Source organism: Stutzerimonas stutzeri (assembly GCF_024448895.1).
Classification (GTDB): domain Bacteria; phylum Pseudomonadota; class Gammaproteobacteria; order Pseudomonadales; family Pseudomonadaceae; genus Stutzerimonas; species Stutzerimonas stutzeri_Q.
The window spans coordinates 1-115,343 of the sequence record NZ_JAMOIC010000009.1; the positions used below are offsets into that span (position 1 = coordinate 1).

102 protein-coding genes and 3 tRNA genes (1 of these 105 running past the window's edge) are annotated in these 115,343 nt (G+C 59.7%); 44 read left to right on the top strand and 61 right to left on the bottom strand.

Annotated features, from left to right (window positions below; genetic code table 11):
- Positions 1-70: 70 nt before the first annotated feature.
- From NA619_RS12430 to NA619_RS12450, 5 genes are all read right to left on the bottom strand, one after another.
- Entirely contained in the window at positions 71-139 is a 69-nt protein-coding gene (locus tag NA619_RS12430; protein ID WP_232015698.1) for an SDR family oxidoreductase, read from the bottom strand.
- Between the two features lie 266 nt (positions 140-405).
- Positions 406-1,698 (bottom strand): tyrosine-type recombinase/integrase, encoded by a 1,293-nt coding sequence (locus tag NA619_RS12435; protein WP_187433494.1) that lies wholly within the window; start codon positions 1,696-1,698, stop codon positions 406-408.
- Between the two features lie 987 nt (positions 1,699-2,685).
- Positions 2,686-3,732: a threonine aldolase family protein gene (locus NA619_RS12440; RefSeq protein ID WP_255962160.1), complete on the bottom strand. Its 1,047-nt coding sequence runs from the start codon at positions 3,730-3,732 to the stop codon at positions 2,686-2,688.
- Between the two features lie 24 nt (positions 3,733-3,756).
- A complete protein-coding gene (locus tag NA619_RS12445) occupies positions 3,757-4,131 on the bottom strand; it encodes a DUF202 domain-containing protein (RefSeq protein WP_255962161.1) in 375 nt (124 codons plus the stop codon).
- A gap of 2 nt (positions 4,132-4,133) precedes the next feature.
- Positions 4,134-4,502, bottom strand: coding sequence for a YidH family protein (locus tag NA619_RS12450; RefSeq protein ID WP_255962162.1), 369 nt, complete (start codon positions 4,500-4,502; stop codon positions 4,134-4,136).
- 182 nt (positions 4,503-4,684) lie between these two features.
- Here NA619_RS12450 and NA619_RS12455 point away from each other — a divergent pair, with 182 nt between their 5' ends.
- The gene (locus tag NA619_RS12455) at positions 4,685-5,170 is read left to right on the top strand and encodes a copper chaperone PCu(A)C (RefSeq protein ID WP_255962163.1); all 486 of its coding nucleotides are present in this window, start codon (positions 4,685-4,687) and stop codon (positions 5,168-5,170) included.
- 116 nt (positions 5,171-5,286) lie between these two features.
- Here the strand turns inward: NA619_RS12455 and gorA are convergent, their stop codons facing one another.
- On the bottom strand, positions 5,287-6,645 hold the full coding sequence (gorA, locus tag NA619_RS12460; protein WP_255962164.1) for a glutathione-disulfide reductase: 1,359 nt from the start codon (positions 6,643-6,645) through the stop codon (positions 5,287-5,289).
- Positions 6,646-6,728: 83 nt separating this feature from the next.
- On the opposite strand from gorA, the gene NA619_RS12465 reads away from it, so the two are divergent.
- Positions 6,729-7,151 carry a VOC family protein gene (locus NA619_RS12465; protein ID WP_255962165.1) on the top strand — a complete coding sequence of 141 codons (423 nt, stop codon included), beginning with the start codon at positions 6,729-6,731 and terminating at the stop codon, positions 7,149-7,151.
- Between the two features lie 47 nt (positions 7,152-7,198).
- On the opposite strand, the gene galU is transcribed toward NA619_RS12465, so the two are convergent.
- Positions 7,199-8,038: a UTP--glucose-1-phosphate uridylyltransferase GalU gene (galU, locus tag NA619_RS12470; RefSeq protein ID WP_255962167.1), complete on the bottom strand. Its 840-nt coding sequence runs from the start codon at positions 8,036-8,038 to the stop codon at positions 7,199-7,201.
- A gap of 620 nt (positions 8,039-8,658) precedes the next feature.
- Here galU and NA619_RS12475 point away from each other — a divergent pair.
- From NA619_RS12475 to NA619_RS12495, 5 genes are all read left to right on the top strand, one after another.
- Positions 8,659-10,284: a methyl-accepting chemotaxis protein gene (locus NA619_RS12475; protein ID WP_255962169.1), complete on the top strand. Its 1,626-nt coding sequence runs from the start codon at positions 8,659-8,661 to the stop codon at positions 10,282-10,284.
- Positions 10,285-10,482: 198 nt separating this feature from the next.
- Positions 10,483-11,871: an oxygen-independent coproporphyrinogen III oxidase gene (gene hemN / locus NA619_RS12480; RefSeq protein WP_255962170.1), complete on the top strand. Its 1,389-nt coding sequence runs from the start codon at positions 10,483-10,485 to the stop codon at positions 11,869-11,871.
- Between the two features lie 405 nt (positions 11,872-12,276).
- On the top strand, positions 12,277-13,917 hold the full coding sequence (locus tag NA619_RS12485) for a VRR-NUC domain-containing protein (protein WP_255962171.1): 1,641 nt from the start codon (positions 12,277-12,279) through the stop codon (positions 13,915-13,917).
- A complete protein-coding gene (locus NA619_RS12490; RefSeq protein WP_255962172.1) occupies positions 13,914-16,172 on the top strand; it encodes an ATP-dependent DNA helicase in 2,259 nt (752 codons plus the stop codon). The genes NA619_RS12485 and NA619_RS12490 overlap by 4 nt, the downstream gene beginning before the upstream one ends.
- A gap of 299 nt (positions 16,173-16,471) precedes the next feature.
- Positions 16,472-17,716 (top strand): OprD family porin, encoded by a 1,245-nt coding sequence (locus tag NA619_RS12495; RefSeq protein ID WP_255962173.1) that lies wholly within the window; start codon positions 16,472-16,474, stop codon positions 17,714-17,716.
- 263 nt (positions 17,717-17,979) lie between these two features.
- Here NA619_RS12495 and NA619_RS12500 read toward each other — a convergent pair whose 3' ends face one another.
- The 7 genes from NA619_RS12500 to kdgD form a co-directional block, all read right to left on the bottom strand.
- The gene (locus tag NA619_RS12500) at positions 17,980-18,897 is read right to left on the bottom strand and encodes an aldose 1-epimerase (protein ID WP_255962174.1); all 918 of its coding nucleotides are present in this window, start codon (positions 18,895-18,897) and stop codon (positions 17,980-17,982) included.
- 187 nt (positions 18,898-19,084) lie between these two features.
- Positions 19,085-20,014 (bottom strand): 2-hydroxyacid dehydrogenase, encoded by a 930-nt coding sequence (locus NA619_RS12505; RefSeq protein ID WP_255962175.1) that lies wholly within the window; start codon positions 20,012-20,014, stop codon positions 19,085-19,087.
- A 39-nt stretch (positions 20,015-20,053) separates the two neighbouring features.
- Complete coding sequence (locus NA619_RS12510) at positions 20,054-21,472, bottom strand: FAD-binding oxidoreductase (RefSeq protein WP_255962176.1); 1,419 nt, start codon at positions 21,470-21,472, stop codon at positions 20,054-20,056.
- A gap of 398 nt (positions 21,473-21,870) precedes the next feature.
- The gene (gene garD / locus NA619_RS12515; RefSeq protein WP_255962314.1) at positions 21,871-23,424 is read right to left on the bottom strand and encodes a galactarate dehydratase; all 1,554 of its coding nucleotides are present in this window, start codon (positions 23,422-23,424) and stop codon (positions 21,871-21,873) included.
- Between the two features lie 241 nt (positions 23,425-23,665).
- Positions 23,666-25,009, bottom strand: a complete 1,344-nt coding sequence (gene gudD / locus NA619_RS12520) for a glucarate dehydratase (RefSeq protein ID WP_255962177.1) — start codon at positions 25,007-25,009, stop codon at positions 23,666-23,668.
- 122 nt (positions 25,010-25,131) lie between these two features.
- Positions 25,132-26,574, bottom strand: a complete 1,443-nt coding sequence (locus NA619_RS12525) for an aldehyde dehydrogenase family protein (protein WP_255962178.1) — start codon at positions 26,572-26,574, stop codon at positions 25,132-25,134.
- Between the two features lie 96 nt (positions 26,575-26,670).
- Complete coding sequence (gene kdgD / locus NA619_RS12530; RefSeq protein WP_255962179.1) at positions 26,671-27,582, bottom strand: 5-dehydro-4-deoxyglucarate dehydratase; 912 nt, start codon at positions 27,580-27,582, stop codon at positions 26,671-26,673.
- 743 nt (positions 27,583-28,325) lie between these two features.
- On the opposite strand from kdgD, the gene NA619_RS12535 reads away from it, so the two are divergent.
- The 4 genes from NA619_RS12535 to NA619_RS12550 all read left to right on the top strand — a co-directional run bounded on the left by NA619_RS12535 (position 28,326) and on the right by NA619_RS12550 (position 32,821).
- A complete protein-coding gene (locus NA619_RS12535; RefSeq protein ID WP_255962180.1) occupies positions 28,326-29,714 on the top strand; it encodes an enolase C-terminal domain-like protein in 1,389 nt (462 codons plus the stop codon).
- A 61-nt stretch (positions 29,715-29,775) separates the two neighbouring features.
- Positions 29,776-30,744, top strand: coding sequence for a tripartite tricarboxylate transporter substrate binding protein (locus NA619_RS12540; RefSeq protein ID WP_255962181.1), 969 nt, complete (start codon positions 29,776-29,778; stop codon positions 30,742-30,744).
- Positions 30,745-30,811: 67 nt separating this feature from the next.
- The gene (locus NA619_RS12545) at positions 30,812-31,291 is read left to right on the top strand and encodes a tripartite tricarboxylate transporter TctB family protein (RefSeq protein ID WP_255962183.1); all 480 of its coding nucleotides are present in this window, start codon (positions 30,812-30,814) and stop codon (positions 31,289-31,291) included.
- Positions 31,292-31,300: 9 nt separating this feature from the next.
- Positions 31,301-32,821: a tripartite tricarboxylate transporter permease gene (locus NA619_RS12550; protein WP_255962184.1), complete on the top strand. Its 1,521-nt coding sequence runs from the start codon at positions 31,301-31,303 to the stop codon at positions 32,819-32,821.
- An 87-nt stretch (positions 32,822-32,908) separates the two neighbouring features.
- Here the strand turns inward: NA619_RS12550 and NA619_RS12555 are convergent, their stop codons facing one another.
- Positions 32,909-34,063, bottom strand: a complete 1,155-nt coding sequence (locus NA619_RS12555) for an L-talarate/galactarate dehydratase (protein ID WP_255962185.1) — start codon at positions 34,061-34,063, stop codon at positions 32,909-32,911.
- Positions 34,064-34,434: 371 nt separating this feature from the next.
- On the opposite strand from NA619_RS12555, the gene NA619_RS12560 reads away from it, so the two are divergent.
- From NA619_RS12560 to NA619_RS12585, 6 genes are all read left to right on the top strand, one after another.
- Positions 34,435-35,259, top strand: a complete 825-nt coding sequence (locus NA619_RS12560; RefSeq protein WP_255962186.1) for an NAD-dependent epimerase/dehydratase family protein — start codon at positions 34,435-34,437, stop codon at positions 35,257-35,259.
- A gap of 39 nt (positions 35,260-35,298) precedes the next feature.
- Entirely contained in the window at positions 35,299-36,198 is a 900-nt protein-coding gene (locus NA619_RS12565) for an SMP-30/gluconolactonase/LRE family protein (RefSeq protein ID WP_255962188.1), read from the top strand.
- A gap of 83 nt (positions 36,199-36,281) precedes the next feature.
- Positions 36,282-37,256 (top strand): TRAP transporter substrate-binding protein, encoded by a 975-nt coding sequence (locus NA619_RS12570; protein ID WP_255962189.1) that lies wholly within the window; start codon positions 36,282-36,284, stop codon positions 37,254-37,256.
- 64 nt (positions 37,257-37,320) lie between these two features.
- Positions 37,321-37,848 (top strand): TRAP transporter small permease, encoded by a 528-nt coding sequence (locus tag NA619_RS12575; RefSeq protein WP_255962190.1) that lies wholly within the window; start codon positions 37,321-37,323, stop codon positions 37,846-37,848.
- Positions 37,848-39,128 carry a TRAP transporter large permease gene (locus tag NA619_RS12580; protein ID WP_255962191.1) on the top strand — a complete coding sequence of 427 codons (1,281 nt, stop codon included), beginning with the start codon at positions 37,848-37,850 and terminating at the stop codon, positions 39,126-39,128. Before NA619_RS12575 ends, NA619_RS12580 begins: the two co-directional genes overlap by 1 nt.
- Positions 39,129-39,285: 157 nt before the next feature.
- Positions 39,286-40,194, top strand: coding sequence for an EamA family transporter (locus NA619_RS12585; RefSeq protein WP_255962192.1), 909 nt, complete (start codon positions 39,286-39,288; stop codon positions 40,192-40,194).
- 122 nt (positions 40,195-40,316) lie between these two features.
- Here the strand turns inward: NA619_RS12585 and NA619_RS12590 are convergent, their stop codons facing one another.
- Positions 40,317-41,063, bottom strand: coding sequence for a FadR/GntR family transcriptional regulator (locus NA619_RS12590; protein ID WP_255962193.1), 747 nt, complete (start codon positions 41,061-41,063; stop codon positions 40,317-40,319).
- A gap of 171 nt (positions 41,064-41,234) precedes the next feature.
- Here NA619_RS12590 and NA619_RS12595 point away from each other — a divergent pair, with 171 nt between their 5' ends.
- Entirely contained in the window at positions 41,235-41,474 is a 240-nt protein-coding gene (locus tag NA619_RS12595) for a hypothetical protein (RefSeq protein WP_255962194.1), read from the top strand.
- A 28-nt stretch (positions 41,475-41,502) separates the two neighbouring features.
- On the opposite strand, the gene NA619_RS12600 is transcribed toward NA619_RS12595, so the two are convergent.
- Entirely contained in the window at positions 41,503-41,763 is a 261-nt protein-coding gene (locus tag NA619_RS12600; RefSeq protein ID WP_255962195.1) for a hypothetical protein, read from the bottom strand.
- Positions 41,764-41,987: 224 nt separating this feature from the next.
- The gene (locus tag NA619_RS12605; protein ID WP_255962196.1) at positions 41,988-42,269 is read right to left on the bottom strand and encodes a hypothetical protein; all 282 of its coding nucleotides are present in this window, start codon (positions 42,267-42,269) and stop codon (positions 41,988-41,990) included.
- Positions 42,270-42,479: 210 nt separating this feature from the next.
- On the opposite strand from NA619_RS12605, the gene NA619_RS12610 reads away from it, so the two are divergent.
- The 12 genes from NA619_RS12610 to NA619_RS12670 all read left to right on the top strand — a co-directional run bounded on the left by NA619_RS12610 (position 42,480) and on the right by NA619_RS12670 (position 50,493).
- A tRNA-Leu gene (locus NA619_RS12610) sits at positions 42,480-42,566 on the top strand.
- A 161-nt stretch (positions 42,567-42,727) separates the two neighbouring features.
- Positions 42,728-44,038 carry a tyrosine-type recombinase/integrase gene (locus tag NA619_RS12615; RefSeq protein ID WP_255962315.1) on the top strand — a complete coding sequence of 437 codons (1,311 nt, stop codon included), beginning with the start codon at positions 42,728-42,730 and terminating at the stop codon, positions 44,036-44,038.
- Positions 44,035-44,658 carry a hypothetical protein gene (locus NA619_RS12620; protein ID WP_255962197.1) on the top strand — a complete coding sequence of 208 codons (624 nt, stop codon included), beginning with the start codon at positions 44,035-44,037 and terminating at the stop codon, positions 44,656-44,658. Before NA619_RS12615 ends, NA619_RS12620 begins: the two co-directional genes overlap by 4 nt.
- 296 nt (positions 44,659-44,954) lie before the next feature.
- Positions 44,955-45,239, top strand: coding sequence for a hypothetical protein (locus NA619_RS12630; protein WP_255962199.1), 285 nt, complete (start codon positions 44,955-44,957; stop codon positions 45,237-45,239).
- Positions 45,240-45,511: 272 nt separating this feature from the next.
- Entirely contained in the window at positions 45,512-45,685 is a 174-nt protein-coding gene (locus NA619_RS12635) for a hypothetical protein (protein ID WP_255962200.1), read from the top strand.
- Positions 45,682-45,936 carry a hypothetical protein gene (locus NA619_RS12640; RefSeq protein WP_255962202.1) on the top strand — a complete coding sequence of 85 codons (255 nt, stop codon included), beginning with the start codon at positions 45,682-45,684 and terminating at the stop codon, positions 45,934-45,936. The genes NA619_RS12635 and NA619_RS12640 overlap by 4 nt, the downstream gene beginning before the upstream one ends.
- A 3-nt stretch (positions 45,937-45,939) precedes the next feature.
- The gene (locus NA619_RS12645) at positions 45,940-46,860 is read left to right on the top strand and encodes a toprim domain-containing protein (protein WP_255962203.1); all 921 of its coding nucleotides are present in this window, start codon (positions 45,940-45,942) and stop codon (positions 46,858-46,860) included.
- Positions 46,857-48,497, top strand: coding sequence for a YfjI family protein (locus NA619_RS12650; RefSeq protein ID WP_255962204.1), 1,641 nt, complete (start codon positions 46,857-46,859; stop codon positions 48,495-48,497). The genes NA619_RS12645 and NA619_RS12650 overlap by 4 nt, the downstream gene beginning before the upstream one ends.
- Position 48,498: 1 nt before the next feature.
- Positions 48,499-48,834, top strand: coding sequence for a hypothetical protein (locus NA619_RS12655; protein ID WP_255962205.1), 336 nt, complete (start codon positions 48,499-48,501; stop codon positions 48,832-48,834).
- A 19-nt stretch (positions 48,835-48,853) separates the two neighbouring features.
- Entirely contained in the window at positions 48,854-49,084 is a 231-nt protein-coding gene (locus NA619_RS12660) for a DNA-binding protein (RefSeq protein WP_255962206.1), read from the top strand.
- Between the two features lie 90 nt (positions 49,085-49,174).
- Positions 49,175-50,299, top strand: coding sequence for a phage major capsid protein (locus NA619_RS12665; protein ID WP_255962207.1), 1,125 nt, complete (start codon positions 49,175-49,177; stop codon positions 50,297-50,299).
- A gap of 14 nt (positions 50,300-50,313) precedes the next feature.
- Entirely contained in the window at positions 50,314-50,493 is a 180-nt protein-coding gene (locus NA619_RS12670) for a hypothetical protein (RefSeq protein WP_255962208.1), read from the top strand.
- Positions 50,494-50,793: 300 nt separating this feature from the next.
- Here the strand turns inward: NA619_RS12670 and NA619_RS12675 are convergent, their stop codons facing one another.
- The 6 genes from NA619_RS12675 to NA619_RS12700 form a co-directional block, all read right to left on the bottom strand.
- The gene (locus NA619_RS12675) at positions 50,794-51,417 is read right to left on the bottom strand and encodes a hypothetical protein (RefSeq protein WP_255962209.1); all 624 of its coding nucleotides are present in this window, start codon (positions 51,415-51,417) and stop codon (positions 50,794-50,796) included.
- A gap of 250 nt (positions 51,418-51,667) precedes the next feature.
- Positions 51,668-51,874 carry a carbon storage regulator gene (locus NA619_RS12680; RefSeq protein WP_255962210.1) on the bottom strand — a complete coding sequence of 69 codons (207 nt, stop codon included), beginning with the start codon at positions 51,872-51,874 and terminating at the stop codon, positions 51,668-51,670.
- A gap of 533 nt (positions 51,875-52,407) precedes the next feature.
- Complete coding sequence (locus NA619_RS12685) at positions 52,408-52,845, bottom strand: hypothetical protein (protein WP_255962211.1); 438 nt, start codon at positions 52,843-52,845, stop codon at positions 52,408-52,410.
- 237 nt (positions 52,846-53,082) lie between these two features.
- On the bottom strand, positions 53,083-54,321 hold the full coding sequence (locus NA619_RS12690) for a nucleoside permease (RefSeq protein WP_255962212.1): 1,239 nt from the start codon (positions 54,319-54,321) through the stop codon (positions 53,083-53,085).
- Positions 54,322-54,365: 44 nt separating this feature from the next.
- The gene (locus NA619_RS12695; protein ID WP_255962213.1) at positions 54,366-55,412 is read right to left on the bottom strand and encodes a sugar phosphate isomerase/epimerase family protein; all 1,047 of its coding nucleotides are present in this window, start codon (positions 55,410-55,412) and stop codon (positions 54,366-54,368) included.
- A gap of 34 nt (positions 55,413-55,446) precedes the next feature.
- Positions 55,447-56,613 (bottom strand): Gfo/Idh/MocA family protein, encoded by a 1,167-nt coding sequence (locus tag NA619_RS12700; RefSeq protein ID WP_255962214.1) that lies wholly within the window; start codon positions 56,611-56,613, stop codon positions 55,447-55,449.
- Between the two features lie 221 nt (positions 56,614-56,834).
- On the opposite strand from NA619_RS12700, the gene NA619_RS12705 reads away from it, so the two are divergent.
- Positions 56,835-57,839 (top strand): LacI family DNA-binding transcriptional regulator, encoded by a 1,005-nt coding sequence (locus NA619_RS12705; RefSeq protein WP_255962215.1) that lies wholly within the window; start codon positions 56,835-56,837, stop codon positions 57,837-57,839.
- A 39-nt stretch (positions 57,840-57,878) separates the two neighbouring features.
- On the opposite strand, the gene NA619_RS12710 is transcribed toward NA619_RS12705, so the two are convergent.
- From NA619_RS12710 to gacA, 6 genes are all read right to left on the bottom strand, one after another.
- On the bottom strand, positions 57,879-58,073 hold the full coding sequence (locus tag NA619_RS12710) for a PLD nuclease N-terminal domain-containing protein (RefSeq protein ID WP_255962216.1): 195 nt from the start codon (positions 58,071-58,073) through the stop codon (positions 57,879-57,881).
- 168 nt (positions 58,074-58,241) lie between these two features.
- A tRNA-Cys gene (locus NA619_RS12715) sits at positions 58,242-58,315 on the bottom strand.
- A gap of 43 nt (positions 58,316-58,358) precedes the next feature.
- A tRNA-Gly gene (locus NA619_RS12720) sits at positions 58,359-58,434 on the bottom strand.
- A 70-nt stretch (positions 58,435-58,504) separates the two neighbouring features.
- On the bottom strand, positions 58,505-59,062 hold the full coding sequence (pgsA, locus tag NA619_RS12725) for a CDP-diacylglycerol--glycerol-3-phosphate 3-phosphatidyltransferase (protein ID WP_255962217.1): 558 nt from the start codon (positions 59,060-59,062) through the stop codon (positions 58,505-58,507).
- A gap of 33 nt (positions 59,063-59,095) precedes the next feature.
- Positions 59,096-60,919: an excinuclease ABC subunit UvrC gene (uvrC, locus tag NA619_RS12730; protein ID WP_255962218.1), complete on the bottom strand. Its 1,824-nt coding sequence runs from the start codon at positions 60,917-60,919 to the stop codon at positions 59,096-59,098.
- Positions 60,916-61,560, bottom strand: coding sequence for a response regulator transcription factor GacA (gene gacA, locus NA619_RS12735; RefSeq protein ID WP_255962219.1), 645 nt, complete (start codon positions 61,558-61,560; stop codon positions 60,916-60,918). Before gacA ends, uvrC begins: the two co-directional genes overlap by 4 nt.
- Positions 61,561-61,767: 207 nt before the next feature.
- On the opposite strand from gacA, the gene NA619_RS12740 reads away from it, so the two are divergent.
- Positions 61,768-62,508: a hypothetical protein gene (locus tag NA619_RS12740; protein ID WP_336605457.1), complete on the top strand. Its 741-nt coding sequence runs from the start codon at positions 61,768-61,770 to the stop codon at positions 62,506-62,508.
- 143 nt (positions 62,509-62,651) lie between these two features.
- On the opposite strand, the gene NA619_RS12745 is transcribed toward NA619_RS12740, so the two are convergent.
- The 15 genes from NA619_RS12745 to NA619_RS12815 all read right to left on the bottom strand — a co-directional run bounded on the left by NA619_RS12745 (position 62,652) and on the right by NA619_RS12815 (position 82,668).
- Complete coding sequence (locus NA619_RS12745; protein WP_255962221.1) at positions 62,652-65,819, bottom strand: efflux RND transporter permease subunit; 3,168 nt, start codon at positions 65,817-65,819, stop codon at positions 62,652-62,654.
- A complete protein-coding gene (locus NA619_RS12750) occupies positions 65,816-67,306 on the bottom strand; it encodes an efflux RND transporter periplasmic adaptor subunit (protein WP_255962222.1) in 1,491 nt (496 codons plus the stop codon). The genes NA619_RS12745 and NA619_RS12750 overlap by 4 nt, the downstream gene beginning before the upstream one ends.
- Positions 67,303-68,553 (bottom strand): TolC family protein, encoded by a 1,251-nt coding sequence (locus tag NA619_RS12755; RefSeq protein ID WP_423836830.1) that lies wholly within the window; start codon positions 68,551-68,553, stop codon positions 67,303-67,305. Before NA619_RS12755 ends, NA619_RS12750 begins: the two co-directional genes overlap by 4 nt.
- A gap of 92 nt (positions 68,554-68,645) precedes the next feature.
- Positions 68,646-68,969: a hypothetical protein gene (locus tag NA619_RS12760; protein ID WP_255962223.1), complete on the bottom strand. Its 324-nt coding sequence runs from the start codon at positions 68,967-68,969 to the stop codon at positions 68,646-68,648.
- Positions 68,970-69,067: 98 nt separating this feature from the next.
- Complete coding sequence (locus NA619_RS12765) at positions 69,068-70,756, bottom strand: PAS domain-containing hybrid sensor histidine kinase/response regulator (RefSeq protein ID WP_255962226.1); 1,689 nt, start codon at positions 70,754-70,756, stop codon at positions 69,068-69,070.
- The gene (ercA, locus tag NA619_RS12770; protein WP_255962227.1) at positions 70,740-71,903 is read right to left on the bottom strand and encodes an alcohol dehydrogenase-like regulatory protein ErcA; all 1,164 of its coding nucleotides are present in this window, start codon (positions 71,901-71,903) and stop codon (positions 70,740-70,742) included. Before ercA ends, NA619_RS12765 begins: the two co-directional genes overlap by 17 nt.
- 141 nt (positions 71,904-72,044) lie before the next feature.
- The gene (locus tag NA619_RS12775) at positions 72,045-73,931 is read right to left on the bottom strand and encodes an alpha/beta hydrolase family protein (RefSeq protein ID WP_255962228.1); all 1,887 of its coding nucleotides are present in this window, start codon (positions 73,929-73,931) and stop codon (positions 72,045-72,047) included.
- Positions 73,932-73,976: 45 nt separating this feature from the next.
- On the bottom strand, positions 73,977-75,131 hold the full coding sequence (gene pqqE / locus NA619_RS12780) for a pyrroloquinoline quinone biosynthesis protein PqqE (protein ID WP_255962229.1): 1,155 nt from the start codon (positions 75,129-75,131) through the stop codon (positions 73,977-73,979).
- Positions 75,103-75,381, bottom strand: a complete 279-nt coding sequence (gene pqqD / locus NA619_RS12785; RefSeq protein ID WP_255832004.1) for a pyrroloquinoline quinone biosynthesis peptide chaperone PqqD — start codon at positions 75,379-75,381, stop codon at positions 75,103-75,105. The genes pqqE and pqqD overlap by 29 nt, the downstream gene beginning before the upstream one ends.
- Positions 75,382-75,497: 116 nt before the next feature.
- A complete protein-coding gene (gene pqqC, locus NA619_RS12790) occupies positions 75,498-76,250 on the bottom strand; it encodes a pyrroloquinoline-quinone synthase PqqC (RefSeq protein WP_255962230.1) in 753 nt (250 codons plus the stop codon).
- Positions 76,251-76,341: 91 nt separating this feature from the next.
- Entirely contained in the window at positions 76,342-77,253 is a 912-nt protein-coding gene (gene pqqB / locus NA619_RS12795; RefSeq protein ID WP_255962231.1) for a pyrroloquinoline quinone biosynthesis protein PqqB, read from the bottom strand.
- Positions 77,254-77,302: 49 nt separating this feature from the next.
- On the bottom strand, positions 77,303-77,374 hold the full coding sequence (pqqA, locus tag NA619_RS12800; protein WP_003253598.1) for a pyrroloquinoline quinone precursor peptide PqqA: 72 nt from the start codon (positions 77,372-77,374) through the stop codon (positions 77,303-77,305).
- A gap of 168 nt (positions 77,375-77,542) precedes the next feature.
- A complete protein-coding gene (locus NA619_RS12805) occupies positions 77,543-78,664 on the bottom strand; it encodes a tRNA-dihydrouridine synthase (protein ID WP_255962232.1) in 1,122 nt (373 codons plus the stop codon).
- Positions 78,665-78,903: 239 nt separating this feature from the next.
- The gene (gene exaC, locus NA619_RS12810; RefSeq protein WP_255962233.1) at positions 78,904-80,424 is read right to left on the bottom strand and encodes an acetaldehyde dehydrogenase ExaC; all 1,521 of its coding nucleotides are present in this window, start codon (positions 80,422-80,424) and stop codon (positions 78,904-78,906) included.
- A 465-nt stretch (positions 80,425-80,889) separates the two neighbouring features.
- Positions 80,890-82,668: a PQQ-dependent methanol/ethanol family dehydrogenase gene (locus tag NA619_RS12815; protein WP_255962235.1), complete on the bottom strand. Its 1,779-nt coding sequence runs from the start codon at positions 82,666-82,668 to the stop codon at positions 80,890-80,892.
- A gap of 451 nt (positions 82,669-83,119) precedes the next feature.
- Between NA619_RS12815 and NA619_RS12820 the strand changes: the two genes are divergently transcribed.
- Positions 83,120-84,319: an MFS transporter gene (locus tag NA619_RS12820; RefSeq protein WP_255962236.1), complete on the top strand. Its 1,200-nt coding sequence runs from the start codon at positions 83,120-83,122 to the stop codon at positions 84,317-84,319.
- A gap of 69 nt (positions 84,320-84,388) precedes the next feature.
- Here the strand turns inward: NA619_RS12820 and NA619_RS12825 are convergent, their stop codons facing one another.
- From NA619_RS12825 to NA619_RS12865, 9 genes are all read right to left on the bottom strand, one after another.
- Complete coding sequence (locus NA619_RS12825; RefSeq protein ID WP_255962237.1) at positions 84,389-85,081, bottom strand: response regulator; 693 nt, start codon at positions 85,079-85,081, stop codon at positions 84,389-84,391.
- Complete coding sequence (locus tag NA619_RS12830) at positions 85,078-87,750, bottom strand: sensor histidine kinase (RefSeq protein ID WP_255962238.1); 2,673 nt, start codon at positions 87,748-87,750, stop codon at positions 85,078-85,080. The genes NA619_RS12825 and NA619_RS12830 overlap by 4 nt, the downstream gene beginning before the upstream one ends.
- A 5-nt stretch (positions 87,751-87,755) precedes the next feature.
- Complete coding sequence (gene kdpC / locus NA619_RS12835) at positions 87,756-88,322, bottom strand: potassium-transporting ATPase subunit KdpC (protein ID WP_255962239.1); 567 nt, start codon at positions 88,320-88,322, stop codon at positions 87,756-87,758.
- Between the two features lie 43 nt (positions 88,323-88,365).
- The gene (kdpB, locus tag NA619_RS12840) at positions 88,366-90,417 is read right to left on the bottom strand and encodes a potassium-transporting ATPase subunit KdpB (RefSeq protein WP_255962240.1); all 2,052 of its coding nucleotides are present in this window, start codon (positions 90,415-90,417) and stop codon (positions 88,366-88,368) included.
- A gap of 11 nt (positions 90,418-90,428) precedes the next feature.
- Positions 90,429-92,129: a potassium-transporting ATPase subunit KdpA gene (kdpA, locus tag NA619_RS12845; protein WP_255962241.1), complete on the bottom strand. Its 1,701-nt coding sequence runs from the start codon at positions 92,127-92,129 to the stop codon at positions 90,429-90,431.
- A gap of 8 nt (positions 92,130-92,137) precedes the next feature.
- A complete protein-coding gene (gene kdpF / locus NA619_RS12850) occupies positions 92,138-92,227 on the bottom strand; it encodes a K(+)-transporting ATPase subunit F (RefSeq protein ID WP_122166583.1) in 90 nt (29 codons plus the stop codon).
- A 259-nt stretch (positions 92,228-92,486) separates the two neighbouring features.
- A complete protein-coding gene (locus tag NA619_RS12855; protein ID WP_255962242.1) occupies positions 92,487-93,383 on the bottom strand; it encodes a substrate-binding periplasmic protein in 897 nt (298 codons plus the stop codon).
- 5 nt (positions 93,384-93,388) lie between these two features.
- Positions 93,389-93,826: a cytochrome c-550 PedF gene (pedF, locus tag NA619_RS12860; protein WP_122166866.1), complete on the bottom strand. Its 438-nt coding sequence runs from the start codon at positions 93,824-93,826 to the stop codon at positions 93,389-93,391.
- Between the two features lie 325 nt (positions 93,827-94,151).
- The gene (locus tag NA619_RS12865) at positions 94,152-95,501 is read right to left on the bottom strand and encodes a pectate lyase family protein (RefSeq protein WP_255962243.1); all 1,350 of its coding nucleotides are present in this window, start codon (positions 95,499-95,501) and stop codon (positions 94,152-94,154) included.
- 263 nt (positions 95,502-95,764) lie between these two features.
- Between NA619_RS12865 and NA619_RS12870 the strand changes: the two genes are divergently transcribed.
- From NA619_RS12870 to NA619_RS25050, 4 genes are all read left to right on the top strand, one after another.
- Positions 95,765-96,409 carry a 3'-5' exonuclease gene (locus NA619_RS12870; protein WP_255962244.1) on the top strand — a complete coding sequence of 215 codons (645 nt, stop codon included), beginning with the start codon at positions 95,765-95,767 and terminating at the stop codon, positions 96,407-96,409.
- 93 nt (positions 96,410-96,502) lie between these two features.
- On the top strand, positions 96,503-97,042 hold the full coding sequence (locus NA619_RS12875; protein ID WP_255962245.1) for a DUF421 domain-containing protein: 540 nt from the start codon (positions 96,503-96,505) through the stop codon (positions 97,040-97,042).
- Positions 97,043-97,072: 30 nt separating this feature from the next.
- On the top strand, positions 97,073-97,495 hold the full coding sequence (locus NA619_RS12880; protein ID WP_255962246.1) for a VOC family protein: 423 nt from the start codon (positions 97,073-97,075) through the stop codon (positions 97,493-97,495).
- A 140-nt stretch (positions 97,496-97,635) separates the two neighbouring features.
- On the top strand, positions 97,636-98,952 hold the full coding sequence (locus tag NA619_RS25050; protein WP_272891760.1) for a methyl-accepting chemotaxis protein: 1,317 nt from the start codon (positions 97,636-97,638) through the stop codon (positions 98,950-98,952).
- 63 nt (positions 98,953-99,015) lie between these two features.
- On the opposite strand, the gene NA619_RS12895 is transcribed toward NA619_RS25050, so the two are convergent.
- Positions 99,016-100,026 carry a potassium channel family protein gene (locus NA619_RS12895; protein WP_255962247.1) on the bottom strand — a complete coding sequence of 337 codons (1,011 nt, stop codon included), beginning with the start codon at positions 100,024-100,026 and terminating at the stop codon, positions 99,016-99,018.
- 178 nt (positions 100,027-100,204) lie between these two features.
- Between NA619_RS12895 and NA619_RS12900 the strand changes: the two genes are divergently transcribed.
- Positions 100,205-101,866: a histidine kinase N-terminal 7TM domain-containing diguanylate cyclase gene (locus NA619_RS12900; RefSeq protein WP_255962248.1), complete on the top strand. Its 1,662-nt coding sequence runs from the start codon at positions 100,205-100,207 to the stop codon at positions 101,864-101,866.
- Here the strand turns inward: NA619_RS12900 and NA619_RS12905 are convergent.
- Together NA619_RS12905 and NA619_RS12910 are read right to left on the bottom strand one after the other, a co-directional pair.
- A complete protein-coding gene (locus NA619_RS12905) occupies positions 101,863-102,180 on the bottom strand; it encodes an EthD family reductase (RefSeq protein WP_255962249.1) in 318 nt (105 codons plus the stop codon). The genes NA619_RS12900 and NA619_RS12905 overlap by 4 nt on opposite strands.
- Positions 102,181-102,284: 104 nt before the next feature.
- Positions 102,285-102,722, bottom strand: a complete 438-nt coding sequence (locus NA619_RS12910) for a copper-binding protein (RefSeq protein WP_255962250.1) — start codon at positions 102,720-102,722, stop codon at positions 102,285-102,287.
- Positions 102,723-102,875: 153 nt separating this feature from the next.
- Between NA619_RS12910 and NA619_RS12915 the strand changes: the two genes are divergently transcribed.
- The 6 genes from NA619_RS12915 to NA619_RS12940 all read left to right on the top strand — a co-directional run bounded on the left by NA619_RS12915 (position 102,876) and on the right by NA619_RS12940 (position 108,115).
- On the top strand, positions 102,876-104,066 hold the full coding sequence (locus tag NA619_RS12915) for an ABC transporter substrate-binding protein (RefSeq protein WP_255962251.1): 1,191 nt from the start codon (positions 102,876-102,878) through the stop codon (positions 104,064-104,066).
- The gene (locus NA619_RS12920) at positions 104,063-104,554 is read left to right on the top strand and encodes a tetratricopeptide repeat protein (RefSeq protein WP_255962252.1); all 492 of its coding nucleotides are present in this window, start codon (positions 104,063-104,065) and stop codon (positions 104,552-104,554) included. The genes NA619_RS12915 and NA619_RS12920 overlap by 4 nt, the downstream gene beginning before the upstream one ends.
- Positions 104,555-104,578: 24 nt before the next feature.
- Complete coding sequence (locus tag NA619_RS12925; protein ID WP_255962253.1) at positions 104,579-105,550, top strand: YVTN family beta-propeller repeat protein; 972 nt, start codon at positions 104,579-104,581, stop codon at positions 105,548-105,550.
- The gene (locus tag NA619_RS12930) at positions 105,547-106,275 is read left to right on the top strand and encodes an ABC transporter ATP-binding protein (protein ID WP_255962254.1); all 729 of its coding nucleotides are present in this window, start codon (positions 105,547-105,549) and stop codon (positions 106,273-106,275) included. The genes NA619_RS12925 and NA619_RS12930 overlap by 4 nt, the downstream gene beginning before the upstream one ends.
- Positions 106,276-106,336: 61 nt before the next feature.
- Positions 106,337-107,128, top strand: coding sequence for an ABC transporter permease (locus tag NA619_RS12935; RefSeq protein ID WP_255962255.1), 792 nt, complete (start codon positions 106,337-106,339; stop codon positions 107,126-107,128).
- A 321-nt stretch (positions 107,129-107,449) separates the two neighbouring features.
- A complete protein-coding gene (locus NA619_RS12940; protein WP_255962256.1) occupies positions 107,450-108,115 on the top strand; it encodes a response regulator transcription factor in 666 nt (221 codons plus the stop codon).
- A gap of 665 nt (positions 108,116-108,780) precedes the next feature.
- Here NA619_RS12940 and nahK read toward each other — a convergent pair.
- The 4 genes from nahK to pqqF form a co-directional block, all read right to left on the bottom strand.
- Positions 108,781-111,417, bottom strand: coding sequence for a hybrid sensor histidine kinase/response regulator NahK/ErcS' (nahK, locus tag NA619_RS12945; protein ID WP_255962257.1), 2,637 nt, complete (start codon positions 111,415-111,417; stop codon positions 108,781-108,783).
- A complete protein-coding gene (gene nosP / locus NA619_RS12950) occupies positions 111,347-112,540 on the bottom strand; it encodes a nitric oxide-sensing protein NosP (protein WP_272891761.1) in 1,194 nt (397 codons plus the stop codon). The genes nahK and nosP overlap by 71 nt, the downstream gene beginning before the upstream one ends.
- Positions 112,541-113,041: 501 nt before the next feature.
- Positions 113,042-114,229, bottom strand: a complete 1,188-nt coding sequence (locus NA619_RS12955) for a porin (RefSeq protein ID WP_423836831.1) — start codon at positions 114,227-114,229, stop codon at positions 113,042-113,044.
- Positions 114,230-114,529: 300 nt separating this feature from the next.
- Positions 114,530-115,343, bottom strand: the final stretch of a protein-coding gene (pqqF, locus tag NA619_RS12960; protein ID WP_255962258.1) for a pyrroloquinoline quinone biosynthesis protein PqqF. 1,724 nt of this gene lie beyond the right edge of the window; the window shows 814 of its 2,538 coding nt (coding positions 1,725-2,538); the start codon falls outside the window, past its right edge — the gene reads right to left on this strand; the stop codon is at positions 114,530-114,532.

Sequence of the window (115,343 nt, forward strand, 5' to 3'; positions counted from 1 at the left end):
CCAAGTAATCGGGCAAGTGCGGTGCCAATGGCACCGGCTCCAATAATGCTAATGCTCATAGGCTTGCTCCTTAGGCAGTAAAGCCGCCGTCGACCATCAGTTCAGCACCGCTGACGAATGAAGCTTCGGGGCTAGCCAGATAAGCGCACTGTCAACGTTGACGATGCGCAGTGGCTACCTGACGCTCCCTATCTTTTGCTAAGGAACTGGGAACTGGCTGAAAAGTGCGCCGTGAACTTTCTCAAAGATTCACTCCATTTGCACGGAAGCGCCGCCGTCGATAAGGCGGAACAACGACAGAGATCGATTGCCGAGGAGTCACGCTATATCGCCTCGACGTTTAATTGAATTGGGGATATTGAATCCTTGTTGTCGCTCACCTGCGAGTTTGAGGCGAGAGCACTCTCAGTTTTTTATTTTGAGCCCCTTCACGGAGTGAGCTCGCTGTTCGTCAAGTGAGTTGTAGTAGGTATTCTGGGTGGTGCTGAGGCTGTTATGGCGAAGATCGGCCTGCAGATCCTTCATGTCCCGATGCGGCGCATCGAAGGTGGCCGATGTGTGTCGCAGCCAGTGCAATGACGCCGAACGCAACTGGTCGATCTCATCGTTGTTCCAACCTTCCTGGGCCATGCGCACCAGGGTACTGTCGAACACTTCTTGCAGAAGAAGCCGGATATGACGGTCGGAAAGGCCGCCTCGACCCTTAAGCGTGCTGATCAACGACGTTTTTTCGTGGGCGGAGGGGAGGGAAGAGAGCTGCAGGTGCCGACGATAACGCACTAGGTAGTTCTGGATGTAATCGTCGCGGATGCTGATCTTCGCCGCCTTGTTTCCCTTACCCACCACATGAAACCACCAGTTACCCATGCTATCGCGGCGGATATCACCCATCGTGGGCCTCCAGTTATCCCGCCCCACCAGATCGGACACCCGTAGATACATGGAAAACAGAGTGGCAACGATGAACAGAGTGCGCTCGTGCAGCGGATTAGCGACAGCCATCTGCTCGGCGGTTTCGATCACATAGCTCCACTGCAACTGAGTCAGTGAGCGAGAAGCGACATCTAGAGTGTTGCGTTGCTTATAGATGGATTTCTGCTTCACCGCCCGGAACGGGTTGACCTCGGTCAGGCCTTCATCAATGGCGTGCTGGAAGAAGCTGCCACATACCGCAAACACCTGGGCCACGGAGCCCTGGGACATGCGATAGGGACGGGAGGGAAGGGTGGCCACGGCCTCTCTGGCGATCTTGCGCTCGCGCTTCGCCACGGTGTGGCTGAAGGGCCGCCATTGCTCATTGATAATGTAGCTGTCAGTGTCGAGTTTCTTGCGGCTGCCCAAGCGCAAGAAGCGGGATTTCACCACAGGACCAATCCAGTCAGACGGTGGATTGAGGCAGAATTCCATGAAAGCTTCGGCGTCTCGTCGACGCAACTCGACGATGGGTTTACCGGCCACTAGCAGGGACCAGAGCAACAGGCGCTCAACATGGGTTCTGTAAGAGTTGTAAGTAGCTTCGTTGCCAGCGTAGGACTTCAGAAAACCCCGGACGGCGCGATACCCCTCAGCCGCCTCAAGCCCATCACCAAAACCAAGGAGGAAGTCCCGAACCACCGGAAGCTCGCCATTGAGGTGGAGGAAGTTGAGTTCGTGAAAGCGATCAAATGTCTCGAAGAACGGTTGGGGACGTTGCGACATAAAAATGGCCAGCCTGGGTAGATGCGCCTAAATAGGTACTCCCCGCCAGTATAGAGTAATATCCGGGTCTGGTGATTATCGGATATCGCGTCTGGATGATGCCATAGGCCCGTGCGAAGATTCGGTAAGCAACTCCTTGGCTGTTTCCCGCATTTGGACCTAGGCAAGGCATTCAGGCTGAACAGGTCTGTGAACGGGCGACCCTAAGTCCGTCTAGATGCAGCTACAACCCCCCGGAACGCGACGACTGGCAAAGCCCTAACCGAAGCATTGCCAAGGTAGGTGGGTGTGAGCTTATCCAGCCTATGGCAATTGGCATCGGTGTATCGCAAGAAATCCGTGGGCCAACAAAACAACTATTCGGGATGCACTGCTTGACGGCCTGAACATCAGATATCCACATCTGCCGCGCTCATACCCCCGAGCAGCGATTACCGCCACGCTAGCTAAGGTCAGCCTGACGGCTCACGTGTGCTTTCTCTCTTTTTTAGTGACTTTAATTTTAAAACTTCAACGAAATCAAAGGTGAAACGGACGCCGCTGTAATTTTCTATGACTTTTCAGATCTCAATGCGATTCTTTTTATGAGCACGTTGCCATGCAGAGCACAAATCGACGTCCCTGTTAGCCACCTTAACGTTCCAGAGATGCAAAAAATCGCTATCTCGACGTGACGCAAAGTCCGTCTTAGGCTGGGGTTCTATGCAAAAAAAGCCTTGTAACCACTGCGGTACGGCGTTCTCCGATTTATTGACTGAAATTGGCGCCAATGGTGACTGACCACAAACTCAATGTGAGAGGCGGCAGCTTTTCAGCCAGGTGTCGGCCATAGAGAATCAGAATCCTATACTTCGCATAATCTATATTATGTTAAATAGAGTATTGGGTTATTAAAGACGCTCACGTCCCCGGGGTTCTCCAATGGCAATCACTTGATGCCGCCCTCGCTCCGTAAGAACGCTGCGGCATCTCCGCGATCACTAATGATTACCGGTGTTGAATCACTACGGCGCGGATGTCTTCAGCCAGTTGGCGCACTCGTTCCTCGCTGGTGTCCCACGAGCACATGAAGCGTGCACCGCCTACGCCGATGAACGTGTAGAACATCCAGCCTCGACTTCTCAGTGCTTCGAGTGCCAATGGCGGAATGCTGACGAATACGCCGTTGGCTTCGACCGGAAACATCAGCTCCACGTCAGGGATGTCGCTGATCAGCTCGGCCAGCAACTGTGCACATTGATTGGCGTGCTCTGCATACTTCATCCAGGCGCCGTTTTCCAACAAACCAACCCAGGGCGCGGATAGGAAACGCATCTTGGATGCCAATTGGCCGGCTTGCTTGCAGCGATACTCGAAGTCTTCAGCCAGGTCGCGATTGAAAAACAAGATCGCTTCGCCCACGGCCATGCCGTTCTTGGTGCCGCCGAAGCACAGCACATCCACGCCGGCTTTCCAGCTCAGCTCGGCTGGTGACAGGCCGAGAAAAGCACAGGCATTGGCGAAACGAGCGCCGTCCATGTGCAGATGCAGGCCCAGTTCCTTGCAGGTATCGCTGATGGCTTTGAGTTCGTCCGGCCGGTACACCGTGCCGATCTCCGTTGCCTGGGTGATGCTTACAACCCTTGGCTTGGGGTAGTGAATATCCTTGCGTTTGAGCGCAATTTCGCGGATTGCCGTAGGGGTAAGCCTGCCCTGCTCTGTCCGGGCTACCAGCAGCTTGGAACCGTTTGAAAAGAATTCCGGTGCACCGCACTCGTCGGTTTCGATGTGCGCGATGTCGCCGCAAATTACGCTGTGATAGCTCTGGCAAAGCGATGACAAGGCCAGGGAATTGGCTGCCGTGCCGTTGAATGCAAAGAAGACCTCGCAATCGGTCTCGAACAGCTGACGAAAGTGATCTGCCGCACGGGCTGTCCACTGGTCGTCACCGTAGGCGCGATCGTGTCCCTGATTGGCGCGTGCCATTGCGTCCCAGGCTTCGGGACAAATGCCTGAATAGTTGTCGCTGGCAAACTGCTGATTGGCGGTTGTCATCTAAGCCTCTTTGAAAATGCTGCCCTAATCAGTGATCGGCAAGAAAATTACAGTGTAGAGCCCGAGTGCTCCCATTATCGCCACCGACGCACCCAGCCAGAGTATCGAGGTGGCATCTGCCTGTATGCGGCCGCTCTTCAATCCGCTGGCACTGCGCATATAACGGCGCTGCTGGGTCGTCCAGATGCCGAGCGCGGTGATCAGTGAAAGCGCCACGAGCGCACCGACGAAAGCCCCGTGATAGGGCATCCAGCGCAGGAACAACGCGCTTACCGTAAGCATCGTAAGCAGCGTTCGACCCCACGCCAACGATGTGCGTTCCGGCTGGAGGCCCGGGTCTTCATGCAACGGTGGCGGCGGCGGCTGGGGTTCCAGACGGCGGCGAAAGGAAATGTGCATAGTCAGCTGCCAAGGGCGATGTAGCTGATCAGTACCAGGGTAACCAAGGTCCCGCCAATCGACAGGATCGGTACCAGCAGCGGAAATGGTAACGGCCCGCTGTGGCGCATCGCCCGTTCGATGGTCAACCAGCGCACGCAAGCCGATGAGCTGATGAAAATGGCGAGGAGCAACAAGGAAACCGAGAGAATCTTGCGAATTTCCAGCGTGAAGATCTGACCGGCGAAAGCTTCAACCGCAACGCCGCCGGCCAGAAGCGCCAGGGACGTTCGGATCCACGCCAGAAAGGTGCGCTCGTTTGCCAGGGTGAACCGCGGATCGGGTTCCTTCCCGCCTGACAGCAACCGGTGACTCCAGCGACTTCGTTCCATTGGACGATGCGACTCCGATTCAAATAGGTGTGGTGTTCTATAGGCTCATTCAAACAGAAACACAGCGGCCGTGCAGGTTCCATTGCGACGACCGAGCAGGCATTCCAGTGCCTTTGGTGTGAAGCCGGGCGACGGATTGCCATGCTAATGTGCGGCCTTCAAACCCGCTCTGGAGACAATCCATGTTGCTTCGCCTGGTAACCGCTTTCGTGCTCGGCACGGCCACCTTTACCGCCATCGCGGAGGACCACGCTCACCACATGACGGATGAAAAACCGGCCGTCACCCAGGCTTGGTCCCGTGCCATGCCGCCTACCGCACCCACAGGTGCGGTGTACTTCCTTATAAGCAACCCGGGCAAAACGGCGGACAAGCTTGTCGGCGTGCAAACGCCCCGCGCTGATAAAGCTGAACTGCATACCCACGTTCAAAAAGGCGAAATGATGAGCATGCAGCAAATCGAATCGGTAGAACTGGCCGCTGACGGCGAAGTGGCGTTCAAGCCAGGCGGAAACCACGTGATGCTGTTCCAACTAACCGGGCCGCTCGTTGCAGGTGAGCACTTCCCCCTTACGCTGATCTTCGAGAAAGCCGGCGAAGTGACAGTTGAAGTTGGCATCCATGATCAGGCTCCCGAATCGGACCACAACGCCCATCATCAGCACTGAACTCATCGCCCTGCCGGACGGACAACCTGAGCCAGGTTCCGTCCGGACGCCCTCCTCCTCGCCCTGCCCCTGCTAACAACCCACCGCGACATCGATCCCCTGCGCCTGCTGAGAATTCAAATACCCGTAGGTGTGCGCATCGTGACGAACTCTTCGGCCGCCGTAGGATGAATGCCCAACGTATCGTCGAAGATCCGCTTGGTCGCGCCTGCCTTCAATGCGACTGCCAGGCCCTGGATAATTTCCCCAGCCTCCGGACCGGCCATATGGCAACCCAGCACCTTGTCCGTGTCGGCATCGACCACCAGCTTCATCAGGCTGCGTTCCAGGCTATTGGTCATCGTCAGCTTCATCGGCCGGAAGCGACTCTCGAACAGCACTACCTTATGACCTTTCGCTCGAGCTTCTTCCTCGGTCAACCCGACAGTGGCCATATTCGGCAGGCTGAAGACCGCGGTGGCAATGGTGTTGTAGTCCACTGGCCGATATTCCTCGGGCTTGAATAGCTGTCGCGCTACGGCCATGCCTTCTGCAAGTGCCACTGGTGTCAGCTGGACACGCCCGATCACGTCGCCAATGGCCAGGATCGACGGTGTCGTGGTGCGGAACTGCTCGTCTACGGCGATGAATCCGCGCTCGTCCAGGGTGACGTCGAGATTCTCCATCCCCAGGCCATCGAGCATCGGGCGGCGGCCTGTCGCGTACAGGATGCAATCGGCTTCCAGCGTACGGCCGTCCTTGAGGGTGGCCAGCAGCGTTCCGTCCGGCTGCTTGTCGATACGGGTGATATCGGCGTTGAACTGCAGGTCGACGTCTTTCTTGATCAGTTCATCCTTGAGGTGATCGCGCAATGAACCGTCGAAGCCGCGAAGAAAGAGGTCGCCCCTGTACAGCAAGCGGGTTTCCGAGCCACAACCGTGAAAGATCGAGGCAAACTCGACAGCAATGTAGCCCCCGCCGACAACCAATACGCGGCGCGGGAGCTCGTCGAGATAGAAGGCTTCGTTGGAGGTGATGGCGTGCTCTCGTCCTGGGATATCAGGCACGAACGGCCAGCCGCCGGTTGCAATCAGAATGTGCTCGGCAGTGTAGTGCTGACCTTCCACTTCGACGGTATGGGCGTCGACCAGCCGCGCGTGGGCCTGCAGCAGCGTGACACCGCTGTCGGTCAGCAGATTTTTGTAGATGCCGTTCAGGCGCTGGATTTCGCGATCCTTGTTGGCGATCAGGGTTTTCCAGTCAAAGGTCGCGCCGTCGATGGTCCAGCCGTAGCCCTGAGCCTGATCGATGTCATCTGAATAATGTGCGCCGTATACCAACAGCTTTTTGGGTACACACCCAACGTTCACGCAGGTGCCACCCAGGTAACGGCTTTCGGCCACCGCCACACGAGCGCCAAACCCGGCGGCGAAACGAGCGGCCCGGACGCCACCGGAGCCCGCGCCGATGACGAATAAATCGAAGTCGTAAGCCATGTACTGTTGTCTCCCTTGTAGAGCGGACAGCATAACCCAGCAGTTTCACCCGATCACCGCACCTGTGTATTGAAGGAGTGCCCATGCGCCCTACCCTGACACATCTCGCCTTGCACGTACCGGATCTGGATGCCTGCATCGCCTTCTATGAGCGATTCTGCGGGATGCACGTATTCCATGAACGGGCCGGCAAAGGCTCGCGAATCGTCTGGATGGCCGAGCCCGGCAGAGAGCGCGAATTCATCTTCGTCATCATGCCCGGGGGGCAGGATCGGGCCCTGGCTGACAACGATTACAGCCATTTCGGTTTCGCGATGGCCAGCCGGGACGAGGTCGACCTGATCGCCGATAAGGCGCGCGAGGCCGGATGCTTGATCTGGGCGCCGCGTGATGAGCCCTACCCCGTCGGTTACTACTGCGGCGTGCGCGATCCGGCGGGCAATTATGTGGAGTTCAGCTACGGACAACCGCTGGGTCCAGGCGCCGAGGAAATGCCAGCGCCCTGAAACGACAAAGCCACCCGAAGGTGGCCTTGTACAAAACGCTTTGTTGCTTAGAACGCTTTACCGGTCAGGTAGAAGTGCTCGTAGCAGAAGTTGGTCGCTGCGATATAGCCCTCGGCGGAACCGCAATCGAAGCGCTGACCTTTGAACTTGTATGCCAGCACGCAACCGTCCTGCGCCTGACGCATCAGCGCGTCGGTGATCTGGATCTCACCGCCCTTGCCCGGCTCAGTCTGCTCGATCAGGTCGAAGATGTCCGGAGTCAGGATGTAACGTCCGATGATCGCGAGGTTGGATGGTGCGTCTTCCGGCTTTGGCTTCTCGACCATGTGGCTGACACGGAAGATGTCGTCACGAATCATCTCGCCGGCGATCACACCGTACTTGCTGGTCTCTTCCGGCGGCACTTCCTGGATGGCGACGATCGAGCAGCGGAACTGGTTGTACAGCTTGACCATCTGCGCCAAAACCGGATCACCGTTCAGATTAATGCAAAGGTCATCGGCCAGAACCACGGCGAAGGGTTCATCACCAATCAACGGGCGACCGCTGAGAATGGCGTGGCCCAGGCCCTTCATTTCGACTTGGCGGGTATAGGAGAAGCTGCACTCGTCAATCAGCTTGCGGATACCGACCAGGTACTTTTCCTTGTCGGTGTTACGAATCTGATGCTCGAGTTCGTAACTGATGTCGAAGTGGTCTTCCAGGGAGCGCTTACCGCGACCGGTAACGATCGAGATCTGACTCAGCCCGGCGGCCAGTGCCTCTTCAACCCCGTACTGAATCAGGGGCTTGTTCACTACCGGCAACATTTCCTTTGGCATCGCCTTGGTTGCCGGAAGGAAGCGCGTGCCATATCCGGCCGCAGGAAAAAGGCATTTTTTGATCATGTGAGTCCTTTAAGAGGAAGGTTCCAGTTGATGCACTGCGCCCGGATCGGTCAGCAGTCATATCCTGCATGTCCCGCCGACAGCGGCTGACTAGAGGCTACGACCACCGAAACGATGAGGGGTTCTACGATTGGCCTTGTGAATTCCATCAGCTCACGCGAACCGACCAGAGGTGATTGACATGAACGACGCCTAGCGTGAGGCGAGACAAGCCAATTGCCAAGTAGGGCTGTAAAAAAGACACGCGCTGCAACACGGGCTGAAAATTCAGAGCAGGTTTCACCCTGGGCCGCAAACCTACCGGGGTTCATCCCCTCGGCAGATCGCTCGAAATCGGCTTCCGCATGCCACGCTTTTACTGACCGAGATCAGTAAATCATCAGATTGATTTCATTTCGTCGTGCCCCTTGGGACTGCCTCGCAGACCAAAGGCTAGGATGTCACGCGCTTGATTGATGGCGTTATGCCTTCACAGCTCCACTATTGGTAAAACCCTGTAACGCGCAGGGATTTGCTGCCGATACACCCATCGGATGATGCGCGTTAGTCGGCCTGAGGGCTGTAGCGACCGCACCCCCGGTCGTGTTGGCTGGTACTTGTTGCAGCTTTTAAGGAACAGAATGAATAGCACCGCTCCCGTTCGGCAAATGTCCGTTCAGTCGAAAATCAACCTCGCCCTACTGGTGGTTTTCGCTCTGGTCCTGGCTGCATCACTTCTTTATTCAGCCGGATCAGAGAAGAAACTGATCCTGCATGTCGTCGAGCAACAAACCAAGGACACGGCCGATTCCTATTTCGACAGCATCAACACCATGATGCTGACCGGCACCATGGGGCAGCGCGAAGTGCTGCGCGACAAGATACTTGCGCGTCCCGGTGTGATCGACGCTCGCATCGTTCGTGGCGAGCCAGTGACCAAGGTCTTCGGGCCCGGGCTCGCGCATCAGGCGCCGGTCGATAAGCTCGACGAGCGGGCACTGGCCGGTGAAGCCACCATTGAAGTGAGCGATGGCAAGAATGGTCGCGTGCTGACGGTGATCAATCCAATTCACGCCCAGCAGGACTATCGCGGCACCAATTGCCTTACGTGCCACCAGGTGCCGCAAGACACAGTCATGGGCGCCGTTCGGATCAGCTATGACCTTTCCGCACTGGACAATGAAGTACACGGCAACATCCTGATGTCAGCCGCGATACAGGCGCTGTTGCTGGTCGTTGGCCTTATCCTTATGAGCTACATCATTCGCAGAGTCATCATCAGCCGCGTCAACGACATGCGCCACACCATGGAGGCCATGACCACCGACGAGGACCTAAGCCGCACCGTTGCCGTCCACGCCCATGACGAGGTTGGCGCCATGGGGCATGCGTTCAATCAAATGATCTTCAAATTCCGCAACAGCCTGGAAGCCGTGGCAGCGGTGACTAAACAACTGGGCGAGGTATCGGGCCGGGTGTCCAGCGTTGCCGAGCGAACCCATACCGCGGTCATGGAGCAACGCAGCGAGACCGACATGGTCGCCTCTGCGATGAATGAGATGAGCGCGACCGTCCAGGAAGTGGCGCGTCACGCCAACCAGACGGCGTCGGCTTCCAGCGGCGCGGATGAGGAGTCACGTGCCGGAGTCTCGCTTGCCACAGAAGCGTTAGACGGTATCGAAGTGCTGATCCGCGACATTGAGCATGCCGCACAGGTGATCAAACAGGTCGAAACCGACAGTGTCAGCATCGGCATGGTGCTGAACGTAATCAACGGTATCGCCGAGCAGACCAACTTGCTGGCGCTGAACGCCGCCATCGAGGCGGCCCGAGCCGGTGAACAGGGTCGCGGCTTTGCCGTGGTTGCCGACGAAGTTCGCACCCTCGCCTCGCGGACCCAGAAATCGACCGAAGAAATCCAGCGCACCATCGAGCAGCTGCAAAGCGGCGTTCGCAAAGCCGTACAGGCAATGGAAGGCGCGCAAGAGCGTGCTCACACGGGCTCGGAATGCGTCGCCAGGACTGCGCAGAGCCTGTCGGTGATCGCCGGTGAGGTGAATACCATCAATGGCATGAACACGCAGATTGCCACGGCGGCCGAGGAGCAGAGCACAGTGGCCGAAGAGATCAACCGCAACATCACCACCATTAGCGCGATTGCTGATACCACGCTGGCCGATGCCTCGCAGAATTCACAGATCAGTGATGAACTGGTCAGGCTCGCCGCGGAACTGGACCGTCTGGTTGGTCAATTTCGCCTTCGCTAAAAATGGCCGGCCGTGCCTGAGGCAGGCCCTGGCCTTGCGCTGACTCCAGCGGCGGCAATGGCCCTCAAGGTGCACGGATCTTGATCTGAGACAGCCGACGGATGAACTAGAATCAGGGATAATCGCGCCACGATGTCGCAGGCCGCAATCGGATCCCGCCCGGCCATCCACCCTATCAACCGCAAGGTAAGCCCACTCATGGACCAAACGCCGAGCTTTAACCGCGCCCTGGTCGAGAAATACGACCGCCCGGGTCCTCGCTACACCTCCTACCCCACCGCTCCGCAGTTTCATCAGGCGTTTGCCATTGATGACTACCGTAGCGCTGCGCAGGAAACCAACGAGGCCGGGGCACCCAAGCCGCTGTCGGTGTATATCCATATCCCGTTCTGCAAAAGCCTCTGCTACTACTGTGCCTGCAACAAGATCATCACCCACAAGACCGACCGCGCCGTTGAGTATCTGGAATACCTCAAGCGAGAAATCCAGATGCAGGCGGCGCTGTTCGACCGCTCCCGCAAGCTGACCCAACTGCACCTGGGTGGAGGTACGCCGACCTATTTCACCAGCGAGCAGCTGGCCGATCTGATGGGTGCCTTGCACGACGCATTCAACATGGATGACAGCGACAGCCACGAGTTTTCCCTGGAGGTCGACCCGCGCACCGTCACGCCAGAGCAAATTCACCAGCTGCGCAAGCTGGGCTTCAATCGGTTGAGCTTCGGCGTGCAGGATTTCGATGAACAGGTCCAAATTGCGGTCAACCGCATCCAGACCGAAGAGCAGACCCGAGAGCTGGTCCAGGCCGCCCGGGATGCGCAGTTCAAGTCCATCAGCGTGGACCTGATCTACGGCCTGCCCTTGCAGACCGTCGCCAGCTTCGACGTGACACTGGACAAGATCATCGACATCCGTCCGGACCGTATTGCCGCCTACAGCTACGCGCATCTGCCGGAACTGGTCCGTGCCCAAAAGCTGATCCGTCCCGAAGACATGCCGCCGCCGGAACGCAAGCTGGAGTTGCTGGAGCTGACCATCAAGCGTCTGACCGACGCGGGCTACGTCTATATAGGAATGGACCATTTTTCCCTGCCAGACGACGAGCTGACACTTGCCCGCGCCAACGGCACGCTGCAGCGTAACTTCCAGGGTTATTCGACCCATGCCGACTGTGACCTCATCGGGCTGGGCATTTCCTCCATCGGCAAGGTCGGCAACAGCTACAGCCAGAACGTGAAGGAGCTGTCGCAGTATTACGCGCGACTGAACGAAGGGATGTTGCCGGTGCACCGCGGTTACAAGCTCAGCGAGGACGACCGGCTGCGTCGCGACGTGATCATTTCGCTGATGTGCCACGGCCGCATTGATTTCGCGGAAATCGAAAAGCGCTACGACATCGATTTCCAAGCGTACTTTGCCGACGCTCTGGCCAAGCTCGACGAGCATATCGCCGATGGCTTGGTGCAAATAGACGAGAGCAGTGTCCAGCTGCTGCCGCAGGGCCACCTGATGATGCGTAACGTCGCCATGGCATTCGACGCTTATCTGGGTGGTGAGCAGCGCGGGCGCTTCTCGCGCACGGTTTGATCTTCGATCAGGCCAAACGCCTGGACGCTTCCACTGCATGGGTATCGCTACGCTCAACCACATCCTACAAGCCGGGCCAGCTTCGGTAGGATGGGTTGAGCTAAGCGATACCCATCACGCAACCAGCCAAGACAACCGCCCCCAGCCCCCGCGGTTTGATCTTCTCAGGCCAAACAGCCCGGACGTTTCACCGCATGGGTATCGCTACGCTCAACCACATCCTACAAGCCAGGCCAGCTTCGGTAGGACGTGTTGAGCAAAGCGATACCCATCACCCTACCAGCCAAGACAACCGCCCCCAGCCCCCGCCACTGATCGTCCAACCATTGCCAAAATCACAGGCAACTGTATAAATACCCAGCTCTACGGGCCGCTACGCCCACGTATTACCGAACCGGACGTTCGATGCGCCAGGCCCTGGAAAACCCCTTCTATTACCTCGATAACTTCCGCCAGGTGCTCGCGTGGGTAGGTGAGCGCCACGGTGATCTGCTGGATGAAGATGAGCGGGCTTTCATCGACCGTTTCCAGCAGATCCCGCAGCCATCGCAGGCACTTCTGGTCCGCATGGTGATGCGCAAGGGTGTGCTGTTCCGCGCCAGTAAATTGCGCTATGCCGAGATCGGTTGCCCGCTTCAGGCCTCGACGGCGCTGGTCGAGCAAGGCTGGATCGAGCCTGACCCTGCGCTGGACCTCATCCAGTTATTTGGGCTACTGAAAAAGGACGAACTGCTCCGTGTGTTTGGTTCGTCGCTCAGCAGTCAGCGCAAGAGCGATCTGCTCCAAGCCCTGTTGGCCGAGCATGCCCAACCGAAGCCCTTCGCCAACTGGTGCCACGCGCTTGGCGATGCGGCATTCGCGCTGACCATCAACGACCTGTGCGACCGGCTGCGACTGATGTTCTTCGGCAATATTCATCAGGATTGGTCGGAGTTCGTGCTCGCCGATCTGGGCATCTTCCGCTATGAGCAGGTCGCCTTCTCCTCGGAGTCACGCGCCTTTCATCTGCGAGCCGAGGTGGATGTGTATCTGCACCTGCACCGCTGTCGTGAGCGCTTCGAAGCCGGCAAGTCGGTTGAAGACGTACTGATTGACGTGCCCATGACGCCGTACGCCAACGACTGGCTGGAGAATCGTCGCGGCAAGCTGCTGCTGGGGCTTGCGCGACAATGCGAGCGAGTCGGTGATCTGCAACTGGCGCTGCGGCTTCACGCCGCCAACCGCTATCCCGGCGCTCGAGAACGTGCAATCCGGGTGCTCGAGCGTAGCGAACAACCGGAGGCTGCATTGCAGCTGGCGCTGGTCGCCGAGGCTGCACCAGAAAGCGAGCATGAAGCCCAGCAGCTGCAGCGAATCCTGCCTCGTCTACGGCGGGCGCTCGGCGGTCCTGCGTCGCGGCGCGCAGGCTTCTCCCAGCCGCAACGCATTGATCTGATGCTGCCCAGGCCGGGCGCAATGAGTGTTGAACGCGCCGTGCGCGAACACCTGACCTCCACAGAAGCGCCGGTTTATTACGTGGAAAACGCCCTGATCAACTCGCTGCTCGGGATGCTCTGTTGGGACGCGATCTTTGCGCCCTTACCCGGTGCTTTCTTCCATCCGTTCCACGCGGCACCGGCGGATCTCGCACGGCCAGACTTCCATACGCGTCGAGCCGGGCTGTTCGATGAATGCCTGAGCAAGCTTGGCACGGGCGAATACCGCGACTGCATACGCCGCGTGTATCACGAGAAATTCGGACTGCAATCACAGTTCGTCAGCTGGGGGCTGTTCGACGAAACGCTGTTGGAACTGGCGCTCGATTGCATTCCTGCCGAGCACTTGAAGGCCTTCTTCCAGCGCATCCTTCTGGACGTGCCCAACCATCGCAGCGGCTTGCCGGATCTCATTCAGTTCTGGCCTGACGAGCAACGCTACCAACTGATCGAGGTAAAGGGCCCTGGCGATCGTCTGCAGGACAACCAGAAGCGCTGGATAGAATTTGCACAGCGGAATCAGGTGCCGATCGCCGTCTGCTATGTCCAATGGGCGGAGAGCGACGCTTGAGTTATCGAGTCGCGGTACGTGCGCTGTGCGAGTTCACGGCCAAACTGGGTGATCTGGACCTGCGCTTCACGCCCTCTCCCACCGCGCTGGAGGGCATCGCCGGTCACGCCGCCGTTACCGCACGACGCGGAAATGGCTATGAGCGCGAGGTCACGCTCGAAGGCCGTTACGGCCCCCTTCACGTTCGCGGCCGCGCCGATGGTTATGACTCGGCAAAGAATCGTCTGGAGGAAATCAAAACCTACCGCGGCGATCTGGACCGGCAGCCGGCCAATCATCGCCATCTGCATTGGGCTCAAGCCAAGGTGTATGGCTGGCTGCTCTGCGAATCACGCTATCTGCAAACGCTCGATATCGCGCTGGTGTACTTCGATGTGGTCACGCAGAAGGAAACGCTGCTGATTGAATCCTTCAGCGCGGACTACTTACAGAATTTCTTCGAGGCACAGTGCAAATCCTTCATCGCCTGGGCCGAGCAGGAGCTGGCGCACCGTGCCGAGCGAGATCAGGCGCTCAAGGTCCTGTCGTTTCCGTACGGCGAGTTTCGCAATGGTCAGCGGCAGCTGGCCGAGGCCGTCTATAAGGCCGTGTGCACCGGGACTCACTTGATGGCTCAGGCACCCACCGGCATCGGCAAGACGTTGGCGACCCTGTTCCCACAGCTGAAAGCCTTTCCGGGTCAGCAGCTGGACAAACTGTTCTTTCTCACCGCGAAAACCTCTGGTCGCCAGCTCGCCCTCGATGCGCTGAAAAGCCTGTCGAGCGATTCGACGCCGCTGCGGGTTCTGGAACTTGTTGCGCGTGACAAGGCATGCGAGCACCCCGACAAGGCCTGTCACGGTGAATCGTGCCCGCTCGCCCGTGGCTTCTATGATCGGCTCGCCGCTGCTCGTGCGGACGCCATTACGCGAAGCGTTCTGGATAAGGCGACGTTACGTGAGGCCGCGCTGGCGCACGGGATCTGCCCTTATTACCTCAGCCAAGAGCTGGCTCGCTGGGCTGACGTGGTGATTGGCGACTACAACTACTACTTCGACCTGAGCGCCCTGCTCTACAGCCTGACGCTGCTGAATCAGTGGCGCGTCGGCGTGTTGGTCGACGAGGCTCACAATCTGCTCGAACGCGGTAGAAGCATGTACAGCGCTGAGCTTGATATGAGGCAGATCAATGGGTTACGCAAGACTCTTCCCGTAGTGTTGAAGAAGCCCGTCGAGCGTGTGCTGCGCGGTTGGAGCGATCTCCAAAGGGATCAGATCGGTGCGTATCAGGTTCTCCCGGACCTGCCATACAAGCTCATCAACGCTTTGCAACAAGCCGTCAGCGCCATAACCGAGTACATGGGTGAAAACCCGGCGGGCCTTGATCCCCTGTTGTTGGCGGCCTATTTCGACGCCATGCATTTCTGTCGCCTGGCCGAGGAGTTCGGCGAGCATTCGCTGATCGACTGCACCCTGGCGTCGGGGCCGGACCGCAACGGCACGAAATCGTCGGTTCTCTGCATACGCAACGTGCTCCCCGCCCCCTTTCTCACATCGCGTATTCGGGAAGCTCGCTCATGCGTACTGTTTTCCGCTACGTTGGCACCGCAACGGTTTTACGCCGATACCCTGGGCGTGCCGCTCAATCACGTCTGGATTAATGTGGAATCGCCCTTTCGGCCAGAGCAATTGCACGTCCGACTGGCGCGCAATATCTCTACGCGCTACCGGGACCGTTACGCTTCCTTGCAGCCCATCGTGGACCTGATAGCCGAGCAGTACCGTGAGCGCCCGGGTAACTATCTCGCCTTTTTCAGCAGCTTCGATTACCTGCAACAGGTAACGGCTCTGCTCAGTGCACAGCACCCTGACCTGCCCTACTGGGAGCAGACCCGCAGCATGCAGGAAACCGCACGCACCGCCTTTCTCGAGCGTTTTACCGAGCAGAGTAGCGGTATCGGATTCGCTGTATTGGGCGGCGCCTTTTCTGAAGGAATCGATCTGCCCGGTAGGCGTTTGATTGGCGCTTTCGTAGCGACCCTGGGCCTGCCGCAGATCAATCCGGTAAATGAGCAGATGAAGGCTCGGATGGACCAGCTGTTTGGCGCCGGTTACGACTACACCTACCTCTACCCAGGCCTGCAAAAGGTGGTGCAGGCGGCTGGCCGAGTGATCCGTACAACGGAAGACGCCGGAACCCTTCATCTCATCGACGACCGCTTCGCTCGTTCACAGGTCAGACGACTGCTGCCGGGCTGGTGGCCTAACCCAGCCTGATTCAGTGCGGGGGTGAGAAGCGCAAAGAATGGGGCCGCTCTCCCCTGCAGCCTAGTGCTGCGAGACTTGCAAGCGGCCTGCTTACCCTACTAGACCAAAGTCTGAGACCTAACAATTCTTTACAAATTGAATTGACAAGCCCTTCCCCGTAGCCATAATCCGATACGTCATCAGACAACTGATAACGGTTTCGTTGCCTGATGAGCGCCGCTCCACATCCGCGGTCGCGCTACATCCCGCCTCGTCTTAGGCCTTGGCCGCACGGGGTGGACTACTTAAAAAAAGGGAGCACAACAACAATGACCCCACGCAATCCTCTGTCGGTCGCCGTATTCGCAGGCACTCTGTCCCTGGCGCTTGGCATTCCTGCCACGGCCAGTGCTCAAGGCTTCGTCGAAGACACCAAGATCAACGTGAACGCACGTAACTTCTACATCGGCCGCGAGTTCCGCGACGACGCCGAGGACCGGACCAAAGCTGAGGAATGGACCCAGAGCTTCATCCTTAACATCCAGTCCGGCTACACGCCCGGCCCGATCGGCTTTGGCGTCGACGTGCTTGCCGGCGTTGCGGTCAAACTTGACGGCGGCAAAGGCACCTGGGGCACAGGCTTGCTGCCACGCCACAGCGATGGCCGCCCAGCGGATGATTTCGGCCGCTTTGGTGTTGCTGCCAAAGCCAAGGTCTCCAATACCGAACTGAAAATCGGCGAGATGATGCCTGTGCTGCCCATCTTGCGCGCCGACGATGGTCGTTCGCTGCCGCAGACGTTCGAAGGCGGCATGATCACCTCCCGCGAGTTCGATGGTCTAATGCTCACAGCCGGTCAGTTCCGCCAGAATAGCGAACGTAACGATGCCAGCATGGAAGACATGAGATTCGGTGGCGGCGCCTCGGATCGCTTCAATTACATCGGCGGTGAATACGCCATCAGCAAGCAAACCACCGTTGGTTTGTGGACCGCTGAGCTGAAGGACGTCTACGAGCAGCAGTACGTACAACTGTTGCATACCCAACCGCTGGGGGATGACCTCGCGTTGACTGCAAACCTTGGTTACTTCCAAGGTGACGAGAGTGGCAGCGCGCGTGCCGGCAATCTCGACAACAAAACCTATTCAGGTCTCTTCGGCTTGAAGACGGGCGGTAACACTTTCTACGTTGGTCTGCAGAAGGTCAGCGGCGATGCCTGGATGCGCGTTAACGGCACGAGCGGTGGCAGCTTGGCGAACGACAGCTTCAACAATGCTTATGACAATGCCGAAGAACGTTCATGGCAAGTACGCCACGACTACAACTTCGCTGCTGTCGGCGTGCCCGGCCTGACCTTGATGAACCGTTACATCAAAGGCGACAACATCGAGCTAGCCGGCAACGACGATGGCAAGGAGTGGGGGCGTGAATCCGAACTTGCCTACACCATTCAGAACGGCCCAGCGAAGAACCTCAACATCAAGTGGCGCAATTCGAGCTTCCGCTCACAAGCCAACACGCGCGATCTCGACGAGAACCGCCTGATCTTCAACTACCCGCTGTCCATTTTGTAAGCGTCACGCACCACGCTGGACGCAACTCTCCTCGCTCCTGTTGCGGAAACTTTCGCCCGTCCTTGAGACGGGCTTTTTTTTGCCAGGTGAACAGGGAGCGCATAGTTAAGGAGCGGAGGATCGCGATAGTTGGGCGATAGCTATCGAGCCGTTGCGGGGTTGAGCGCGAGCTTAGATTCAGATCGCCAGCAAGCTGGCTCCTACAGGGATCGTCGAGGCATTAGGCGGATCGTGTTCTATCCGCCTGACAGCAGGCTTTCGCGCTACGCGTTGAAAGCAGCGGTGCGTTGGATCTGGAGCCGGCAGCTGACCTGCATCGTTTCACCAGGCGCCAAGGTGCGCGTTCCATTGCTGGCCGGATCCTGCATACACAGAGCGTTGTTGGCGTGTGAAACAGGCTCGACCGCGAAGAATCCCATCTCGGCAGGCGGCGTGAATACGACTAGATGGTCGAGCCCTTCGCTGGCATCCATGGTCAACACGATGCTTTCGTTGGGCCAGTCGATCTGCACAGTCCCGTTACGCCCCACGAAACAGTTATCAAGACCGGGCTCCCGTAAAGGTCGGGCGACTGAGAAGTCCCATTTCGGTGGAATCGGCGACAGGTGTGAAGGCAAATTCCGCGAGTCGTTCTGCCACACCGATTGCGCGGCAAACCGCAGCCGACACTCTTCGTGACGCAGAAAATAGGGATGCCAGCCAAGCCCGGAGGGCATGGAGCGGGTGTCCAGGTTGCGTAGCTTCAATTGCAGCTCAACGCCCTTGTCGCTCAGCCGCATTTGGTGTTCGACTTCGAACGCGAATGGCCAGTCCAGCGCGCCCTCCCCCTCGGGTTGATGGCTGCAGGTCAGAACCAGGCTGGCGGCGTTCTGCTCGACAACGCTCCAGGCTCGCTTCCAGGCCACGCCGTGGATTGGCAGTGGATGATCGGCCGACAGGCTACGCAGCGGATAACGCTGGCCTTCATGCTCGAAAGCGCTGTCACCTACACGGTTGGAGAACGGCGCCAGTACGAAACAGCCGGTCTTTCGCACGCTGTCAGAACCGTCCCAGGGCCGCAGGAGGTCAATACCATCAATGCTGAGCCGTGTGATCGCTCCACCTAATGCCGGGCACACTGACAAGCTCAGTGAGCCATGCTGCAGTTCGATTTCGCTCAGCGCTGATTGGGTTTCGGTCACGGTTGCTGCTCCGCTGGCGAGCGGTCATCGCTCGCGAGATGAATTGAAGCGGCGCCCCGCGCCTGCACGTTTGTGGCATGCGGTGGGTAGCGCCTATAGGGGTGTCGCATGAGGGTCGACCCACACCTTGTGGGTGAAGGCCTTGATGGCAAAGCCATCTCGATCTGATTCGTGCCGGTAAGCACGCTCAGACCGCCGTCAGCATCTCTCCACGCTCCAGAAAGGCGCGCAGGTTGGCCAACAGCAATTCTTCCATCGCCAGGCGTGTTTCCTCGGTGGCGCTGCCGATGTGCGGCAGCAGCACGACATTGGGCAGGTCCAGCAGCGCGTGCGGGACCTCGGGTTCCTTGGCGTACACATCGAGCCCGGCGCCGCCCAGGCGTCCTTCCACCAAGGCCGTGACCAGGGCAGGCTCGTCTACCACGGAGCCCCGAGACACATTGATCAATGAGCCATTAGGCCCCAACGCGTCGATGACTTCACGATTGATCAGGTTGCGCGTGCTCTCCCCGCCCGGACAGGTCAGCACCAGGAAATCGCTCCAGCGCGCCAGATCAATCAGGTTGGCTTCGTAACCGTATTCGCTGTCCGGCACCGGTCGGCGGTTGTGATAGCGCACCTGCATGTCGAACCCGCTTGACCGTTTGGCCACTTCTTCACCAATGCGTCCAAGGCCGACGATGCCAAGCTTTTTACCGCTAACCCGAGCGGCCAATGGCAGCCCGCCGGACGGCCACTCGCCGGCGCGAACGAAGCGGTCGGCACGGGACATCTGGCGGGCACAGTCGATGATCAGACCGAACGCCAGATCGGCCACGCAATCATTGAGGACATCCGGCGTGTTGCTTACAGGAATGCCGCGGGCCTTGGCTGCAGCGACATCAATCGAATCGTAGCCAACGCCAAAACTAACGATGGCGCGCAGGTTGGGCAGCCGCTCGATCAGTGCCGCTGTGCAGCCGAAACGTGCAGAGGTCACCACGACATCGACTCGATCGCGGTGCTGGTCGAGCAACGCTTCGGCGTCCTGTTCCCAGATGCGCAAAACCTCGTGTTCCGCAGCCAGGCCACGGTTGAAACGTTCGGTCAGGGGGCCGAGCTGGAGAATGCAGGTCACAGGAACACCTCGATTGGGTTAGCGGTTCGGCACGGTCAGTCAGAGCACCTTGCCGGGATTCATCAGACCCTTCGGGTCAAGTGTCGTCTTGATTGCGCGCATCAGTTCGAGTTCCAACGGATCCTTGTAGTGCCGCGCGGCGTTGCGCTTGGCCTGACCGATACCGTGCTCGGCACTGATGCTGCCGTTGAGTCCGGTAGTCGCGTCGTAGATCAGCTGCATGATTGCCTCGTGCTGCGCTTTGAAGGGCGCATCGTCGGAGCCGATCGGCTTGCTGATGTTGTAATGCAGGTTGCCATCGCCGACATGGCCGTAGGCGACGATCCGCACGCCCGGAAAATGCTCTTGCAGCCGCTGGTCGGTCGTCTCTATAAACGCTGGGATACAGCTGACCGGCACGCTGATGTCGTGTTTCAGACTCGGCCCTTCGTGGTTTTGCGCTTCGGAGATTCCTTCTCGCATGGCCCATAGCGCGGCGACTTGAGCTTCACTGGCGGCGATTACGGCATCGATGACCCAGCCACGCTCCAGGGCTTCGCTTATCCCAAGTTCAAGCAACTCATTGAGGGGCGCATCGGGCTGGGTATCGCTCAGTTCGATCAGCACGTACCAGGGATGGGGCTCTGTGAACGGGTCCCTGCAACCGGAGACGTGACGCAGCACGAAATCGACGCTCTGCCGCGACATCATTTCGAAGCCGGTCAGTCGGTCTCCGCAGAGTCCACGGATGACGCCGATCAGTTCGACTGCTGCAGACGCGCTCGGCAACGCCACCCAGGCAGTCGTCGTGCTGCGCACCGCTGGATACAGTTTGAGCACGGCGGCGGTGATGATGCCGAGCGTGCCTTCCGAGCCGATGAACAGATGCTTTAGGTCGTAGCCGGTGTTGTCCTTGCGCAGGCCGCGCAGGCCGTTCCAGATCTGCCCGTCCGGTAGCACGACTTCCAGGCCTAGAGTCAGGTCACGCATGTTGCCGTAGCGCAGCACCGCCGTGCCGCCGGCATTGGTGGCGAGGTTGCCGCCAACCGTGCAGCTGCCCTCTGCGCCCAGGGACAAAGGAAACAGCCTTCCCGCCTCGGCGGCAGCCTCCTGCAAGTTCTGCAGGATTACGCCCGCTTCAACGGTGATGGTTTCGTTTGCGGGATCGATGTGGCGAATCCGGGTCATTCTTGTCAGCGACAGCACCACCTGATTGCCGCTGTCATCCGGAATCGAACCGCCGCACAGACCGGTATTGCCCCCTTGTGGGACCAGCGCGATGCCGTATTGGTTACACAGCCGAACAACCGCTGCCACCTCGTCGGTATTGGCTGGACGCACGATCAGCGCCGCTTTGCCCTGATAGGCATTGCGCCAGTCGCTCAGGTAGCCACCGATGCGTTCTGCATCCCGCACGATGCCTGCCGCTCCAACGACCGCTTCGATCTCACGAATGAACGCGTCTAACACTGTACTCATCGCATTCTCCGCCTGGGTGTGGCTCATGATCGCCGGCGCTTGCCCTACCGCAAGGCGTCCACCGAGGCACGCTGTAGGGTGATTGGGCGAACAAGTTCGTCCCTACGTCATCAGTGCGAACCCGAAGACTGCAGACTGACCGGCTTGAGTAGGGGCGAATTCATTCGCCCAAGTACGCTGCAGATCAACTGGGCGAACAAGTTCGTCCCCACATCGCTTGTGCGAGCCCGATAACTGCAGCCTGACGGTTTGTGTAGGGGCGAATTCATTCGTCCGTGCGCCACAGGACAATTGGGCGAACAAGTTCGCCCCTACGTCATCAGTGCGACCCGAAGACTGCAGACTGACGGGCTTGTGTAGGGGCGAATTCATTCGCCCACGCACCCTGATGTGCTGAATCAGGTGATCGGCGCCGGGTTGAACAGGGTGATGTCGTTGTGAATCTTGTGTTGCTCGGCCCAGGTTTTCTTCTTTCCGCTAGCGACATCCAGATAGTAGTGGAACAACTCCCAGCCAAGCTCCTCGATGCTGGAACGCCCCGTGGCGATGCGCCCGGCGTCCACGTCGATCAGGTCCGGCCAGCGCTCGGCGAGCTCGGTACGGGTGGAGACTTTCACAACTGGCGCCATTGCGAGGCCATAAGGCGTACCGCGCCCGGTGGTGAAGACGTGCAGGTTCATCCCTGCCGCCAGCTGCAAGGTGCCGCAGACGAAATCACTCGCTGGCGTCGCGCAATAGATAAGCCCCTTGTCGCTGAATCGTTCACCAGGGCCTAGCACGCCGTTAATGGCGCTGCTGCCGGACTTGACGATGGAGCCTAAGGACTTCTCGACAATGTTCGACAATCCGCCTTTCTTATTACCCGGCGTGGTGTTGGCGCTGCGATCAGCCGCGCCGCGTTCGAGGTATTGGTCGTACCAGTCCATCTCGCGCACCAGGGCTTGGGCCACTTCCGGCGTCTCAGCACGCGAGGTAAGCATGTAGATGGCATCGCGTACTTCAGTGACTTCCGAGAACATCACCGTGGCGCCGGCGCGGATCAGCAGATCAGAGGCATAGCCAAGGGCCGGATTGGCGGTGATACCGGAGAAGGCATCGCTGCCGCCGCACTGCATGCCGAGGATCAGCTCCGAAGCCGGGACGGTCTCGCGCTGGCGGCGGTTGAGCTTTTCCAGGCGGGCTTCTGCCAACGCCATGATCTGCTCGATCATTTCGTTGAAGCCGGTATTGGAGTCCTGCAGGCGATACAACCAAGGTTCGCTGAGGTCGACCGAAGCATCGCCCTGGTGCATCACCTGCTCGGCTTGCAGCTTCTCGCAGCCAAGACTGATCACCAGCGCTTCGCCGCCGAGATTCGGATTGCGCGCCAGGTTGCGCACCGTGCGAATGGGGATGTAGGCGTCCTTTGCGGTAATTGCCACACCGCAGCCGTAGCTATGCGTCAGCGCAACCACATCGTCGACGTTGGGATACTTGGGCAGCAGCTCTTTGCGGATGCGTGCCACAGCATGATCGAGCACTCCGGTGACGCATTGCACCGTGGTGGTGATGCCAAGGATGTTACGCGTACCCACCGTGCCGTCGGCGTTGCGGTAACCCTCGAACGTGAAGCCGTCGAGTGGTTCGAGCCGGGCAGGTACTGCGTCGGACATGGGAAGACTGTCGAGCGGCGGCGCGGATGGCATGCGCAGCTGGGTCTCTTTGACCCATGATCCCCGCGCGATGGCTTCCAGCGCATAGCCAATAATCTGCCCGTAGCGGCGCACAGGCTGGTCGATGGCGATGTCGACCAATGCGACCTTGTGGCTCTGCGGTACGGATTCAACCGTGACCAATCCGTCCTGGAACCAAGCGCCTCTCGGCACACCGCCATCGTTGACTACAACTGCCACGTTGTCCGCTTCGTTCAAGCGTATGTAACGAGGCGAATCTTGATGCTGAATCAGTTCCACGGTTTCGTTCATATCAGTCTCCGGTCGGGCCCGGTTATTGTTGTTGAGCGGTCGGCGCAAAATTCCAAACGGACTCAGGCACCCTGGTGGGCTGAAGCCCACCCTACGCCGCTGAGTCGTTTACACGGTTTCGTTCGGCGCACAGTGCGGCTTTTTCGTAGGGTGGGCTTTAGCCCACCAAATCGCTCCCTATCAGGCACCCTGGGGGGCTGAAGCCTACGCTACGACTGTTTCAGCCAAATCAGCGCACCATGCACGGCTTCTTGTTGTTGAAGGTCCATTCCGGAATCAGATACTGCATGGCAGTCGCGTCGTCGCGAGCGCCCAGCCCTTTGGCCAGGTACAGCTCATGGGCCTTTTGCAGCGCATCTTCATCCAGCTCCACACCGAGCCCGGCCTTGGCCGGCACTGCGACCTTTCCGCCCACGATCTGTAGCGGCTCGCGGGTGAGGTATTGGCCGTCCTGCCAGATCCAGTGAGTGTCGATCGCAGTGATCCTGCCCGGCGCGGCGGCGGCCACGTGGGTAAACATCGCCAGCGAGATATCGAAATGGTTGTTGGAGTGCGAACCCCAGGTCAGGCCCCAGTCGTGGCACATCTGCGCTACCCGCACCGAACCGCTCATGGTCCAGAAGTGCGGGTCGGCCAGCGGAATGTCCACTGATTGCAGGCTGATGGTGTGGCCCATCTGCCGCCAGTCGGTTGCGATCATGTTGGTCGCGGTTGGCAGCCCGGTAGCGCGGCGGAACTCGGCCATCACCTCGCGGCCGGAATAGCCGTTCTCTGCACCGCAGGGGTCCTCGGCGTAGGCGAGCACGCCGTGCAGGTCCTTGCACAGGTCAATGGCTTCGGCCAGCGACCAGGCGCCGTTGGGATCAAGGGTGATGCGGGCGTCGGGGAAGCGCTCGGCCAGGGCTCGTATCGCCTTGACCTCCTCGCTACCAGGCAATACGCCGCCCTTGAGTTTGAAATCCTTGAAGCCGTAGCGCTCGTAGGCTGCTTCGGCTTGGCGCACAACGGTTTCGGGCGTCAGCGCTTCTTCGTTGCGAACCCGAAACCAGGCATCGCTGGCGCTCGATTCATCGCGGTAGCCTAGGTCGGTCTTATTGCGATCGGCGATGTAGAACAGATAACCGAGCATCTCGACTTCGTCGCGCTGCTGGCCATCGCCCAATAGCGCGGCAACCGGCACGCCAAGGTGCTGACCAAGCAGATCCAGCAGTGCTGATTCGAGTGCGGTAATGGCGTGAATGGCGATGCGCAGATCGAACGTCTGCAGGCCACGACCGCCGACATCACGGTCGGCGAACGCCTTGCGCGCCTGGTTCAGCAGGCCGTTGAAATTACCGACCGATTGCCCAATCAGCATCGCGCGGGCATCTTCCAGGGTCTGGCGAATCGCCTCGCCACCGGGGACTTCGCCGACACCTGTGTTGCCGGCGCTGTCCTTGAGAATGAGGATGTTGCGGGTGAAGTACGGACCATGAGCGCCGCTCAGATTGAGCAGCATGCTGTCCTGACCGGCGACCGGAACCACTTTCAGTTCAGTGACGACCGGAGCACCTTGATTCACAGAATTATTCATGAGCGTCTCTCTTTTATTCTTATGGTCCGCGTTACGGGTGTAGCGCATTTGCCGCCATGGGGTGCGCCCCGCGAGCCCCAGTGGACTCGCACGGGTACGCCCCATGGGGACGGATCGGCTGATCAGCCGATGTAGGTAGTCTTCACCGTGGTGTAGAACTCCTGGGCGTAGCGACCCTGTTCGCGCGGGCCGTAGGACGAACCTTTACGACCACCGAACGGCACGTGATAGTCCACGCCCGCCGTCGGCAGGTTGACCATCACCATGCCGGCCTGGGAATGACGCTTGAAGTGATTGGCATGCTTCAACGAAGTGGTGCAGATGCCAGCGGACAGACCGAACTCGGTGTCGTTGGCCATCGCCAGGGCTTCGTCGTAATCCTTCACGCGGACGACGTTAGCCACCGGGCCGAAGATCTCTTCGCGGCTGATGCGCATGTCGGCGGTGCTGTCGACGAACAGCGTCGGCGCAAGGAAATAGCCATCGGTGCCGCAACTTACACGCTCCCCGCCACAGGCCAGGCGTGCGCCCTCCTCCTTGCCAATCTCGATGTAACGCAGGTCCTGATCGAGCTGGGCCTGGGATACCACCGGGCCGACATCGACGCCTTTTTCAAGCGCGGGGCCAACTTTGATTTTCTTGATGCGCTCGACCATCGCCTCGACAAAACGGTCGTAGATGCCTTCGGTAACGATGATGCGGCTGGACGCCGTGCAACGCTGGCCGGTGGAGTAGAAGGCGCTCTGGGTAGCCAGTTCGACAGCAGTATTGAGGTCCGCGTCATCGAGGATGATCTGCGGGTTCTTGCCGCCCATTTCCAGCTGAACCTTGGCACCGCGGTTTACGCAGGTATTGGCAATGCCGCGGCCTACGCCGACCGAACCAGTGAAGCTGACGCCATCAACACGCTTGTCGTTGACGATGGCTTCGCCCACTTCGCGGCCCTTGCCCATCACCAGGTTGAACACACCGGCCGGGAAACCCGCACGCGAGATGATCTCGGCGATGGCCCAGGCGCAACCGGGCACCAGATCAGCAGGTTTGATCACTACGCAGTTGCCGTAGGCGAGCGCTGGAGCGATCTTCCACGCCGGAATGGCGATCGGGAAATTCCACGGGGTGATCAGGCCGATCACGCCCAGTGGCTCGCGGGTCACTTCGACGCTGACGCCCGGGCGAACCGACTGCAGGGTCTCACCAGCCTGACGCAGGCATTCGCCGGCGAAGTACTTGAAGATGTTGCCGGCCCGGGTCACTTCACCGATCGCCTCCGGCAGGGTCTTGCCCTCTTCGCGGGCCAACAACGCACCGAGCTCTTCGCGACGAGCGAGGATTTCAAGGCCTACCTTCTCCAGCGCATCGGCGCGCGCCTGAATGCCGGAGGCGGCCCATGCCGGGAACGCTTTACGGGCTGCCGCCACGGCGGCTTCGACCTGAGTGCTGTCAGCCTGGGCATATTCGCCGATCACGTCCGACAAGTCGGAGGGATTGATATTGGCCTGGTAGTTCTTGCCGGCTACCCATTGGCCATCGATGTAATTGTCATAGCGTTGTACGTCTGCCACGGGACTTTCTCCTTCGTGAGTTCCGCCTGCCACTATCCGTTCAAAAGGCCGAACAGCCGCAGGCGGTTGGGGCGAATGATGGGTCGGGCTGGACCGTTATTGCGCACCTTGCTTTTTGATCAGCGCAGCGAGCGCTTCGTACTCGTCTGGCAGCAAGTCGGTCAGCGGAGCGCGCACAGGCCCGGCGTCATAACCGGAGATTTTGGCGCCGGCCTTGACGATGCTGACAGCGTATCCCTTGCAGCGATTACGGATATCGAGGTACGGCAGGAAGAAGTCATCGATCAGTCGGCCGACCGTTTCGTGATCCTCACGCGCGATAGCGCGATAGAAATCCATCGCCATTTTTGGAACGAAGTTGAAAACGGCGGACGAATAAACCGGCACGCCGAGAGCTTTGTAAGCCGCTGCGTAGACTTCCGCGGTGGGCAGACCACCCAGGTAAGTCAGGCGTTCACCGAGGCGACGGCGGATGGAAACCATCATCTCGATATCGCCGAGACCATCTTTGTAGCCAATCAGGTTCGGGCAGCGCTCTGTCAGCTGCTCGAGCAGCGGCGCTGTCAGACGGCACACGTTGCGGTTATAGACCACTACCCCGATATCGACTGATTTGCAGACTTCCTCGACGTGACGTGCAACACCTTCCTGACTGGCTTCTGTCAGGTAATGCGGCAGCAACAGCAGGCCCTTGGCGCCAAGACGCTCGGCTTCCTGTGCGTAGGCGATAGCCTGACGAGTCGGACCGCCGACGCCGGCAAGAATGGGCACCTGACCTGCACAGGTATCGACGGCTGTCTTGATGACATCCGGATATTCCTGCGGCGTCAGAGAGAAGAATTCGCCAGTGCCACCCGCGGCGAAGAGCGCCGTTGCGCCATAGGGCGCCAACCATTCCAGTCGCTTGATGTAACCGTCGCGGTTGAAGTCGCCCTGCTGGTCGAAGTCAGTGACCGGGAAAGACAGCAGACCGGAAGAAAGGATGGACTTCAGTTCTTGTGGATTCATTGTTTGAGCATCCTGTGAAGCAATCAATGTAAGAGGTAAGGCCGCAGCCTTGAGATACGTTATCGTACAACTACAGGTGGCGCTACCGGTTTATCTAAAATTCTTTACTGCAGCTTCGCCTGCATGATCGGCTGCACTGGCGCCGATTTGCTGGTCACTTCATACCGCTGCACCATTGCACGAATAGACGATACAGCCATATGCGCTATTAGTTATTCGTACAGGCGTTGGTGGGTTGGTGCGGGTGACGAAGTGAAACTACAAGACCTTCGTCATTCGCAATGGCCCTATCGAGTTTCCAACTTGTCGGCTGGGCCAGTCGGTTTCGCACGTCGGGCTTAGGCCTTCGCGCCTAGACAGTAAAGATGCGATGAGGACATTGCTGAACCATAAATGTTGAGGAACCCGCAGCCTGACCGGCCAGTCACAAGCGGCCATTTTTTATATTTTGATGATTTGACAACCACCACCGGCACTGTTAAAAATTCGCTCAAGTCATACGACAACGTATGACAGAAAATAACCAGAGCTCAAAAGCCATGTCCTACTCCGCACTTCCCAAGTGTGCTGCTGCCGCTCCACGCGGCTGCCAAAGCACACCGCCGCAGACCCAAGTGTTCAGTGCCGGGCTCGTCCCAGTTTCCTCCCTGTTGAATTACGCATGCGCTGAGGTTCACCACCGCACAGCGTGACCGGCCGTAAATTTTCGACGCTCATAAGAATAATCAGGAGCACGTAACGCGATGTCAGACGCGAACAACACCACCCCTGTCGTCACCGATATGCAGGTTATTCCGGTAGCCGGTTACGACAGCATGCTTCTGAACCTGTGTGGCGCCCATGCGCCCTACTTCACCCGCAACCTCGTCATCTTGAAGGACAGCAGTGGGCGTACCGGGATCGGCGAGGTGCCAGGCGGTGAAGGCATCCGTAAAGCACTCGAGCGCACCAAGGGTTTGGTGATCGGGCAACGCATCGGCCGCTACAACCGCGTCCTCAATGCGCTTCGTCATGCAATTTCTGGCGGTACGGCAGGGCCTCAGACCACGCAGCATCAGGTCACGTCCGAATCCGAAGCGGCAGTGCTCAAGCAGCCCCATGAGATCAATTTGCGGCTGGACAACGTCATCACTGCAGTCGAAGCCGCCCTCCTCGACCTGCTCGGGCAGCACCTCGATGTTCCTGTAGCCGAGCTACTGGGCAGTGGCCAGCAGCGAGACAGCGTGCCGATGCTGGCCTATCTCTTCTATATAGGTGATCGCACTCGGACTGATCTGCCCTATCTGACCGGAACCGGTTCGGCTGATGACTGGTACAACATCCGTCACCAGGAGGCAGTCACCCCGGACGCCATAGTGCGACTGGCAGAAGCTGCGACGGCGCGCTACGGCTTCAAGGACTTCAAACTCAAGGGCGGCGTAATGCGCGGCAGTGAGGAAATGCAGGCCATTGCCGGGATCAAGGCACGCTTCCCCGACGCTCGCGTCACGCTGGACCCCAACGGCGCCTGGTCGCTGGCTGAGGCCATCGAGCTTTGTCGCGGTCAGGGGCACATCCTGTCCTACGCTGAAGATCCTTGTGGTCCGGAAAAGGGCTATTCGGGCCGCGAGGTCATGGCCGAGTTCAAGCGTGCCACGGGTATCCCCACCGCAACCAACATGGTTGCAACCGACTGGCGGCAGATGGGTCATTCGCTACGGCTCGAAGCAGTCGACATCCCGCTGGCCGATCCGCATTTCTGGACGATGCAGGGCTCGGTTCGGCTGGCGCAGATGTGCGAGCAGTTCGGCCTGACCTGGGGTTCGCATTCGAATAATCACTTCGACGTGTCGCTGGCGATGTTCACTCATGCCGCTGCCGCAGCGCCGGGCAAGATCACCGCGATCGACACACACTGGATCTGGCAGGAAGGTCAGGAGCGCCTGACCCGAGACCCGCTTCAGATCGTTAACGGAGCGGTTCAGGTTTCGGACAGGCCAGGGCTCGGCATCGAGCCTGACATGGACCGGATCATGGCCGCCCACGAGCTTTACAACAAAGTCGCCACGGGCGCCCGTGACGATGCCATGGCCATGCAGTATCTGGTCCCTGGCTGGAAGTACGATCCCAAGCAACCGAGCCTGGGTCGCTAATAAGAAGAAGGCAAATTTCAAACGCAAAGCGCCGCAACCCAAACCACCGGAGAGACATACAATGAAAAAAGCAATCAGCGCCTCCCTTGTTTCCGCCGTTTTGGCGACATCCCTGGGCCACGCATACGCCGCGGAAACTGAATGGCCGACCCGCCCGGTTCAGGTCGTGGTGATCGCAAACGCAGGCGGCGATACCGACTTCAATGCCCGCACCATGGCCAAGTACTTCACCAAGATCACCGGCAAGCCAATGGTCATCACCAACATGGCTGGCGGGGGCGGCACCATCGCAGCCGATCAGGTAAAGAGCGCGGCCCCAGATGGCAACACCATTCTCTTCACTCACACCGGCCAGATGATCGTCAACGAGGTCGCCGGACTGACAGAAGACAGCTTCGATGCCTTCGATGTGTCGTGCATCGCCGGTGTGGACAAAGGTGCAGTCTTCGTTTCGTCCAAAAGCTCCGGTCTGACGACCCTCGACCAGCTGATCAGCAAGTCGAAGGCCGAGCCCAGCTCCGTGACCTACGGCACCGAAATGGGCAGCTACTCTCACCTGCAGGGCCTGATGTTCGAGAAGCTCACCGATACCAAGATGAAGATGGTCGACGCCGGCACCGTCTCGGAAAAGGTCGTCGCCCTGTTGGGCGGCCGTATTGACCTGGGCGGCATCAGCTACGGGTCGGTGCAGGATTACGTGGGCAACGGCGAGATGTTTGCCCTTGGCCAGCCCAACGCGGAGCGCAACCCGCTGCTGGGTGATGTGCCGACCTTCAAGGAACAAGGCGTGGACTTCGTGATGGAGAAGCCTTACATCGTCGCGTTCCCCAAAGGCACTGACGGTGCAATCGTCCAGAAGATGGCCGACGTGATGAAGCAAATCACTGAAGACCCCGCCTATGCAGAAGAGCTGAAAAAGACATTCAAGCAGCCAGTGAGCTACTACGGCACTGAAGAGTCCATTGCACTGCTGAAAAAGACCCGTGAAGAATTCATGGAGTTCAAGGACGAGCTGCGCCAGAGCAAGTAAGTTCTGACCAACGCCGGACGCGCCCGCCGCGTCCGGTATTCCGCCCTTAACCCATGAGGAGCCGCCCATGGATACGTATAAGAAAAAGGAGCTGGTGGTCGGCGCAGTTATGCTCTGCGCAGGCCTGTTCTACCTGATCCTGACCATGAATTTGCCGCGCAAGGGCACCATCGACGCCTCGACCGTTCCTTATGTCCTTGCCATCGCGCTGTGTCTGCTGGGTTTTCTCCAGCTACTCGGTGCGCGCAAAGCAGTTCGCCCTGATACCGACACCGATGATGACGCGCCCAAGACAGCGGCCGACTACCCCACCGTGCTCAAGACGCTCGCCCTTATCGCCATATACATCGCACTGCTCGAGAAAGTGGGCTTCCTGATCACGACCGCGTTGTACCTATACGCGCAGTTCATTGTGATCACGCCAAGCGATCAGAGGGTCAAGCATCTGTCCTACGTGATCATCGCTGTGGTTGCGTCCGTCGCCATCTATTTCACCTTCCGCCACGGCTTCGACCTGATGCTTCCGGCCGGCTTTCTGGACCTTTAGGAGGCCGACATGATCGAGTTACTGCAGGCGGGCTTCGGCGCCGTCTTTACTCCTTACATCTTCGTGTTGATCACACTCGGCGTCGCTGTCGGGATCGTGTTTGGCGCGGTACCCGGCCTCTCGGCCACAATGGCAATCGCACTTTGCCTGCCACTGACTTACACCATGGGCCCGGCTGCTGGGCTTTCTTTGCTTGTTGCCCTGTTCGTTGGCGCGACCTCCGGAGGATTGATCTCGGCGATCCTGCTGAAGATTCCCGGTACCCCCGCCTCCATCGCCACCACCTTCGACGGTGCACCGATGATGGAAAAAGGCGAAGGCGTGAAGGCCCTCGGCATGGGCATCGTGTTTTCCTTCCTCGGGACCATCCTCAGCATCGTTGCACTGATGTCGATCGCGCCCTGGCTCGCCAAAACCGCCCTGCGCTTCGGTCCGCATGAATATTTCGCGATCGCGGTGTTTTCCTTGACGCTGATCGCGACGCTTTCAGCAGGCTCGTTGCTCAAGGGCATTTACGCCGGCACTCTGGGCTTTGCGTTTTCCACGGTTGGCATCGCGCCGGTCGAGGCAGTTCGACGCTTCACCTTTGATTCACCCAACCTCAATGCTGGCTTTGCGATGCTGACCGTGATGATCGGCATGTTCGCTGTCGCCGAAGTGATCAAGATTGCCGAGACAGGGCGCTCCGTCCACCGTACTCGCATCCCTGAAGTCAGCATGAAGAACATCAAAGGCTTCGGTTTTTCGGTCAAGGAGTTCTTCGGTCAGATCCCCAACGCCATCCGCTCCTCGCTGGTCGGTATTGGCATTGGCATTCTTCCGGGCATCGGTGCAGGAACCTCGAACATCGTCTCCTACATCATTGCCAAAAAACGCTCCAAACACCCCGAGCGATTCGGCAAAGGCGAGCCCGCAGGCGTGGTAGCCAGTGAAACTGCCAACAACGCCGGTATCGGCAGCGCCATGATTCCGCTGATGACGCTCGGCATTCCGGGAGACGCGACCACGGCCATCCTGCTCGGCGGCTTCCTGATTCACGGCATACAGCCAGGTCCGATGCTGTTCATCAGCCAGGGGCCTTTGGTGTACACCATCTTCGCCGCGCTGCTCCTGGCCTCGCTGATGATGTTGATGCTGGAGTTCTACGGGCTGCGTATCTTCATCAAGCTGTTGGCTGTACCCAAGCACATCCTGCTGCCGATCATTCTGGTCCTTTGCGTAGTCGGTGCATTCGGGCTCAGCAGCCGGATATTCGATGTCTGGACCATCATCCTGTTTGGTCTGATCGGTTATGGATTCGTCAAAGGCGGCATGCCAGCGGCGCCTTTCATCATCGGTTTCATCCTGGGGCCGATGGCCGAAACCAACTTGCGGCGTGGCTTGATGTTGTCCGATGGAAACTTCATGGGCTTCCTCACCAACCCTATCGCTGCATCCTTCCTGCTACTGGCAGTGGCCTCGGTGGTGTGGCATCTGGTCAGCGCGCTGCGAAGCCGAAAAGGTGCAGTCGCTAAACTCCAAGACGCCTGAGTTGCCTGGGCCCGCTCGCTATGCGGGTGGGCCTCAGGCATCGGACAGCAACGGCGAGAGCCGCGCCATATGGCGCGGCTTTTTCGTTCATGCCCGGGTGCCGAACTCGACCTGTGCAAGCGTCCAGGCATTCACCTCTTCGCTCAGGCTCAACCCGAGCCCAGGTCGATCCGGCACGATCATCATCCCGTCACGAATTTCCAATCGTTCATTGAACGCCGGTTCCAGCCATTCAAAATGCTCCACCCAAGTCTGGTGCTCGTAGGCAGCGGCGAGGTGCAGATGAATCTCCATGACGAAGTGCGGCGCCATGATCATTCCACGCTGCTCAGCGGCGCTGGCGACCTTCAGAAATGGCGTGATGCCCCCTAATCGCGGCGCGTCGTGCATGATCACGTCGACCGCGCCCGTATCAACATAGGCCAAGGCCTCGCTGGCGCTAGTCAGCATTTCTCCCGTGCCGATCGGTGTGTCGAGCTGCGCGGCCAACGCGGCGTGACCAGTGACATCGTGTGCATCCAGTGGCTCTTCGATCCATTCCAGGGCGTATTGCTCAAGCTCTCGCCCCATCCGCAGTGCCGTGATGCGGTCCCACTGCTGGTTCACGTCAACCATCAAGGGAACCTGTTCGCCGAGCTGCTTGCGCAAGGCATCCACGCGTCGCACATCCGCTCGCCTGTCGGGCTGGCCGACCTTCATCTTGATTCCACCTATTCCGCGTTCGCGGGATTGGATGGCTTTCTCGATGACCTCCTCGATGGGTGCCTGTAAATAACCACCGGATGTGTTGTAGCAAGGTACTGCGCTGCGATGTGCACCTAAAAGTTTGGACAACGGCAAGGCAGCACGCCGCGCCTTCAGGTCCCACAGCGCGGTATCCAGCGCTGCGATGGCTTGCGCGGCGACACCACAACGCCCAACCGAAGCGCCAGCCCAAGCCATTTTCGTCCAGAGCCGGGCAATGTCGTTGGGGTCTTCTCCAATCAGCAGCGGCGCGATTTGCTGTGCATGCGCATACTGGGCCGGCCCGCCAGTACGCAGGCTATAGCTGAAACCAAGGCCTGCGTGGCCGTGGCTAGACTCGATCTCCGCAAACAGTAGCTGCACCGAATCCAGCGGCTTCTGCCGCCCGGTGAGCACCTTTGCATCGCTCACCGCAGCGCGCAGAGGCAGGTTGACTGTTTTCAATCTGATCCAGCAGATTTGGTCCGCTACACCCTGCCCATTTCCCGTGTCAGTCATTGTTGTTCTCGCTCTGTTCGAATGCGTTCGCAATGGAGCAATTACTCATGTCGTCATACAACAACCAACATAGCTGCTAATTGATTACTCTGCCTGAGCGGGTGTCAACGCGTTCGACTTTAGTGGTATGTGAATGGCGGTTAGTGAGCGCTAGCTTGGACATGCGAAAGCGCACAGCGAAAGGGCTACACGCTTGAAATTGCTGGCCTGGCGCGGAGCTTGCCATCGCGACCAAGTCTTGGATTATGGAAAGCCGAGCTGATGCAGCGTCCCAGTTTCGGGTTGACAAAAGGGCGAGTCCGTAGAAATAATCGAGGCAAGTCATCCGACAACCGATGACATCAAAAACAATAAGCGACGGGCAGACCTCAATGACAAGCACGACGACCGCTCCCACACCCTTCAATCGCCTCCTGCTGACTGGCGCTGCAGGGGGATTGGGCAAGGTGTTACGCGAAACGCTTCGCCCCTATGCCAAGATTATTCGCCTCTCCGATATCGCCGGCATGGAACCTGCCGCTGGCGATCACGAAGAAGTAGTCCAGTGCAACCTCGCCGATAAAGCCGCAGTACACGCCCTCTGTGAAGGCGTTGACGCCATCGCGCATTTCGGCGGCGTTTCGGTAGAGCGTCCCTTCGAGGAGATTCTCGAGGCCAACATCAAAGGCGTCTTTCACATCTACGAAGCTGCGCGCATGCACGGCATCAAGCGCGTGATCTTTGCCAGCTCCAACCATGTCATCGGCTTCTACAAGCAGACCGAGAAGATCGACGCTGGCGTGGCCCGTCGTCCTGACAGCTATTACGGGCTGTCCAAGTCCTACGGCGAAGACATGGCGAGCTTCTACTTCGACCGTTACGGCATTGAAACCGTCAGCCTGCGCATCGGCTCTTCTTTTCCCGAGCCGCTGAACCGCCGGATGATGGCGACCTACCTCAGCTATCGCGATCTGACCCAACTCATCGAGCGCTCCCTGTTCACACCCAATGTCGGTCATACCGTGGTGTACGGCGCATCGGCCAACCGCGACGTCTGGTGGGACAACCACATGGCCGCCCACCTTGGCTACGAGCCCAAGGATAGCTCCGAAGTCTTCCGCGAGAAGATCGAGCAGCAGCCGCAGTACGAGCCCAATGACCCCGCCTTGATCTACCAGGGCGGGGCCTTCTGCGAAGCCGGCCCGTTCGAAGACTGACCACCCCGCCACGCTGCGAATTACAACAAGAGAATCGCCATGGCACATACAGCAGAACTGATAGTCGACGCGCAGAACGCAACTGGAGAAAGCCCGGTATGGGTGGCCTCCGAGCAGGCGCTCTACTGGGTCGATATTCCGAATCGCCAGTTGCTTCGCTGGAAAGCGGCGGACGCTTCGGTAACCCGGTGGACCGGCGAGCAAATGATTGCCTGCATCGCGCGCCGTCAGAGCGACGCCAACCGCTGGGTTGCGGGAATGGAAGACGGCCTCTTCGATATCGTCCCGCAGGCTGATGGCACGCTGCAGTCCACTCGTCTCGCAGACGTGGAGCACCGCAACACCAATATGCGTTTCAACGACGGGCGTTGCGACCGCCAAGGCCGTTTCTGGGCCGGCACCATGGTCATGGACATGGCTGCCGGTATCAGTGCCGGCGCGATGTACCGCTTCGACGGCAGTTCGTCCAACCAGGCCCTGAATGCGCAGCTGCAGGACTTCATCGTGCCCAACGGCCTGGGTTTCAGCCCAGACGGCCGCACCATGTACCTGTCCGACTCGCACCCAACGGTACAAGCGATCTGGGCCTTCGATTACGACATCGACAGCGGCACGCCGAGCAATCGTCGCCTGTTCGTCGACATGAACCAGCATCCGGGCCGTCCAGACGGTGGGGCGGTCGACGTCGACGGCTGTTACTGGATTTGCGGCAACGACGCCGGCCTGATCCATCGCTTCACGCCGGATGGTCGCCTCGATCGTTCACTTCAAGTGCCTGTTAAGAAGCCCGCCATGTGTGCGTTCGGCGGCGCTGGCATGGACACCCTGTTCGTCACTTCCATCCGTCCCGGTGGAGACCTCTCCGACCAGCCACTGGCTGGCGGCGTGTTCGCACTCAAAGCCGGCGTCGCAGGACTGGAGGAGACCCGTTTCAAATAAAGCTTCACCCATGGAAAGGCCCGCATTGCCCGGCCTTGCCGCTCGCAACGCTGCACACCAACAAAAACAAGATGGAGATCCACATGAACTTCAAACGCAAGTTGCTTATCGCTGCACTCCCCTTCGCCTTCTGCCTGTCGGGCACGGCTTATGCCGAGATGACGCTGAAGATCGCTGAGATCCACCCGGCCGGCTATCCGACGGTCGTCGCTCAAGAGAACATGGGCAAAAAGATCGAAGAGGCCACCGACGGCGAACTCAAGTTCCGCATGTTCTCGGGCGGCGTACTGGGTTCCGAGAAGGAAGTCGTTGAGCAAGTTCAGCTTGGCGCAGTCCAGATGACTCGCGTCAGCCTGGGCACCCTGGGCCCGGTCGTACCGGACGTTAACGCCTTCAACATGCCCTTCGTGTTCCGTGACAACGCACACATGCGTGCAGTGATCGACGGTGAGATCGGCCAGGAGATCCTCGACAAGATCACCAACTCCGAATTCAACATGGTCGGTCTGGCATGGATGGATGGCGGTGTGCGCAACCTGTACACCAAAGACCCTGTGCGCAACATTGAAGACCTCAAGGGCATGAAGATTCGTGTGATGGGTAACCCTCTGTTCATTGACACGCTCAACGCCATGGGCGCACAGGGCGTGGCGATGGACACAGGTGAGATCTTTAGCGCCCTTCAAACCGGCGTCGTAGATGGCGCGGAAAACAATCCGCCGACCATGCTCGAGCACAACCACTTCCGTGCTGCGAAAAACTACTCGCTGACAGGTCACCTGATCCTTCCCGAGCCGATCGTGATGTCGAAGGCTACCTGGAACAAGCTCACGCCTGAGCAGCAGGAGATCGTCAAGAAGTACGCCAAGGAAGCGCAGATGGAAGAGCGCAAGCTGTGGGACGAGAAGACTGCCAGCAGTGAAGCCAAGCTCAAGGAAGAAGGCGTTGAGTTCATCGAAGTCGACAAGAAGCCCTTCTACGACGCAACCGCTCCGGTTCGCGAGAAGTACGGCGCGCCTTACGCCGAACTGATCAAGCGTATCGAAGCCGTTCAGTAAAAGCCCCTCTGAAGAACCTCGCGGCGGCGGGCCTCGCCCGTCGCCGCGTCTGTGGTGAAATCTGATGAAAAACACGCTGCTGCGCGTCAATGACGCGATCTACAAGACCTGTGTATGGGTCGCGGGGCTGGCCATCGTGGTCATGTCCATGATCATCCCCTGGGGGATATTCGCGCGCTACGTGCTAGGCACCGGAGCCGGCTGGCCTGAGCCCGTGGCCATTCTGTTGATGGTGATATTCACATTTCTTGGCGCTGCGGCGAGCTATCGCGCCGGCGCGCATATGGCGGTGACCATGTTCACCGACCGTCTTCCTGTCTATCTGCACCGCCACGTCGAAGTGCTGGTACAGATCCTCATGGGGATCATTTGCCTGTTCATGACGATCTGGGGTGTGAAGCTGTGCATGGCGACCTGGAACCAGTTCATGAGCACCCTGCCGACCTTGCGCGTTGGTATCGCATACGCACCTATCCCTCTTGGTGGGGCTATCACACTGATCTTCGTCCTCGAGCGAATGGTATTCGGCGACCAGAGCCAACGCCGCGCGGTCGATTATGAATTCGTAGAAAGCAGCAAGGAGGCAACGTAATGGACGCGCTGGTTCTACTCGGCAGTTTCGCTGTCCTCTTTCTGCTCCGTATGCCGGTGGCCTACGCGCTGGGCCTGTCCGCGCTGATCGGCGCCTGGTGGATCGACATTCCATTCGACGCGGTGATGATCCAGGTAGCTGGTGGCGTCAACAAGTTCTCACTGTTAGCCATTCCGTTCTTCGTCCTGGCCGGCGCGATCATGGCCGAAGGTGGCATGTCCCGGCGCCTGGTGGCTTTCGCCGGGGTACTGGTCGGCTTCGTTCGTGGCGGTCTGTCGCTGGTCAATATCATGGCCTCGACTTTCTTTGGCGCGATCTCCGGATCGTCACTGGCTGACACTGCCTCGGTCGGTTCGGTGCTGATTCCCGAAATGGAAAAGAAGGGCTATCCGCGGGAGTTCTCAACTGCCGTAACTGTCAGCGGCTCGGTTCAGGCGTTGCTGACGCCACCCAGCCACAACTCGGTCCTCTACTCGCTCGCTGCAGGCGGCACGGTGTCCATCTCATCGCTGTTCATCGCGGGCATCGGGCCAGGCTTGTTGCTGAGCGCAGTGATGATGACCATGTGTCTGATCTTTGCTCGGGTGCGCAACTACCCAAAGGGCGAGGTCATCCCGCTCAAGCAGGCGTTGAAGATCTGTGTCGAAGCGCTTTGGGGCTTGATGACGATGGTCATTATCCTCGGCGGTATCCTCTCCGGGATATTCACGGCGACCGAGTCTGCGTCGATTGCAGTGGTCTGGGCGTTCTTCGTGACCATGTTCATCTACCGCGACTACAAGTGGCGCGAACTGCCTAAGCTGCTGCATCGCACCGTTCGCACCCTGTCGGTGGTAATGATCCTGATCGCCTTTGCAGCAAGCTTCGGCTACATCATGACGCTGATGCAGATACCCTCGAAGATCACCACGATGTTCCTGACTCTGTCGGACAATCGCTATGTGATCCTCATGTGCATCAATTTGATGCTGCTGGCGTTGGGCACGCTGATGGACATGGCTCCGTTGATCCTGATCCTGACACCGATTCTGATGCCAGTGATTCTGGGTATCGGGGTCGACCCAGTGCACTTCGGCATGATCATGCTGGTCAACCTGGGCATTGGATTGATCACTCCACCGGTGGGCGCTGTGCTCTTCGTCGGTGCGGCCATCGGTAAGGTGACCATCGAGAACACCGTGAAAGCGCTGCTGCCCTTCTACTGTGCGCTGTTCCTGGTGCTGATCGCCGTTACTTACATTCCAGCAATCTCACTCTGGTTGCCGAGCATGGTGCTCTGACAGTCATTTACAGATGGACGAGGACGCCGCCCACCCGGGCGGCGTTTTACTTTATTAGCCATGAACGATCTACACAGCGAAACGACGAAGTACTGCCAACTCCGGCTGCAGACAGCAGCCGGACATAGTGATGTTGCATAGGACAGGATTGACCACGATGCAAACCCCAGCACCATTTCCCCGTCACATCGCCGTACTGGTCCTGGCGACACTGGCTTGCTCGTTCGCGGCCAACCATGTCGCTGCGCGCATTGCGTTCGATCACAACACCGGCCTGTTGCTGGCTATGCTCTGCCGCGCCGGTGTAACGCTGCTGGCGTTAGCTGGGATTGTGCTATGGCAGCGTCAGTCCCTGCGCTTGAGCGGCAGTACATGGCGCTGGCAGATCCTTCTAGGGCTGCTGATTGCGGTTCAGAGTTTTTGTATCTACTCGGCCGTAGCACGCATTCCTGTTGCACTGGCTCTGCTGGTAGTCAATCTCTCGCCAATACTGCTGGCACTGCTTACGTGGGCGCTCGGCGGCCCGAGACCAACCCGTCAGGCCGCGGCGATCATGGGCTTGATTTTGGTCGGCCTCGTATTGGTGCTGGACGTCCCGACACGGCTGATGAGTAGCGAGGCGCCCGATGGTGAATGGCTGGCCGGCATTTTGTTCAGCCTAACCGCAGCCGGGGTGTTCGCTCTGGCGCTATGGGTCACCGAACATAAGCTCTCGAGCATGGCCGGTTCGGTGCGGAGCATGCTGACGCTGGTTTTGGTCTTTGGCGCTTCGGCCCTGCTCGGTGCAACCGGCCTGATACCGGGAGGGCTAGGCTTGCCCAACGCAACCGCCGGTTGGATCGCGCTGGGCTGTCTGGTGCTTCTCTATGGCGCGGCTTTCTCCACGCTCTTTATCTGCATGCCGCGACTGAACATCGCTCGCAACGCGCCAGTCATGAATGCGGAACCCGTCGCGGGCATGCTGCTTGGCTGGTTGGTGCTTGGCCAGTTGCTGGCCCCCCTGCAGATTCTGGGCGGCCTCATCGTGGTGGGCGGTATTGTCCTTCTGGCGTATCGCAAGAATTGATCAGGCGAACCAGAGCATAGCTAGCACGCCTGGCGCCAAGCGGGAGCGCAATAACGAAGCGCTGCGCCTATCGGCCAGTATAGAAAGGATGCTCGCTGGACGGTTTGGGTCCGTAAATTCGGTCAGTCGTCCGTCTCGGCTTCTTCGTGCGCCTGGCGCAAGCGCTCGCGGCTGTTGGTCAGGTGCAAGCGCATCGCCGCTCTCGCGGACTCGGCATCCTGGCGGGCGATCGCATCATAGATCTGCTCGTGTTCACGACCGAGGCGCTGCTGATAGTGCGGCTGATCATCATGAGCCAGACGAGCAGAATTCAGGCGGCTGCGCGGAATGATTGCCGTGCCCAGGTGATTCATGATGTCGGTGAAGTACCGGTTGCCCGTTGCTTCCGCGATCTGAAGGTGGAACTGGAAGTCGGATACCGCTGCTTCGCTGGAAAGCGCTGCGCTTTGCTGCAACGAATCGAGAAAAGCGCGCATGGCAGCCAGTTGTTCGGGTGTGCGACGTAGTGCGGCAAGGCCTGCGGATTCGACCTCGAGACTGATACGCAGCTCCAGGATCGACAGCACATCACGCAGCGTACCGATGGTGGCCGGATCGATCCGCAGCCCGGTGGTGCTTGGCGTATCAAGCACGAAAGTGCCGATGCCATGGCGCGTTTCTACCAGGCCAGATGCCTGCAGCCTCGAAATCGCCTCTCGGACGACCGTACGGCTCACACCCTGAGCCTGCATGATCGCCGACTCGGTTGGCAGCTTGTCGCCACGCTTGATGTGGCCATCACGTATTTGCTGCGACAGCTCCGTTACCAGCTCCTGCGCAAGGCTGCGGTGCTTTCTGCGAACACGCGGTGGGGCAATCTGGTTTTCCATGAGCACATCGATCTCGTTGAAGCCAAGTTATCCTTATCATAGCCGAGTAGTTGTACGATAACTATCCGACCACCGTATATTGACTAGTCGACCTTATGTCCGAAAACGCTGCTGAATTTCGGTGGGTTCTATACTGCATTGGACCTAGCCATTTATCAGGAGACTGACATCATGCGCCGCACAATGCTATTTCTCGCTGCAGCCGTTGTAAGCACCCCACTCTGGGCCATGCACTGCCCAATGGACATGGCCAAGATCGACGAGCAATTACAGTCAAATCCGCCAGCCGATCCTGCGATTCTGACCCGGGTCAAATCGCTACGTGAGGAAGGCGAGAAGCTACACAACGCGGGCGATCATGAAGGCTCGCTCAAGGTTCTCGGCGAAGCTCAGGAGTTGTTGGACAGCTGAGCGCAGCGTCTTCCCGGCAGCGTCTTGATCAACGAGCGCTGTCGGCGTCCTCCGAACACCTGATCCGCAGTTCCTTTCGCTCGAAATTCTCCTCACTGCTCAACGTCTCGAACCCGTCCGGGCAGACTGAGGCTGCCCGTGCTTCGCATTCCGATTGTCCTGCAGCTTTGGCGCAAGCAAAGACGTACTCATCATCACCCTCCGGCGGCGGAACGGATTCGAAGCTTGAGCAACCGCCAATGAGTCCGGTGGCGATGACCAACAGAACCGGCTTGAAATCAATCTGCATATAACTGCCTTGGAGTTTGTACGCTATGGCTGACACAGCCTGGTGGGTTTCGTCCATTCCTGCCGACCCGCGATCTGAATATGATTCTCTCCAGTAGCGCAGGACGCGCAACGAGACAGGATGCTCGAATGGACCAGCCGGCAGACGTCGGCATCAGGGACTACGGAACGACAGACACAACGCCTATAGCCCCGCCTCGTGCGGGGCTTTTTAATGGCCGGCTATCAGCGTGGATTGGGCGCGTCATCGAGCTCGGCATTGTCGACATCAATGTCGGGCACATCTTCATCAAGCACTGCATCGTCATCGGAATCCAGCGGCACCTCACCATCGTTGTGAGGCAATTCGTCGATGCCCGCTTCATCGCCAGGATTCACGTCGGTTCGCTCCGTACCCAGCGGCGGCGGCGATCCAGGGACGAGGATTCCGTCATCGTTCGCATCAGCGCCGCTACTCAGATTTTGCTGATCGCTCGACAGTCCATCATTTCGGTGCTGGGTAGTCATAACCGCCTCCGCTCGTTGGTCTTGTATATGAGAGGCTGAGTCCGCTTCGACGTTCAGAGCAAAAGCAGCCACTAGTCCTGAACCGAATCACGATGGAGTATCAGCAAATAAATCGTGCCGGCGCACCCATGCAACCACCCTCAGAGTTGCACCCTGCCCAGCTGCTCGTTATAGTCCTGCGCCGCGACTACACGTCGCGTGATCATCCAGGCCCGGATGGCGAAATTGGTAGACGCAAGGGACTTAAAATCCCTCATCCGAAAGGGTATGCGGGTTCGATTCCCGCTCCGGGCACCAAGAGCATGATTTCAGACGTCCCCATGTGAACCTGAAACCCAGTAAAACCGGCCTCCGTTGCCGGTTTTGTTGTATCTGGGGTCATACGAATGCATCTATACATACCATCTGTTTAGGGGTACGTTTAGGGGTACGCAGGTTCGATAATGGAGCGTACCCCTATGGCGCGCACGGTCACCCCTCTTTCTGACTCAAAATGCGAAGCATCACGCCCCCGTGATAAGGACTACAAACTGTCCGACGGCGGCGGCCTGTTCCTGCTTGTGAAGGCGAACGCGAGTAAGGTCTGGCGCTTCAAGTTCAAGCGTCCTGACGGCAGAGAAGGACTCGCTACCTTCGGCAGCTATCCAGCAACTGGATTGAAAGCAGCCAGGGCCAAACGAGCCGAGGCGACGGAATTGCTCGCAAAGGGTATAGACCCAATCGAGCACGAAGGTCAGAAACGGATCAAGGCGGCGCAGTCATCATGCAATACCTTCAAGGCCGTTGCGCTGGAGTGGCACACGAGCATGGCCGGCAAATGGTCGAAGGGTCACGCCACCCGTGTAATGAACGAGTCCGAAGCCGATCTATTCCCGCTGCTTGGGGACCGTCCTATCGCTGACCTCAAGACCAGCGATCTGCTGGCCGCGTTAAAGCTGGTGGAGAAGCGCGGCGCATTGGATCTAGCCGGCCGGCTGCGGCAACGCGTCGTTGGCATCATGCGAACCGGCGTCCAGCGCAACATGATCGACTACAACCCAGCGCTTGATCTGCTGGGAGGCACCGCCACGCCGAAGACAAGGCACCGCCCTGCCCTGCCATTGGAGCGACTCCCCGAGCTGCTGGAGCGCATCGAGGCCGACACCGGGCGGCCGCTAACCCGTCTGGCCGTACAGCTCACCTTGCAGGTATTCATCCGTTCCAGCGAGCTCCGATTTGCCCGCTGGGATGAGATCGACTTCGGCCGTTCTATGTGGATCATCCCCGGCGAGCGTAAGCCCATCGAAGGCGTGAAGCACTCGCACCGTGGCGCCAAGATGGGCACACCGCACATGGTGCCGCTGAGTCGCCAGGCATTTGCCACCCTGGATGCAATCAAGCCGCTTACTGGCCGCTTCGAGCTGGTCTTTGCTGGCGATCACCACCATTGGAAGCCGCTCTCGGAAAACACGGTTAACAAGTCGCTGCGCCGCATGGGCTATGACACCAAAGCGGACGTATGCGGGCACGGTTTCCGCACTATGGCTTGTTCGGCGCTGGTGGAATCCGGCTTATGGAGCCGCGACGCGGTAGAGAGGCAGATGAGCCACCAAGAGCGCAATGGCGTCCGCGCCGCTTACATCCACAAGGCAGAACACCTGGAAGAACGCCGGCTGATGATGACCTGGTGGGCGGACTACCTCGACGCCAACCGCCACCAGCACATCACGCCATATGAGTTCGCGCACCGTGGCAAAAGTGGCGCCAACGTAGTGGAGCTAAGGGCATGAAGAAAATGAAGCCTCAGCAAACAGGCGGTGGGGTTGATGAATCCTTGCCTGAACGGTGCGTTGCGCTAATTCAGCAACTGCCTGGCGACACGAAAGAAGTCGAACGTCTTATCGGTATACGCGTGGGGCAATACCGAAGCGATTGGAAGTTTCATAAGACCATGGCGACCAAGGCTCAGACCATCAAGCATCTTCACTCCATAGCGGATCAAGCGCAGCGATTGAATGAGTCGATCAAATTAAATCCTGAAAACGCTAGAGCAAAACTGAAGGACGTTTACCGCCTATCTCCGTGGAGGACTTCGTACAACGACATGGAATACGAGCTGGGCATATGGCTTACAAGATTGCATGTCGCCACGACGGAAGTAGCCAAAGAATTTGAGTCGTACAGGGGTAAATCTGGAGGTCAATTGAAGAACCTCGAACGCTGGCTCCTATCAGACGTTTCAGAGCTTCTCCAGAACCACTCCAATCACCAGCTTACAGAAAAGGAAATCGTTGATTTAGCGGCAAACATCATCATTGCCGCAGGCATCGCAAACGTACCTGCGACAGAAGAAGCAGCTCACAGGGCTTTCAAGCGTTTGCAGCGCGAGGCGGCGATTCAACCTAAATAGGTGCAATCACCGCACTATCTCTCAGTCATTCTCTGTGAATAATGGGGGGCATCCAAACCAAACGGATGCTCTCAAATGCTCACAAGCCACCCCAGCGTAGACCAATCTCTAATCTCCCAGACCGAAGTCTGCAAAGCCATCGGCCAAACTCGCAGCGGCCTACAAAAGCTGCGCGAGAAAGATTCAACCTTTCCCAAGCCGATCAAGTTTGGTGCCACCCGGCAATCAGCCTCGTACTACGTTGTTGCCGAGGTGAATGCCTGGCTTCGGGCCAAGATCGAAGCGAGGGACTGCGCATGAAAAAGGCCGCCCCGGCGAAGGAAAGCGGCCTGCACAACATGCACGCCGATTATAACCATCACCACATCAACGACCACCGTCAGTTCTTCATCGAACAGGTGTTGCCGCTCATCGTCGGTTATGCCCGCAAGAGCAGCGCCCCGTCTGATGATGTGATCCTCGTTTCTTTTCTCAGCCTCTCGACGATCTTGCAAGTAAGAGGCTTCAGCCGCGCCACGCTAATAACTACTGTCGATGCTTCGCGCCTTCCGATTCACACCGCGCCGGAGGGTTTGCAATGAATGAACTTGCCCCGGTCTGCGCCCAGAGGTATTGTCTGCCCGTCGCTGCAAAATCAGCGACCTGGATTGGCGTCCTGAATTCCAAGGCGGACACACCGCCTAACGAGCGGTTTTTTTGTGTCCGCAACATGGCTAGTCCTTTATGGGCGGGCCGTGTGGGGAGCATTCGTGCTCAGCAGCCCTTGGACTGCCACGCCAACCTGCACGGTTCCGCCCTCCATGATTGGCGTCATGGCCGCGGAGTTTTAAGCCGCTATCCAAGGACTACCACCATGACAATCCGTCATACCCTTACCCTCAATCCGTCCAAATCCCACGCTGCCGCCTGGAAGGCCCGCGCGTTCGCTGCCCTGCGCGCTGATTCAAGCCTGGCTGTACGTCTGCGCCGATATAACTTGGCCATGGAGCGTGCCCGCGCTCTGGAAGCCGAAGGAGGTGCGCAATGATTCCCCGCACTTCTGAAAGCATCGCGGCCGACGCCATCGAATCGATTGGTTTCGGTGAGCAGCACACCCGCTGGCTGTCTGCTTTGATGGTCGCTATCGACGCCGATATCACTCGCGGTTACGGCCTCAAGGCGAAGGATCTGGCCAGCCTGGGTCAGTACCTGGCTGACGAAGGCGCTAACTACCTAGAGCGTGAGCGTCAAAGGCTCGAGCAAGAGCTCAGCGCCGCCCGCAACCAAGCCGGGGAGTAACCCATGAAAAACAAAAACAGCGCCCATGCGCTGAAGGGATCGCTCGGCCTTGAAAAACCCGAGCTGGCTTTCCGAGACGCGATGCAGGCCGCGTTCGGACCGCTTAATTGGTTACCGATCGCTGACGGGGACATACACCGCTTCCGCGTACCGGAGGACAAGCCAGGCACGCAAAACGGATGGTACGTCCTGTACCTGGACGGCATCGCCTCCGGGGCATTCGGCAGCTGGAAGGCTAACGGCTCGCACACCTGGAGCAGCCGCAAGCCTGCCGATCCGTTTGAGGCCGACTTGATCCGCCAGCGCACCGAGCAAGCCCGGCGCCAGCGGCAGACCGAGCAGCAGCAGCGCCAGCAGACCGCCGCGATCGAGGCGCAGCGCCTATGGAGCACCGCCGCCCCGGCTGATTTGGGCCACCCCTACATAATCCGCAAGGGCTGCCAGCCGCACAACCTGCGCCAGCGGGGAACGTTACTGCTGGTGCCGCTGTATCTGGACCGCGTGCTGGTGAATTTGCAACGCATCACTATGGACGGCTCCAAGCGGTTCCTGTCTGGTGGGCGAGTAAAGGGCTGCTATTCACCCATCGGCGTGCTGGCGGCCGGTGCGCCTCTCTACCTTTGCGAAGGCTGGGCAACGGGCGCCACCATCCACGAGCACAACGGCGCCGCCGTGGCTTGTGCAATGAATGCCGGCAACCTGCTGGAAGTCGGGCAACAACTCCAACGTCAGTACCCGGAAAACCCGCTGATCGTAGCTGGCGATGACGACCGCCAGACCGAGGGCAACCCCGGCCGCGCTGCCGCCAACCATGCTGCCGCCATGCTCGGCTGTGGCGTGGTATTCCCGCCCTGGAGCGGGGCCGAACCCCTGAGCCTCTCCGACTTCAACGACCTGCGCCAATGGCGGGAGGCCCACCCATGACCACGGCGCTTGTTCCACCTCACAGCTATCCAGAGCCGCAGCCACTACTGCCCGGCTTGGAAACCGCCGCACCCTATCCAATTGAAGAACTTGGTGAACTGCTGGGTGGCGCTGCCGCCGCCATCGTCGAAGCCGTGCAGGTGCCCGACGCCCTCGCCGCACAGTCCGTCTTAGCCGCAGCTGCAATGGCAGCACAACCGCACGCAAATGCCCGACGCGCTGGCCAGCTGATCCCACTGTCGCTGTTTTGCCTGACCGTAGCCGAATCTGGCGATCGCAAGTCGGCAGCTGACAGGCTGGCGCTGCGTGCGCATCAAGAGCGCCAGCGCGATCTGCTGGAGAAGTCGGGGCCAGAAATGAAACAGTACCGGGACTATCGGGACGCTTATCAGAAGGCCCGCACCGTGACACTCGAGAAGTGTAAAGGCGATCCGGAGACCGTCGCCGCTGAGCTGGCAAAACTGGTGGAGCCCGAAGCACCAGCGCTGCCATTTATCCTTGCCGAAGAGCCAACCCTGGAAGGCCTGCAAAAGTCACTGCTGCGCGGGTACGCCTCGCAAGGACTGTTCAGCGATGAGGGCGGCCAGTTCTTCGGGGGCCATGCCAGCAAGCCTGAAAACATGCTCAAGAGCGCAGCCGGCCTGTCCAAGCTGTGGGACGGTGCGCCAATTACCCGCACACGCGCCGCCGAAGGCGAAAGCGCATCGCGCAGCGGCTGCCGTCTGAGCGCACACCTAATGATTCAGCCCATCGTCGCGCAAGAGGTGCTGGTTAATCCGGTCATGCAGGGGCAGGGCTTTCTGGCTCGGTTCCTTATCGCATGGCCTCAGTCGCTGGCGGGAACCCGTTTCTATCGGGACAGCGACCCCACCAAGGACAGGCGGCTTGGACTGTACTGGAAGCGCATGGCCTCGTTGCTGGCGCTTGAGCCGCCCATGAATGAACGGGGAGAGTTGGAGCCGCCCGCCCTGCCCTTAGACCAACAGGCACTGGACGCTTGGATTGCCACGCATGACGCCATTGAGGCTGGGCTAGGAAACGGCGGTGATCTGCAAGAGATCAAGCCGACCGCCGCCAAGGGTGGTGAAAACGTGCTGCGCATCGCTGGTGTGCTGGCGGTGGTGGAAAATGCCGGCGCAATTACCCTTCCCATTGTCGAGCGTGCCGCCATGCTGGTGCGGTGGTATCTGGCAGAGGCCTTGCGTTTGACCAACCCGGCCAAGGCTGAACCCCGTTTGCAAAAGGCGCAGCAGCTGCTGGACTGGCTGCTCGTCCATGACTGGAAAAGCTTCGAGGCCAGGCGCTTGCAACGGGAAGGTCCGCGCTTCGCTCGCAAGAGCTCCAAGCAGCGGGACGAACTGCTTGCTGTCCTGCTAGAGCATCACCAACTGCTGAGTGTTGACGGCAAGAACTTCAGAATCAACCCGATGGCGACAACGGCGACAACCACGGGGTGGCAAGGCTTGAATCGTGGCGACACTCTGGCGACGGATGGCGACACCCCAACCATCCCCAGCCCCTTGTCGCCACCTGTCGCCAAGGCGTCGCCGGAGTCACCGCTGCGTAATACGGCGTGTGTCGCCACTGTCGCCACTGTCGCCACTGTCGCCACGCCAAGTGATTTCGAGGACTTCTAATATGGCCGCCCTTGACTACTTGCAAATGGAAGGGTTGGCCGCCGAACTGAAAGGGGGGCGCCTTCGCGTCACCCCGGCAAGCCGCATCACCGACAACCATCGGCAGTACCTGTGGCAGCACCGCGCCGAATTGCTAGCCGAGCTAGCGGCAAACGACGCGCTAACACCGGAGCAAATTGGCTGGCTTGCTTCTGTCGCGTCATGTCTCGGAGTGAGCACTGGCCATTTGCTTGAGCGGGGCTTTATCGACCGGCACGACCTGGTGGAGCAAATCGCTGCCGATCCACATCAGGTTGCCGCGCTCATCAAGAGCGATCCGAGGTGGTACCAATCCTGACCGAAACGGAGATCAATGCATGAGCATTGTCGAGGCTGAGATAAGGGAGCGGTTGCAACAAATGAATGTCGTGCCACTTATTGGCGGGCTCATACCGGAGCAAGCCACAGCGATGCTGCTTGGCTATTCCCCCGAGTACATGAGGCGGCAGGCATCAAAGGGGTTATCGCCGCTCCCTTACGTCCAGCGGGCCAACCGTCGCTTTTACCGGATAGAGGATATCGAAAGGTTCGCGACGGAAACCGTATAAACCCGGACTTATTGACACCCTTGTTCGCATGACCTGGCGCGCTCCGGCTCGTACCGTGAGTCCATTAAATGAACGAATCAGGAGTGCCAAATGAGTGCGACAGCGCAGATGGAAACGTTGATTAATGGCGTGAAGGAAGCCACCGACGTCGTTAAGGCTAGCGCCCAAGAGGTTAAGCAAATCAAAACCCAGCTTGGAGAGCTAGAACAGGAATTTGCCCGTATCCCTTCGGGCGGATTCAAAGTTGCTCGTCTAGAGTCGAATCCTGTAGCCACAGCGGTTGTTGACGGCGATGCCTTGTCTAGCGTCCGTACCGGCAGTCCATCTACCGGTAAGATCACTACCGAGTTCGGGCTCCGCGCGGCACTGAGCAATCCTGACAGCGGCCAGGCAGGCGATACCGTTTACCCGACGCCAACCCTGCGTGCCCCCGGCGTCCAGGGAATGCCAGCCGTCCGCCTGAGCATTCTTGATCTACTTCCCGTTGTGAAAGTAAACGAGCGAACCTATGAGTTCGTAGTGCTGGATAACTACATCAACGCTGCCGATTACCAGATCGTTGAAGGCGACGTTAAGGCGCAAACCGACCTGCCCACCAAGCTAGCCCGTGCGGAAGTCGCGACTATTGCCCACTGGCTGCCGGCGAGCCTGCAAGTGCTGGACGACAATGCCGGTCTGCAAAATCTTATCGGCCAGGTTCTATCAGTCGGCTGCCGTCAGAAGCTTGAGCATGAGGTACTGGTCGGCGCAGGTGGTGACGGCCGAATCTTAGGCATCGTGCCGCAGGCTGTAGCGTTCACGACTACCGCAACCAGCGCCGCTGACCGCGTCGGTTATGCGATCACCGATCTGTCGGCGGCCGGTTGGAGTGCTAACGCCGTGGTGATGAATCCCGTGGACTGGTTCGCTGTGGCCAGCACTCGTGCCGAAGGGGGCGATGGCCAATACATCCTTGGTTCTCCCCGAGATCCGTCCCCGGCTGGCCTGTGGGGGGTACCCGTTGTAGTAAGCCCATCGATGCCGGCCGGTCAGGCTCTGGTAATGGATACATCGATCACTGCCTTGCTCGATCGTCAGCAGGTTTCGGTCCAGCTTAGCCGCCATGACAGCGATAACTTCCGCCGTAACCTGGTGACAATTCTCGCCGAGCTGCGAGCTGGCCTGGCGCTGTATGCGCCCAGCGCAACACGCCTGGTAACTCTGGCCGTGGCATAAGTCAGGGGGTTGGCATGAACGATGACCAGGAAACAAACAAGGCGCTTAGGGAATTGCTGAGCACGTTCCATGCTATCGCGCAGCGAGAGCGGATTCGGTCACGCATAAACGAGCTATTGGCTAAAGGACGTTCACCCGAGCAGGTGCTCGACTCGCTGAAGATGAACCCGCCAGTGCTCTACCCGAAGTTCTAATCAGCCGTCGCCGGAACGGTCCACTGCGCGAATCATCCGGCCCTGGGTAAAGTCGTGAGTCACCAGGTCATGAAAGAACCGCGACAGCCTGCGCAGCACTTCAAAACCTCGGTAGCAAGCTGATAGCAAAGCTGGTGGCAGGCACCTTCTCGCGCTCGAAGGGAGGGGGTGGGTTTAGAGTTCCCAGCCTCCATCTACATGACCCCTCGGCCCCCTTTGCGCACATTCCCGCGAAAAACCGACCGGGGGTCAACATAGATTCCTAGTTTGCGATCGCCTGCCACTGCCTTAAGAACGGAGCTAGTTTACTGCCATGTCCAGCAATCTACGCTCGATAACTCCTTTCGAGTAACAAGTAATACCATCAGATGAATATGGCTGCTTAGTGGAAAAATTAAACTCGAATTTATCTTGACCAGCCGGTGCTCCGCCTGCCAAAGCCGCATAACTCACCGTTACAGGCAGGACGTATTTACCATTGACGCTGACCAACGTTCCGTCACCTTCCGGTGCTATATAGATATTCACTCGGCCACTTACCTCGGTCTTGCGGTTCGCATGGAAAGCGTGATGCTGAGGGTTGGTGATGATGAACCTCGCGCTGTCTGCGGCTTCATATTCGAAAGTCTGTTTACCGCGCGCATTGTCAAAGGTCCTGCGAGAACGGCCGCAGTCCACATATTCGCTTGGTTTACTGCTAGAAAATGAAAGGTTCATGAGGCGCGAATCTTTATCAATGTTATTGATGACAAAAAAATCGCTACTCGCCTGCCGAACTAAGTTATTCCAAACAACTTCGAATGGCTTGTTTATATGGCGGCTATTCTCGAAAGCCTGCTTTGCTGGAGGCGTGTAGTCTTGGGTGGAGGTAGCACAACCTGTGACCGACATTGCAAAAACAACAATGCTAAGCGCTTTTTGCATACCAATATCCATACATTAAAGAAATGACATGATAGCTATATGCCATCAACATCTGAAGCAGGCTTTTGAAACGTTTCCTATGGTGCATCAAAAAAGACTTCGATGCCGAACGCGGAGATGCACGACCGGCGCCCGCTTGTGCTTTCTGCCGAATGCGCAGCACATTGGCTGACCCTGAGCTGGGCTCGAGCGAGGCCGAAAATATCAACGGTTCTGTCGGAAGGGGCCCCATCGGCGAGCACGCCAACCATCAAGCCTCTTCGAGTTCCGATCGTAGTATCTGCAGATCAGCTGGTGCCTCAATAGCAATCTTAGCGCGGCTGCCATCGATGTCTTTCAGCTTGATCGTGATCCCGTCCAGCAACAGCTGGGCCAGTAGATCCTCAGCATCGGTGCCTGGCTGAACGCGCAGGGTAATGCGTTGGCCTTCTTTGCGGGTAAGTACTAGGTAACTCATGTGGTCGCTTCCTTGCGGTAGTCGTGATGGGCCACTCATATTATCAGCAGGCCCTATTAAGTGAGCTGCCCTGAACGCCATGATGTGACATGGCTATCATTGCCGCGATGGGGTACCCATCTCGTAGTTCGGGCCTACGGAGATAAGAGTAAACGGGGCGTTAAGCTTTCTTTAAGCTCTAGCATCTAAGGCAGGTTGTCTTTTGTTTTAGGGGTACGCTTAGGGGTACGGATGAGGAATAACCCGGGCTAAATCCCGTATCCACTGCTTCCTAGGTGGTAAATTCGATTCCCGCTCCGGCACCAGTATCTATGCCGCTTGCAGCGACTGCTTCTAGAACACTCCCCTCTTTCCGAATCTAAATTCGGACACGGTCTAAGCCGTCCCGCTCAATTCCTGCCCTTTTTCCAAATAGATATTGTTGCGGTATTCGCAGAGCAGCCCCCGTTTGTTGAACTCGGCAACTGCGTAACTATCGGGGCGGCTTTGGCACCTTTTGGCACCTACTGAAAAGTAACAGCGGTCTTGTCGCGCTACCCTTCGTCGAGGTCATTCGTGACGGACAAGGTGCCAATGTTGAAACCGATAACGGAGTCTAGCTTTCCTCGCCATAGCACTCCTCGGGTGGTGGGAATCAGGTGATTGCCAGCTAATAGATAAGCATCCTTGAGATGAATAAATACTGGCGAAAGGGGCTCCGCATTATCGGGCAGCGGCCTGATATAGCGCTCCTTCCACTGGTCCGCAATGCTGCTGAAATGCTCATGGTCTTCATCGCTAAGGACGAGCGCCATTTCCGTCTTTTGCATTTCCAGGTATTCGGAGCCTCCAATAAGCGTACCGCTAACCAACCCTGCCCCGGTCGTTAATGTCAGCCCTACATGCAAGCCGTGGTTGGCGTACTCCACTAGCGTTTGCAGAAACCAATCGCAGTCATTCGATTTCAACTGCTGCAGTTCGTCGTCAGTCATTGCGCTCTCCTCAGGTGAGATACCTAGAAGGAGGCTAGCACAGCACTGTGTTGCCACCGTTTGTTATGGCCCCGGCCGGACTTTTTGACGGCAAATCGCGCATAAATGCGTTATTTCACGTCATGTGGCTCGCTTCGATGGGCAGAAGGATGTTGCTGCTTCATGCCAGCATGGCGGACCGATTGATCCAGCCCGCCTTCGCTGGTCAGAGGGTCGCCACGCCACGCCGCTGCTTGACTACGCAACCTTCGCCGATGCCGGTAGCTTGACTGGGCGCTGCTCCCGAAAGGCGACCAGGAACGTCAGCAGCACTCCGAGCGCAAACACAGCTGGGAACAGCCAGATGCTTTGCCAGTCATGTGCGCCGGCCGTTGCGAAGTGGTCGGTGACCTTTCCGGCAACCCAGAACCCGATCAGCATTCCCACGCCATAGGTTGCCAAGGTAATGAGCCCTTGCGCTGAGCCTTTGAAGGTCTCGCCCGCCTTGGCGTCGGTATAGATCTGCCCGGAGACGAAGAAGAAGTCATAGCAGATGCCATGCAGTGCGATACCGGCCACCAGCATGAACAGCAGATCACCATTATTGCCATAGGCGAACATGGCGTATCGAAGCGACCAGGCAAGCATGCCTATCAACAGGGTTTTCTTGATGCCGAAGCGCTGGATGAACAACGGCAGTAGCAGCATGAACAGCACTTCCGAGATCTGTCCGAGGGTCATTTTTCCAGTCGGATTATCGACGCCGATTTCGGCGAGGAAGGGATTCGCGTTTTGATAATAGAAGGCCAACGGAATGCAGATCAGCACCGAGGCCAGAAAGAAGATCGCGAAGCTCCGGTCCTTCAACAGCTTGAGTGCATCGAGCCCGAGCATCTCTTTGATTCCGCCCTGGCCGCGCCTGGCCAGCGGCGGAGTACTTGGCAGGCTGAAACTGTAGAAGCCAAGTAGCGCAGAGGCGATAGCGCACATCAGAAAGGTGTTTTTCAGTGCTCCAGCGGCGATCGCCTGCTGAGCATCCCAGCCAAACAGAAAACTGATTACCAGCCCGGCAACAATCCAACCTACCGTGCCCCACACCCGGATCCTGGCGAACTCCTGTCCGGGGTCACGCATCTGCCGAAACGCTACAGCGTTCACCAGCGCCAAAGTCGGCATGTAGATGATCATGTAGCCAAGCACATAAGGATAAAAAGCGGCGAAATCACTCGCCCGGTAAAGCTGGAACAGCAGGACTGCCCCGACCATATGGAGGATCGCCAGCAAGCGTTCAGCATTGAAGTAGCGGTCAGCCACCAGCCCAATCACAAACGGGGCCAGGATCGCGCCCCAGGACTGAGTGGAGAACGCCATGCCTATCTGACTGCCGTTGGCGCCCAGATTATTAGCCAGAAAAGTGCCGAGAGTAACGAACCATCCGCCCCAGATGAAGAACTGCAAAAACATCATCAGGCTCAGCCGTACATTGAGTGTGCTCATGATCTTGTCCTTGTTTTATGCACGCGTTTTTGCCGGTCAGGTGCTTATTCGAGCCCTAGCAGCCGGCGGTTTCTCGAGGCACTGCTACCAACCCCGGCGAAGTCGTCGAACGCTCGCGTTGCGCGAGTAATCAGATGCTGCTCGATGAAGCGAGCGCCCTCCTCTGCCCCTTGTGCGCCATCCTTGAGGCAGCACTCCCACTCCAGCACGGCCCAGCCGTCATAACCGTACTGGGTCAGCTTGCTGAAGATCTGTTTGAAATCGATTTGGCCATCTCCCAGCGAACGAAAGCGGCCAGGGCGTTCGATCCAGTCCTGGTAACCGCCATAAACGCCGGAGCGCGCATCTGCGCGGAACTCCGCATCCTTGACGTGAAACATGCCAATGCGCTCGTGGTAACGGTCAATGAAGCCGAGGTAGTCGAGTTGCTGCAGCAGGAGGTGACTGGGGTCGTAAAGGATCTTCGCTCTGGGATGCTGACCGACAGCCTCGAGAAAGCGCTCGAACGAAGCCCCGTCATGAAGATCCTCACCTGGGTGAATCTCGAAGCAGAGGTCAACGCCTGCATCGTCGAACGCATCCAGAATCGGCCGCCACCGGCGAGTAAGCTCCGCGAAGCCTTCTTCGATCAACCCTTTGGGTCGCTGGGGCCAAGGGTAAAAATACGGCCACAGCAGCGCGCCGGAAAAGGTTGCATGTGCAGTGAGCCCAAGCCGCTGGCTAGCTTTCGCGGCAAGACGCAATTGATCCATGGCCCATTCCGTCCGGGCCGCCGGCCTGCCGCGCAGCTCTGCTGGCGCGAAATCATCGATTAGATCGTCGAACGCCGGGTGCACTGCCACCAGTTGGCCTTGCAGGTGCGTGGAAAGCTCGCTGATCTGCACGCCGGCGTCTGCGCAGATGCCGGCGAGCTCATCACAGTAGGTCTGGCTTTCGGCGGCTTGTTTCAAGTCCAGACACTGCCCACCGAGCGTTGGAAGTTGCACGCCCCGATACCCGAGCGACGCGGCCCATCTGGCAAGGTTGGGCAACGTGTCGAAGGGAGGCTCGCCGCCGAGGAATTGCGCGAGAAATATGGCTGGGCCGCGCATGCCGCTAGATTGTGAGGATTGGCACATATGAGTCCTACCGTTCGCTTGCGATGAAAGAGGTCCACTTGCTGTCGCTGCGCTGGCTCGCTAGCACCGTTTCGATGAAAGACATGCCCCGAAGCGCGGCATCGATACCGGGAATAGTCGATGGATGCCCATCACGGATACTTGAAGCCTGATCGGTGTAGAGATTGGCCATTGCTTCGATGTAACCCTCTGGATGCCCTGCGGGCAGACGGATGCGCTTCAAGGCTGCTTCGCATAGCCAGGATTGATCAGTGCCGGCTCGTAGCGTCTGGACTGGCCCGTCGATTCTGCGGTAATGCAGTGAGCCCGGATCCTGCTGCCGCCATTCCAAGCCGCCACGCTCGCCGTACAGGCGCAAGGTCAACGCGTTTTCTTCTCCGCTGCAGATCTGACTGGCAATCAACACGCCGCTTGCACCGGCATCGGTGCGAAACAGCACGGCGCCGTCGTCATCGAGCTGGCGCCCCTCGACATGCACACCGAGGTCCGCGCACAGCTGGCCGATCCGTTGCCCACTGACGAACTCTGCAAGGTTGAACGCGTGCACGCCGATGTCACCCATGCAACCACTCGGCCCGGCCACTGATGGATCGCCACGCCAGGCAGCCTGCTTGTTGCCCTGCCCGGCCTGATCTTCGCTTAGCCAGCCTTGCGGATACTCGACGTAGATTTTCCGTAGTCGTCCGAGCGCACCCGTTGCCACCATGTGCTGCGCCTGCCAGACCATCGGATAACCCTGGTAGGTATGCGCCAGCCCGTACTGGCAAGCACTCCTGGCTAGGGACACAGCAAGGTCGTGGGTGTCGGCGAGCGACAGTGCGGCCGGCTTTTCCGAGAACACATGAAAGCCGGACTCAAGCGCAGCCTTGGCGATGGGCGCGTGGAGGTGATTCGGCGTAACGATGACGAGCAACTCCAGACGTTCATCGCAGGGCCGCGCAGCCTCGCCGGCCAGCAGTTGTTCCCAGGAGTCATAGCAGCGTTCCAGGTCGAGGTGCAGTGCAGAAGCGGTTCGCCTGTTGTTTTCCGGGTTGCGGCTGAATGCGCCACAAACGAGTTCGAAGCGTCCATCCAGGCGCATGGCCTGAAGATGCACCTGCCCGATGAAGGCTCCTTCGCCGCCACCGACAAGGCCTGCCCGTACCCTCGCTTTTGTTGCCGCTCGCAAATCCATAACTACTCCTGAAAATCGATGTAACCGGTTACATCGATTCAACCTAGCAGTGCTTTCTGAGGTGTCAAGCCACGGTCTCGGCGTTTGAGGACGTCGACAACTCAGCGATCATTGATGAAGAACCAGATCAGTGAGCATGTGTTGTGTGATTGCTCCCGCGCCCGCTTCGCTGGGTTAGGCTAGGCGGAATGAGCTGCGTGAATGATTTGAACCGAGGATCTATGTCAAACATACGCAAAGTGGCCGAGCTGGCAGGCGTGTCGGTGGCCACGGTATCGCGAACGTTGAAAATGCCGGAGCGCGTGTCCCCGCTGACACGGGATCGCGTGCTTGCCGCAGTCGAGCAGGCGGGCTACCGCCCTAACCTCATGGCGGTGCAGTTCCGCTCGCGCAAGACCCGCAATCTGGTGGTCTTGGTCCCGGTGATAGCCAATGTGTTCTTCGCTCGGGTAATCAGCGGTATCCAGGAAGCCGCGCAGGCGATCGACTACCGCGTGCTGTTGTGCGACACCCTTGGCCGTGAGGAAGTGGAAATCGCCTATGCCGAACTGGTGCGTGCACACCAGGCCGATGGCCTGATTCAGCTGCGCGCATTCGACCCATTCAGCAGTTCAGGTCCTCAAGGCGAAGGGCTCCCGCCCATGGTCAACGCCTGTGAAATTCTGGATGTCCCGCCCTGCCCAACGTTACGGCTCGATAACCGCGCTGCTGCCCATGAGATGACCGAGCACTTGCTTGGCCTAGGCCATCGACGGATCGGACTGATCAAGGGTCCGCAAGGTAGCCCGCTGACCCGTGAGCGTATCGCCGGCTATGAAGACGCATTGAGGCAAGCGGGCGTAGCACCTGACCCCACACTGCTCTGCCGCGGTAATTTCACCCTTCAGTCCGGCTACGATGCGGCCGGCCAGTTGCTCGGCAATATCGAGCGACCGACTGCAATCTTCTGTGAAAACGATGAGATGGCGATTGGCGCTATCAAGCGCATTCGCGAGGCGGGCCTGGGTGTGCCGCAGGACATTTCGGTCGCCGGTTTCGATGACATCCCGTTCGCGGCCTTCTGTGACCCGCCGCTGACGACCATTGCTCAGCCTGCAGAAGCATTCGGGCGATACGCAGTCGAAATGCTCGTCGCGCAGTTCGCGCATCAGCCACTGGAGACTGCTCACCTGGTACTTCCTCATCAGCTGGTGATTCGAGGCAGTACGGCGGCCGTTGCACGCTGAACAGGGTTTCGTCGGAGCTGCTTAGAAGACAGCTGACGCTCAGTGTCGGCGTCGTAACCCGACGATGAGCCAGAACACCAGACCCAGAATTGGGAACAAGGCAATCCCCAAAGCCCACAGCGCTTTCGATCCGACGGTTCTATCGCTCTTGAACACGCTGATGATTGCCAGCAGATCCAGCGCAATAACTGCTACCGCGACCGCTATCGCCAGATAACTCATGACGTCCGACATTCAGTGCTCCTCAATGGAATCGACCCTATTGAGGCTGCGCGGCTTGTCAGTCAGTTCATTCTTGCGGGCGAACGGCCATTTCGACTGCAAGACACCAAACACATATTTGACCGCTGAATTGCAGGCATAAAAAAACCGCAAACTTTCGTTTACGGTTTCTTCATTTAATGGAGGCCGATGTCGGAATCGAACCGGCGTACACGGATTTGCAATCCGCTGCATAACCACTCTGCCAACCGGCCTCAAACGACAACGCCGCATGTCGCGGCGCTATCGTCAACAAACTGGAGCGGGAAACGAGACTCGAACTCGCGACCCCGACCTTGGCAAGGTCGTGCTCTACCAACTGAGCTATTCCCGCATCGTCTTGGTGACGGGCGCCATTTTATAGTTTCAGCACGCCCCGTCAAGCCTTTGATTAAAAAAGTTTTTTATTTCTTTTCGGTAGGACTGAGGTGAGGCCATGCAGCCATAAGGTAATTGACCATCGACCATAACGTCAGGGCGGCAGCGACGATCAACAAGCTGTAACCGAGCCCTACCCATATGGTTGCGAGCGGTGGGTTGGCCAGAAGAATGATGAGCGCGACCATCTGTGCGGCCGTCTTCCACTTACCCAGGCTGGATACCGCCACATGCGCGCGCGCGCCCAACTCGGCCATCCATTCGCGCAGTGCGGATATAACGATCTCCCGCCCAATGATGATCGCGGCTGGCAGCGTCAGCCAAAGATTCGCATGCTCTTCGACCAGCAATACGAGCGCCACAGCCACCATGAGCTTGTCCGCGACCGGATCGAGAAAAGCGCCAAATGGCGTGCTTTGCTGGAGCTTACGAGCCAGATAACCATCCAGCCAGTCAGTTATAGCGGCGATGGTGAATACCGCGCTTGCGGCCAGGTAGCTCCATTGGAAGGGTAAGTAGAACAGCAGAATGATGATCGGTATCAGCAGTACGCGTAGCACGGTAAGAATGTTTGGAATGTTCATCGATACCACTGTCCGCGGATTTAGGAGGTGATTCTACTCACTGTGCAGAGTGGCATAAATCAACTCCGCAAGCTTTTTACTGATCCCAGGCGCCTTGGCGATTTCATCGAGACTCGCGCGGCAGAGTTCTTGAAGACCGCCAAAGTGCTTGAGCAGTTCGCGACGGCGCTTCGGGCCGATGCCCGGGACGCCTTCCAGCGTCGAGGTAGTCCTGGCTTTTCCTCGTCGTGCACGGTGACCGGTAATGGCGAAACGGTGCGCCTCGTCGCGCACCTGCTGAATCAGGTGCAGCGCCGGTGAATCGCCCGGAAGCGTGAACTCATGCGCTGCGTCGTTCAGATACAGGGTCTCCAGGCCGGGCTTGCGCGTAACGCCCTTGGCCACGCCCAACAGAATCAATTCGGGGACTGCGAGCTCCTGCATCACGTCGCGAGCCATGTTCAACTGCCCCTTGCCGCCGTCTACCAACAGGATGCCCGGAAGCTTGCCCTCCCCGTCGGCAGCCTTCTTGAAGCGTCGTGAAAGTGCCTGGTGCATCGCTGCGTAATCGTCGCCTGCAGTCACGCCCTCGATGTTGTAACGGCGGTAATCGGACTTCAATGGTCCTTCCGGTCCAAACACCACGCAAGAGGCAACCGTGGCCTCGCCACTTGAATGGCTGATATCGAAGCATTCGAGGCGAGTCGGAATCTCATCCAGATGGAGCGCCTCGGCCAAGGCCTGGAAGCGTGCGGCGAGATGTTGCCTGTTCGCCAATCGCGCCCCCATGGCCTGTTCTGCGTTGGTGAGCGCAAGCTGCTGCCAACGTGCACGGGTACCGCGGACACGATGCGTGATCGTCAGCTCGACGTCGCGCAGCTCGTCAATGGCACTGATCAACGTTTCGAAATCTTCATGGACCGCATTGACGATCAGTTCGGCAGGCAACTCGCGCTCGACCGAGCTGAGGTAGTACTGCTCAAGGAACGCCTGAAGCACGTCGCTGACGCTTTCTTCGATGGCGACCTGTGGGAAGAAATTCTTGCTGCCTAGCACCCGTCCGCTGCGCACGCTGATCAGATGGACGCAAGCACCACCGGGGCTCACCACCGCCGCGACGATATCGACGTTGCCGGTGCCGCCCTCCATGCTTTGCTGGTCCTGTACCCGGCGCAGGATGCCGATCTGGTCGCGAATCTCCGCAGCGCGCTCGAAATCGAGCGCCATCGCGGCCTTTTCCATGTTTTTCGAAAGCTCTTCGGCTAGCGCATTGCTACGGCCTTCCAGAAACATCACCGAGTGACGAACGTCTTCGGCGTATTCCTCGGCACTGACCAGGTTGACGCACGGCGCCTTGCAGCGCTTGATCTGGTACTGCAAGCAGGGTCGGGTGCGATTGCGGTAGTAGCTGTCCTCGCACTGGCGCACAAAGAAGGCTTTCTGCAGAAGGCTCAGGCTCTCTCGAATCGCTCCGGCGCTGGGATACGGGCCGAAGTAGCGCCCCTGACCTTTCTTCGCGCCACGGTGAATGCTGAGCCGTGGAAAGTCACCGCTCGAAAGAAACACATAAGGGTATGACTTATCGTCGCGCAGCAGGATGTTGTAGGGCGGGCGCCATTGCTTGATGAGCGTTTGCTCAAGCAACAATGCTTCGGTTTCATTGGCTGTGATGGTGGTCTCGACCTGCGCGATCCTGGCCACCAATGCTGCGGTCTTCGGCGCCTGCCCGACCTTGCGGAAGTAACTCGCCAGTCGCTTCTTGAGGTTCTTCGCCTTGCCGACATACAGCAGCTTGGCATCGGCGTCGAACATCCGGTAGACACCGGGTCGCCCGCTACAGGAAGCAAGAAATGCAGAGGAGTCGAAGCCGCTCATCAATTGATGGTGTCGACCATGCCGTGGCGTACCGCCAGTAGCGCCAGCTCCACGTCGCTGCTGACCGAGAGTTTCTCGTAAATACGGTAACGGTAAGTATTGACGGTCTTCGGCGACAGGCACAGCTTGTCAGAGATCGTCTGGACCTTCTGGCAGTTGGCGATCATCAATGCAATCTGGATCTCGCGCTCGGACAGCAGATCGAAAGGTGAGCCATTAACCTTGGGCTGGAATGATTTCAACGCCAGCTGCTGCGCGATCTGCGGGCTGATATAACGCTGCCCGGCGAAAACCATGCGGATTGCCTGAACCATTTCATCGAGGGCAGCCCCCTTGGTCAGGTATCCGGCGGCGCCCGCCTGCAGGAGGCGAGTCGGGAACGGATCTTCTTCGCAGATCGTGACCGCAATGACCTTGATGTCAGGGTGACTGCGCAGGAGTTTGCGGGTCGCTTCGAGGCCCCCGATTCCTGGCATTTTGACGTCCATCAGCACGACGTCCGGCTTCAGTTCACGCGACTTCTTGATCGCGGACTCGCCGGATTCCGCCTGACCGATAACCTGCAGGCCATCGATGTCGGCGAGCATTCGGGATATGCCTGTGCGTACCAGATCGTGGTCATCGACCACCAGCACCCTAATCAAGCAGACACCTCTTTTGTGCAAATTCAAAGCTGGCTGGCTGCTCGCTTCAATAAGCGGCGAACTCTAACAAAAACTCAGCGCCTTACCCAGACCATACGTCTAAAGCTGGCCATGTGACATCAAGCGCACCGGCAATGCCTGGCATTTCGTATGAACGGCACAGCCTCAATGCAAGTCTGACTCATTGATCAACATAGTCCCCAATCAATGGTACCGCTCTTGTTAGTCAGTTTAATCGCAGCCCTTGTGTTTGCTGCTGTTCACGTATTTGCGGGACGGCTGCGAAACCTCGGCCGCATACCGCGCAGTGGATGGCTCTCCACTGCTGGTGGCGTCTCTGTGGCCTATGTTTTCGTGCATCTGCTTCCTGAACTCGCAAGAGGCCAGGAAGTGATGGACGGTAGTGACATCTGGTTGCTGAGCTATCTGGAACATCACGTTTATCTCTTGGCTCTGCTCGGACTGGCCGCGTTCTATGGCCTTGAACGACTGATCAAGAAACACCGCCGCGAGCTGCCTGAGCATCAGGAGTCGCACGCCGGAGTGTTCTGGCTACATATCGCCGCCTTCGCCATCTACAACGGGCTCATCGGCTATCTACTGGTGCATGGCGAGAATAACGGTCTCAGCACCCTTGTGCTGTACTGCATCGCCATGAGCCTGCATTTTCTGGTCAACGATTTCGCGCTTCAAAATGATCACAAGGACCTGTTCAGGCGTCGGGGGCGATGGTTGCTCGCGATGACGCCTCTTGCTGGGTGGGCCTTGGGGCTTTTTATTGAAGTCTCCGAGCTTGCCGTCTCGGCACTGACCGCGTTTGTGGGGGGCTCGATCATCCTTAACGTGCTGAAAGAGGAATTGCCGGAGGAACGGGACAGCCGTTTCAGCGCCTTTCTGCTTGGCGCTGTCGGGTACTCCCTGTTGCTCCTGGGTTTCCAGGCTGGATAGATGCACCCAAGTTGATCGTTTCACTGCCTTGCTGACTGCTGGTACGGGAGTGCCGCAAACGGTGTCTTCGCTCTGTCAGGGGGGCGGCGCTCAGGTGTTGGCGCCATGAATGCCCCTCACGCAGGCATCGCCGGCCAACTAGATCAGCTGCCGCTACCCTCCGATTCCCCGCGTAATTTCCCTGCGCCAGCCAGAGAGCGGCGCCGCATAAGTCGATACGCCGCCGGAATCACGAACAGCGATAACAATGGCGCGCTGAGCATGCCGCCCACCATCGGCGCGGCGATGCGGCTCATCACTTCGCTGCCGGTGCCGCTGCCCCAAAAGATGGGAAGCAGGCCGGCGACAATCACGGCGACGGTCATCGCTTTGGGCCGCACCCGTTGAACCGCACCTTCACGTATAGCCGAGCACAATCCAGCCTCATCGGCCCGTCCGGCCTTCTGCTCATCGAACCATGCATTTTTCAGATAGAGCAGCATGATCACGCCGAACTCTGCGGCCACGCCCGCCAAAGCAATGAAGCCGACGCCGGTCGCGACCGAAAGGTTGAAGCCCATCAGGTAGAGGAACCACACGCCACCCGTAAGGGCGAACGGCAGCGTCAGCATGATCAGCAGCGCTTCATCGAAACGGCTGAACGTCAGGTACAGCAGCACGAAGATGATCAACAGCGTAGCGGGCACCACCAGTTTGAGTCGGGCGTTGGCGCGCTCCAGGTACTCGAACTGGCCGGAGTAGCTGAGGCTCATCCCCGGCAGCAAAGGAACGTTGGCGTTAACCTCGTCGCGCAGGTCGGCCACCACCGAGGCAATGTCGCGACCGCGCACGTCGATGTATACCCAGCCGGTGAGCCGTGCATTTTCGCTGCGCAACATCGGCGGACCGTCGCTGACCGCTACCCGCGCCACGCTACTTAATGTGATCTGGCTACCCAAAGGCGTGAGGATCGGCAAGTGCTCAAGCGCCTGCGGTGAATCTCGCCACTCCCGGGGATAACGCACGCTGATGGGATAGCGCGCGAGCCCTTCTACCGTCTCGCCAATGGTCTCCCCGCCGATGGCACTGGCCACGATGGATTGAACATCCGCAATATTCAGCCCATAGCGAGCAGCATCCTGACGGTCGATGTCGATGTCGATGTAGCGTCCGCCGACCAGCCGCTCGGCCAGTGCCGAGCTGACGCCTGGCACCGTCTTGGCGACCGCTTCGACCTGCTGGCTGACGCGGTCGATTTCCTCCAGATTGGCCCCGGCAATCTTTACCCCGATCGGGCTCTTGATGCCGGTCGCGAGCATGTCGATACGGTTGCGGATCGGCGGGATCCAGATATTGGTCAAGCCTGGCACTTGCACGGCGCGGTCTAGCTCGTCCACCAGCTTTTCGGGTGTCATTCCAGCGCGCCACTGATCTCGCGGCTTGAACTGGATGGTGGTTTCAAACATTTCCAGCGGCGCCGGATCGGTGGCGGATTCGGCGCGACCAGCCTTGCCGAACACCCGGGCTACCTCCGGCACGCTGCGGATCATTCGATCCGTCTGCTGCAACAGCTGCGAGGCCTTTTGCGCCGAAAGCCCCGGCAGCGCTGACGGCATGTAGAGCAGATCGCCCTCGTCCATCGGCGGCAGGAACTCACCGCCGAGGCGCGACATAGGCCACAAGGTCGTGGCAAGGACCAGTAGCGCGACGGCGATGGTGGCCTTTGGATGATCGAGCACCGCGTCCAGGGCAGGCCGATAGATGCGGATCAGCCCGCGGTTGAGGGGATTGCGCGATTCGTCTGGCAGTTTTCCACGAATCCAGTAACCCATGAGTACTGGGACCAGCGTGACGGAGAGCCCTGCCGCAGCAGCCATGGCATAGGTCTTGGTGAATGCCAGCGGGCCGAACAGCCTCCCCTCCTGCGCTTCGAGCGTAAACACCGGAATGAACGACAGTGTGATGATCAACAGGCAGAAGAACAGCGCAGGACCGACTTCCTGCGCGGCTGTGGTCATCACTCGCCAATGTTCGTCGCCGTCGAGAACCTTCCCCGGATTCGCATGGCGCCAGGCTTCAGCCTTCTTGTGGGCGTTCTCGATCATTACCACGGCGGCGTCGACCATCGCGCCAATCGCAATTGCAATGCCGCCCAGGGACATGATGTTGGCGTTGATGCCCTGGTAGCGCATCACGGCGAACGCGATCAGTACCCCGATCGGCAGGGAAACGATCGCCACCAACGACGAGCGCAAATGCCAGAGGAACAGCCCGCACACCAGTGCAACGACGATGAATTCTTCCAGAAGCTTGAAGCTGAGGTTCTCTACTGCGCGGTCAATGAGCTGGCTGCGATCGTAGGTGGTGAGGATCTCGACGCCCTTTGGCAGGCTCTTGCGCAACGAATCGAGCTTGGCGTGGATGGCTGTGAGGGTTTCGCGGGCATTCTTTCCACTGCGCAGGATCACCACACCGCCAACGGTCTCACCCTCCCCGTCGAGTTCGGCTATGCCCCGTCGCATTTCCGGGCCAAGCTGGATATGCGCCACCTCCCCCAGCGTCACCGGAACGCCGGCAGCACTGAGCTGCAAGGGAATGTTGCGAAAGTCATCCAGGGTCTTCAGATAGCCAGAGGCACGCACCATGTATTCGGTTTCCGCCAGTTCCAACACCGCGCCGCCGGTTTCCTGATTGGCTCGGCCGATGGCTTCGTTGACCTGCGCCTGAGTGATACCAAGGCTGGCCATTTTCAGCGGATCGAGCACCACCTGATATTGCTTGACCATTCCGCCGATGGTCGCAACCTCGGCCACGTTGGGCAGCGTGATTAGTTCGTACTTGAGAAACCAGTCCTGCAGGCTACGCAGCTGCGCCAGGTCGTGATTGCCGCTGCGATCGACCAGCGCGTATTGGTAGATCCAGCCGACGCCGGTGGCATCCGGGCCGAGCGACGGCTTGGCACTGGTCGGCAGGCGACTCTGCACCTGGCTGAGGTACTCCAGCACCCGCGAGCGTGCCCAGTACAGGTCCGTGCCGTCTTCGAACAGCACATAGACATAGCTGTCACCGAAGAATGAATAACCGCGAACCGTCTTCGCACCCGGTACCGAAAGCATGGTGGTGGTTAGCGGATAGGTGACCTGATTTTCAACAATCTGCGGCGCCTGGCCTGGATAAGGCGTGCGAATGATCACTTGCACATCGGACAGGTCCGGCAGCGCATCAATCGGCGTGGTGATCACTGACCAGATGCCGACTGCGGTGATCAGCAGGGTCGCCAGCAACACCAGAAAACGGTTAACCACGGACCAGCGTATCAGCGCGGCAATCATGGCTGGTGCTCCTGCTTGCTGAGCTGTTCGATGACCAGACCGTTGTCGGTCTCGCGTACTGCGAACCTCACCCGGTCGCCTTCAGTAATACCGTGCAGCAGATGTGCGTTTTCCAAATCGAAACGCATCGTCATGCCTGGCATTCCCAGGGTATGAAATGGACCATGGGCGATCTTCACCCGCTGCTCATCAAGTTCGACGATACGACCTTCCGACTCATGCAGTGCCCGAGCCATGCTGGCTTGATCCGGGTTCTGGAGTTCCTCCGTGACGGCGGCGGTAATGCCGCGCAAGCTGGCTTCTGAATCGATCAGAAACTGACCGGACGCAACTACCTGTTGACCTTCTTCCAAGCCTTGAAGGATGGCTGTCTGACGGCCACTGTCAGCGCCAAGCCGGACTTCGACCGGCCGGTAACGACCACCTGTGTCCGCAACCATCACCAAGGCACGTTTGCCGGTGCGGATTACGGCTTCGCTTGGAACCAGCAGCACCGGCTCTGCAGCCGCATCCGCTACAGTTACCCGCGCCGTCAACCCGGGACGAAGCTGGCCGTCCGGATTAGGCAATTCAACCCGAACACGCAGGGTGCGACTGGCGGCGGTTGCTTCAGGAAGTATCGCCGTTACGCGGCCGCTAACCGTTTCGCCTGGCAGTGCCGGGAGCTGTGCGGTGGCCTCCTGACCGACGTGTATCGCGCCGCCCTGTGCTTCAGGGACCGCGATTTCGAGCCAGACGCTGTCCAGCCCGTTGATCAACGCCAACGAAGCGCCAGATGCGACGCTCATGCCCTCACGAATATCCAACGCCTGCAGAACACCACCGATGGGCGCTCTGATCGTCAGGTGCGTATGCACCCGTGCAGTGCGCTCCAGCTGGCGCACGATATCCGCCGGCATCCCAGCGAGGTGCAAACGTTGGCGTGCGCCTTTTAGTAAATGCGGATCGCCAATCCGGCGTAACGCCAGATATTCTTCCTGCGCTGCTGCCCACTCGGGTATCAGCAAATCCACCAGCGGCGCGCCCTTCTCCACAATATCGCCCGGGGCCAGTTGATAGACACGCTCGACGAACCCTGCCGCTCTGGCCTGCACCCGAGCCACATCGCGCTCGTTATAGCCGAGCACACCAACCGCCTCGACCTGTCTCGCGATCGAACCTCGACTCACCGTTGCCAGCCGCACGCCGAGGTTCTGCGTGACGGCCGGGTCGATGCTGATGCTTGCTGAACTGCCGCCCTCGTCGGCGTAGCGCGGAACCAGCTGCATATCCATAAAGGGCGATTTGCCGGGCTTGTCGAACTTGTGCTGCGGCACCATTGGGTCATACCAATAGAGTACTGTTCGCTCTGTCTGCGTTGGGCCCGGTTTAGCCGAGTCCGCTGGCAGCGCCGTTGAGTTTGTTTGCGCCAGCCAATAGCCACCGGCCAAACCCAAAACGGCAGCCACACCGGCCGCCGTGATTATCTTCACTGATGCTCGGCTCATTGGGCGTCTCCGTAGGCGAAATGCAACCGTGCAGCCGCGATGGCGTGCAGGCCTTCCAGGTCAATCTGTTTCAGGCGGGTTTCGATCAGCTCTCGACGCGCGTCGAGCACGGTATCCAACTCACTGGTCCCAGCCCTGTAGCCGGCCAGTGCGAGGTCCGCTCGCTCCTGAGCCAGCGGTAAAAAGGTCTCGACCGTGCGTGTTAAGGCACGCTGAATCCTCTGCAACTCAGCCAGTTCGACGGAAAGCTGTTCGGCAAAGGCTCGCTGACTGGCTTCGCGCTCGGCTTCCAGCTGGTTGAGCTGCGCATGTCTGGCGGCGATGCGCGGGCTCTGCCGCGAGCGCTGAAAGATCGGCAGATCAAAACTGAAGGTGAGGTTGATCATGTCGCCGTATTCACGGCCACGCTTGAGATAGTCGACCTCCCAACTCCAGTCCGGCTTCGTCTCGGCAGTCGCTTCGCCGATACGCGCCTGAGCCTCGCGCAGCTTCGGTGCGTAGGCAGCAATCTCGGGGTGTGCCTGCACACTGGAGAGCATGGCCTGCCCGTCCACCGACCAACCGGGCAGGTTGCCGCTCAGTGGTTGCTGCCCGGCTTCGCCAATCCATCGTGTCAGTGATGCCCGCGCCTGGCTGCGCAATTGGATCAGCTCGTCCTCACGCTCAGCCAGCAACGCCGCCTCTTGACGGGGAATGACAACGTCAGCGACTTGTCCGCGACCACCAGCGATCTTCGCCTGCACCGTTTCAGCGAGCAGGCGGTTTTCGTCGTACAGCGTCCTGAGCAGATACTGCTTGCGCTCGACGGTGTGGGTCGCAATCCAGGCCTGCGCGGTCGCCTGCCGCACCTTCAGCGCTTCGATGTGGCGTTCGGCCTCCGCACGACTGATACCCGCCTGAGCCAGCTCGACACGCGCTTCACGCTTGTCGCGGTTTGGAACCTCTTGCATCAGGCCGATCATCTGCATGGTCATCCCGTCCTCCCCAGGACGCCAGGCGGCGTCTCCGTCGATGGGAAGGTTCTGCAGCCCCAACAGCAATTTCGGATCCGGCAGCTCACCGGCAGGCGTCGCGCTCTGCTTCGCAGCGATCAGTTTTGATGCTTCGGCCTGAAGCGAAGGTGATTGACGCTCAGCGAGCTGCAATGCGTTTTCGAAGGTCAGCGCAGCAGCCGATATGGGCACCAGCATGACGCAGCAGCACACCGCCGCGCCGAGCAGGCGGGTGCGAGGGTATCGGGATTTCATGATTACGATTCCTTTGGAGCGTACGTGCCAAAAGCACGTGTCTTGAGCCCATCACTTCACGAGGGTGAAAGGCTGCTCAGGTCAGCAAGGAATCAGAAGCGTGGGGGGCGCCAGTGGCTGTCGCCCGTGGGCGTTGGCGTATGGTTGGACACGTAGGTGGCGAGATTCAGTTCAGGGCCGGAAACAGGCGGCTTGTTGAACTGGGGCAGTAGCAGGCTAGCAGTCTGGCATTGCTGCCCATCGGCGCAGAGCACGCCGTTATCGTCATGCACGTTCTGGGGTGGGTGGGGGCTCTCAACGCGCGAGTTGTCATGCACTTCATGCACGTCGGATGCGCCATGCGCCATACCCAACTCGCCCATCGCGCACTGCGCCGAAGCCAGCTGTAACGCTGCCATCCCGTTTATGGGAAGCATCAAGCTGATCAACAGAGCGAAAACAAGACGGAGGCGATGTTTCATAACGCGAGTTTATGCGCTGAGTCGGGCACGAATAATTGATCTGGATCGTTTTTTCAAAAGTCCGGACGCTCAGGTGTATCAGCCAGCAAGTGACTCAGGACCGAACGCATCTTCCCGGCCTTGACCGGCTTGTTCAATACCGGCACGCCGAGGCCCTGCAACTGGCGGCGGCACTGGTCGCTGCGGTCGGCCGTAACCATCACGACCGGGATCGGTTGTCCGAAATGGGCACACAGCGAGGTCGCCACCTCCCAACCCGTCACGCCCTGATCAAGATGGTAATCGGCGAGGATCACTTCGGGCGGGACGCCATCGAGCACCCTCAGCGCGGCCGCCTCATCCGTCGCTGTCACGACCTCGCAGCCCCACTGTTCGAGCAATGCAGCCATGCTGTGCAGAATGCTCAGCTCGTTATCCAACACCAGCAACCGCCGGCCTGGGAGCGGGTCGCCCAGCACGGGCACCATCAAAGGCGCCTCGGTTGGCGACGCTACAGGGTTATCCGCCAGCGGCACGTCGATGCTGAACACCGAACCACGGCCCGGTTGTGAACGCACCTGTACGCGGTAATCCAACATGGAGGCGATGCGATCGACGATTGCCAGGCCCAATCCGACTCCCGCTCGCTCGGCTGCGCGTTTGACACCCAGCTGATTGAACTCGAGAAAGATCGACGTGATCTGATCCGCCTCGATGCCACGGCCGGTGTCCCACACCTCGATGCGCAGGCGGTCGCCACGCTTGCGTGCGCCCAACAGCACCCGCCCCTTGTCCGTGTATCGGCAAGCATTGCTGAGGAAGTTGCGCAGAATCCGCGTCAGCAGCCGGAAGTCAGTGCGTAGTGCGTATGCCGGAATGTAATGCTCGAAGCCGAGCCCCGCCGCGTCGGCCACTGATTGAAACTCGGAGACCAGCGGCAGCAGCACTTCATCGAGTCGGTACACATCGATGTCAGGCTTTATTGCCTGCTGATCCAGCTTGGAAATATCCAGCAGATCGGTAAGCAGGTCCTCGGCTCCTTCGAGCGCCTGATGAGCCCGTTCGACCAGGTTTCGCTCGCTGTCCGGGAGCCCCCGCTCACGTAGGGTGGAGATCAGCAACCGCGCCGCGTTCAGCGGCTGCAAAAGGTCATGGCTGGCCGCGGCCAGGTACTTGTCCTTGCTGTGATTGGCGGCCTCCGCGGCATCGCGCGCCTTGCGCAATTCCAGCGTGCGTCCGGTCACCCGCTGCTCAAGCTGCTCGTTGAGCTGCAACAGACGCCGCTGGGCGAGCTTGCGCTCGGTGATGTCAGCGACGAAGCCTTCAACCAAGCCTTCTTCGTCCGGTTTGAGGAGGAGGTTCATCATGACGTCGATGGCGCTGCCGTCCTTGCGACGCAGGCGGGTCTCGTAGCCGAACAGGCCCTGTTGGCTGCTCAGCGTATGGCGGATCTGCCGCAGCTCGTCCTCGCCCCCGATGAACAGATGATGCGAAAGATCGGTGAGTCGCCAAAGCGCCTCGGATGGATCCTCATAACCGAGCATCCGCGCCAGCGCAGGATTGGCTGCGCGGATACCTTCCTGCAGGCTGGCCTGAAAAATGCCGTGCACCGCGTGCTCGAACAGCCATTTATAGCGGTTGCGCTCGGCTTCCAGCTCTTCGAGACGCGCGACCAGTTCCGGGTAGTGACTCTTGCGGGCCGAGTAGGTCCCGAGGCCGAGCAGGCCGGCGAGTGCATCATTTTGCTCAGAGTGCTTCGGCATAAACCACTTCGACGTCGCGTTGGGTCGAGGAGCGGGGGTTGGTGAGGATGCAAGGGTCCTGCATCGCATGCTGGGACAGGAATGGAATGTCGGAAATATTGACTCCATGCAGGCTCAGTGTCTCGCTGAAACCAATGGCCTGCTTGAGGCTGATCAGATGCTGCATGAGCCGTTCGCGGATCTGTCGATGATTCAAACCACGACTGTCGATCCCGAGGGTTTCGGCGACGATCTTGAAGCGATCCGGCGCGGAGTCGTAGTTGAATGCCACAACGTGCTCGACCAGCACCGCATTGCATAGCCCGTGCGGGAGGTCCAGATATCCTCCGAGACTATGGGACATCGCGTGCACAGCACCCAGAATGGCGTTGGAAAAGGCTAGGCCGGCCTGCATGCTGCCGAGCATGATCTTCTCGCGAAGCTTGATATCCGACGGATCGGCAATCATCTGCACCAGATGGCCATTGATCAGGCGCATGGCCTCAAGTGCATGAGGGTCTGTCAGCGGGCCGTTGCCGGTAGAGACGAAGGCTTCGATGGCATGCACCAGCGCGTCGATACCCGTACAGGCTGACAGGAACGGATCCATGCTGAGCGTGGTTTCCGGATCGATCAGCGAGACATCCGGTACGGCGCCTTTGCTGACGATGGAAAACTTCATCCGCTCCTGCTGATTGGAGATGATCACGAACTGCGACACGTCGGCCGAGGTACCGGCGGTCGTCGGAATCAGAATCAACGGCGGGCTCGGCACCCTCAACGTATCGACGCCTTCGAACTCGATGATGTTGCGACCATGCGCAACCGCGATACCGATGCCCTTGGCGCAGTCCATCGGGCTGCCGCCGCCTACCGCGACGATGACGTTGCAGCCCTCGTTGCGGTAGACCTCTGCCCCGATCATCACTTCCTCGGCGCGAGGGTTGGCCGATACCTGGGTAAACAGGTGGTAATCGATATCCTGACTGGTCAGGCTGGCTTGAATATCCGCGACCCAACCGGCAGCTACGACGCCCGGGTCGGACACCAGCAAAACTTTGCGGGCACCGAAATTTTTTGCGTAGTTTCCAGCACTGTGACGGCACCCCGCACCGAAGACGATCTCCGGCGAGACGAACTTGCGCTGCAGGCTAAGGTTTGGGCTCATACAACGGCCTATCGTTATTATTTGTTACCGGTGTGCAGCCTACTGCTTTCGGCGACCAAAGCAATTGGCAAAACGGCGCATCCACCCGTCCTCTTATGCTCGTTGCCCCGTTTCTATGCAACGGGAAACGGCGCGCGATGGCTAAACCAGCAAACGCTGGTAGAACGCGCACTCCTTCTCGAGAGCGTCCGCCAGGTTGGCGGCCTGCCGAAAGCCGTGGCGCTCGTCGGGATAGAGCTGATACTCCACCTCGACGCCCTGCTCCTTCAATGCCTTGACCATGGACTCGGTTTGTTCCGGCAGAACCACCACATCTTGACCGCCCTGGAAAAAGATCACCGGCACGCGGATCGACGATGCATTGTTCAGAGGCGTGCGGACACGGAAGCGCTCGGCATCTGCTTCCGGATCGCCGATCAGCCAGTCCAGATAGTCTGCCTCGAATTTGTGGGTAACGCGGCGCAACGCCAATGGGTCACTGACTCCGTAAAGGCTGGCGCCACCGGTAAGGCCGGAGTCGGTTGCCAACGCACAAAGCGCGCTGTAGCCGCCCGCGCTAGAGCCGCGGATGAAGGTTCTTGCGGCGTCGATCTGGCCGCGCATGGCCAATGACTGCACAGCCGCACAGGCGTCCTCCACGTCGACAACCCCCCACTCGAATCGCAGCCGCTGTCGGTAGGCACGACCAAAGCCGCTGCTGCCGCGGTAGTTGATGTCGGCAACGGCAAAGCCGCGTTGGGTCCAATACTGGATGCGCGGATCGAAGACGGGATAGCTCGCGGAAGTCGGCCCGCCATGCATGAACACCACCAGCGGTGGCTTCGTATCGGCAAGGCCGCGGCATAGCGCGTTGCTGGGCGGATAGAAGAAAGCGTGAGCGACCTCCCCTTTCCCCGTGGCGAAGGCGAAAGGTTGCGGTCGTGACAGTTCCTCCGCGGGTAACGGCTGTTCACCGCCAGCCAGCACGTCGACCGCCCCGCTAGTGCGGTCTATTGCTACCACAGCAGGCGCCTGGATCGGCGAAGAAGCGATGCAGTAATAGCGCCGTGCGTCTGCGGCGAGCTGTCGGCAGCGGCTGTACTCGGTTCCCAGCTGACGCTCCTTGCCCTGCGCATCCTGTTCGATCAGTAACCCATAACCATCCACCATGCGAGTCAGCAGCAGACAGCCCTGACCAGCCGGCAGGAAGCTGACAGTACCCAGCTGCCAGGGGGCTGGGGCGTGATCGAAGCGTTTGGTGGTGACCCTGTCGCTAATCGGCGCAAGCACGATGCCCTTCATCTGCCAGGGCTGCCACCAGCCGTCGCGGTCATTCAGGCAATAGAGGGTGCCGTCTTCAGCAAAGCGTGGCTGCTGCAGCGACTCGCCACCGTCCGCGCCGGCCAGGCATGTGGCGTGACCGAGCCCTTCGCCTTTGTACTCGGCCAGCCAAAGGCTGGTCGCCGTCCAGGGCTGCTCCGGACGCTGCCACTCAATCCAGGCGAGACGCTCACCCGTTGCGTCGAGCGCCGGCGATGCATAGAAGTCCGCTCCTTCGGCCAGCACGAGACGCTCGCCATCGCTTAGCGAAACGCTCACCAATCGATGATCGACGCGGTCCTTTGTATGCGTTTCCTCCACCGCCAGAATCGCATTTCGGCGGCTGTCGAACTGCAGATCGCCATAGCGTGATTCGGCACGTGCGGTCAGTGCTGCCGGACGGCTCGCGTCAGCAGCTGGCAATTTCTGAAGGTAAATCTGCTGATCCTGCTCGTTGACGAACGCAACGCCGTCTCCGGTCAGGCAGAACGCACCACCGCCGTATTCGTATACCCGGCTGCGCAAAGAAAACTCGGCAGGCGTCAGGCAGCTCGCTACACCTTCGCGCCAATACCAAAGCGTGCAACGCCCGTCAGCCGGATCGTACTGAATCCAGAACAACCCATCGTGCCCCGCGCGCAGCTCGGCAAAATCGCGGCTGGAAGACGCAGCTTTTGTTGCCGTCCAGTCACTGGGCCAGAAGCCGTATGGCGTTTCAGTCTTGGTCATTCAATCACTCCGGGTCGGCCAGTCATATGAAGCTAAGCTGCGCCATCAGACCTTGAGGATCAACTTCGATGCCTTCTCGTTGCGAAAGGTCAGTTCATCCAGCCCGCGAGGCGAGTGTTCGGCCTCGGTGCGTGCGGCGAGAATCTTGCTGTGATGCGCTGATTTGCTGCAAACCGGGTCTGCGTTGGTCGCATCGCCGGTAAGCATGAAGGCCTGGCAACGGCAGCCGCCGAAGTCTTTTTCCTTTTCATCGCAGGACTGACAAGGCTCAGGCATCCAGTCGAAACCGCGAAACTTGTTGAAGCCCATCGAGTGCTTCCAGATCTGCTCGATGCTCTGCTCGCGAACGTTGGGAAAGCTGATCGGCAGCTGACGCGCGCTGTGGCAAGGCAAGGCCGTGCCGTCCGGAGTGATGTCGAGGAACAGGTTGCCCCAGCCATTCATACAGCCCTTGGGGCGCTCTTCATAATAGTCAGGCGTGACGAAGATCAGCTTGCAGGGATGGTTTTGAGCGGCAAGCTTGTCGCGCCACTCGTTGGTGATCCGCTCGGCCCGAACCAGCTGTGCCTTACTTGGCAGCAGGCCGGCGCGATTGAGCTCGGCCCAGCCGTAGAACTGGCAGGTGGCAAGTTCCACGAAGTCGGCTTCCAGCTCCAGGCAGAGTTCAATGATGCGCTCGATATTGTCGATGTTGTGCCGATGGGTAACGAAGTTGAGCACCATCGGGTAGCCGTGCGCCTTGACCGCCCGCGCCATGGCGAGCTTCTGCGCAAAAGCCTTCTTCGACCCGGCGAGCAGGTTGTTCACCTCTTCGTCGGCGGCTTGAAAGCTGATCTGGATATGGTCGAGCCCGGCATCGGCGAACGAGCCGATCTTCTCTTCGGTCAGGCCGATGCCGGAGGTGATCAGGTTGGTGTAGTAGCCAAGGTCCCGCGCGCCCTTGATCAGCTCTGCGAGATCTTGCCGAACCAAGGGTTCGCCCCCGGAAAAGCCCAGTTGCGCGGCGCCCAGCTCCCGCGCCTGGCGGAACACCTCGATCCATTCGGCGGTGCTCAGCTCGTCATGGCTGCGGGCAAAATCCAGCGGGTTCGAGCAATAGGGGCACTGCAGTGGGCAGCGATAGGTCAGCTCGGCCAGCAGCCAGAGCGGCGGCCCGGGCTCGAAACCCGGCTTAGCGAAGCTCGATCCAGAACCGTTCAACGGCGACCTCCAGGAATGCGACGATGTCTTCCTCGATACCCTCGGCATCCGGAAAGCGGGCCTGCAAGTCGGCGACGATGGCGCCGACCGTCCGCGCACCATCCACTTCGCCCAGCACGGCCGATGCACTCTCGTTCAGCTTGATCATGCCTTCGGGATATAGCAGTACGTGGCAGTTCTGCGCGGGCTCCCATTGAAAACGGAAACCGCGGCGAAAGACTGGGATCTGGGTCAGTTGGATATTGCTCATGGTCCTCTGTCTCGCCAGTGAAACATCATCGGTACGGGACGGTGGGCTGAAGCCCACCCTAAAGCTTGATATTCGAGCGTTGCTGCCACTCGATCAAAGGTCGCTCAGACAACCAGTCAGAACGTAATGCCCTTGTGCCAGACGCGCTCGCGGGTCACGGTGTGATAAGGCGGACGATCCAGTTCATAGGCCATGCTCATGGCGTCGAGCATGCTCCAGAGAACGTCGAGCTTGAATTGAAGAATTTCCAGCATGCGTTCCTGATCATCGCGGGTCTTGTAGTGCTCCAAGGTAATTCGCAGGCCATGCTCGACGTCGCGGCGCGCTTCGCTCAAGCGCTTGCGGAAATAGTCGTAACCGGATGCATCGATCCAGCTGTAGTGCTGCGGCCAGGCATCCAGTCGGGACTGGTGAATGGTCGGTGCGAACAGCTCGGTCAGCGAGCTGCTGGCCGCCTCCTGCCAGACCGCGCGGCGGGCGAAGTTGACGTAGGCATCCACTGCGAAGCGCACGCCGGGAAGCACCAGTTCCTGTGACAGCACCTGTTCGCGATCCAGCCCCACGGATTCAGCGAGCCGCAGCCAAGCCTCGATACCGCCCTCCTCGCCTGGGCCGCCATCGTGGTCGATGATGCGCTGGACCCATTCGCGGCGGGTGTCACGGTCCGGGCAGTTGGCCATGATTGCGGCATCTTTGACCGGAATGCAGACCTGGTAATAGAAGCGATTCGCGACCCAGCCCTGAATCTGTTCGCGGGTCGAGCGCCCTTCATACATGGCGCGATGGAACGGGTGATGGATGTGGTAGTAGTCGCCCTTGGCGCGTAGCGCCGCTTCGAATTCAGCGGGCGTCATGGCTGGCAGAGTCATAAGAGCTTCCTTAGGGTGTTGATGCGGGCTGAGCGGCAACAGATAGTGCAGAGTCCACCGCTGATACCCAGCCGAGTAGCGCTTGGCGGAGCTACAGCTCGATGCTCATGCCATCGAACGCCACTTCAATCCCGTGCTCGCCCAGCTCTGCGCGCTCGGGCGAATCCTCGTCGAGGATCGGATTGGTGTTGTTGATATGGATGAGGATCTTGCGGGAAGCCGACATGCCATCGAGTACTTCGATCATGCCACCCGGGCCGCTCTGGTGAAGATGGCCCATCTCGCTACCCAGTTTTGTGCCCACTTCGCGCACGCGCATTTCATCGTCACGCCAGAGCGTGCCATCGACCAGCAGGCAATCGGCCCGATGCATGATCGCCAGGAGCTCAGGGCTCACCTGCCCCAGCCCTGGCGCATAGAACAGCGTGCCGCCGCTTTGCTGGTCTTCGATCAACAGGCCGATATTGTCGCCAGGATGCGGGTCGTTACGATGCGGCGAATAGGGTGGCGCCGAACTGCGTAATGGGATTGGCGTGATCCGCAGATTCGGGCAAGCCGGAATGTTGAACGTGCCTTCCAACGGAATCGGATTCCAACTCAAGCCCCCGTTCCAATGCTCGAGCATCTTGAAGAGCGGAAACCCGGTGGAAAGATCCTGATGGACCATTTCGGTACACCAGACATCGTGCGGGCAACCCTCGCGCAATGTCAGCAGGCCGGTGGTGTGGTCGATCTGGCTATCCAGCAGGATGATCGCCTTGATTGCGGTATCTCGCGGGCCGCGGCCCGGCTGCAGCTTGGGAAAAGACTCCAGCTGAGCACGGATGTCGGGCGATGCATTGCACAGAATCCAGTCCTCGCCATTTTCACTGATGGCTATGGATGACTGCGTACGTGCCTGAGCACGCAGCGTTCCGTTGCGTAGCCCTGCGCAATTGGCGCAGTTGCAGTTCCACTGTGGGAAGCCGCCGCCAGCAGCCGAACCGAGAATCTGGATGAACATGGGCAGCTCCCTGAAAACGGAGCCCCGGCCGGGGCCGGGGCGGGATCAATCAGCGATTGGCGAAGTACATGGTGACTTCGAAACCAATGCGCAGGTCGGTAAAAGCGGGTTTGGTCCACATAGGTCGATCCTCTTCTGGTCGTCGGTTGATCCGACGGTTTCATTAAGCACCCTATTCCGCTGAAAGCAGAATGGTACTTTGGAAGGAGACAGCGCCGTGCCTTGGTAGTGCCTCAAGACCAGCGCTGCTATGGCGCGGCTTTCAGAGCAGTGGCGCCGCTCGTCAGGTTCAAACGGGCTGGCGGGTCGCCTGCCGGTCATTCGTACCGCGCCAGGCCAGCTCATTGGTGACGGTCGCCATGGGCGAAAGCATGGCGAAATCGAACTCGGTCATCTCATCCCCGTCACGGGCGCGAATCGGCCAGTCGTGATTGGCCAGTGCCGCCTTGCCGATCGCGACCATGTCCATCTCACCTTTGTCGAGCAGCTGCTGCGCTTGCGTACCGGTTTTCACACCGCCGTTGCCGATCACGGGTATCGACACGCTCGCCTTGGCAATTGCAGACAGCGAAGGTCCCTCTGCAAACGCGGGCGCTGCGGCGTCGCCTTCGGTGGTATGCAGATAGTCCAAGCCCGCCCCCGTCAGCATGGCGATACGGATTTTCGCTTCTTCGACGCCACCTTCCCATTTCAGGTGGCTGTTGGTGACCATGATTTGCGAAAGGCGCATGCCGACGATGAACTCTGTCCCAACTGCGTCACGAACGGCTTTGATCACAGCCAGAGGCAACGCGAGGCGCGCCTGATAATCACCGCCCCACCGGTCAGTGCGTTGATTGAACTCCGCACTCATGAACTCGTGCAGCAGGTAACCATTGGCACCGTGCAGTTCAACTCCATCGAACCCTGCATCGCGCGCATGTCGTGCCGCTTGAGCGAAACCGGCGATGACTTCCTGAATTTCCTCTTCGCTTATCTCGGCAGGCGTCGAATAAGGGCCTTCGCCGCCATAGAACTTCAGCTGAGACCCTTCGGGTTGGACTGCCGAGGGCGCGACGTGACGGGCATGGTGAATGTTGCCCTGGGTCTGGGCGCCGCCATGCATGAGCTGCGCGATAAAGGCGGCGCCGGCCTGGTGCACAGCCTCGACCAGGGGGATCCAGCTGTCGCGCTGAACATCGGTCGCCAGGCCTGGCTGGTTCAAATAGCCTTGGCTGAAGGCTGTGTCGGTGTAGATGCCTTCGGAGATCAACAGACCGAATCCACCCTCGGCGAATGCCTGGTAGTAGTCGCGCATCAGCTCGTTAGCGGTGCCTTCTGGCTCGGCGCTGACTCGGGTCATCGGTGCCAGCACCACACGGTTGCGCAGGCGCAGCTGCTTGAGCTGAGTGGGTTCGAGCAATTGGGGCATTCGGGAAATCCTCGTTAACGCAGATAGTTCTGAATCTGAGGCATTGGCAGGCTTTGGAGTTCGGCGCGTGCGATGGCTGGTCGCACGCGCGCAAAAAAAACGCGGCCCGGAGGCCGCGTTGCGTTGATGAATCACCGGCCGCACCCAAACGGCCTGCAATCCCCGCACTCAGTGTGCGAGCAAGTTATTCCGGCGCGAGGGAGCGGAACGCGCCGGGTCCACCGAGTTGGGTGCCAGGCTTAGAAGAAGCCCAGCGGGTTGATGTCGTAGCTGATCAGCAGGTTCTTGGTTTGTTGATAGTGGTCGAGCATCATCTTGTGGGTTTCGCGGCCGACGCCGGATTTCTTGTAGCCGCCGAACGCAGCGTGGGCCGGGTATAGGTGATAGCAGTTGGTCCATACGCGACCAGCCTTGATCGCCCGGCCCATGCGGTAGGCACGGTTGATGTCGCGGGTCCACAGGCCGGCGCCCAGGCCGAACTCGGTGTCGTTGGCGATGGCCAGCGCCTCGGCTTCGTCCTTGAATGTGGTGATGCCGACCACTGGGCCGAAGATCTCTTCCTGGAACACGCGCATCTTGTTATTGCCCTTGAGCAGGGTCGGCTGGATGTAGTAACCGCTGGCCAGGTCGCCTTCTAGACGCTCGGCCGCGCCGCCGGTGAGCAGCTCGGCGCCTTCCTGCTGGGCGATTTCCAGGTAGCTGAGGATCTTGTCGTACTGTTGCTCTGAGGCCTGAGCACCGACCATTGTCTCGGTGTCCAGCGGGTTGCCGCGTTTGATCACCTTGATCTTCTTCATCACCTCGACCATGAAGGCGTCGTAGATAGATTCCTGCACCAGGGCGCGGGATGGGCAGGTGCACACTTCGCCCTGGTTGAAGAACGCCAGTACCAGGCCTTCGGCGGCTTTTTCGATGAACTGCGGCTCGGCGTTCATGATGTCTTCAAAGAAGATGTTCGGCGACTTGCCGCCCAGCTCCACGGTCGACGGTATGATGTTCTCGGCGGCGCACTTGAGGATGTGCGAACCGACCGGGGTGGAACCGGTAAAGGCGATCTTGGCGATACGCTTGCTGGTGGCCAGGGCCTCACCGGCTTCGCGGCCGTAGCCCTGCACTACGTTGAGCACGCCTGGCGGCAGCAGGTCGCCGATCACCTCCATCAGCACGGTGATCGACAGCGGGGTCTGCTCGGCCGGCTTGAGCACGATGCAGTTGCCGGCTGCCAGGGCCGGGGCGAGTTTCCAGGCGGCCATCAGCAGCGGGAAGTTCCACGGAATGATCTGCCCGACCACACCCAGGGGCTCATGGAAGTGATAGGCGGCGGTGTGTTCGTCGATCTCGGCGGCGCTGCCTTCCTGGGCGCGGATGCAGCCGGCGTAATAACGGAAGTGGTCGGCGGCCAGGGGCACATCGGCGTTCAGGGTTTCGCGCACGGCCTTGCCGTTGTCCCAGGTTTCGGCCACGGCCAGCAGTTCGAGGTTGGCTTCGATACGGTCGGCGATTTTCAGCAGCATCAGAGAGCGGTTCTGCACGCTGGTCTTACCCCAGGCGTCGGCAGCGGCATGGGCGGCGTCCAGCGCGCGCTCGATGTCCTCGGCGCCGGAACGCGGAAATTCGGCAATGACCTCACCGTTTACTGGCGAGGTGTTGACGAAATACTCACCTTTAACCGGCGGAACGAATTCACCGCCGATGTAGTTGCCGTAGCGTGGTTTGAAGGAAATGACGGAGCCTTCCGTACCGGGTTGGGCGTAAATCATGAGCGGCCTCTCTATTTGTTCTGCTTGGCGGAGCCTGCCTGGGGGATGGACAGGACATGGAACGATCTTAGGCAGCCCCGCTGTCGCCCCGGAATTCACCCAAGGGACAGATGCCCTCCTCATTTGGTAGTAGATCGGGGCATTCCGGTACGCTTGGCAGCGTGATACAGGCCAAGGGCGAACACGTTCGCCCCTACAAGCGTCAGTGCTGGCTTGTCACGAAGTAACCAATTCATAGCGATCACACTGGCCACTTCGAGCCGTCCGCGGCCGAACCCATTCGCCTCCACGGCGACACCAGGTCAGGCTGCTTCTGTAGGGGCGAATTCTTCGCCCAATGCCAGCAAAGCCAGCGCCTGCGATGGCCGAACCGAGCCCTGCAGGCCCAACGAAAGACCCCGCCATGGGCGGGGTCCGTTCTTTGTCAGCGCAAGGCTGCATGTCGCTGGTTGACCTGTGAGGCAATCAGCGCTTGGCGACGACCTGATCCTTCGGCAGCTTGAAGGTCCAGACCATTCCGCCCTGGTTGAAGTCCTTCACGCGTTTGGCCACTTCACCGCCCCACAGCGGTACCGCGCCGCCCCAGCCGGAAAGCACGGAGACATACTGCTCGCCGTCCATTTCCCAGGTGATCGGCGAGCCGACGATGCCCGAGCCGGTGTTGAATTCGTAAACCTTCTTGCCGGTCTTGGCATCGAACGCCATCAGGAAGCCTTCCGGGTTACCGGTGAACACAAGGTTGCCCTTGGTGGCCAACACCCCGCCCCATAGCGGCGCGTAGTTTTCATAACGCCACACTTCCTTGCCGGTCTTGGGATCGACGGCCCGCAGCACACCGATGTAATCCTCGTTCAGCGGATGAATGGTGAAGCCTGCACCGAGATAGGCCGCGCCCTTTTTGTAGGCAACACTCTCGTTCCAGATGTCCATGCTCCACTCGTTGGACGGGACGTAAAACAGGCCGGTGTCCTGACTGTAGGCCATTGGCATCCAGTTCTTTCCACCCAGGAACGACGGCGCAACCGTTACTGACTTGCCCTTGTCGGCATCGCCTGGCGCGCCAGGTCGATTGGCGTCGTCGTAGATCGGCCGACCGTCCTTATCCAGACCCTTGGCCCAGGTGATCTTGTCCACGAAGGGGAAACCGCGGATGAATTTGCCATTGGTGCGATCGAGTACGTAGAAGAACCCGTTACGGTCGGCGGTGCCGGCAGCCTTGATGGTTTTGCCGCCGTCTTCGTAATCGAAGGAGATGAGCTCATTCACTCCGTCATAGTCCCAACCGTCATGCGGCGTCGACTGGAAGTGCCACTTGATCGAGCCATCGTCCGGATCCAGTGCCAGACGAGACGACGAGAACAGGTTGTCGCCCGGGCGCAGGTGGGAGTTCCAGGGTGACGGGTTACCGGTGCCGAACAGCAGCGAGTCCGTGTCCGGATCGTAATACCCACCGAGCCAGGGCGCGGCGCCGCCGGTCTTCCAAAGGTCGCCCGGCCAGGTTTTGCCGGCTTCGCCGCCGGAAATACCGTTGTCGACCTTTTTGCCGTCTTTCATCACAAAGCCCATGTGACCTTCGACAGTTGGGCGTGACCAAAGAACTTCACCATTCTTCGGGTCATAAGCTTCGATCTTGCCGACCACACCGAACTCGCCACCGGCCACGCCGGTGATCAGCTTGCCTTTGACCACCAGCGGCGCAGCGGAGATTGAGTAGCCGGCCTTATAGTCTGCGACAGTCTTTTTCCAGACGACCTTGCCGGTGTCCTTGTTCAGCGCAACCAGCTTGGCATCCAGCGTGCCGAAGATGACGAGGTCGTCATAGAGCGCCACGCCGCGGTTGATCACGTCGCAGCACGGCATGATGCCGTCGGGCAGGCGCGCGTCGTATTGCCAGAGTTCCTTGCCCGTGCGCGCATCCACGGCAAATACACGCGAGTAGGAACCCGTGAGGTACATGACGCCGTCCTTGATCAACGGCTGAGATTCCTGGCCACGCTGTTTCTCGCCGCCTAGCGAGTATCCCCACACCGGCCGCAGTTCGGTCACGTTGCCAACGTTGAGCGTATCGAGGGTGCTGTAGCGCTGGCCTTGCAGCCCCATGCCGTTGGTCACGATCTGATCAGTGGACTTGGCGTCATCGAGAATTTCCTGATCGGTGACTGCCCATGCCGACACGCTGGAGACGGCCATGGCGGCGCAAAGCGCAGTCAGGGCGAAGGGCTTGCGAAGGCCGGTGTGCTTCATTGCGGCTACCTCTACGGGTTCATTGTTATGTCGCCGGGAAGTCTTCCCGGTCTAGTGCCGATTCTTGGATCTGGCCGCAGCCGCAACAATTACACGCAGTACCGATTTTTCTCCTCCCTTGGTAGCAATACTCCACCCAAGCCGCGACATTCCCGGGTCTCAGGAGGAGCGATACAGCACTGCCGTCGGCGTTACATGGATCAGTGCGTGGCCCTCGGTCGAGATCTCGCCGCCTGACCTCGCCGGCCTGCCCTGTTCCGGCCGTCGCACAGAAGCGATCCAAATCAGCGCGACCGCGCGACCTCATGAGCTGTCAATCATGGAACGAATTGATGCCCCCGAGACCACGCCAAGTCGATACAGTAGGCGCCTATCGATCCACGGCCTCATCCATCCACCGCCCTCAGGGCGGCAGGCGAAGCCATTCCGAATTCGAGTTCAGGCGTACGACATGAAACAGAGCTGGTCCGCGTTTCCCTGGGTGTGCTTCGCGATGTGCGTGGGCGTGATGGGCACCGCGCTCATTTCTCCGCTGTACCCGCTTTACCAGCAGGCGTGGCAGTTGCGTACCAGCGAAATTTCGTTGATTTACGTGGTGTACATGGTGGGCGCGCTGTTCGGCCTGCTGTTCATGGGGCGTCTGTCGGATACGCTTGGTTTCCGCAGGGTCATGCTGACCGGCCTGATACTCGGCTGGGGCGGGACGCTGGTGACGATGCTTGCGTGGAACCTGCCGAGTCTGAACATCGGTCGCTTTGCGGTGGGGCTGTCATCCAGCCTGATCGTCACCAGCGCCTCGGTGGGCCTGGTGCAGATATCCCGCGATGGGGCCTCCCAGCGGATATCAATGATCACCAGTTTCCTGCTGGCCTTAGGCTTCGGTCTCGGCCCGCTCACCGGTGGCGTTATTGGCCAGTGGCTGCCGTACCCATTGGTCGTTACCTACCTGCCCTCTCTAGGCCTTGGCGTGCTGGCTGTCTTTGCCTTGCTGCGGGTGCAGCTCAAACCTCACCCGGAACTCGCCGCCGCATCACCGCTTGGCTGGCGCACCTTCATTCCGCGCCTGACCTGGGCCAAACGAAGCGACGCATTGGCCTTCCTGCTTACCTGCGCCTGCCCTTTTTTCGCCTTTGGCGTGTTTGGCATCTACGCGTCGATGGCACCGTTGTTCCTGGAAAAGATGCTGCCGTGGCATGGCCCAGTGGTCAGCGGCACGTCCATCGGCGTAATCCTGCTGGCATCTGCCATGGTGCAACTTGCCTGCGCCCCGATGAGCTTGCGCTGGTGCGGTCTGCTTGGATTGCTGGCGGTGGTGTTGAGCAACGCGATGCTGGTGCTCAACTTTGCGGTCGGCTCCTCGCTGGTGTTCATCATCGGCGTTTGCGCTGCTGCCGCGGCCCACGGGATGTGCCTCCTGGCCGGCATCAGCATGGTCAACCGCATCGCCAGTCCAGCCGAGCGCTCGGGACTGATATCGACTTATCTGGTATGCGGCTACGTTGGCGCCATCGCACCGCTGCTTGGCGCTGGCTGGGTCGCGGACCATTACGGGCTGCCCATGGCGATCAGCCTTCTGGGCTGGGTGGTCATCGCGCTTGCCACGCCGCTTGCTGTCTGGTTTTTTCTGCACCCACGGATGCAAGCGAGGTGAAGGCCGTTGTGAGCCGTTCCAGACGCGAAGCGCATCGGAACAACTACGCAGATCGTCCAGTGGACGAGCTTATTGATCAGCAACCAGACGGTAACCAACCCCAGCCTCGGTAACGATGAACCGGGGTGCCGCCGGATCGTCCCCGAGCTTGCGCCTGAGATGCCCGACAACGACCCGCAGGTAGTGAGTGTCGCCGCTGTGGCTTGGCCCCCATATGTCCTTGAGCAACTGTTGCTGAGTTACGACCCGGCCAATGTGATGAGCGAGCGCAGCCAGGACTGCATATTCCTTGCGGGTCAGGCTGATTTCCTGCCCATCCAGGCTGACGCGCCTGTAGGCAAAGTCGATGCATAGCGGGCCTGACAAGGTTTGAGCTGCGCCGGTGGCCGCGGGTTGCTTGTCGCGCAGCAGCACTCTGACCCGCGCGAGAAACTCCTGAATTCCGAAGGGTTTGGTCACGTAGTCGTTCGCGCCGCCATCAAGGGCCATCACCTTTTCCGCTTCGCTGGAGCGTACGGACAGGACGAGCACCGGGACCTGCGTCCACTCGCGCAGTTCGCGCAGCACCGCCTGGCCGTCCAGATCTGGCAGCCCCAGGTCGAGCACGACAAGGTCGGGCTTTTCCAGCGCAGCGCAGGCCAACCCATCCCGACCATTACCGCCTTCGATCACGCGATAACCCTGGGAGCCAAGGCTGATACGCAGAAACTTCCGGATCTGCGGCTCGTCATCGATGATCAGGATGGTTGCTTGCTGACTCAAGAAAGATCGTTCTCCAAATGAGGCTGGGGCTGCAATGGCAGCTCCAGTGTGACACTCGTCCCGCGGCCGTCGAGACCTTCTCCAACCGACACGCGCCCGCCATGCGTCCCAATCATGCCCTGGCAGATGGCAAGCCCCAGACCGGTGCCAGGCCCGCCTCGGTCGCCGCGCGCAGCGGTGTAGAACATATCGAAGATTTTCGCGCGCTCGGCCTCGGGCACGCCCGGCCCCTCGTCACTGACGATGAAGCGCAGGCTGCTGGCATCAACATGCACGGCGATCTGCAGTCGCCCATTAGGTGGCGAGAACCGCGCAGCGTTCTCCAATACATTGACCAGCGCCTGTTCGATCAGCGCCGGATGCACGAACAACAGTGGCAGCGAATCGGGTAGCAGCACCTCGACCCGCAGCTCGGCGAGCACGCGCTGCAGGCGCTGCAGTGCGCTGGCGATGATATCGGCTGGTGTGGTCCAGTCCCTGATCAGCTTCAAGCCGCCATGCCCGAGCCGCGTCATGTCCAGCAGATTCTGGATGTATCGATCCAGACGCTCGGCTTCATCACGCGTTGCCTCCAGAAGCTCCTGTCGGTCAGCCTCGCTCATGCTGTGGCCCAGACTCGCCAGGCTGTCGATGGAGCCCCGCATGGCCGTGAGCGGTGTGCGCAGATCATGAGAAACGGATGCCAGTAGCGCACTTCGCAGTTCCTCTGTTTGACCATGCAGGCGCGCCGCCTCCAACTCTTCGGCCAGGGTGGCGCGCCCAAGAGCCTGCGCGATGGGCTGAGCCAGCGCGGCGATAAGGCGCCGCCTTGAGGGCCCCGGAGCTGTTCCCACAGAACGAATGCCCAGCAACCCCAGCGGCTGCCCGTCGGCGTTTAGCGGCTGCCACCACCATCGACTGTTCGGTAGCGTATCGGTGCCCTGCCCCGCTGGCTGCCCGTGCTTCAACGACCAGTCGGCCGCCGCCTGCTCTTCATCGTTCAGAACCGGAGTAGCGTCAGAGACGTACGACCAGTGCCCATGCGCGCCAGGCGCTGCGTCACTGCGCGTTGCGACCACAGCTTCCGTGTTTGCCAGCTGTTGCAATTGACGGACCGCCGCCGAAGCGACCGCCCGCACATCGGTCGCGGCGCCGAGCTGACGGGAAAGATCGAGCAATGCTGTGGTTTCAGCCTGCGTCTGGCGCAGCGCTTGAACCTGGCGACGTTGCCGGCTGGCGAGATTGCCAGCGAGGACGGCCATCAGAAGGAAAAACAGGAGGGTCAGTACGTCCTCCTGCCGAGCGACGATGAAGGTGAACGTCGGCGGAATGAACAGAAAGTCGTACAACAGAAACGAAAGGCCCGCGCAGGCCAATGCAGGCCCAAGGCTGCTCCGCACCGCCACCACCAGCACGGCAGCCAGGAAAACCAGCGATATGTTGGGCAACGCCAGGTAGCGTGCCAACAGCAGCGCGACGGCCGTGGCTGCTACGGTCGCCAACCCGGCAAGCAGGTAATCATGCCAATCCGCTGGGGGTTGTACGCGCCTTTTTGGCGCGGTCTTAGCTGGTTCCTGAGCAAGCACGCTGATCTCAAGCCCGCGGCCCGCTTTGATCAATTGCTCCGCGACCGAGCCCTTGAGCCACACCTTCCACCCAAAGCGTGATTGATCACGTCGGCCGACCAGCACGAGGGTGGCGCGGCGCTCAACGGCATGATCCAGCAGTGATCGCGCGACTCGCTCGGCGCGCAGCTCCACGACTTCACCGCCAAGACGCTCGGCGAGCTGCTGGGCCGATTGCAGATAGCCAAGCTGAAGCTCGTCCTTGCTCGTGCCCGTATCTATGTGGACCACCGACCAGGGTAGATGCCGCCGCTCGGCGACCCTGGCAGCGTGACGCACCAAGCCCTCGGCGTGGACATCCCCATCGATTCCCACCAGCAGGCGGCCCCTGACGGCCGGCGCGGTTTGCCCCAACAGACGATGGCGCCGATGCAGGTCGGCATCGACCCGCGCAGCTGCTGTCTGCATGGCCAGCTCGCGTAGAGCGGTCAGGTTGGTCTGAGTGAAGAAGGCATCAATTGCCGCACGTGCCTGCTCCGGAACGTAGACCTTGCCTTCGCGCAGGCGCTCCAGCAGCTCACGCGGCGGCAGGTCGATCAGCAGGATGTCGTCGGCCTGCTGAAGGATCCAGTCAGGCACGGTCTCCCTGACCTGCACCCCGGTGATTGCACGCACCTGATCGTTGAGGCTTTCCAGATGCTGCACGTTGACGGTGGTGTAGACATCGAGACCGGCGTCGAGCAGCTCCAGTACATCCTGCCAGCGTTTGCTGTGCCGGCTACCAGGCGCGTTGCTGTGGGCCAGCTCGTCAACCAGAATCAGCCCCGGACGCGCTTCGAGCAATCCGTCCAGGTCCATTTCGACCAGGCTAACGCCCCGATAGTCGCTGCGGGTCATGGGCTGTTCCGCCAGGCCGACGCACATCGCCTCGGTTTCGGAACGCCCATGGGTCTCGACGACGCCAATCCGCACGTCGCGACCCGACTGCCGCTGACGCTGGGCGGCCTGGAGCATGGCGTAGGTCTTGCCGACGCCGGGCGCGGCGCCGAGAAAGACCTTGAGCCGCCCGCGTCCTTCTCGGGGCGTGTCGTCTAGAAACGCATCCGCACGCTGGGCATTGCTCATTCATATCACTCGTCTGGATCGGGCCGTGGATTGTCCGCCAACGCCAGGTTCAGAGCCAGTACGTTGACCACGGCAGGCCCCACCAGCGGCGTCACTTTCAGGGCGTCGATCAGGTCATTCAGGCGCTCTTGCGGCAGACCACGCGCGGCTGAAACACGTGCTGCCTGGAATCTGGCTGCAGCCACCGAGAGGTGTGGGTCAAGGCCGCTGCCGGAGGTTGTCACCAACTCGATCGGGACTGGCCGCTCAGCCGTGCCGCCCCATTGGCTCGCGTATTCACGGACCTTGTCAGCAAGCTCAGGGTTGCTTGGGGCCAGGTTACTGGCACCACTTGCCACAGTTGCGTAATCGCCTGCGGACGGGCGCGGTTGAAACCATTCCGAGCCAGCGAACGGCTGCGCCAGTAGGTTACTGCCCCTGACCTGCCCCGCTGCATCTCGGACCAAGCTGCCATTGGCCTGGTCAGCAAATGCCAGCTGCGCCACTGCGGTAACGGTCAGGGGATAAATGACGCCGGTAATCAGCGTCATCAGGATCAGCGCGGCAAGCGCTGGGCGGAAGTGCATGAACATGTGCGTTTCTCCAAATGGTCGCGCCGCCTGGGCGCGGCGAGACTCAGACCAGACCCAGTCCGGTCAGAAGCAGATCGATGAGTTTGATACCGACAAAGGGTGCGACCAGCCCGCCCAGGCCGTAGATCACCAGGTTGCGGCGCAACAGGCTGGCCGAGTCGACGGCTTTCACGTTAACGCCGCGCAGCGCCAGCGGAATCAGGGCGACGATGATCAGCGCGTTGAACACGATCGCAGACAGAATTGCACTGGCAGAGCTGTGAAGTTGCACCACGTTCAGTGCCGATAGCTGCGGATAGATGCCTATGAACAGTGCCGGCAGGATCGCGAAGTATTTCGCCACATCGTTGGCTATCGAGAACGTCGTCAGCGCACCCCGTGTGACCAGCAACTGCTTACCGACCTGCACCACATCCAGCAGCTTGGTCGGGTCCGAATCCAGGTCCACCAGGTTGGCAGCCTCACGTGCAGCCTGGGTGCCGTCATTCATTGCCATGCCCACATCAGCCTGTGCCAGGGCCGGTGCGTCATTGGCCCCGTCGCCACACATCGCAACCATCTTGCCTTCGGCCTGTTCCTGGCGAATCCGCTGCAACTTCTTTTCCGGCGTCGCTTCGGCAATGAGGTCATCGACACCAGCCTCGGCAGCGATTGCGGCCGCGGTCAGAGGATTGTCACCCGTGACCATCACGGTACGGATGCCCAGCTGGCGCAGCTCGGCAAAGCGCTCGCGGATGCCAGGCTTGACCACATCCTTGAGGTGAATCGCGCCCAGCAAGCGATCGTCGGCGCATACCAGCAGCGGGGTTCCTCCGCTCTTCGCGATGGACTGCACCTCTCGGGCCAGCACTGCCGGCATCTGCTCGCGATCCATGCCCAGATGGCCGAGCACGGCGTCTACCGCACCCTTTCTATAACGTCGGCCTTCGTGATCGGCACCGGACAGACGGGTTTCGGCGGTAAAGGGAATGGCCGTGCACTCATGGCCAACAGGTTCTTTTACCGGGGCCAGCCCACGCAGGTATTCGACGATGGATTTACCTTCGACGGTATCGTCGGCCAGAGAGGACAACAGTGCCGCCCAGGACAGCTCCGTTGCCGTGACGCCTTGCGCCTTGACCATCGCCGTGCAGCGGCGATTACCAAAAGTGATGGTCCCGGTCTTGTCCAGCAGCAACACCTGCACGTCACCGGCAGCCTCCACCGCCCGTCCCGACTTGGCGATCACGTTGAGGCGTACCAGCCTGTCCATACCCGCGATGCCGATCGCAGAGAGCAGCCCGCCGATGGTCGTTGGGATGAGCGTCACCAGCAGAGCCACCAGGTACACCAGTGGAAGGTCGCCGCCGGCAAATCGGGCGAAAGGTTGTAGCGTCGCCACCACCAGCAGGAAGATCAGGGTCAGCCCGATCAGCAGTACGTCGAGTGCGACCTCGTTGGGAGTCTTCTGGCGCTTGGCGCCTTCTACCAGTGCGATCATCCGGTCCAGCGTCGATTCACCTGGATCGCTGCTGATCCGCACGAGCAGCCAGTCCGACACGACGCGGGTATTGCCGGTTACCGCTGAACGATCCCCGCCCGACTCTCGGATGACCGGAGCCGACTCGCCCGTGATGGCGGCCTCGTTCACCGCCGCAATGCCTTCGATGACTTCGCCGTCGCCCGGGATCAGTTCACCGGCAACCACTCGCACCACATCACCGCGCCGCAAGCTGCTGGCGGCAACACTGCGAAACTCACCGGTATCGGTTTGCAAGCGGGCTTCGAGGCCCTGCGATCCCGCTTTCAAGCTGTCAGCACGGGCTTTGCCTCGCCCTTCTGCCAGCGCTTCGGCAAAGTTGGCGAAGAGCACCGTGAACCAGAGCCAGAATGCGATCTGAACGGCTACACCCGTGCTGACTGCGGCGCTGGGAATCAGGCACAGCGCAGTCGTGAGCACAGCTGTTAGCTCGACCACCAACATGACCGGCGAGCGCGACAGCGTGCGCGGATCGAGCTTGACGAAAGCCTGGCGCAGCGCCGGCTTGCACAGCGAAGCGAAGGAGGTAGAAGTGGGTTGCTCGGCACCTTCGAGTGCCGTTTGATGGACGTTCATCATGACGCTCCTCAGAAGCCCTGCAGCAGGAAGAAATGTTCAGCGACCGGCCCCAGTGCCAGTACCGGCAGGAATGTGAGCCCACCGACCAGCAGGATCACCAGGGTCAGCAGCACCACGAACAGCGGGCCGTGGGTGGGGAAGTTGTTGGCATCGACCGGTGCGCGGTTCTTGGCTGCCAGGCCACCGGCGATTGCCAGCACGGGCAGGATGAAACCGAAGCGGCCCAGCAACATGGCGAATGCGATCATCAGGTTGTGGTAAGGCGTACCGGCTCCGAACCCGGCGAAGGCCGACCCGTTGTTGCCCGTGCCAGAGGTGTAGGCGTAGAGGATCTGGCTGAGGCCGTGAGGCCCCGGATTGGCAATCGACTCGGCAGGCCCTGACAAACTGACGCCGAGCGCCGTGAGCACAAGCACACCCACGGGCATCACCAGCAGCGTCGCGACCAGCAGGCGAACCTCGCGCGCTTCCAGTTTCTTGCCCAAGTACTCCGGCGTGCGACCAATCATCAGGCCAGCCAGGAACACCGTGATCAGGACGAACAGCAGCATGCCGTACAGCCCGGCGCCGACGCCGCCGAAGATGATTTCGCCGAGCATCATGTTGACGAGCGGCACCATGCCACCCAGCGCACTGAAGCTGTCATGCATGGCATTGACTGAGCCATTGGACGCTGCACTCGTGGTGGTCGCCCATAGCGCGGATGCCGCGACGCCGAACCGACTTTCCTTGCCCTCGAGCGAGCCACCCTGCTCCACCGCCAGGCCCGCAAGAGCCGGGTTCGCCTGATGTTCCGCTACCAGCGTGACACCTAACCCGAGGGTGAATACGAGCAGCATGCAGGCCAGGATCGCTCGGCTCTGACGCAAGTCGCGCACGTAGTGCCCGAACATGAAGACCAGCGCTGCGGGAATCAGGATGATCGATACGACTTCGAACAGATTGCTCCACGCGGTCGGGTTCTCGAAGGGGTGCGCCGAGTTGACGCCAAAGAAGCCGCCGCCATTGGTGCCAAGCTGTTTGATGGCGATCTGGCTGGCCGCAGGGCCCAGGGGAATGCTCTGCTCGCCACCTTGCATTGTGACGGCCTGAACATAACTGGCCAGGCTTTGCGGAACGCCCTGCCAGACGAGCAGCAGCGCAAGCACCAGGCAGAACGGCAACAGGCCATAGAGGACGGCTCGGGTCAGATCGACCCAGAAGTTGCCAATTTCCTTGGCGGAGCGACGCGAGAGTGCTCGACAAAACACCACCAGCACCGCAAGGCCAACCGCAGGACTGACGAAGTTCTGTACGCCCAGGCCCAGCATCTGGCTGAAATAGCTGAGCTGGGATTCCCCGCTGTAAGCCTGCCAGTTGGTGTTGGTCACGAAGCTCACGGCGGTGTTGAGCGCGAGATGCCATTCCATGCCGGGAATGCCTTGCGGATTCAGCGGAAGGCTCGCCTGCAACATCAGGATCGCGAACAGCACGATCAGGCTGACAGCGGTCAAGGCCAACAGCGCCAGGCTATAGCCCTTCCAATCCTGCTCACGGTTTTCGTCGACGCCTGCAACCCGATAACACAGGCGTTCGACTGGCAGGAGCAATGGGGTTAGCCAGGTGCGTTCACCCTCCATGACTCGGAACAGGTAACGCCCCAGCCAGGTTGCCGGCAACAGCACCAGTATGAAAAAGGCCGCAATCAGCCAGTAATCGTTGGCGTGCATGCGACCTCCTAGCTGCGTTCGGTGCGCAGCAGCGCGACCAGAAGGTAGATGAACAAAATGATTGCCAGGCCCAGCGAGAGCCCGTCGAGGAATGTCATGGGTGCTGTACTCCGAATTCGCATCAGTGCGGTACGGAGATTTTCAGAGCGGGGGGCGTAAAGATTCGATTGCGTGACCAACGCAGCGGCGTAAAGAAAGCGTATTTTTTTGGGATCAGCGATCAGCGAACCCTGGTGGCCGTGGCGTAACGGCTAGCCCGCTATTAGCAGTTCATGGACAGGAAGCCGTTGCGACGCTTGGCGGATCAAGCCCGTGTCGGCTTCTGACGGCGGGCCATTTCATCAGCCTGAACGGGCATCACTTGTCGTCAGGTTGCACCTGATACAGCTCCGGTAGTTCGTAGCGCAGGCCGTAGCTGGCGTAGATGCGCTCCACTACACCGTCCTTTATCAGCCCTTCCAACTCGCCCTCCAGTGCGTAGGCCAGTTGGCGGTTGGACTCGTGAACCGCCATGCCGAGGTCCCAGACCTGCTTGCCCATGTTCGGGTAGGCGTTGTCAGCGAGCTTGATATGCTCGTCCGCCGCCTGGCCGAGCATCCATTCAATCTCGCCGCGCATGGCCATGGTCGCATCCACATCGCCAGCACGCATGGCCGCGAAGGCGCCCTGTGCGGTCGGATAGTGGTGCAGCATTTTGGCGATGCTGCCGTTGAATACGGACGCCAGATAGAACGACGGCACGCTTTCAACTTCCACCCCGACCGGGTGGTAACGCAGCACGCCGACGCTTGATAGCTCGTCGATGCGTCGATCGTCATAGGCCGTCTGCCAGCGCTCATGCTGATAGGGACCGAACATCACGACCAGCTCGTTGATCAGCTCGCCCAGCTCGTTCTGCTTGTAGGAAAACTCGCGGTCGTAGGGCACCCGCATCATCACGTCGGCGAGCACGTTCGGACGCAGGTAATGCCCTTTCCAGATGAAGTTGCGCAGGTCGCCGTCCAGCGTCTCGTCCGGCGTGACCCATAGCAGTTCCAGCTCCAGATCGAGTCCGGCGGCCAGCTTGCGCGCCAGATCGACATCCACACCGCGCGCCTCGCCGTCAGCCATGAAGCTGTAGGGCGGGAAGTTCTCGTACATCGCGACCTTGAGGGTGCCCGAATCGATGATGTCGTCGAATGCGCGCACCTTGACCACATCGGCCTGGGCCAGGACACAGAAGAACAGGCAGAAACCCGCGAGTAACTGGCGCATGGCAATCACTGCTTGGCAGCTTCGCTTTCGATGTAGGTTCGGATTGCCCAGAGCGCTTCCTGGCTCAGGTAGTCGGCCATGCGTGGCATGTATACGGCACCGTCGCGAACCGCGCCGTTGATTACACGCTCCCTGTACCACTCGTCACCGTCGTAACTGGCCTCCAGCTCACGCAGATCGGGCGCAATACCGCCGGAGATCGCTTCAAGCCCGTGGCAGCGGGCGCAGTTCTGGTTATAGGCTGAGGCGCCGATTTCGACGGCCTTGTCATGGTCTTCACTGGGTGCGCGATACGGGTTCTCTTCCACCCACTCTTCGCCCAGCGGCGAAAGGCCTTTGGTTTCTACCTTCTGGGGCGTGACGTCGCCATGAGCCAGGGCCAGGCCGGCAAACCCGAGCAGTCCAGCAGCAAAGAAAGCGCGCAGTGCAATTTTATTATTCATGACCACCACCGTTGATTTCGATTACCTGAGCAAGGCAGCCCCAGCTGGAGCGCATGCTGGTCATCTTGGCGGTGGCGTGGCGACGGCAGAATCCTGCTTTGGTGGTCGGCGTCTCCTCCCTTGGTAGTAGGCACGTATGGACGCGCCAACGGGCCGCAAGCGAATGCGGGTGCCATCCAAGGCAACAGGTTTTGACCGTCGAGTCGGTGGGCGCCTTCCGTTGCCCTGCGGTGCGGGCCGCAAAATACCGGGTGTCGCGTGGCTAGCCGAGCCGAGGCTTTTGCAGCCCCGGCCCAGCGTTGAGCCCATCGGATAGGGCGATTCTTCAGTGAGGGCGACTGCCGGGTTTGCCAAGCGTCATTACGGGACCAACCCGTCGCTTGAGCAGCCCCGGGATCGCCTGAGCAGGATGCACCCGCGTGCGCAGCGTCGGCTGCCACGAGGTGTCGGTCACCAGCTGCAGATCAGCCGGCGCCTGGGCGTTGTAGGCCGCAAGCAGGTCGACCTTGCGCCGATTGATGACGTTGTCCTTGGTCGTGATCGCCTGCCCTTTCCAGTGCTTGATGATCCGTTCCTGCTTGACCGATGGACTGAAGGTAAAGGCATTTGCCTCTGCCCAGATGTGGGAGTCGTAGCCCACGCCAAACACGTAGCCAAACGAAACGCGGGCATCGTCATTGCGGACGAAATGGTTGTTGTAGACGTCCGCCTGCCCCCAACGCAGGCGGGGTGCGCGCTGCCCGACGTTGACGAATTCGTTGTGGTGAATGGTGACCCGCAGCTTGCCCGGATCGCCCGCCGCCGGAGAATCGGTGGAGCCGATCAGCATCAGCTTGTCGCGGTTCTCGAAGCGGTTGTATGAAACGGTGACAAGGTCCGATCCGTAGGTGATGTCCACCGACCCGTCGTGCTGCTGGAACGGCCGGCCGAAATACGACGGCGAGAGGTCATCGAAGTCAGGCTCGTCACTGTAATAGTTGTGGTCGATCCAGATATTCGACGAGCCATTGATGATCTGGACCATGTCGTATTCGCTGTTCCAGTTCCCGGCCGATCCATCGGTTGGGTCCCACTGCGGAAAGCAGTCGCTCACGGCCAGATGGTTCAGGTTGCGGACGATAACGTTGCGTTCGCCGTCGATTCTCAGCGACAGGCCGATAAGGCTCGCTTCGGGGCTCGCGCCAATGATCGTCGTATTGCTGGGCACTTGGAGCAGCATGGTCTGCCGTTGATTCTCGGCTGCCTGCACGCGCGCGCTTTCCGGGCCGCCTGACGGCTCGGTGTCCCAACCCCACACTGCCGGGTCGTAAGTGGCCAGGTAGCTTTCGAGGGTATAGCCGGTACCTCGCGCATAGTCATCGCAGCTTAGCGGATTGCCCGAATCGTCCGAATTCCCCAGTAGCGTGCCGTGAACCCGGACGATCTTTGGCTGATCGCCGGCCTCGTCGAAGGCGGCCTTCATCTGCGCACGTGTGGTGACGTCATACACCCGAGCAGGCGTGGCGAACGCACCACCGGTAGTGCCCGCGCCCATGGAAGCGAAGCCGTCCCGAGCCGGTAGCGTCTGTCGTTCCAAAGGGATCTTGCCCGAATGGGCGACCGTTGATGCAGCAACCGCAATTGGCGACAGTGCGACGCCGAGCGACATAGCCATGAGTGTCACAACATTCCGCATGTTCTTATCCTTATTCTGATTGTTGTCATACTTCACTGGACCGGACTGACCAAAGGGGTCACGCCATCAGCCGATCGTCAGTCTAGGCGGCATTCAGCTGTCGTCCAGATTGAGATATGACGTCATACCTTACAAAGTGGCTATTTCCGACGAAATGCGTTCTCCTCCGCTGTGCGCTAGGCTCATACGGCGATGAGCAACGGCCCCGTCCGTTTCGCGGTTATCTCCAATGCCCGTTTCGACATATCCCCTGGAATTCTTTGATGCCCCTTATTCGTATTCCTCAGGTCGCTGACCTCGATGCCCTGCCCCGTTTTGATGGGTTGTCGCTTGATCAGATCGTCAGCCCGGAGACACCGGCGGACTTCCAAGAGGCGCAGCAGGAAATACTTTCATGGCCGCATCTGGGATTTGATACCGAATCAAAACCCACCTTCCGAGCTGGCGAGGTCTCCACAGGGCCTCACCTCATTCAGTTTGCAACGCCGGAACGGGCGTACCTGTTCAAGGTAGGGATGGACGGCTGCATCGAAGCCGCCAAGGCAATACTCGAATCAGATCGGGTGCTGAAGGTGGGCTTCGGGTTGAGCTCCGACCGCAGCCGACTGCGTACTCGACTGGGAATCGAACTGCGTCACTTCATCGATCTCGGCACCACGCTGCGCTATCAAGGCAAGAAGGGTCAGGTCGGACTGCGGGGGGCAGTTGCAGCTGTACTTGAGGCACGCGTGAGCAAATCGCGTAGCGTATCGACATCCAATTGGGCCAATCGCACGCTTACCGACGCTCAACGGGCCTATGCCGCGAATGACGCCTATGCGGCGCTCAGGGTATTTCTGGCACTGGGCGATGACGCCGAGCAGGCACTGGCAGACCGCATCTTGCCGGCGAAGCAGGAAAGCGCCTGAGGCCCGTTTCTACGACATAGGCAATCGCGCACATGGTGCAACGCATCGCTTCCAGCGGCGTCTACCTCAGAGACGTTCCCTTAGGAGATAGATGTGGAAGGCATGTTTTTCAGCGGCTGGTCAACACTTGTAAGAACCCTGGTCATCGGTGTACTGGCCTATATCAACCTCATCGTGCTGCTGCGTATTTCCGGCAGGCGGACGCTCTCGAAAATGAATGCGTTCGACCTCATCGTCACGGTTGCCCTCGGCTCGACTTTTGCCACCATATTGCTCAATCGCGACGTCTCGCTCGCCGAAGGCACGCTGGCGCTCGCCCTGTTGATTGGCCTGCAGTACCTGGTGACCTGGTCGAGCGTGCGGGTCGGCTGGATTCGCAAATTGGTGACCGGCGAGCCCGCCCTGTTGTTCTACCAAGGGCAAGTGCTGAAAAGTGCCATGCGTGCTGCGCGGGTGACCGAGGATGAGGTGCGCTCGGCGATTCGCTCCAGCGGCCTCTCGGCGCTGGATGAAGTGGACGCCGTGATCTTGGAAACGGACGGCAGTTTCAGCGTTGTCAAAAAAGGCTCCGGTGAGAGCCGGTCCAGTCTGTCCGGTGTGACGACGCCCGGACCGCGCGACGTACAGCTATAGCCCAACGGTTCAACCAGCGAGGTGCTTGGTATGCAGATTCTGCTCAATGTCGATGTCAGCGATCTGCAGCGCGCGATCACGTTCTACTGCAACGCGCTTGGTTTGCGCCACGCGCGGACCCTGTTCGACGAGTCCGTCGCCGAAATGCTGGGTGCCGGATGCAGGATCTATCTCATAGAACGCGAGACGCCCGAGCCAGCCGTGAAGTCGGACGACGCGCTGCGTACCTACGACCGGCACTGGACGCCTATTCATCCGGACTTCGTCGTTGCTGATATCGACAGTGCGCTGGCCCAAGCCGTGTCGGCAGGTGCGATAGCGGAGACGCCTGTGCGTACGTTCGATTGGGGCAGACTGGTCACCCTCAGCGACCCTTTTGGCAACGGCTTCTGCCTGATCGAATTTCCAGGCGAGCCTTATGCGCTGCCAACCGATACCAATCCAGCCGGCTGATTTTTCGTACGGCCCCCATACGCCCCGCCCGTTGCAGCTCCAGCTCTGGGAAGTACTGATAGACGGCTTTGCAGAAAGCGCCAGCGCTGCCGAGAAGCTTGGTGAGCAAGCATTGCTCACCAATTCATCGGGTACGGACCATGTTCAACAAGAAGCTAAAGCAGGAGCTGGCGGAGCTGCGCGAAGAAGTCGCGACGAACCGGCAGATCAGGGAGTCGTTATATAGGGAAATGATGGTGCTGGAAGTTGACCCGCAAGGTCATGTTCAACACGCCAACCCGCTGTTCCTCAGCGAGATGGGTTTTCGCCTGGACGAACTCGTCGGTCGCCCGATCGATAGCTTCTTCACCGATGAATTCAAGAGAGAGCCCAATTACACGAATCTCAAGACCGCAATGCAACGCGGCGAGCACATGAGCGGCGCATTCCGTCTGCGTACCGCCTGTGGTGATGAGGCGTGGCTCCGTTCGATCTGGCAGCCTATCAAAGCGGCCGACGGGTCGTTGCGTCACTTCACGCTCTGCGCCAATAACCTCACCCGCACCATCGCCGCATCCCGCGAGCATGACAGCATCATCAGTGCGCTGAAGCGCTCTACTGCGGTCATCGAATTCGACCTGAGCGGGCACGTCATCACCGCGAACCAGCCGTTTCTCGATGGAATGGGCTATCGACTGGAACAGATCAAGGGCAAGCACCACCGGATGTTCTGCGAGCGGGAGGAGACAGAAACGACGGCATACCGAGACTTCTGGGCGCGTTTGAATCGAGGCGATTTCGTTGTGGACCGGTTCAAGCGTATCGACGCCCATGGTCGGGAGGTTTGGCTGGAGGCGTCCTACAATCCGGTACACGACGTTTACGGCAAGTTATACAAAGTCATCAAGTTCGCGACCGTAATCACCGATCAGGTCAATCGCGAACTGGCGGTATCAGAGGCTGCCACCATCGCCTTCAGCACCTCCCAGCAGACCGATCTGAGCGCCCAGCAGGGTGCTGCTGTCGTGCAACAGACCGTGGATGTGATGCGCAAGATAGCTCTGCAGATGCAGGACGCATCGGACGGCATCGAGGCGCTGGACAAACAGTCCCAGCTCATCAGCGCCATTCTTAAGACCATCAGCGATATCGCCGATCAGACGAACCTGCTGGCGCTGAATGCCGCCATCGAAGCCGCACGAGCGGGCGACCAGGGACGAGGCTTTGCCGTAGTTGCAGACGAAGTTCGCCAGCTTGCCGCACGTACTAGCAAGGCTGCTGGAGAAATCGTCGGCGTGGTTGGAAAGAACCAGGACCTCGCTCAGGCCGCCGTCCAGAGCATGACGACCAGCCGCAGCCAGGCCGAGCTTGGGTTGGATTTTGCCAATCAGGCGGGCGCCGTGATCGTCGAGATTCAGGACGGTGCGAAGCGTGTCGTCAGTGCCGTGGGTCAGTTCACCAGTCAGCTGAAGCAGTAGGTATTAGCGCAAGCGGGTGCTGTGGCTCTCTGCGCAGATTGGTTGTCGGGTCGTTATGAGCGGTCAGCCTGATCGCTTAGCCGGATGACCATAGACATGCGGCCATTGCCAGCCGTCTGAGCCCAGCAGCGCATCCAGCACCGCGTGTCGTTCGTCCGCCCTGCTCTGGCGCTCAGCGGCCCTATCAAGCGGTATGCCGGCATCGGTAACGGACGTCATGTCTGGCTCTACAGGCTCGGGGGCCGACGTGATCACTCCTAGATAATTGGAGCGCTGCATCTCGAGGTGCTGATCCAGCGCGTCTCCGAGCATGCGGCGCTTGAGGCGGTCCTGCGGCACCTCGGACCCCACGCAGTCGAGCAGACGCAAGACTTCGGCGAGATTAGCGATGGCCGGGACGATGTTCTTCTCCGCCCGGCTGTTGTGAAAGCAGCGGATCACGGGATAGGCGTGATGATTGAGGGTGTGTTCCACGAGCATTTGCCTGATGTCGGTGGCGCTGTCATAGAAGGAGGAAAAGTCCGAACCGTTCCAGCTGTTGACGAGAATCTCTTGCGGCGTGCGCCCCATGCTGCTGATTAACAGGCTGAGCTGATTTTGCAGGCTGACTGCCGACAGTACCGGAACGATGTAGGTGATCGCCGCGGTGATCAGCGTAAGCCCGCAAAAAGCCGCGGCGCTGGTCAGTACTCGCCAGCCATCCCCAGCCGCCGAGTAGTCGCCAACACCCAGTGTCGAAAGCGTGAATCCTGAGTAATAGAACGTCTCCCAAAGATCGGCAGCAACTTTGGTCGTCCCGTCCTGCACTGAGCCTGGATGGGAGGCAAACATCAGAAACAGGCTTAGCCACAGGCAGCCAATCCAGAGCAGCAAGACAGAGACCAACACGCACTGCCCTGCATACTCAAGCAGCTTCGACTCCCCTCGCCGGCCAGCTGCCTGAAAGAAGCAGCGCCACACCAGGCGTGACATCCCATTGGTCAACGTGCCCCCGCCGCGAGTCGACAGCGTTGTCTTGGTTACATCGAGCACCGTTGCCAGGAAGAGCACGATCCCCAGAATCAGAAATGCCATACGACCCGCTTCACCTCTATCTGAACGTTCATCAGTTATGAAGCGGACCGGCCCCATGAAGTTCAGATAAGCGCTTGAGTCAGCCGTTACGGTGATGCGAACCGGTTCACATTCAGGTATCGTCGCTGTTCAAATTTTGCGCACCCGCTGCCTATCGATTCGCCAAAGGATGGCCCCGATGTTCGCCTGTGCAGGTTCAGGTTGGAGTTTCTCAGCGCCGGTTCTACTGACGCTGCTGGTTGGTCTGGGTGTGACGGTGCTGGCGCGCTGGATCGGGCTGCGCCGACGTTTCGCCGGCAGTGGTGCATTCAAGCTGATGCACCTCGCCATCCTCTGGTGGCTTGCCGCAGCAGCGCTTGAAATGAGCTTCTACCAGCAGGACTGCAAGATGTTCTGGGCTGGCATGGCGTGGCCCGCGATCCTGGCAGTGCCGACGTTCTGGGCAATCTTTCTCTGGCAGTACATCAACAGCATCCACACGCCGATCAAGCGCCTCACGATTGTGGGCCTGCTAGCGATACCGGCCCTATTCTGGCTGCTGGCGATGACCAATCCCTGGCACTGGCAGTTCTACGGGCCGGGCAGCGCGCCGATGACAGCAGAAGTCGGTGCGCCCATTGCTTATGAGCATCAATGGCTGTTCTACCTTGCAGCGGCTTACGGCTACCCCTTCATGCTGTTCTGTATCGGCATCACGCTGCGCGCTTCGATGGCCAGCAAGGGCGTCCATCGCCGGCAATATCTGATCTTTCTGATCCTGACGACTGTCCCCTGGATCGCCAACATCGGTTACATCGCCTTCGACTGGATGCTGTTCGGCTTCGACCCGACGCCGTTCAGCTTTGCGATCACGTTGGCGGGTTTCGGCTGGCTGATCACCGGTATGCGGCTATTCGATTTGCTGCCCGTCGCACGTCATCTGCTGCTCGATGCGCTGATCGATCCGGTGCTGGTGGTCGATCCACAACGCCGCGTGATCGAAGCGAACCCCGCAGCGCTGCGGCTGGCAAAGCTGGATCGCAGCTGGCAAGGCCGCACACTGGCCAGCTGGCCGGTCGTTGGCGAAGCGCTGGACACCCTGTTGCGGCACGACACGCTTGCAGAAGCGTCCCATGCGCTGAATCTCGAGGCGCGCGGGCAGCATTTCGAGGTCCGCGTGCGTGAAATATCAAAGGCCGAAACCGACGGCACGCGGGTACTTGGGCAGATGCTCTACCTTCGCGATGTGACCGAGTACCAGCACAGCCAGCGGCAACTTGCCGAGTCGCTGGCGTTAAGCAAGCAACAGCTGGAAACCATCTCTGCCCTGCTCGATACCCTACAGAGCCAGGCCCTCCGCGATCCACTCACGGGTCTGTTCAATCGGCGTTATCTGGATGAGTTTTTTACGTTGGAGCTGGCCCGGGCTCAGCGTGATGCAGCACCCATCTCCCTGGCGATGCTTGATCTTGACCACTTCAAACAGCTGAATGATACCCACGGCCACGGTGCCGGTGACGACGCGCTCAAAGGTGTCGCCGCGTTTCTGCTGGAAGGTTTGCGTACTACCGATGCGGTATTCCGGATTGGCGGCGAGGAGTTTCTTCTGGTTCTGCCTCGCACCCGTGGCCCCGAAGCGCTGGAAAAACTACAGCACCTGTGTAGCCAGTTCGCCGAACTGGACATCCAGACCCGCGCCGGCCCATTGAGGTTGACCATGTCGGTCGGGCTGGCGCTTTATCCGTGCCATGCCACTGACCTGGACGGGTTGATGCAACAGGCAGACGCTCAGCTCTACCGAGCCAAGCGTCACGGCCGAAATCGTGTTGCTCTCTGCCTTGAGGGCGAACCTCAGGCTTAGTGACCCACCACTACCTCACTGATCTGCCTCACTGGGCTCAGATCGGTGTAATTGGCGATATCGGCAACGATCTCCTCTGCATGGGGTGCAATGCCGGCCTGAAACGCCTCCAGTGACTCACAGAAGATGTGGCACATCGCGATATAGGGTGCTGGGGTATCAGGCGCGCCGCCCGATATTGCCTTGTCGATCGTGTAATACAGGCAGGCATCGCCCATGCGAGCCTTGAGCAACGGCAGATGCTTGTCGCGATAGTAGTCGTGATCGAACCGCGCGCCGGGTGTGTTGGGGTACATCACGCTGACTTTGATCATGCGTCTTGGGTCCTTGTGAACTGGTTAGGCGACCTGCCCGGAGCTGAAAGCTCCAGCACCGAACGGTAGCACGCAGCCTGCCCGTTCGGTCGCCTTCATCGGCTCTACCTGACAACGAACGTGCCTTCCATTCCCTTGTTCTGCAGCCCGTTGCAGTAGAACGGGTAACGACCCGGCTTGATCGGCAGGAAAAAGATCTCCGCTTCGCCCGCCTCTTCGAATTCCAGTTCGACCAGGGTGATTGCCTTGATCTCCACGCCACCGGCCTCGACCTTGCGCAGGAAGATCGAACGTGCAAACTCCGGAGCCTGAAACGCGCATTCCTTCTGCCCGTCGGTGACGATCTTGAGCTGATAGGCAACGCCGGTTTCCAGTTCGTACTCTTTTTGCGAGACCGCGTAGTCCGTCTCTTCGGATCCGAATTTGAGGTCAGGCAACGACTGGGTGCGCAGGGTCAGGTCGCCAGCGGCGAACACCTGATCGAAGCCAATCAGGCTGCCGAGCAACAACAGGTTGAGGGTCAGTGCTTTGAAGGGAGGCATGGCATTCACTCGTTCTTGTTATGGACGACCTCATGCTAGGGGCCGCCAATCGTGGCCGAATTACTACCTTGGTACACAGTGCCTGGTACTTTCTGCATATTTCGCCGCAGCGACAGGGTTCCTATGCTGGCCGCAACGCCATAGGAGTCGCCCATGTCCCGTCCTTACCTGAGAGCCGGTTGCCTGCTCGCCCTTGCCTGCTTCACGGCTTTGGCGAACGCCGCATCAACTGATCCGGTGCTGGACGTGAAGATCGGCTATCTCGGCTTTCGGCCGGACACAGGCCCCCTGCTCTCCAACGTCATCCCGGAACCCGAAGACACCGGCCTGCGAGGCGCCGAGCTGGCGATTACCGACAGCAACTCCACAGGCCGCTTTCTCAAGCATCGTTACGCACTACAGAGTCATGCAGCCGATTCGAGCGACCAGCTGATCGAGGACGCTCGCCGGCTGCACGCCGAAGGGTTGCGACTGTTCATCGTGAACGCCCCGGCCAGCACCTTGCAGGAGCTCGCCGAGGCGATGCCCGACAGCCTGCTGATCAATGCCGGCAGCGCCAGTGATGAACTCAGGACCAGCACGTGCCTGGCCAACGTCCTGCATACCCTGCCCAGCCGCAGCATGCTGGCCGACGCGCTGGGGCAATTTCTCGCGGTACGTCGCTGGAACCGCTGGCTGCTGATCAGCGGGCCGACCGAGGAGGATAAGGCATACGCCGCCGCCCTCAAGCGCGCCGCCAAGCGCTTCGGGCACAGGATCGTCGAAGAGAAACCCTGGTCGTTCGATAACGATCAGCGCCGCAGCGCCCAGGCGGAGATGCCGGTCTTCACCCAGGCGGATGATTACGATGTGGTGGTTGTCGCTGACGAGCGCGGCGATTTCGGTGAATACGTGCCCTATCACACCTGGCTACCGCGTCCGGTAGTCGGTACCCAGGGGCTGACGCCGACCGGCTGGCATAAGACGGTCGAAACCTACGGCGCCGCGCAGTTGCAGAAGCGCTTCGAAGCCCATGCCAGTCGCTGGATGAACGACCGGGACTTCGCTGCGTGGATCGGTGTACGCAGCCTTGCCACGGCGATCACCAAACTTGGCGCCTCGGACCCGCAAGCCATCCGCCAGCTTTTCCTGAGCGAGACCTTGCCGGTGGATGGCTTCAAGGGGCGCAAGCTCACGTTCCGCCCCTGGAATGGCCAGTTACGCCAGCCCGTTGCGCTGGTGCATCCCCGGGGCCTGGTGACCAACTCGCCGCAGGATGGCTTTCTGCACCCCACCAGCGAATTGGACACGTTGGGCTTCGATCGGCCCGAAAGCCGGTGTCGGCTAAGCGAGGCGACCCTATGAAAGCCTTGTTTCTCTGTGCCTCCTCGCTTGTCTTCGCCGGGCTGGCGCAAACAGCGAGCGCCAGTGAGCTGGGCTATGACGCCTATATCGACAGCCCGAAGCGAATCAAATGCATGTACGGATACGTCACCGCCAAGACCGGAAACTTCGACGCCGCCAAGCAGATATTCGAAGACTGCATCGCGCGCTGGGATGACGTGTACTCGATGATCTGGCTGGCCCAGATGTACGAGTCCGGCTCTGGCGTACCGGTAGACCCGGACAAGGCTGCGGCCCTCATGGAGCGCGGCGCCAATCAACCGGATGACGCCAGCTACGTGAGCCTTGCGCGCTATCACTGGGGTACGGCCTTAGCCGAAGGGCGCGGCGTGAAGATGGATCGCCAGGCAGCTCGGCGCTGGCTGCAGCGAGCGTCCGAAGGCGGCCAGACCGAGGCAGACGAATACCTGGAGCGCATGAATCAGGCGCCTGACCAAAACGCCCACTGACTACAACAACAAGAGAGTCCCACAATGACCCGAACGATCCTTGCTGCGTCCATCGCCTTCACGCTGGTCTGCGCCAGCGCATCCAGTTCTGCCGCCACCGCCTACGTTTCCAACGAAAAGGACGACACCATCAGCGTGATCGATCTGGCCACACTGGAAACGGTCGAGACCCTGGAAGTAGGCCAGCGTCCGCGCGGGCTTACGCTTTCTCGCGACAACAAGCTGCTCTACATATGCGCCAGCGACTCGGACACCGTTCAGGTCATGGATCTGGCGACGCGACAGATCATCAAACAGTTGCCATCCGGCGCTGACCCCGAGCAGTTCGCCCTGCATCCCAATAACAAGTGGCTATACATCTCCAACGAGGACGACGCACTGGTCACCGTGGTGGATGTCGATAACGAAAAGGTGCTTGCGCAGATCGATGTCGGCGTGGAACCGGAAGGCATGGGCGTCAGCCCGGACGGCAAATGGGCCGTGAACACCAGTGAAACCACCAACATGCTGCACTGGATCGACACGGCCACCAACGAGCTGGTGGACAACACCCTGGTCGACCAGCGCCCCCGGCATGTGGAATTCACGAAGGACAGCAAGTTGCTCTGGGCCTCGTCGGAAATCGGCGGCACCGTCAGCGTCGTCGATGTGGAAACGCGCCAGATCATCAAGACCCTGAATTTCAAGATCAAGGGCGTGCACCCGGACAAGGTGCAGCCGGTGGGCATCAAGCTCAGTTCGGACGGCAAATACGCTTTCGTCGCCCTCGGCCCGGCCAACCACATTGCCGTGGTCGATGCGCAAAGCTACGAAGTTCTCGATTACCTGCTGGTTGGGCGTCGAGTCTGGCACATGGCGTTCAACCTCGACGAGAGCCAGCTGCTGACCACCAATGGCGTCAGCGGCGATGTTTCAGTAATCGACGTCGGCTCGCTCAAGGTGATGAAGTCGATAAAGGTCGGCCGTTATCCCTGGGGCGTGGTGGTTGCGCCATGAGCGCGCTGCAGGTCGAGCAGGTCCACTTCGGTTATGGCCCGCGTGAAGCGTTGCAGGACGTGAGTTTCACCACGCTGGAAGGGCGATTTACCGCTTTGCTGGGCCCGAACGGCGCAGGCAAATCAACATTGATCGCATTGCTCACGCGGCTGTACGACCTGCAGCAGGGCGACATCCAGGTCACGGGCTTCAGTCTGCGCCGCCAACCACGCGAGGCATTGCGTCGGCTTGGCGTGGTGTTTCAGCAGAGCACCCTGGATCTGGATCTCAGCGTGGAGCAGAACCTGCGCTACCACGCCGCTTTGCATGGCATGCCGCGCAAGGTGGCCAATGACCGTATCGAGCTGGAGTTGCAGCGCCAGCAACTGAGTGACCGCCGCAAGAGCAAGGTGCGCGAACTCAATGGCGGCCATCGCCGGCGTGTGGAGATTGCCCGCGCGCTGCTGCACAAGCCCAGTCTGCTGCTGCTCGATGAAGCCAGCGCCGGGCTTGATCCCGCCAGCCGTCAGGGACTGAACGATCATGTGCGATCCCTCTGTCAGGACCAGGGCATGAGCGTGCTCTGGACGACCCATCTACTCGATGAGATCAAACCCGACGACGACTTGCTCATTCTCAACCGAGGGGTGCTAGTCGCTCAGGGTCGCGCCGATGCGTTATCTGCCGCAGATGGCAGTCTTCAGCAGACATTTGCACGATACACACGCGCTGCGGTGCCGGCCTGATGAGTCTCTACGCGTCGATTTTGCCCTGCCTCGCTCCATTCTCAGATCAGGAGCCACTGCCATGAGCGCTTACTGGGAATGCCTGCGGGCAATCGTCTCCCGCGAATGGCTGAGGTTCGTGCAGCAACGCTCGCGATTCTTCAGCGCCCTGGTGCGGCCGCTGTTATGGCTGGTGGTGTTCGCCGCCGGTTTTCGCGCCGCGCTCGGCATCGCCATCATTGAGCCGTACGAAACCTACATCACCTATGAGACCTACATCGTCCCAGGCCTGGCGTGCATGATCCTGTTGTTCAATGGCATGCAGGGCTCGCTGTCGATGGTCTACGACCGCGAGATGGGCAGCATGCGAGTCCTGCTGACCAGCCCGCTGCCGCGCAGTTTTCTGTTGGCAAGCAAGCTGCTCGCGACCGCGCTTATCTCGCTGCTGCAGGTCTATGCCTTTCTCGTGATTGCCTGGTTCTACGGCGTGCAACCCCCTGCGGCCGGGCTGCTGACCGCACTCCCCGCGCTATTGCTGGTAGCTTTGTTGCTGAGTGCGCTGGGATTGCTGCTCTCGAACGGCATTCGCCAGTTGGAGAACTTCGCGGGCGTGATGAATTTCGTGATCTTCCCGATGTTTTTTCTTTCGTCGGCGCTCTACCCGCTGTGGAAAATGCGCGAGGCCAATGAATGGCTGTACTGGATCTGTTCGATCAACCCCTTCACCTACGCGGTAGAGCTGGTGCGCTACGCGCTCTACGAGCGCCTCGATCCGTTGTCGTTGGCCGTCTGCGTCGGATTGACGCTCGCGTTCAGCCTGCTGGCCGTGCTGAGCTTCAATCCGCAGCACGCCGCGCTGCGACGGGCGACCTGAGCAAATCTACTACTTTGGTACTGGTTTTCATGTCCAACGTAGGATTCCAAACAGCTTCGCATTGCTCTGTAATGTGGCAGACGGAAGTACTAAAAAAGCCGGATATGCACGTCTTGCAGCGTGGTTGAATTCAAGCCCAGCTTGCCGATCAACACCTTCCGCGCGTGACTGCCAGCGCTGTTCGTGCGCAGCATTCGGGACGTAAGAGTAAACCGTGCCGAATGGCCCCAGCAGACGCAGAGGCAAGGCTTTGATACGCAACGGATGGCCCAGCTTATCCCGATCTCTCCCACCATAATCACAACAACGAGGTGACCGGCCATGTACAAGATTCTGATTGCTGATGACCACCCGCTATTTCGCGAAGCCATCCATAACGTCATCCAGGACGGCTTCCCAGGCAGCGAGATACTTGAAACCGCCGACCTCGACAGCGCCCTGGCAATGACGCTGGAACACGACGACCTGGATCTGGTCCTGCTCGACCTCAACATGCCGGGCATGCACGGGCTGAACGGGCTGATCAATCTGCGCAACGAAGCGCCAACCATCCCCGTGGTGATCGTCTCCGCCGAACAGGACAAGCAGGTGGTGCTGCAGGCCATCACCTATGGCGCCTGCGGGTTCATCACCAAATCCTCGCCGCGCGCCCAGATGACCGAGGCCATCGAGCAGATTCTCAATGGCAATGTCTACCTGCCCTCCGACATCATTCGGAGCCAGAAAGCGACCACTCGCCGCTCCCAGCACAACGAACAGAGCATCGCGCCGGAGCTGCTGCAGGCACTGACGCGTAAGCAGCTATTGGTGCTGGAACGTATGACCAAGGGCGAATCCAACAAACAGATCGCCTACAACCTGGACATCGCCGAAACCACCGTCAAAGCCCATGTATCGGCTATTCTGCGAAAGCTCAATGTGCACAACCGGGTGCAGGCCATCCTCTCGGCGGGCGACATCGATTTCACCGCGTATCTGCGCAGGTGATTACCAACACCCACGCAGCTATGCTCGCCTCCAGCGATAAACAATGATCCCTTGCAGAACCCCAATCACCGGCCGACGCCACATCCCGTAGGACCCAGCTTGCTGGCGATCACCGGAATCCAGCGCAGCAGCGGATCGCGAGCAAGCTCGCTCCTACGAAACTGCGCTGCTCTACCGTCCGCTTTGTGCGTTACGCTCGCCTAGCCGCGAACTCGGGGCCTCCCCGCAATACGCCACGGCCTTCGCCACCCCATGTAGGAGCCAGCTTGCTGGCGATCACCGGAATTCAACGTAGCCGCGGATCGCGAGCAAGCTCGCTCCTACGAGACTGCACTGTCCTACCGTCTACTGTGTGCGTGACATTCGCCAAGCCGCAAACGCAGGACCTCCCGCAATACGCCACGGCCTTCGCCACCCTATGTAGGAGCCAGCTTGCTGGCGATCACCGGAATCCAGCGCAGCAGCGGCTTTTACGAGACTGCACTGCCCCGCCGTCTACTGTGTGCGTGACATTCGCCAAGCCGTAAACGCAGGTCCACCCGCAATACGCCACGGCCTTCGCCACCCCATGTAGGAGCCAGCTTGCTGGCGATCACGGGGCGCGCGCCTAGCGATTGGCCAACGGCGTCAGCGCCGCCGGGCGCTTGCGGATCAAGCCTGACGCTCTAGGAATGGCCCTGTTCCATCATGTGGCACATGGCGGTCTTCAGTTTCATCGGGCGAACCGGCTTGTGCATCAGCATATGGCCCAGCTCACGCACCTGCAGCTTGAGCTCGTTGCTGTAATTGGCAGTGATCATCAGTGCCGGCAGCGGGCTCGCTCGCCGCGCGTTGACGGTCTCGACCACATCCACGCCGTTGCAGCCGTTATCCAGGTGGTAGTCGGCGATGATCAGGTCAGCGTCGGCATGGAAGTTGTCCACCTGGCCGGCAAGATCCTGCTCTGATAAAGCGGTGATGACATGGCAACCCCAGCCTTCGAGCAGCGTGCGCATCCCCGCGCAGATGGCCGTGTCGTTATCGATCACCCAAACGCGCGCACCCTTGAGCCGTTCGAGCAAAAGATCCGTCGTGGCGGGCTCGACCGCAGCCTTGGGCGCGCGTCTGGCCAGAGGCACTTCGATGGCGAACTTCGAGCCGCGGCCCGGTACGGACTTGACCTGGATACGGTGACCGAGAATGCGCGCGATTTTTTCCACGATCGCCAGCCCCAGCCCAAGCCCGCGATCCTGCTGCGGACGCACACCCTCCCCGCGTTTGAATTCGTGAAAGATCTCTTCGAGCTTGTCCTCCGGGATGCCAATGCCGGTATCCCAAACTTCGATCGACAAACTCTGGCGACGGCGGCGACAACCCAGCATCACGCGGCCATGGGGCGTGTAGCGGATGGCATTGGTCAGCAGATTGCGCAGGATGCGCGCGAGCAGTTGGATGTCACTGCGCACCAGCGCTGAGCAGGGAATGAAGTCCAGTTGCAGCCGTTCGCTGCCGGCCAGCTGACGAAACTCGACCGCCAGGTTTTCCAGCAATTCGCTGACAGCGAAAGGCGCGATATCCGGTTTGATGACCCCGGCGTCGAGCTTTGAGATGTCGACCAGCGTTCCGAGCAGGTTCTCCACGTCTTCCAGTGAATTGCTGATATTGCGGATCAACCCGCCGCTGGGCGCCGTCGGCTGTTCCAGTAACGCACTGGTGAACAGCCGCGCGGCGTTGAGCGGCTGCAGCAGGTCGTGGCTCACCGCTGCGAGAAACTTGGTCTTCGACAGGTTGGCCAGTTCGGCTTCACGCTTGGCCTCGCGCAGCCGCGCTTCGGCATGGGCACGCTCGTCGATCTCGCACAGCAGCTGGTCGTTGAGGCTGGTCAATTCCGCCGTGCGCTCGCGCACCCGCTGTTCGAGATTCTGGTAGGCCTGATGGAGCGCTTCGGCGGTGCGGCGGCGGTCGGTGATGTCCTGGATCAGCACGAAGATGCCCACCACTTCACCGGCGGCCTGCCGATTCGGCACATAGGAACGCAGCATGTAACGCTGTTGCCCGGAATGGTTGTGCTCGGCCATCTCGAAGCTGACGCTCTCGCCGGACAGTGCGCGATCGATGTAGGGCTCCAGCTCTCGCCAGTGTTCGCCGCTGTGAATATCACGCAGCGACTGGCCGAGCATGCCGTCGCTGGGCCAGCGGTACCATTCCTCATACACCTTGTTGGTGAATTCGTAGGTCAGGTCCGCGGAAACGTAGGCGATCAACGCCGGAACGTGGTCGGTGATCAGGCGAATCCAACGCTCGCTTTCGCGAAGCGCTTCGGCGTGACGATAACGCTCAGTGATGTCGGTGAAGGTATTAACGAAGCCGCCGGTAGGCAGCGGGTGCGTGCGGATCTCCAGCGTGCGGCCATCGAACAGGTGCTGTTCCATCTCGGCCAGTGGCTGGCCGTTGGCGTCGAATGTGTTTGGCGTGAGGAGTTTCAATTCACTATCGGCCATCACCTCTTCGAAAGGACGATGCGCCTCGATCGGCGCCAAACCACAGAGTTCGAGGAAGCGGCCGTTCCACAACTCCAGACTGCCATCGGCGCTGACCATGGCCACGCCCTGGGACAGGTTGTCCACGGCACGTTGCAGCAGGCGGGACTTCTGTGCCAGAGCCTGTTCACGGCGCATGGTCTCGCTGATCTTCACCTCGGTAATGTCGGTATAAAGCATCACCAGGCCGCCCTCCCGGGTCGGCCGCTCGCTGACCTGAACCCAGCGCCCAGTGTGCAGACGGTAAACGGTGGGCTCGTTGGCCTTGCCACGGTGCTCTTCGGCAATCAGGCCGCTGCTTTCGGCCAGCCGCTTGAGCTCCGACAGACGTGTGCCGCTGTTGATGCGCGCTCGGGTACGGCTCCAAAGTGATTTGAAGCGCTTGTTGAACAGGACGATGCGCTGATCCTTGTCGAACAGCACGAAGGCGTCGGAAATGCTTTCGATGGCGTCCACCAGATGCTGGTGAGCCGTTTCCGCCCGCAGGCGCGCGTCGCTGAGCAAGCGGTTACTGGCTTTGAGTTCGGCCATCGCCTGGTTGAGCGCATCGGTACGCTCACGAACCTGCTCGGCCAGCTCCACCGAGTGCTGGAAGGCCGCGTAGGACGCATCGCGACCGGTTCCACTGGATTCGATACGTTCGATCAGCGCAGCATTGATTCGCCGCAGCTTGTGGTTCTCGCGTTCGAGCTCCGCTTGTCTGTCGAGCTGTTCAGCGAGCACCGCGCCCTCCCGGCCGGCCGATGGCGACGCCAGTGAAGGTCTGGTTGATGTGCATGCCATTGAACTGCTCTCCATAGGTGTTGAAGCCGATCACCTGCTGGCGTTGAAGAAAGGCGGAAACGTCGTCGGCCGAGCCGTGGCCGTCGATTTCCAGCCGCCGCAGAAAGCAATCACAGCCAATGGTCAGCAATGGCGATCCCAGTCGCTGCTCGAGGCGCTCGAACAGGGCTTCGAGATTGGGCATCAGCGGGCCGGGGCGCATCGCGGTGAGAACGATGCCGTTCTCCACGGCGCAGTAGAAGGTCAGGCTGAGATCGTCATTGACCTTCTGGATCGAGCGCACGTAGTAGTGCTCGTTGATGCGCACCGCCAAGGGGTGTGCGGCGAAGAGCAGATGATCGAGATCGCTCACCTCGACGCCGATCAGCCGGGCGTACTCCTCAGCCGCCGGCTCGGCGTTGAGTTCATAAACACGCCGGGCATGGCTGTCGACGCGGGTCACAACCAGCTTTTCGCTGCGCGGCAAGATGTGGTGCGTGGTGAACACCTCGAAATCCAGCCAGGTGTTGATCAGCACGACGATGGCCGCCCCGCTGTGGAATTTGCCGTCGTAGTACACGTGGGTATCGGTCAGGTGATTGTCGTCCCCAGCCGAACCGCCAAAATGCGGGATGCTGCCGAACGCCGCGCTGAGCGCGGACAGCACCACCTCTTCTCGACTGGACAAGCCGTCAAGCAGCGTCAGCGCGAAGCTGTGGTCCTTGATCGGTGCCAGGGAATTGCTGCGGCAATCGCTGCCCAGTCGCTCGACCAGTTGCTGCGCATCGATGAGGCTGAAACGATCCATCTCGTCGATCAGCTCGCAGGCAATGGAAAAGCTGCGGTGATCGAAGCCTACGGCCGTCACGCAGCTGCGGCCGTAGCCTTGGGAGGTGATCTCACCGGCTGACGTGCAACCGACCATACGCACGCCGCCGAAATACTGATGCAGCGCATCGCCGAGGGCTGGCAGGTCGTACTCGGCCGAGCAGAAAAACAACACGAAACCCAGATGCGGATGGATAAGCTGGCGCGCGAGGTCCTGGGCTACCGTCTCGGCATCACGGGCTTCGGACATCGCTGTGCGTACTACCGATTCATGCTCCACGCCCCAACCCCGCACACCGTTATCGTATGACCCCATTCTTGGTCAGGCCATTGGGTACGAAAATGCTACTTCAGTACCGGCTGCGGCCTGCCAAGGTCGCAAAGTGATGAAGAGCGGGAGCTGGATCGCTGATATTGGTAGGCCCAGCTCCGTCCGAAAGCCAGGGCGGCTGGATGACCAAGCGGGCGAATAAATTCGCCCCTACGGTGACGCCGTGGACTTTCGCTGGCGGTCGGAGCCGTGCTTGAGGACTGGCAGCGGCCTGCCGAGATCACAAAGTGATGAAGAGCGGGAGGCTGGATCGTTTTTAATGGTGGGGCACAGCTCCGTCCGAAACCCAGGACGGATGGATGACCAAGCGGGCGAATAAATTCGCTTCTACAGTGACGCCATGGACTTTCGCCGGCGGTCGGAGCCGTGCAGCTCATGTAGGGGCGAACTTGTTCGCCCGAACGATGCAGCGTCAGCCGCGATTGGATGCGTTCTACGCAAAAAAAACGGACGCCTTCGAGGCGTCCGTCTGTGTCGCGGGTTGGCTTAGAAGCTCAGCGCGGCGCCGATGGCGTAGGTTCGTGTGTCTTCGTCGATGGCGTCGGTATCCCGGCCGGTCAACTCGAACTGATTCACCTCGGCAACCAGCTTCAGGTTGTCGTTGATGGTGCGGAAATACGCGATGCCTCGGGTTTCGTAATCGGCGGCTGTGCCCAGCCCGTTGCCGTCATCCTTGGTCTTGCCTGTTGAAAGTGCGATGCGATTCTTGCCGAAGCTGTAGGAGCCCTGCAGCAGATAGCCGTCGCTGTCTACGTCACGCAACTGCGCTTCGCCGGCGTTGTTGGTATAGAACGGGTTGATACCTTCGGCCTGGAAGCCCGACGCCGTAACAGAGAAAGCGCCCATCTTGGCCTGCACGCCGTAACCAATGCCCTTCGAATCGATTTCCTCGACCGTGCTGTCGGTGTTCTTGGAGGTCTGTTGCATGCCGTTGACCCAGGAATAGATCTGGGCGCCCGCAAGATCGAACTGGTAAGTGATCTCCGTTTCGAAGCGCGGGCTGTCCTGATAGGCCTCGTCCAGCGCGCTGCTCGCATCGTCTGTCGTATCGACCGGATCCATGATGCCGGCAGCGATACGCAGGCCGCTCATGACAGGCGAGCGATAGGTTATCTGCGAAGTCGGGAACGGGTATGGGTAGCCCGTACCGATGTTGCCGAACGAAACGCCGCCAAAATCGACCAGCCCAAGGGTGTCGCTGACCTGACCGTAACCGGCGAGCATCTCGTCGAGAAAGATGTTCGACCGACCGAACAGGCCGAAATCCTTACCGAAAAGCACTTCACCCCACTGGTCGTTGGCTGCTGTGCCGTAGAACTGGCGAACGTCGATGCCGGTCTCGGTGCCATTGGTGTCGCTGTCGTTGATCGAGACCCAGAACGAGGAGCGACCTCCGATCTTCAGCTCATCGAGCTGTTTGCCAAAGTTGAACCCGATGTAGTTGGGTAGAAAGCCCATTTTCACCCGCGACTGGTCGCGGTCGAACTGCTCACCGGCTCGATCGACATCGCTGCTGACGTAAAAGGTATTGAAATAACCGTCGACCGAGAACGTGGTGTCGTCCTTGTCGTACAGCTTTATCTCGGCGACCGCCGACTGGCTGAGGCTCATGGCAATCGCGCTGGCCAGGGCCATTGGCAATAGAGTGGTAACCGTTTTCTTGTTGTTCTGCATGGCGCTCTCCGCTGATGTGACGACGGGCAGTCGTGTCGAGGCGGATTATCGAAAGCGCGGCTGCAGGCACATACGCTGCGATAGCGGCGACTGGCTACTACTTTGGCCTTGGCGCCTGGCTTGCTTACCCGGACCAGTGTCACCGTTCCGAGCGAACTAGCGCTTAGGTATTACGCCGTTGCGCTTAGGTAGGCCGCCATCACGACGCGCTGGCGTAACGTCGTGGATTCGGCAGGTCCGCAGCCATGTGGTGGGTGAGGTTTTAGTTGAGCCAGCAACGAAAGGCGCGGTATCAGGCGCTCAAGGGGCGACGGACCAGCTCGCGTCCGGCGCGCGAGCGTTCGCCACCGCTACCCAGCCACCGGCAGCACTGCGCAATTCATCCAGCGCGGCGATCAGATCGTTCGGGCTGAGGACGCGCATGGCGGCGGCGACTTGCGTCGGGTGGTCGATTTCAAGCCCTGACAGGAAGCCTTGCCAGGCCTGGCCGGCTCGGGCGCGAAGTTCGCTGTCGGCAACATGCCTTTCACTCGCTTCACGCGCGGCTTGCTCCGACACCTCGCCCGGCTGATGGGACAGTGCCTCGGAGAACGTCGAAAGGAAGGCATCGACATGTTCGAGAATCTGCGCAGCAGACGCGGTAGGTGACTGCACCCCGAAGACGATGCCGGCGTAGCTGCCGAACTGACTGAAGCGGCTGAAGACTGCGTACCCCAACTGCAACTCACTGCGCAGCCGGCGAAAGAACGGCCCTTCGATCAGCTGTGCCAATACCCGCCATGCGGCTTCGCACTCCGGCGTTGGATCCGGCAGTGGGCAGAACAGCAGAAAAGCCGTCTCGTTCGTGAATTGCTCAACGCCAATCGAATGCCAAAGCTTATGCGCCCTGAACACGGTGCCGGCGACTGCCGATGGCGCCGGTTCACCTGGCAAGATTTTGAGGGCGTTGACGAGCGGCCCGCTCATGTCTTTGGCGAAGCCGACAGCCATTGCTTGCCATCGGGCGCTTTGCCAGATTCGGATCAGCTCGGCAGCGTCATCGTACGAGACCGTTCCCGCATTCGCCGGGCCTAGCGCAAGCAGCCGTGGCAGGCGATCGAGCAGTTGCCTGAGC

Excerpts from the sequence above, each read along its gene's own strand:
- NA619_RS12900 (WP_255962248.1), top strand. The coding sequence starts at position 100,205 with ATGTTCGCCTGTGCAGGTTCAGGTTGGAGTTTCTCAGCGCCGGTTCTA.
- NA619_RS12910 (WP_255962250.1), bottom strand. The coding sequence starts at position 102,722 with ATGCCTCCCTTCAAAGCACTGACCCTCAACCTGTTGTTGCTCGGCAGC.
- pedF (WP_122166866.1), bottom strand. The coding sequence starts at position 93,826 with ATGAATAATAAAATTGCACTGCGCGCTTTCTTTGCTGCTGGACTGCTC.
- NA619_RS12925 (WP_255962253.1), top strand. The coding sequence starts at position 104,579 with ATGACCCGAACGATCCTTGCTGCGTCCATCGCCTTCACGCTGGTCTGC.
- NA619_RS12465 (WP_255962165.1), top strand. The coding sequence starts at position 6,729 with ATGCGCCCTACCCTGACACATCTCGCCTTGCACGTACCGGATCTGGAT.
- NA619_RS12565 (WP_255962188.1), top strand. The coding sequence starts at position 35,299 with ATGGCACATACAGCAGAACTGATAGTCGACGCGCAGAACGCAACTGGA.
- NA619_RS12670 (WP_255962208.1), top strand. The coding sequence starts at position 50,314 with ATGAACGATGACCAGGAAACAAACAAGGCGCTTAGGGAATTGCTGAGC.
- NA619_RS12955 (WP_423836831.1), bottom strand. The coding sequence starts at position 114,229 with ATGCAGAACAACAAGAAAACGGTTACCACTCTATTGCCAATGGCCCTG.
- NA619_RS12485 (WP_255962171.1), top strand. The coding sequence starts at position 12,277 with ATGCGCCAGGCCCTGGAAAACCCCTTCTATTACCTCGATAACTTCCGC.
- kdgD (WP_255962179.1), bottom strand. The coding sequence starts at position 27,582 with ATGAATCCACAAGAACTGAAGTCCATCCTTTCTTCCGGTCTGCTGTCT.
- NA619_RS12545 (WP_255962183.1), top strand. The coding sequence starts at position 30,812 with ATGGATACGTATAAGAAAAAGGAGCTGGTGGTCGGCGCAGTTATGCTC.
- NA619_RS12570 (WP_255962189.1), top strand. The coding sequence starts at position 36,282 with ATGAACTTCAAACGCAAGTTGCTTATCGCTGCACTCCCCTTCGCCTTC.
- NA619_RS12680 (WP_255962210.1), bottom strand. The coding sequence starts at position 51,874 with ATGAGTTACCTAGTACTTACCCGCAAAGAAGGCCAACGCATTACCCTG.
- NA619_RS12905 (WP_255962249.1), bottom strand. The coding sequence starts at position 102,180 with ATGATCAAAGTCAGCGTGATGTACCCCAACACACCCGGCGCGCGGTTC.
- NA619_RS12495 (WP_255962173.1), top strand. The coding sequence starts at position 16,472 with ATGACCCCACGCAATCCTCTGTCGGTCGCCGTATTCGCAGGCACTCTG.
- NA619_RS12930 (WP_255962254.1), top strand. The coding sequence starts at position 105,547 with ATGAGCGCGCTGCAGGTCGAGCAGGTCCACTTCGGTTATGGCCCGCGT.
- gudD (WP_255962177.1), bottom strand. The coding sequence starts at position 25,009 with ATGAATAATTCTGTGAATCAAGGTGCTCCGGTCGTCACTGAACTGAAA.
- NA619_RS12590 (WP_255962193.1), bottom strand. The coding sequence starts at position 41,063 with ATGGAAAACCAGATTGCCCCACCGCGTGTTCGCAGAAAGCACCGCAGC.
- NA619_RS12560 (WP_255962186.1), top strand. The coding sequence starts at position 34,435 with ATGACAAGCACGACGACCGCTCCCACACCCTTCAATCGCCTCCTGCTG.
- NA619_RS12870 (WP_255962244.1), top strand. The coding sequence starts at position 95,765 with ATGCCCCTTATTCGTATTCCTCAGGTCGCTGACCTCGATGCCCTGCCC.
- NA619_RS12640 (WP_255962202.1), top strand. The coding sequence starts at position 45,682 with ATGATTCCCCGCACTTCTGAAAGCATCGCGGCCGACGCCATCGAATCG.
- NA619_RS12685 (WP_255962211.1), bottom strand. The coding sequence starts at position 52,845 with ATGACTGACGACGAACTGCAGCAGTTGAAATCGAATGACTGCGATTGG.
- NA619_RS12585 (WP_255962192.1), top strand. The coding sequence starts at position 39,286 with ATGCAAACCCCAGCACCATTTCCCCGTCACATCGCCGTACTGGTCCTG.
- NA619_RS12575 (WP_255962190.1), top strand. The coding sequence starts at position 37,321 with ATGAAAAACACGCTGCTGCGCGTCAATGACGCGATCTACAAGACCTGT.
- gorA (WP_255962164.1), bottom strand. The coding sequence starts at position 6,645 with ATGGCTTACGACTTCGATTTATTCGTCATCGGCGCGGGCTCCGGTGGC.
- NA619_RS12435 (WP_187433494.1), bottom strand. The coding sequence starts at position 1,698 with ATGTCGCAACGTCCCCAACCGTTCTTCGAGACATTTGATCGCTTTCAC.
- nosP (WP_272891761.1), bottom strand. The coding sequence starts at position 112,540 with ATGGGGTCATACGATAACGGTGTGCGGGGTTGGGGCGTGGAGCATGAA.
- pqqD (WP_255832004.1), bottom strand. The coding sequence starts at position 75,381 with ATGAGCAATATCCAACTGACCCAGATCCCAGTCTTTCGCCGCGGTTTC.
- pqqB (WP_255962231.1), bottom strand. The coding sequence starts at position 77,253 with ATGTTCATCCAGATTCTCGGTTCGGCTGCTGGCGGCGGCTTCCCACAG.
- NA619_RS12440 (WP_255962160.1), bottom strand. The coding sequence starts at position 3,732 with ATGACAACCGCCAATCAGCAGTTTGCCAGCGACAACTATTCAGGCATT.
- NA619_RS12550 (WP_255962184.1), top strand. The coding sequence starts at position 31,301 with ATGATCGAGTTACTGCAGGCGGGCTTCGGCGCCGTCTTTACTCCTTAC.
- NA619_RS12635 (WP_255962200.1), top strand. The coding sequence starts at position 45,512 with ATGACAATCCGTCATACCCTTACCCTCAATCCGTCCAAATCCCACGCT.
- NA619_RS12455 (WP_255962163.1), top strand. The coding sequence starts at position 4,685 with ATGTTGCTTCGCCTGGTAACCGCTTTCGTGCTCGGCACGGCCACCTTT.
- NA619_RS12450 (WP_255962162.1), bottom strand. The coding sequence starts at position 4,502 with ATGGAACGAAGTCGCTGGAGTCACCGGTTGCTGTCAGGCGGGAAGGAA.
- NA619_RS12510 (WP_255962176.1), bottom strand. The coding sequence starts at position 21,472 with ATGAGTACAGTGTTAGACGCGTTCATTCGTGAGATCGAAGCGGTCGTT.
- NA619_RS12710 (WP_255962216.1), bottom strand. The coding sequence starts at position 58,073 with ATGTCGGACGTCATGAGTTATCTGGCGATAGCGGTCGCGGTAGCAGTT.
- NA619_RS12830 (WP_255962238.1), bottom strand. The coding sequence starts at position 87,750 with ATGAGCAATGCCCAGCGTGCGGATGCGTTTCTAGACGACACGCCCCGA.
- NA619_RS12765 (WP_255962226.1), bottom strand. The coding sequence starts at position 70,756 with ATGCCGAAGCACTCTGAGCAAAATGATGCACTCGCCGGCCTGCTCGGC.
- NA619_RS12760 (WP_255962223.1), bottom strand. The coding sequence starts at position 68,969 with ATGCTTCCCATAAACGGGATGGCAGCGTTACAGCTGGCTTCGGCGCAG.
- NA619_RS12815 (WP_255962235.1), bottom strand. The coding sequence starts at position 82,668 with ATGAAGCACACCGGCCTTCGCAAGCCCTTCGCCCTGACTGCGCTTTGC.
- NA619_RS12650 (WP_255962204.1), top strand. The coding sequence starts at position 46,857 with ATGACCACGGCGCTTGTTCCACCTCACAGCTATCCAGAGCCGCAGCCA.
- ercA (WP_255962227.1), bottom strand. The coding sequence starts at position 71,903 with ATGAGCCCAAACCTTAGCCTGCAGCGCAAGTTCGTCTCGCCGGAGATC.
- NA619_RS12740 (WP_336605457.1), top strand. The coding sequence starts at position 61,768 with ATGGTACCGCTCTTGTTAGTCAGTTTAATCGCAGCCCTTGTGTTTGCT.
- kdpA (WP_255962241.1), bottom strand. The coding sequence starts at position 92,129 with ATGCACGCCAACGATTACTGGCTGATTGCGGCCTTTTTCATACTGGTG.
- exaC (WP_255962233.1), bottom strand. The coding sequence starts at position 80,424 with ATGATTTACGCCCAACCCGGTACGGAAGGCTCCGTCATTTCCTTCAAA.
- NA619_RS12475 (WP_255962169.1), top strand. The coding sequence starts at position 8,659 with ATGAATAGCACCGCTCCCGTTCGGCAAATGTCCGTTCAGTCGAAAATC.
- NA619_RS12660 (WP_255962206.1), top strand. The coding sequence starts at position 48,854 with ATGAGCATTGTCGAGGCTGAGATAAGGGAGCGGTTGCAACAAATGAAT.
- NA619_RS12655 (WP_255962205.1), top strand. The coding sequence starts at position 48,499 with ATGGCCGCCCTTGACTACTTGCAAATGGAAGGGTTGGCCGCCGAACTG.
- NA619_RS12615 (WP_255962315.1), top strand. The coding sequence starts at position 42,728 with ATGGCGCGCACGGTCACCCCTCTTTCTGACTCAAAATGCGAAGCATCA.
- NA619_RS12820 (WP_255962236.1), top strand. The coding sequence starts at position 83,120 with ATGAAACAGAGCTGGTCCGCGTTTCCCTGGGTGTGCTTCGCGATGTGC.
- NA619_RS12745 (WP_255962221.1), bottom strand. The coding sequence starts at position 65,819 with ATGATTGCCGCGCTGATACGCTGGTCCGTGGTTAACCGTTTTCTGGTG.
- NA619_RS12605 (WP_255962196.1), bottom strand. The coding sequence starts at position 42,269 with ATGACTACCCAGCACCGAAATGATGGACTGTCGAGCGATCAGCAAAAT.
- NA619_RS12690 (WP_255962212.1), bottom strand. The coding sequence starts at position 54,321 with ATGAGCACACTCAATGTACGGCTGAGCCTGATGATGTTTTTGCAGTTC.
- NA619_RS12935 (WP_255962255.1), top strand. The coding sequence starts at position 106,337 with ATGAGCGCTTACTGGGAATGCCTGCGGGCAATCGTCTCCCGCGAATGG.
- NA619_RS12895 (WP_255962247.1), bottom strand. The coding sequence starts at position 100,026 with ATGGCATTTCTGATTCTGGGGATCGTGCTCTTCCTGGCAACGGTGCTC.
- kdpB (WP_255962240.1), bottom strand. The coding sequence starts at position 90,417 with ATGAACGTCCATCAAACGGCACTCGAAGGTGCCGAGCAACCCACTTCT.
- NA619_RS12665 (WP_255962207.1), top strand. The coding sequence starts at position 49,175 with ATGAGTGCGACAGCGCAGATGGAAACGTTGATTAATGGCGTGAAGGAA.
- NA619_RS12555 (WP_255962185.1), bottom strand. The coding sequence starts at position 34,063 with ATGACTGACACGGGAAATGGGCAGGGTGTAGCGGACCAAATCTGCTGG.
- NA619_RS12920 (WP_255962252.1), top strand. The coding sequence starts at position 104,063 with ATGAAAGCCTTGTTTCTCTGTGCCTCCTCGCTTGTCTTCGCCGGGCTG.
- NA619_RS12695 (WP_255962213.1), bottom strand. The coding sequence starts at position 55,412 with ATGCGCGGCCCAGCCATATTTCTCGCGCAATTCCTCGGCGGCGAGCCT.
- NA619_RS12915 (WP_255962251.1), top strand. The coding sequence starts at position 102,876 with ATGTCCCGTCCTTACCTGAGAGCCGGTTGCCTGCTCGCCCTTGCCTGC.
- NA619_RS12620 (WP_255962197.1), top strand. The coding sequence starts at position 44,035 with ATGAAGAAAATGAAGCCTCAGCAAACAGGCGGTGGGGTTGATGAATCC.
- NA619_RS12755 (WP_423836830.1), bottom strand. The coding sequence starts at position 68,553 with ATGAAATCCCGATACCCTCGCACCCGCCTGCTCGGCGCGGCGGTGTGC.
- NA619_RS12700 (WP_255962214.1), bottom strand. The coding sequence starts at position 56,613 with ATGGATTTGCGAGCGGCAACAAAAGCGAGGGTACGGGCAGGCCTTGTC.
- hemN (WP_255962170.1), top strand. The coding sequence starts at position 10,483 with ATGGACCAAACGCCGAGCTTTAACCGCGCCCTGGTCGAGAAATACGAC.
- galU (WP_255962167.1), bottom strand. The coding sequence starts at position 8,038 with ATGATCAAAAAATGCCTTTTTCCTGCGGCCGGATATGGCACGCGCTTC.
- NA619_RS12675 (WP_255962209.1), bottom strand. The coding sequence starts at position 51,417 with ATGCAAAAAGCGCTTAGCATTGTTGTTTTTGCAATGTCGGTCACAGGT.
- NA619_RS12630 (WP_255962199.1), top strand. The coding sequence starts at position 44,955 with ATGAAAAAGGCCGCCCCGGCGAAGGAAAGCGGCCTGCACAACATGCAC.
- NA619_RS12805 (WP_255962232.1), bottom strand. The coding sequence starts at position 78,664 with ATGCCCCAATTGCTCGAACCCACTCAGCTCAAGCAGCTGCGCCTGCGC.
- kdpC (WP_255962239.1), bottom strand. The coding sequence starts at position 88,322 with ATGTTCATGCACTTCCGCCCAGCGCTTGCCGCGCTGATCCTGATGACG.
- NA619_RS12865 (WP_255962243.1), bottom strand. The coding sequence starts at position 95,501 with ATGCGGAATGTTGTGACACTCATGGCTATGTCGCTCGGCGTCGCACTG.
- pqqC (WP_255962230.1), bottom strand. The coding sequence starts at position 76,250 with ATGACTCTGCCAGCCATGACGCCCGCTGAATTCGAAGCGGCGCTACGC.
- NA619_RS12940 (WP_255962256.1), top strand. The coding sequence starts at position 107,450 with ATGTACAAGATTCTGATTGCTGATGACCACCCGCTATTTCGCGAAGCC.
- NA619_RS12705 (WP_255962215.1), top strand. The coding sequence starts at position 56,835 with ATGTCAAACATACGCAAAGTGGCCGAGCTGGCAGGCGTGTCGGTGGCC.
- nahK (WP_255962257.1), bottom strand. The coding sequence starts at position 111,417 with ATGGCATGCACATCAACCAGACCTTCACTGGCGTCGCCATCGGCCGGC.
- NA619_RS12880 (WP_255962246.1), top strand. The coding sequence starts at position 97,073 with ATGCAGATTCTGCTCAATGTCGATGTCAGCGATCTGCAGCGCGCGATC.
- NA619_RS12600 (WP_255962195.1), bottom strand. The coding sequence starts at position 41,763 with ATGCAGATTGATTTCAAGCCGGTTCTGTTGGTCATCGCCACCGGACTC.
- NA619_RS12750 (WP_255962222.1), bottom strand. The coding sequence starts at position 67,306 with ATGAGCCGAGCATCAGTGAAGATAATCACGGCGGCCGGTGTGGCTGCC.
- NA619_RS12535 (WP_255962180.1), top strand. The coding sequence starts at position 28,326 with ATGTCAGACGCGAACAACACCACCCCTGTCGTCACCGATATGCAGGTT.
- kdpF (WP_122166583.1), bottom strand. The coding sequence starts at position 92,227 with ATGACATTCCTCGACGGGCTCTCGCTGGGCCTGGCAATCATTTTGTTC.
- pgsA (WP_255962217.1), bottom strand. The coding sequence starts at position 59,062 with ATGAACATTCCAAACATTCTTACCGTGCTACGCGTACTGCTGATACCG.
- NA619_RS12540 (WP_255962181.1), top strand. The coding sequence starts at position 29,776 with ATGAAAAAAGCAATCAGCGCCTCCCTTGTTTCCGCCGTTTTGGCGACA.
- NA619_RS12775 (WP_255962228.1), bottom strand. The coding sequence starts at position 73,931 with ATGACCAAGACTGAAACGCCATACGGCTTCTGGCCCAGTGACTGGACG.
- NA619_RS12645 (WP_255962203.1), top strand. The coding sequence starts at position 45,940 with ATGAAAAACAAAAACAGCGCCCATGCGCTGAAGGGATCGCTCGGCCTT.
- NA619_RS12855 (WP_255962242.1), bottom strand. The coding sequence starts at position 93,383 with ATGCGCCAGTTACTCGCGGGTTTCTGCCTGTTCTTCTGTGTCCTGGCC.
- NA619_RS12445 (WP_255962161.1), bottom strand. The coding sequence starts at position 4,131 with ATGCACATTTCCTTTCGCCGCCGTCTGGAACCCCAGCCGCCGCCGCCA.
- NA619_RS12595 (WP_255962194.1), top strand. The coding sequence starts at position 41,235 with ATGCGCCGCACAATGCTATTTCTCGCTGCAGCCGTTGTAAGCACCCCA.
- NA619_RS25050 (WP_272891760.1), top strand. The coding sequence starts at position 97,636 with ATGTTCAACAAGAAGCTAAAGCAGGAGCTGGCGGAGCTGCGCGAAGAA.
- NA619_RS12580 (WP_255962191.1), top strand. The coding sequence starts at position 37,848 with ATGGACGCGCTGGTTCTACTCGGCAGTTTCGCTGTCCTCTTTCTGCTC.